Annotated in this window: 106 protein-coding genes and 5 pseudogenes; 50 read left to right on the top strand and 61 right to left on the bottom strand. The window is 57.0% G+C overall.

Going from position 1 to position 109844, the window contains the following annotated elements:
- The 4 genes and pseudogenes from AB3Y40_RS20165 to AB3Y40_RS20155 all read right to left on the bottom strand — a co-directional run.
- On the bottom strand, window positions 1-388 hold a 388-nt coding region (locus tag AB3Y40_RS20165), incomplete at its 3' end, for a hypothetical protein (RefSeq protein WP_369440687.1).
- 1129 nt (window positions 389-1517) lie between these two features.
- A pseudogene (locus AB3Y40_RS20160) lies at window positions 1518-2222 on the bottom strand (IS3 family transposase); the annotation flags it as partial.
- Between the two features lie 48 nt (window positions 2223-2270).
- The gene (locus AB3Y40_RS20425; RefSeq protein WP_459554016.1) at window positions 2271-2393 is read right to left on the bottom strand and encodes a transposase; all 123 of its coding nucleotides are present in this window, start codon (window positions 2391-2393) and stop codon (window positions 2271-2273) included.
- 77 nt (window positions 2394-2470) lie between these two features.
- Window positions 2471-2671: a hypothetical protein gene (locus AB3Y40_RS20155; protein ID WP_369440686.1), complete on the bottom strand. Its 201-nt coding sequence runs from the start codon at window positions 2669-2671 to the stop codon at window positions 2471-2473.
- Between the two features lie 325 nt (window positions 2672-2996).
- Between AB3Y40_RS20155 and AB3Y40_RS20150 the strand changes: the two genes are divergently transcribed.
- Window positions 2997-3440, top strand: coding sequence for a transposase (locus tag AB3Y40_RS20150; RefSeq protein ID WP_369440685.1), 444 nt, complete (start codon window positions 2997-2999; stop codon window positions 3438-3440).
- Window positions 3441-3668: 228 nt separating this feature from the next.
- Window positions 3669-4022 carry a hypothetical protein gene (locus AB3Y40_RS20145; RefSeq protein WP_369440684.1) on the top strand — a complete coding sequence of 118 codons (354 nt, stop codon included), beginning with the start codon at window positions 3669-3671 and terminating at the stop codon, window positions 4020-4022.
- A gap of 119 nt (window positions 4023-4141) precedes the next feature.
- Here the strand turns inward: AB3Y40_RS20145 and AB3Y40_RS20140 are convergent, their stop codons facing one another.
- The 3 genes from AB3Y40_RS20140 to AB3Y40_RS20130 all read right to left on the bottom strand — a co-directional run bounded on the left by AB3Y40_RS20140 (window position 4142) and on the right by AB3Y40_RS20130 (window position 5180).
- Entirely contained in the window at window positions 4142-4369 is a 228-nt protein-coding gene (locus AB3Y40_RS20140; RefSeq protein WP_369440683.1) for a hypothetical protein, read from the bottom strand.
- Between the two features lie 168 nt (window positions 4370-4537).
- Complete coding sequence (locus AB3Y40_RS20135) at window positions 4538-4795, bottom strand: helix-turn-helix domain-containing protein (RefSeq protein WP_369440682.1); 258 nt, start codon at window positions 4793-4795, stop codon at window positions 4538-4540.
- 124 nt (window positions 4796-4919) lie between these two features.
- A complete protein-coding gene (locus AB3Y40_RS20130; RefSeq protein WP_369440681.1) occupies window positions 4920-5180 on the bottom strand; it encodes a hypothetical protein in 261 nt (86 codons plus the stop codon).
- Window positions 5181-5383: 203 nt separating this feature from the next.
- On the opposite strand from AB3Y40_RS20130, the gene AB3Y40_RS20125 reads away from it, so the two are divergent.
- The 25 genes from AB3Y40_RS20125 (at window position 5384) to AB3Y40_RS20005 (ending at window position 26990) form a co-directional block, all read left to right on the top strand.
- Window positions 5384-5737 carry a hypothetical protein gene (locus AB3Y40_RS20125; protein WP_012187321.1) on the top strand — a complete coding sequence of 118 codons (354 nt, stop codon included), beginning with the start codon at window positions 5384-5386 and terminating at the stop codon, window positions 5735-5737.
- Between the two features lie 43 nt (window positions 5738-5780).
- Window positions 5781-6395: a lytic transglycosylase domain-containing protein gene (locus AB3Y40_RS20120; protein ID WP_369440680.1), complete on the top strand. Its 615-nt coding sequence runs from the start codon at window positions 5781-5783 to the stop codon at window positions 6393-6395.
- Entirely contained in the window at window positions 6392-6688 is a 297-nt protein-coding gene (locus tag AB3Y40_RS20115) for a TrbC/VirB2 family protein (protein WP_369440679.1), read from the top strand. Before AB3Y40_RS20120 ends, AB3Y40_RS20115 begins: the two co-directional genes overlap by 4 nt.
- A gap of 2 nt (window positions 6689-6690) precedes the next feature.
- Window positions 6691-6969 (top strand): VirB3 family type IV secretion system protein, encoded by a 279-nt coding sequence (locus tag AB3Y40_RS20110; RefSeq protein ID WP_369440678.1) that lies wholly within the window; start codon window positions 6691-6693, stop codon window positions 6967-6969.
- The gene (locus AB3Y40_RS20105; RefSeq protein WP_369440677.1) at window positions 6959-9334 is read left to right on the top strand and encodes a VirB4 family type IV secretion/conjugal transfer ATPase; all 2376 of its coding nucleotides are present in this window, start codon (window positions 6959-6961) and stop codon (window positions 9332-9334) included. Before AB3Y40_RS20110 ends, AB3Y40_RS20105 begins: the two co-directional genes overlap by 11 nt.
- Window positions 9331-9498 (top strand): hypothetical protein, encoded by a 168-nt coding sequence (locus AB3Y40_RS20100; RefSeq protein WP_369440676.1) that lies wholly within the window; start codon window positions 9331-9333, stop codon window positions 9496-9498. Before AB3Y40_RS20105 ends, AB3Y40_RS20100 begins: the two co-directional genes overlap by 4 nt.
- Before the next feature lie 55 nt (window positions 9499-9553).
- Window positions 9554-10642, top strand: a complete 1089-nt coding sequence (locus AB3Y40_RS20095) for a lytic transglycosylase domain-containing protein (RefSeq protein ID WP_369440675.1) — start codon at window positions 9554-9556, stop codon at window positions 10640-10642.
- Window positions 10642-11451, top strand: a complete 810-nt coding sequence (locus tag AB3Y40_RS20090; protein WP_369440674.1) for a type IV secretion system protein — start codon at window positions 10642-10644, stop codon at window positions 11449-11451. Before AB3Y40_RS20095 ends, AB3Y40_RS20090 begins: the two co-directional genes overlap by 1 nt.
- Before the next feature lie 14 nt (window positions 11452-11465).
- Window positions 11466-12122, top strand: a complete 657-nt coding sequence (locus AB3Y40_RS20085) for a VirB8 family type IV secretion system protein (RefSeq protein ID WP_369440673.1) — start codon at window positions 11466-11468, stop codon at window positions 12120-12122.
- Between the two features lies 1 nt (window position 12123).
- Window positions 12124-12819, top strand: a complete 696-nt coding sequence (locus tag AB3Y40_RS20080) for a TrbG/VirB9 family P-type conjugative transfer protein (RefSeq protein WP_369440672.1) — start codon at window positions 12124-12126, stop codon at window positions 12817-12819.
- Window positions 12816-14195: a TraB/TrbI/VirB10 family type IV secretion system protein gene (locus tag AB3Y40_RS20075; RefSeq protein WP_369440671.1), complete on the top strand. Its 1380-nt coding sequence runs from the start codon at window positions 12816-12818 to the stop codon at window positions 14193-14195. The genes AB3Y40_RS20080 and AB3Y40_RS20075 overlap by 4 nt, the downstream gene beginning before the upstream one ends.
- A 4-nt stretch (window positions 14196-14199) precedes the next feature.
- Complete coding sequence (locus tag AB3Y40_RS20070) at window positions 14200-15186, top strand: ATPase, T2SS/T4P/T4SS family (protein WP_369440670.1); 987 nt, start codon at window positions 14200-14202, stop codon at window positions 15184-15186.
- Complete coding sequence (locus AB3Y40_RS20065; RefSeq protein ID WP_369440669.1) at window positions 15183-15371, top strand: hypothetical protein; 189 nt, start codon at window positions 15183-15185, stop codon at window positions 15369-15371. The genes AB3Y40_RS20070 and AB3Y40_RS20065 overlap by 4 nt, the downstream gene beginning before the upstream one ends.
- Window positions 15368-15772 (top strand): hypothetical protein, encoded by a 405-nt coding sequence (locus AB3Y40_RS20060; protein ID WP_369440668.1) that lies wholly within the window; start codon window positions 15368-15370, stop codon window positions 15770-15772. The genes AB3Y40_RS20065 and AB3Y40_RS20060 overlap by 4 nt, the downstream gene beginning before the upstream one ends.
- 6 nt (window positions 15773-15778) lie before the next feature.
- Window positions 15779-16858, top strand: coding sequence for a TrbL/VirB6 family protein (locus AB3Y40_RS20055; RefSeq protein ID WP_369440667.1), 1080 nt, complete (start codon window positions 15779-15781; stop codon window positions 16856-16858).
- Window positions 16859-17015: 157 nt separating this feature from the next.
- Window positions 17016-17861, top strand: coding sequence for a hypothetical protein (locus AB3Y40_RS20050; RefSeq protein WP_369440666.1), 846 nt, complete (start codon window positions 17016-17018; stop codon window positions 17859-17861).
- Between the two features lie 772 nt (window positions 17862-18633).
- Complete coding sequence (locus AB3Y40_RS20045) at window positions 18634-19539, top strand: 2-dehydro-3-deoxygalactonokinase (protein ID WP_369440665.1); 906 nt, start codon at window positions 18634-18636, stop codon at window positions 19537-19539.
- A complete protein-coding gene (locus tag AB3Y40_RS20040; protein WP_369440664.1) occupies window positions 19532-19777 on the top strand; it encodes a hypothetical protein in 246 nt (81 codons plus the stop codon). The genes AB3Y40_RS20045 and AB3Y40_RS20040 overlap by 8 nt, the downstream gene beginning before the upstream one ends.
- Window positions 19774-20946, top strand: coding sequence for a galactonate dehydratase (dgoD, locus tag AB3Y40_RS20035; RefSeq protein ID WP_369440663.1), 1173 nt, complete (start codon window positions 19774-19776; stop codon window positions 20944-20946). The genes AB3Y40_RS20040 and dgoD overlap by 4 nt, the downstream gene beginning before the upstream one ends.
- A gap of 5 nt (window positions 20947-20951) precedes the next feature.
- The gene (locus AB3Y40_RS20030; RefSeq protein ID WP_369440662.1) at window positions 20952-21725 is read left to right on the top strand and encodes an SDR family oxidoreductase; all 774 of its coding nucleotides are present in this window, start codon (window positions 20952-20954) and stop codon (window positions 21723-21725) included.
- A gap of 22 nt (window positions 21726-21747) precedes the next feature.
- Window positions 21748-22722: a substrate-binding domain-containing protein gene (locus AB3Y40_RS20025; protein WP_369440661.1), complete on the top strand. Its 975-nt coding sequence runs from the start codon at window positions 21748-21750 to the stop codon at window positions 22720-22722.
- Between the two features lie 61 nt (window positions 22723-22783).
- The gene (locus AB3Y40_RS20020) at window positions 22784-24286 is read left to right on the top strand and encodes a sugar ABC transporter ATP-binding protein (protein ID WP_369440660.1); all 1503 of its coding nucleotides are present in this window, start codon (window positions 22784-22786) and stop codon (window positions 24284-24286) included.
- Between the two features lie 14 nt (window positions 24287-24300).
- Entirely contained in the window at window positions 24301-25299 is a 999-nt protein-coding gene (locus tag AB3Y40_RS20015) for an ABC transporter permease (RefSeq protein WP_369440659.1), read from the top strand.
- Window positions 25300-25360: 61 nt separating this feature from the next.
- Window positions 25361-26071: a FadR/GntR family transcriptional regulator gene (locus AB3Y40_RS20010; RefSeq protein ID WP_369440658.1), complete on the top strand. Its 711-nt coding sequence runs from the start codon at window positions 25361-25363 to the stop codon at window positions 26069-26071.
- Window positions 26072-26129: 58 nt separating this feature from the next.
- Window positions 26130-26990, top strand: coding sequence for an aldose 1-epimerase (locus AB3Y40_RS20005; RefSeq protein ID WP_369440657.1), 861 nt, complete (start codon window positions 26130-26132; stop codon window positions 26988-26990).
- Between the two features lie 483 nt (window positions 26991-27473).
- Here the strand turns inward: AB3Y40_RS20005 and AB3Y40_RS20000 are convergent, their stop codons facing one another.
- Window positions 27474-27920 (bottom strand): MarR family winged helix-turn-helix transcriptional regulator, encoded by a 447-nt coding sequence (locus tag AB3Y40_RS20000; RefSeq protein WP_369440656.1) that lies wholly within the window; start codon window positions 27918-27920, stop codon window positions 27474-27476.
- An 88-nt stretch (window positions 27921-28008) separates the two neighbouring features.
- On the opposite strand from AB3Y40_RS20000, the gene AB3Y40_RS19995 reads away from it, so the two are divergent.
- From AB3Y40_RS19995 to AB3Y40_RS19985, 3 genes are all read left to right on the top strand, one after another.
- On the top strand, window positions 28009-28446 hold the full coding sequence (locus tag AB3Y40_RS19995; protein WP_369440655.1) for an ABA4-like family protein: 438 nt from the start codon (window positions 28009-28011) through the stop codon (window positions 28444-28446).
- A gap of 798 nt (window positions 28447-29244) precedes the next feature.
- Entirely contained in the window at window positions 29245-31329 is a 2085-nt protein-coding gene (locus tag AB3Y40_RS19990; RefSeq protein ID WP_369440654.1) for a sensor histidine kinase, read from the top strand.
- A complete protein-coding gene (locus tag AB3Y40_RS19985; RefSeq protein ID WP_369440653.1) occupies window positions 31322-31975 on the top strand; it encodes a response regulator in 654 nt (217 codons plus the stop codon). The genes AB3Y40_RS19990 and AB3Y40_RS19985 overlap by 8 nt, the downstream gene beginning before the upstream one ends.
- 194 nt (window positions 31976-32169) lie before the next feature.
- On the opposite strand, the gene AB3Y40_RS19980 is transcribed toward AB3Y40_RS19985, so the two are convergent.
- Window positions 32170-32859: a VPLPA-CTERM sorting domain-containing protein gene (locus tag AB3Y40_RS19980; RefSeq protein WP_369440652.1), complete on the bottom strand. Its 690-nt coding sequence runs from the start codon at window positions 32857-32859 to the stop codon at window positions 32170-32172.
- Window positions 32860-33943: 1084 nt separating this feature from the next.
- Window positions 33944-34873, bottom strand: coding sequence for a LysR family transcriptional regulator (locus AB3Y40_RS19975; protein ID WP_369440651.1), 930 nt, complete (start codon window positions 34871-34873; stop codon window positions 33944-33946).
- 147 nt (window positions 34874-35020) lie between these two features.
- Here AB3Y40_RS19975 and AB3Y40_RS19970 point away from each other — a divergent pair, with 147 nt between their 5' ends.
- The 6 genes from AB3Y40_RS19970 (at window position 35021) to AB3Y40_RS19945 (ending at window position 41592) form a co-directional block, all read left to right on the top strand.
- On the top strand, window positions 35021-36616 hold the full coding sequence (locus AB3Y40_RS19970) for an ABC transporter substrate-binding protein (RefSeq protein ID WP_369440690.1): 1596 nt from the start codon (window positions 35021-35023) through the stop codon (window positions 36614-36616).
- Window positions 36617-36706: 90 nt separating this feature from the next.
- Window positions 36707-37711: an ABC transporter permease subunit gene (locus AB3Y40_RS19965; RefSeq protein ID WP_369440650.1), complete on the top strand. Its 1005-nt coding sequence runs from the start codon at window positions 36707-36709 to the stop codon at window positions 37709-37711.
- 11 nt (window positions 37712-37722) lie between these two features.
- Complete coding sequence (locus tag AB3Y40_RS19960; protein ID WP_369440649.1) at window positions 37723-38640, top strand: ABC transporter permease subunit; 918 nt, start codon at window positions 37723-37725, stop codon at window positions 38638-38640.
- 12 nt (window positions 38641-38652) lie between these two features.
- The gene (locus AB3Y40_RS19955; protein ID WP_369440648.1) at window positions 38653-39636 is read left to right on the top strand and encodes an ABC transporter ATP-binding protein; all 984 of its coding nucleotides are present in this window, start codon (window positions 38653-38655) and stop codon (window positions 39634-39636) included.
- Window positions 39633-40580, top strand: coding sequence for an ABC transporter ATP-binding protein (locus tag AB3Y40_RS19950; protein ID WP_369440647.1), 948 nt, complete (start codon window positions 39633-39635; stop codon window positions 40578-40580). Before AB3Y40_RS19955 ends, AB3Y40_RS19950 begins: the two co-directional genes overlap by 4 nt.
- A 109-nt stretch (window positions 40581-40689) precedes the next feature.
- Window positions 40690-41592, top strand: a complete 903-nt coding sequence (locus AB3Y40_RS19945; RefSeq protein ID WP_369440646.1) for a glutaminase — start codon at window positions 40690-40692, stop codon at window positions 41590-41592.
- A gap of 647 nt (window positions 41593-42239) precedes the next feature.
- Here the strand turns inward: AB3Y40_RS19945 and AB3Y40_RS19940 are convergent.
- The 8 genes from AB3Y40_RS19940 to AB3Y40_RS19905 form a co-directional block, all read right to left on the bottom strand.
- Window positions 42240-43106, bottom strand: a complete 867-nt coding sequence (locus AB3Y40_RS19940) for a transglutaminase family protein (protein WP_369440645.1) — start codon at window positions 43104-43106, stop codon at window positions 42240-42242.
- Window positions 43107-43378: 272 nt separating this feature from the next.
- Window positions 43379-43900, bottom strand: a complete 522-nt coding sequence (locus AB3Y40_RS19935; RefSeq protein WP_369440644.1) for a hypothetical protein — start codon at window positions 43898-43900, stop codon at window positions 43379-43381.
- A 57-nt stretch (window positions 43901-43957) separates the two neighbouring features.
- Entirely contained in the window at window positions 43958-44095 is a 138-nt protein-coding gene (locus tag AB3Y40_RS19930; RefSeq protein WP_299048673.1) for a hypothetical protein, read from the bottom strand.
- Between the two features lie 173 nt (window positions 44096-44268).
- Window positions 44269-45390, bottom strand: coding sequence for an alanine/ornithine racemase family PLP-dependent enzyme (locus tag AB3Y40_RS19925; RefSeq protein ID WP_369440643.1), 1122 nt, complete (start codon window positions 45388-45390; stop codon window positions 44269-44271).
- Window positions 45387-46586 carry a DUF1611 domain-containing protein gene (locus AB3Y40_RS19920; protein WP_369440642.1) on the bottom strand — a complete coding sequence of 400 codons (1200 nt, stop codon included), beginning with the start codon at window positions 46584-46586 and terminating at the stop codon, window positions 45387-45389. The genes AB3Y40_RS19925 and AB3Y40_RS19920 overlap by 4 nt, the downstream gene beginning before the upstream one ends.
- A gap of 89 nt (window positions 46587-46675) precedes the next feature.
- On the bottom strand, window positions 46676-47509 hold the full coding sequence (locus tag AB3Y40_RS19915) for a hypothetical protein (RefSeq protein WP_369440641.1): 834 nt from the start codon (window positions 47507-47509) through the stop codon (window positions 46676-46678).
- Entirely contained in the window at window positions 47499-47852 is a 354-nt protein-coding gene (locus tag AB3Y40_RS19910) for a hypothetical protein (RefSeq protein ID WP_369440640.1), read from the bottom strand. Before AB3Y40_RS19910 ends, AB3Y40_RS19915 begins: the two co-directional genes overlap by 11 nt.
- Complete coding sequence (locus tag AB3Y40_RS19905) at window positions 47849-48163, bottom strand: hypothetical protein (protein WP_369440639.1); 315 nt, start codon at window positions 48161-48163, stop codon at window positions 47849-47851. Before AB3Y40_RS19905 ends, AB3Y40_RS19910 begins: the two co-directional genes overlap by 4 nt.
- A gap of 242 nt (window positions 48164-48405) precedes the next feature.
- Here AB3Y40_RS19905 and AB3Y40_RS19900 point away from each other — a divergent pair, with 242 nt between their 5' ends.
- Both AB3Y40_RS19900 and AB3Y40_RS19895 read left to right on the top strand, forming a co-directional pair.
- Window positions 48406-48816 carry a hypothetical protein gene (locus AB3Y40_RS19900; protein ID WP_369440638.1) on the top strand — a complete coding sequence of 137 codons (411 nt, stop codon included), beginning with the start codon at window positions 48406-48408 and terminating at the stop codon, window positions 48814-48816.
- A 170-nt stretch (window positions 48817-48986) separates the two neighbouring features.
- Complete coding sequence (locus AB3Y40_RS19895) at window positions 48987-49187, top strand: hypothetical protein (RefSeq protein ID WP_224825431.1); 201 nt, start codon at window positions 48987-48989, stop codon at window positions 49185-49187.
- A 60-nt stretch (window positions 49188-49247) separates the two neighbouring features.
- Here the strand turns inward: AB3Y40_RS19895 and AB3Y40_RS19890 are convergent, their stop codons facing one another.
- Window positions 49248-49979 (bottom strand): Crp/Fnr family transcriptional regulator, encoded by a 732-nt coding sequence (locus AB3Y40_RS19890; protein WP_369440637.1) that lies wholly within the window; start codon window positions 49977-49979, stop codon window positions 49248-49250.
- A 150-nt stretch (window positions 49980-50129) separates the two neighbouring features.
- On the opposite strand from AB3Y40_RS19890, the gene AB3Y40_RS19885 reads away from it, so the two are divergent.
- Window positions 50130-50381: a hypothetical protein gene (locus tag AB3Y40_RS19885; RefSeq protein WP_369440636.1), complete on the top strand. Its 252-nt coding sequence runs from the start codon at window positions 50130-50132 to the stop codon at window positions 50379-50381.
- 23 nt (window positions 50382-50404) lie between these two features.
- Here the strand turns inward: AB3Y40_RS19885 and AB3Y40_RS19880 are convergent, their stop codons facing one another.
- Complete coding sequence (locus AB3Y40_RS19880) at window positions 50405-50629, bottom strand: hypothetical protein (protein WP_369440635.1); 225 nt, start codon at window positions 50627-50629, stop codon at window positions 50405-50407.
- A 166-nt stretch (window positions 50630-50795) separates the two neighbouring features.
- Here AB3Y40_RS19880 and AB3Y40_RS19875 point away from each other — a divergent pair, with 166 nt between their 5' ends.
- On the top strand, window positions 50796-51002 hold the full coding sequence (locus AB3Y40_RS19875) for a cold-shock protein (RefSeq protein WP_369440634.1): 207 nt from the start codon (window positions 50796-50798) through the stop codon (window positions 51000-51002).
- A 151-nt stretch (window positions 51003-51153) separates the two neighbouring features.
- Entirely contained in the window at window positions 51154-51834 is a 681-nt protein-coding gene (locus AB3Y40_RS19870) for a hypothetical protein (RefSeq protein ID WP_369440633.1), read from the top strand.
- Window positions 51835-52029: 195 nt separating this feature from the next.
- On the opposite strand, the gene AB3Y40_RS19865 is transcribed toward AB3Y40_RS19870, so the two are convergent.
- A complete protein-coding gene (locus tag AB3Y40_RS19865; protein WP_369440632.1) occupies window positions 52030-52662 on the bottom strand; it encodes a tyrosine-type recombinase/integrase in 633 nt (210 codons plus the stop codon).
- Window positions 52663-53966: 1304 nt separating this feature from the next.
- On the opposite strand from AB3Y40_RS19865, the pseudogene AB3Y40_RS19860 reads away from it, so the two are divergent.
- Window positions 53967-55127 (top strand): annotated as a pseudogene (locus AB3Y40_RS19860) (IS3 family transposase).
- Window positions 55128-56095: 968 nt separating this feature from the next.
- Here the strand turns inward: AB3Y40_RS19860 and AB3Y40_RS19855 are convergent.
- From AB3Y40_RS19855 to AB3Y40_RS19840, 4 genes are all read right to left on the bottom strand, one after another.
- Entirely contained in the window at window positions 56096-56770 is a 675-nt protein-coding gene (locus AB3Y40_RS19855; RefSeq protein WP_369440631.1) for a helix-turn-helix domain-containing protein, read from the bottom strand.
- Window positions 56763-57545: a cobalamin B12-binding domain-containing protein gene (locus AB3Y40_RS19850; RefSeq protein ID WP_369440630.1), complete on the bottom strand. Its 783-nt coding sequence runs from the start codon at window positions 57543-57545 to the stop codon at window positions 56763-56765. Before AB3Y40_RS19850 ends, AB3Y40_RS19855 begins: the two co-directional genes overlap by 8 nt.
- A gap of 362 nt (window positions 57546-57907) precedes the next feature.
- On the bottom strand, window positions 57908-58087 hold the full coding sequence (locus AB3Y40_RS19845; RefSeq protein ID WP_369440629.1) for a hypothetical protein: 180 nt from the start codon (window positions 58085-58087) through the stop codon (window positions 57908-57910).
- A gap of 159 nt (window positions 58088-58246) precedes the next feature.
- On the bottom strand, window positions 58247-58432 hold the full coding sequence (locus AB3Y40_RS19840; RefSeq protein ID WP_369440628.1) for a hypothetical protein: 186 nt from the start codon (window positions 58430-58432) through the stop codon (window positions 58247-58249).
- A gap of 1267 nt (window positions 58433-59699) precedes the next feature.
- On the opposite strand from AB3Y40_RS19840, the gene AB3Y40_RS19835 reads away from it, so the two are divergent.
- A complete protein-coding gene (locus tag AB3Y40_RS19835; protein ID WP_369440627.1) occupies window positions 59700-60590 on the top strand; it encodes a diguanylate cyclase in 891 nt (296 codons plus the stop codon).
- A gap of 1276 nt (window positions 60591-61866) precedes the next feature.
- On the opposite strand, the gene AB3Y40_RS19830 is transcribed toward AB3Y40_RS19835, so the two are convergent.
- From AB3Y40_RS19830 to AB3Y40_RS19795, 8 genes and pseudogenes are all read right to left on the bottom strand, one after another.
- Window positions 61867-62136 carry a hypothetical protein gene (locus tag AB3Y40_RS19830; RefSeq protein WP_369440626.1) on the bottom strand — a complete coding sequence of 90 codons (270 nt, stop codon included), beginning with the start codon at window positions 62134-62136 and terminating at the stop codon, window positions 61867-61869.
- A 180-nt stretch (window positions 62137-62316) separates the two neighbouring features.
- A complete protein-coding gene (locus tag AB3Y40_RS19825) occupies window positions 62317-62511 on the bottom strand; it encodes a hypothetical protein (protein ID WP_369440625.1) in 195 nt (64 codons plus the stop codon).
- Between the two features lie 134 nt (window positions 62512-62645).
- Window positions 62646-62789: pseudogene (locus AB3Y40_RS19820) on the bottom strand (transposase domain-containing protein); the annotation flags it as partial.
- A 31-nt stretch (window positions 62790-62820) separates the two neighbouring features.
- Window positions 62821-63217, bottom strand: a pseudogene (locus AB3Y40_RS19815) (integrase core domain-containing protein); the annotation flags it as partial.
- A gap of 186 nt (window positions 63218-63403) precedes the next feature.
- Window positions 63404-64441 (bottom strand): glycosyltransferase family 4 protein, encoded by a 1038-nt coding sequence (locus tag AB3Y40_RS19810; RefSeq protein WP_369440624.1) that lies wholly within the window; start codon window positions 64439-64441, stop codon window positions 63404-63406.
- Entirely contained in the window at window positions 64438-65418 is a 981-nt protein-coding gene (locus tag AB3Y40_RS19805; protein ID WP_369440623.1) for a glycosyltransferase family 2 protein, read from the bottom strand. The genes AB3Y40_RS19810 and AB3Y40_RS19805 overlap by 4 nt, the downstream gene beginning before the upstream one ends.
- A gap of 17 nt (window positions 65419-65435) precedes the next feature.
- Window positions 65436-66359: a glycosyltransferase family 2 protein gene (locus tag AB3Y40_RS19800; protein ID WP_369440622.1), complete on the bottom strand. Its 924-nt coding sequence runs from the start codon at window positions 66357-66359 to the stop codon at window positions 65436-65438.
- A 3-nt stretch (window positions 66360-66362) separates the two neighbouring features.
- Window positions 66363-67598, bottom strand: coding sequence for an oligosaccharide flippase family protein (locus tag AB3Y40_RS19795; protein ID WP_459554015.1), 1236 nt, complete (start codon window positions 67596-67598; stop codon window positions 66363-66365).
- 194 nt (window positions 67599-67792) lie between these two features.
- Here AB3Y40_RS19795 and AB3Y40_RS19790 point away from each other — a divergent pair, with 194 nt between their 5' ends.
- Entirely contained in the window at window positions 67793-69001 is a 1209-nt protein-coding gene (locus tag AB3Y40_RS19790; protein WP_369440621.1) for a polysaccharide biosynthesis/export family protein, read from the top strand.
- Here AB3Y40_RS19790 and AB3Y40_RS19785 read toward each other — a convergent pair.
- From AB3Y40_RS19785 to AB3Y40_RS19770, 4 genes are all read right to left on the bottom strand, one after another.
- Complete coding sequence (locus AB3Y40_RS19785) at window positions 68998-71088, bottom strand: PAS domain-containing hybrid sensor histidine kinase/response regulator (RefSeq protein WP_369440620.1); 2091 nt, start codon at window positions 71086-71088, stop codon at window positions 68998-69000. The two genes, AB3Y40_RS19790 and AB3Y40_RS19785, sit on opposite strands and share 4 nt — an antisense overlap.
- A 450-nt stretch (window positions 71089-71538) precedes the next feature.
- Window positions 71539-72054, bottom strand: coding sequence for a putative pterin-binding protein (locus tag AB3Y40_RS19780; RefSeq protein ID WP_369440619.1), 516 nt, complete (start codon window positions 72052-72054; stop codon window positions 71539-71541).
- 99 nt (window positions 72055-72153) lie between these two features.
- Complete coding sequence (locus AB3Y40_RS19775; protein WP_369440618.1) at window positions 72154-73041, bottom strand: UTP--glucose-1-phosphate uridylyltransferase; 888 nt, start codon at window positions 73039-73041, stop codon at window positions 72154-72156.
- 45 nt (window positions 73042-73086) lie between these two features.
- Window positions 73087-74472, bottom strand: a complete 1386-nt coding sequence (locus AB3Y40_RS19770; RefSeq protein ID WP_369440617.1) for a WecB/TagA/CpsF family glycosyltransferase — start codon at window positions 74470-74472, stop codon at window positions 73087-73089.
- 249 nt (window positions 74473-74721) lie between these two features.
- On the opposite strand from AB3Y40_RS19770, the gene AB3Y40_RS19765 reads away from it, so the two are divergent.
- The 3 genes from AB3Y40_RS19765 to AB3Y40_RS19755 all read left to right on the top strand — a co-directional run bounded on the left by AB3Y40_RS19765 (window position 74722) and on the right by AB3Y40_RS19755 (window position 78185).
- Complete coding sequence (locus AB3Y40_RS19765; RefSeq protein ID WP_369440616.1) at window positions 74722-75336, top strand: LuxR C-terminal-related transcriptional regulator; 615 nt, start codon at window positions 74722-74724, stop codon at window positions 75334-75336.
- Between the two features lie 111 nt (window positions 75337-75447).
- A complete protein-coding gene (locus AB3Y40_RS19760) occupies window positions 75448-76893 on the top strand; it encodes a GumC family protein (protein WP_369440615.1) in 1446 nt (481 codons plus the stop codon).
- Entirely contained in the window at window positions 76893-78185 is a 1293-nt protein-coding gene (locus tag AB3Y40_RS19755; protein ID WP_369440614.1) for an O-antigen ligase domain-containing protein, read from the top strand. Before AB3Y40_RS19760 ends, AB3Y40_RS19755 begins: the two co-directional genes overlap by 1 nt.
- A 102-nt stretch (window positions 78186-78287) precedes the next feature.
- Here the strand turns inward: AB3Y40_RS19755 and AB3Y40_RS19750 are convergent, their stop codons facing one another.
- The 20 genes and pseudogenes from AB3Y40_RS19750 to AB3Y40_RS19655 form a co-directional block, all read right to left on the bottom strand.
- A complete protein-coding gene (locus tag AB3Y40_RS19750; RefSeq protein ID WP_369440688.1) occupies window positions 78288-80282 on the bottom strand; it encodes a type IV secretory system conjugative DNA transfer family protein in 1995 nt (664 codons plus the stop codon).
- Between the two features lie 8 nt (window positions 80283-80290).
- Window positions 80291-82621, bottom strand: a complete 2331-nt coding sequence (locus AB3Y40_RS19745) for a relaxase/mobilization nuclease domain-containing protein (RefSeq protein ID WP_369440613.1) — start codon at window positions 82619-82621, stop codon at window positions 80291-80293.
- The gene (locus tag AB3Y40_RS19740; protein WP_369440612.1) at window positions 82608-83189 is read right to left on the bottom strand and encodes a helix-turn-helix domain-containing protein; all 582 of its coding nucleotides are present in this window, start codon (window positions 83187-83189) and stop codon (window positions 82608-82610) included. The genes AB3Y40_RS19745 and AB3Y40_RS19740 overlap by 14 nt, the downstream gene beginning before the upstream one ends.
- Before the next feature lie 561 nt (window positions 83190-83750).
- Window positions 83751-83957, bottom strand: coding sequence for a hypothetical protein (locus tag AB3Y40_RS19735; protein WP_093412161.1), 207 nt, complete (start codon window positions 83955-83957; stop codon window positions 83751-83753).
- Between the two features lie 539 nt (window positions 83958-84496).
- Window positions 84497-85426 carry a DUF2493 domain-containing protein gene (locus tag AB3Y40_RS19730; RefSeq protein WP_369440611.1) on the bottom strand — a complete coding sequence of 310 codons (930 nt, stop codon included), beginning with the start codon at window positions 85424-85426 and terminating at the stop codon, window positions 84497-84499.
- 812 nt (window positions 85427-86238) lie between these two features.
- Window positions 86239-87762 carry an acetaldehyde dehydrogenase ExaC gene (gene exaC / locus AB3Y40_RS19725; protein WP_369440610.1) on the bottom strand — a complete coding sequence of 508 codons (1524 nt, stop codon included), beginning with the start codon at window positions 87760-87762 and terminating at the stop codon, window positions 86239-86241.
- Between the two features lie 127 nt (window positions 87763-87889).
- Entirely contained in the window at window positions 87890-88873 is a 984-nt protein-coding gene (locus AB3Y40_RS19720; protein ID WP_369440609.1) for a helix-turn-helix domain-containing protein, read from the bottom strand.
- Window positions 88874-89352: 479 nt separating this feature from the next.
- Window positions 89353-90081, bottom strand: a complete 729-nt coding sequence (locus tag AB3Y40_RS19715; protein WP_369440608.1) for a DUF736 family protein — start codon at window positions 90079-90081, stop codon at window positions 89353-89355.
- A gap of 125 nt (window positions 90082-90206) precedes the next feature.
- The gene (locus tag AB3Y40_RS19710) at window positions 90207-90512 is read right to left on the bottom strand and encodes a hypothetical protein (RefSeq protein WP_369440607.1); all 306 of its coding nucleotides are present in this window, start codon (window positions 90510-90512) and stop codon (window positions 90207-90209) included.
- Between the two features lie 100 nt (window positions 90513-90612).
- Complete coding sequence (locus AB3Y40_RS19705; protein ID WP_369440606.1) at window positions 90613-91074, bottom strand: DUF6915 family protein; 462 nt, start codon at window positions 91072-91074, stop codon at window positions 90613-90615.
- Between the two features lies 1 nt (window position 91075).
- Window positions 91076-91462: a DUF6878 family protein gene (locus AB3Y40_RS19700; RefSeq protein ID WP_369440605.1), complete on the bottom strand. Its 387-nt coding sequence runs from the start codon at window positions 91460-91462 to the stop codon at window positions 91076-91078.
- Between the two features lie 122 nt (window positions 91463-91584).
- Window positions 91585-95847 carry a strawberry notch-like NTP hydrolase domain-containing protein gene (locus AB3Y40_RS19695; RefSeq protein WP_369440604.1) on the bottom strand — a complete coding sequence of 1421 codons (4263 nt, stop codon included), beginning with the start codon at window positions 95845-95847 and terminating at the stop codon, window positions 91585-91587.
- A gap of 107 nt (window positions 95848-95954) precedes the next feature.
- Window positions 95955-96260 (bottom strand): type II toxin-antitoxin system RelE/ParE family toxin, encoded by a 306-nt coding sequence (locus tag AB3Y40_RS19690; RefSeq protein WP_369440603.1) that lies wholly within the window; start codon window positions 96258-96260, stop codon window positions 95955-95957.
- Window positions 96232-96531 (bottom strand): type II toxin-antitoxin system RelB/DinJ family antitoxin, encoded by a 300-nt coding sequence (locus tag AB3Y40_RS19685; protein WP_074838673.1) that lies wholly within the window; start codon window positions 96529-96531, stop codon window positions 96232-96234. Before AB3Y40_RS19685 ends, AB3Y40_RS19690 begins: the two co-directional genes overlap by 29 nt.
- 107 nt (window positions 96532-96638) lie before the next feature.
- Entirely contained in the window at window positions 96639-97292 is a 654-nt protein-coding gene (locus AB3Y40_RS19680; protein WP_369440602.1) for a DUF6927 domain-containing protein, read from the bottom strand.
- A pseudogene (locus AB3Y40_RS19675) lies at window positions 97292-97884 on the bottom strand (regulator). The gene AB3Y40_RS19680 and the pseudogene AB3Y40_RS19675 overlap by 1 nt, the downstream one beginning before the upstream one ends.
- 74 nt (window positions 97885-97958) lie before the next feature.
- A complete protein-coding gene (locus AB3Y40_RS19670; RefSeq protein WP_369440601.1) occupies window positions 97959-99941 on the bottom strand; it encodes a ParB/RepB/Spo0J family partition protein in 1983 nt (660 codons plus the stop codon).
- A 156-nt stretch (window positions 99942-100097) separates the two neighbouring features.
- Window positions 100098-100487, bottom strand: coding sequence for a DUF3768 domain-containing protein (locus AB3Y40_RS19665; RefSeq protein ID WP_369440600.1), 390 nt, complete (start codon window positions 100485-100487; stop codon window positions 100098-100100).
- Between the two features lie 69 nt (window positions 100488-100556).
- Window positions 100557-101495, bottom strand: coding sequence for an ArdC family protein (locus AB3Y40_RS19660; protein WP_369440599.1), 939 nt, complete (start codon window positions 101493-101495; stop codon window positions 100557-100559).
- A gap of 40 nt (window positions 101496-101535) precedes the next feature.
- The gene (locus AB3Y40_RS19655) at window positions 101536-102021 is read right to left on the bottom strand and encodes a hypothetical protein (protein WP_369440598.1); all 486 of its coding nucleotides are present in this window, start codon (window positions 102019-102021) and stop codon (window positions 101536-101538) included.
- Between the two features lie 444 nt (window positions 102022-102465).
- Between AB3Y40_RS19655 and AB3Y40_RS19650 the strand changes: the two genes are divergently transcribed.
- Together AB3Y40_RS19650 and AB3Y40_RS19645 are read left to right on the top strand one after the other, a co-directional pair.
- Entirely contained in the window at window positions 102466-102816 is a 351-nt protein-coding gene (locus tag AB3Y40_RS19650) for an MbcA/ParS/Xre antitoxin family protein (RefSeq protein ID WP_005617048.1), read from the top strand.
- A gap of 101 nt (window positions 102817-102917) precedes the next feature.
- Window positions 102918-103430 carry an RES family NAD+ phosphorylase gene (locus tag AB3Y40_RS19645; protein ID WP_369440597.1) on the top strand — a complete coding sequence of 171 codons (513 nt, stop codon included), beginning with the start codon at window positions 102918-102920 and terminating at the stop codon, window positions 103428-103430.
- Between the two features lie 174 nt (window positions 103431-103604).
- On the opposite strand, the gene repC is transcribed toward AB3Y40_RS19645, so the two are convergent.
- The 4 genes from repC to AB3Y40_RS19625 all read right to left on the bottom strand — a co-directional run bounded on the left by repC (window position 103605) and on the right by AB3Y40_RS19625 (window position 108318).
- Window positions 103605-104660, bottom strand: a complete 1056-nt coding sequence (gene repC, locus AB3Y40_RS19640; RefSeq protein WP_369440596.1) for a plasmid replication protein RepC — start codon at window positions 104658-104660, stop codon at window positions 103605-103607.
- Between the two features lie 238 nt (window positions 104661-104898).
- Window positions 104899-105867 (bottom strand): plasmid partitioning protein RepB, encoded by a 969-nt coding sequence (repB, locus tag AB3Y40_RS19635; RefSeq protein WP_342075012.1) that lies wholly within the window; start codon window positions 105865-105867, stop codon window positions 104899-104901.
- Window positions 105867-107066 carry a plasmid partitioning protein RepA gene (repA, locus tag AB3Y40_RS19630; protein WP_369440595.1) on the bottom strand — a complete coding sequence of 400 codons (1200 nt, stop codon included), beginning with the start codon at window positions 107064-107066 and terminating at the stop codon, window positions 105867-105869. The genes repB and repA overlap by 1 nt, the downstream gene beginning before the upstream one ends.
- A 343-nt stretch (window positions 107067-107409) precedes the next feature.
- Window positions 107410-108318, bottom strand: coding sequence for a recombinase family protein (locus AB3Y40_RS19625; protein WP_369440594.1), 909 nt, complete (start codon window positions 108316-108318; stop codon window positions 107410-107412).
- A 226-nt stretch (window positions 108319-108544) separates the two neighbouring features.
- Here AB3Y40_RS19625 and AB3Y40_RS19620 point away from each other — a divergent pair, with 226 nt between their 5' ends.
- Window positions 108545-109612, top strand: coding sequence for a hypothetical protein (locus AB3Y40_RS19620; RefSeq protein WP_369440593.1), 1068 nt, complete (start codon window positions 108545-108547; stop codon window positions 109610-109612).
- Window positions 109613-109844 lie beyond the last annotated feature (232 nt).

Genomic DNA, 109844 nt, shown 5'->3' with positions numbered 1-109844 from the left:
TGGCATCGGTTTCCAACATAAAGAACTTGCCCTCACCCCAGCCAGCATCCTGCGATCCGGCTTGAACCTTGTGCGAGCTCTCGAAAACTTCTGTCGAGCCATCCTTGAAAGTCACCTCGTAGCGATAAGCGATATCGTTGGTCGAATCCGAGGTCGTCAGAACAACCGCAAGCGTGTTGTCTGGATTGACGGTGACATTACCTTCGACCGGCGGGTCGATGATCTGGATGCTTGCAATATCATCATGATCGTCTGGCGTGACCTTCAGCACACGTCCTGCGGTCGCATCGGGGCCAACGATCTTGGTCAGATCACTTATGTCCTGCTGTTCAGCAACTCCAGCGTTTTTGTCCAAGGAACAGTCAATACCAAAATCTTGAAATTTCATCGAGTTCTCCAAACCTGCTTTGACATCCAGAGCGACGCTCGAAAGATGATGAGCTAGTCACGTTTTGCGTTATTCTCGAAAATGCTTAATCAAGTGTGGACCGGGTGATTTTGGGAAGTCGCTTCGGCAAACTCAGGATCAGCCTCGCTGACGGTGCGCCATTCTTCTTCACAGGTCTCTTGACAGCCCTGGCAATAGGTAGCTGCCCCAAGGAGGAGAGGCTCCGACCGATTCCGACATTCGACAAAGCGAAATCGAGGATGTCGAGGAAGAACCAACGTTCAAGGCAAATGTCCCGTTTGAAGCATCAAAAAGGAAGTTCACCGTCGACAGCGCGTTCTCTACGGCTTAGGGCCCCACTGATGATCTGCAGATCGGTATAGGAGAACTTTCATGTGCATTCGATAGGAGCCAACGCAAATCATCAAGGCGTGCAAAATACGCAGCAAAAGCGCTGAGTAGCGTGATTTACTCGGCGCCCTATTCCACGCGCAGGAGCAGCTTATTTGTTGGCAATAATCCGAAGAAACTTTCCGTTCGCCAGGACAACAGATTTTGCCGATAACGAAGTTGAGTCGTTCTTTTCGCCGAAATGCGTCTTGAGGGTCGAACTGACAAACTATGGACTGATGAAGCCCCCCCAGAAATGGCTAGTTGTGGAAAGTACTACGATCGGACACTCTATCGACCTTCGTCAGATTTGAACGGCAATCATGTGCCCTACCGCAATCAATTCTGTTGATCATTGCTTGGACTGCTGTAGTTGCGAAGTTCATCGAAGGATTGACGCAGCACTTATTGGTCGAGCGGTTTGTTTACGAATCGGTAACCATTTTTATTGACAAGATACGAACTCGACTTGCTGTAACTAGATCACACTTGCTGGGGAAGATTATGAATAACCACGGATGGATCGTCAGTGTTCTTGAAGATGTTGCGTGTTATGCTGAAAGGAACAATTTGGACAAGCTCCAAGAAACATTGAGGGAAGCACAAGCTGTTGCGGTTGTTGAAGTCGGCTGCGAGGCAATTAGATATCCAAATTCTGAACACCCACGGATACAAGTTGTCAAATAGCTCATGAGGTGAGCGGCTAGTCTAGCCGGTGGCGTGAGACCCGTTTCCTTCTCTACTTTGAGGTAGAGTCCGTACTAGCGAACTGAGGTGCACCTAGTTTGCCAGTCACCTGCCTTTTCCAGTTTGCGCCGTCTTTTTTATAGTCAACGGGTGACAGCATGCCGTTGTTCGTGTGCTTACGTTTTGGGTTATGAAACAATTCGATGTACTCAAAGACGTCTCGCCGCGCTTCCTCGCGTGTCCGGTATTTCCGCCGCCGAACCTTTTCCCGCTTCAGCAGTTGAAAGAAGCTCTCGGCCACCGCGTTGTCATGGCAATTGCCTCTGCGGTTAATCGAGTGTTCCAGATTGTGTTCGCGAAGGAACGCGGCCCATTCGCGGCTGGTGAACTGGGTACCTTGGTCGGAGTGGATCAGCAGGCAAGTCTCGGGTTCTCTGCGCAAGATCGCCGTCTGCAAAGACTGCACAGCAAGTTCTTATGTCTGGCGAGATTGAATTGCCCAGCCAACAACACGCCGCGAGAATAGATCGATGACGACACAGAAGTAGGCAAATCCCTCGTGTGTCGGTAGATACGTAATGTCTGTCGCTCATACGCAATCCGAGGTGTCGACGGCGAACTGATGATCCAGCGTGTTGTCCTCCACGACAGAGGGCTTTCCACCTTAAACGCCGGGCTTCTTCTTGGAGCCAATCTACGCCTGAATGCCCGCAGTCCGAGCCAGACGAGCAACGCGGTTCTCGGAAACGACCTCGCCCTCGTGATCAGTCTGCTTTTGTGGCTTCGCGAATTGCGCCATCCACGTTTACAGCGACTTCGCGCTGATCCCGAGGCGCCTAGCAACATCCTTGACCATATATCCACGCTCCGTGACCCGCGCCACTGCGTCGTTCTTGAGCTCATCTGAGTAGCGAACTTGCCCTGACATTTGCATCTTCCTTTGCTTCCAAAATTACCAAGCAAAGCGTCTACAAATTTAGGGGCACCTCAGGGCTAGCTCACCAGTCACTTCGAGAGAGCACGTTCTCGGGTCGGGCGACAAATGACACTCTGTTCAACTTTTTGCTTCCTTTTGCGTATCTCAATGAGTTCATTCTCAGCAATTCTTCCAAGTTCCTTTGCAAGCAACTCTCGCGCATCTCGAACAATGACGGCACATACTTCTTCTTTGTTCTCGCGAAAGAAGCTCTCCAGATCGTGGAGCATACTTATCGTCCATAGAAATTGATTCAACTTCGTTTCTCCACGAGAACACAAAATGTGGTGCGCCTGACCGCTGTGTCGCTGGTCTAATATCCGCCTCTATGCTGAATAAATCGTAAAATTTTGGTGCCTAACTCGCGGAGCTAGGATTTTGCCCAGCGGTTTCCCAAGAAACGAGCAGTTGGCACAGAAGCTTCCTTGGAAATACGCCTCGAAATGATGGTCACTCACCAACGCTGAAGTGTCTGGGATCAGCGCCTTTGGGTCCAATTAGGTCAATTTGCTGAGAGAGGGTTTGTTTCACATCGTAACCACTGAGGAGTGGACGATGAGAAAGACAACGAAAGGCCATAGCGAGAAGATCGTCAAAGACATCAAGCGCGCCACGAGTAAACAATATTCATCTGAAGAACAGATCCTGATCGTACTGGACGGCCTGCTTGGTGAAGACAGCATTACTGAGCTGTGTCGTCGAGAAGGCATCTCTAACGGCATTTACTACAAATGGTCCAAGGACTTCATGGAAGCTGGCAAGCGGCGTCTGGCAGGCGATACATCCCGCGCAGCGAACGCTGACGAAGTGAAAAATTTGCGTGGTGAAGTCCGCGATCTGAAGGAAGTAGTTGCAGAACAGACGCTGAAACTCCGTTTGCTCAGAAAAGTCTATTCGACGGTGGGGGCAACCCGAATGAGATATGTTACATCTGAGAAGCTGAAGATGGTCCATTTGGTCGAAGGATCGCATCTGTCGGCCCGCCGAAGACTGGCCTAGTTGGATATCCCACGCACCACATTCTGTCGCTGTTAAGATAGGTAACTGCAGCATGGCGAAGCTGGCCTGAAATATCAATCTTCAAAGCCACAGCACGTTTGGAACCGTGTTTCTGACGAGGTAAAGCGTAAGGTTGTCAATTTCGCCCTGAAGCAAACAGAGCTTTCGCCGCCCGCGCTAGCCGTCACATTCACCGGTCAAGAACGTTACTTTGTCTCGGAAACCACCGTGTACCGCGTGCTTAGGGCGCATGATCTGATCACAAGCCTCACCTACATCGTGCTCAAGGCGGTCAATGAGTCCAATTTCGTACGGTCCATCTGCGTTATTGATGTTCGGTATGCGCGACGGCACGAATCCAGTCGTGATGGTGATTGCAACCGTAGCGCCACCGTGGTCCTCGGCACTTATGGCATCCAAGGCGACTTCGCTTGGCAGAGGTCTTCCGTAACCGCCCTTCAAGCCGACGATGTCGGTCTTGAACGATGGGGCCAGAATTACCCTGGTATCTATCACCGATCCGTGTTCGTCGATTGGCGGGACTACGAAGGCAACCACGGCTTCGAACAGGTGAACTACTGACCCGAAACCAAACGGCTCGGACTGTAAGTCCGATTTCGCAGGTATGCGCGATGCAACCTCGCACACCTAATCTTCAAAAGGCAGCTTGGCATTTCAAAAAGCGCCGCGGGATGCCCACCTCACACCCCTTCGTCTCTTCCGACCCGCGTCAATCCGTTGAAGTCGATTTCCTGCTTCTGTTCTTCAGTCAGATCCGGCCAGATTTCCGATACCGGCTTGGGCCCATGGACGTCCCACATCACCACATTCGCGCCTGTAGTCCAGCGATAAACCCAACCAACAATGCTGTGCCCATCGGTCCCGATCAGATTTGCGATCGCGACGCCTTCACCTTTTTCATCGTTCACTGTTTACGGACTTCCTGCATTGTGGCTCTGATTTTGCGGCATGGTGTCATAAGGCGCTCACTCGCGCCGCAGGCCGCACGTGGTGGATGTTGGCTAACTGCTCTTCATTGAGATAGCTGATCTCACGAGGGGACATCCAAAGCGGTACGCCCCAAAATTATATTGCTTTCAAATCTTGTGGTCGGGCTCCGTGGCGGCTTCAACGATCGCCAGAACCTCGAACGGGTCAATACCGATGGCGCGCGCCAAAACGACCAGTTCGACAACGTCGACCCGACGCTGACCACTCTCAAGGCGAGCAATAAAGGACTGGTGGCATCTGAGCCTGTTTGCCAGATCTTTCTGACCAAGGCCCGCTCCAACACGGGCGTCGACCAACGCACGGACGAGCGCCAACTGGCCTTTGCTTCTGATTGTTTTCGCCACGCGTCACATACCTTTTGTGACGTCGCTAGCGGATGAAATCTGTTATCTAAAAAGTAGATTTTTGAGGGTGTTATCGGCGTGTGGTTTCTGTTGAGTGCAAGTCTGATGCACACCCAATCCCCCATCAATCCCCCACCAATTCGAGAAACCGACCGTAGTCCTGGCTGACGTCGCGGGCTTCTTCGAAGGCACGCGCACGCTCCTGCTCAAGGCAGCGGAAGTACTCCTGAATGTCCGTGATGTAGACCTCGAAGTCCTGCCGTATGATTTTGGCGTAGTCTCGGGCGGCCTGCGAATCGCTTGGAACGAATGGTCGGACCGGGGCGAAACAGGATCCGGCCTGGCTTGCGACCGGAGCGAGCATCAGCACGGCTACAGCCTGCATCTTCACCCATCGGCTCAACCGCAGGTTTCTGAAACCTCTATTTTCCTTGATAGACGCCAATGGCCGTGCCTAGAGTTTGAGTAACCGAGATACAGCCGTATCTGCTGTATTATATCTTGCGGTTGAAAATATACTATCGTAACTCTGGGCTTCAAGTGGGAATGCCCGGGTGTTGCGCGTTTGAAGAAAGCGTGAGCCGGGCCATGAACTGGGACATCGAAGCACCAAATGTGGTTACGGAAGCACGTTTCCGCGAACTCGTGGAAAGTGGCTATAGCGCTGAAATCCTGTGCCAGGAGTCGGCACACAAGAAGGGCCCGAGTTATTACGGGGTCTGGATCATGCGTGTCGTCTCTGACGAAGGCGTGGAAAAACTGCTGGTCACGGCCCGTACCCGAACGACCTACAACGACATCAAGATCCGCGAGTTCAAGACCATTACGGGCGTCGTGTCCTTCCTCATCGGGATCGGCTTCTCCCATGCCGATGTCCCGCTCGAAGAAGGCCAGCGGACGACCCACAAGCTGGCTGCGACCGACAAGGGCAGCAGCAAGTAGCCTTATCCTTTTCTGGTATCTCGCTGGTCCAGCCACTGCACAGATGGTGCTGGTCATGGAGAGCGATGGCTCTCTGACCCCATCCCGCTCCCAAGACAGCTTTACGCGTAATTACAATGACGGCATCGGTCAGGGGTCCGCTGCTGATGAGCTGGCGATCCTCGGTGAGACTGACCTTGGGTCAGACGAAATCCAAGTTTCCGTCCTTGCGCGGCCTGCTCCCCTACCCAGTGCCAGTGTTCTTACTGCCATCGAAGCCACCGCCCTTCGCTATGCCGGGCATCCCGGGCTGCGCCGCGCGGACCTTTCAGTCAGAGATTGGTTGTTGCTCTATCGCTCCAATATCGAGGTCGAAAGCGCCTACCGACAGGAAGCGGTCTCGAGCGCTGGCGCAATTGGCCTTGGGCAGTTGATGCCCGCGACGGCCCGCGACCTCGGTGTCGATCCGCGTGATCCGCTGCAGAACCTCGACGGTTCCGCTCGTTACCTCGCGATGATGCTGGAGACGTTCGGCGATCCGCGTCTTGCCCTCGCAGCCTACAACGCCGGCCCGGATGCAGTGCGCCAATACGGCGGCATTCCCACTTACCGAGAAACCCAGAACCACGTGGCCCGCGTCATGGCCGTCGTGGCCCGATTGGAAGGATCAAATTCATGAGACAAATTTCAAATCTCTTTGTCGCAAGCTTGGCGCTCTTCCTACTGATTGCCGAACCGGCCCTCGCGCAAAGCATCGACCTCTCGCCGATCCAGAGCCTGCTACAAGGCATTGTCGATGCGCTAACAGGCCCGCTCGGCGTTGTCATCGCCACACTCGCCGTTCTCGGAGTCTTCCTCAGCTGGTTCTTCAACATTATCGATCTGCGCCAGGCGCTCTGGGTGCTTGTGGGCATCGCTGGCGTCGCCGCTGCCCCCACAATCGTTGCCGCGGTGTTTGCAGGGGGACCATAATCGTGGCTGAGCGCTCGCCCCTCTTTCTTGGCCTCGTGCGCCCGCCCAAGCTTCTGGGCCTGCCCATCATGTACGCGATGGTCTGGCTCTTCGGCTCGGTGCTGCTCTTCGTCTGGGTGCAGCACATCGCGGTACTGGGCGTGGCCGCCCTGCTCTATCCCGTGCTTTGGAAGGCCGCGGACTGGGATCCGCGCTTCATCGATGTGATGATGACGACGCTGCAGGAGACGCCACCCACGCGAAACCGTAGCATCCATTGCGGGGACAGCTATGCCCCGTGATGAAGCCCGTGATGCTGCGCTCGACCCCCGCACAATGACGCCGGACTGGTACGCGCGCGAGACCCGGCTTGCGCATATGCTGCCCTATGTGAGCCTCGTCGACGACCAGACCGTGCGGACACGGGTGAACGAACTCTTCCGCTGCATCCGGCTCGACGGGGTCAACAGCTACACGACGGATGATGCCTATCTCGACAAGGTGACCGCTCTATTTGCCCGGATCATCGCGCAGCTTGGGCCGGAGTTCAGCTACTACGTCCACAAGGTCTCCAAGGCGATCGTGCCGGATCTCGAGCCCGTGCGCGAGGACAGTTTTGCAGGAGACGTTGACCGGCTTTGGCGCGCGAAACTGGTGAGCAGCGGCCTGCGCGACAAAACCTTGACGCTCACCGTCATTCATCGCCCGCCTCCGAAAAGCGTCCTGCCGTTTCTCAATCGCAGCGCACCGGATCGTCTCAAGGAGGTGACCGAGAAACGTCTGCGTCGCCTTGGCGAGGCCGTAAGTGTGTTCCTGTCAGGCCTGACCGAGCTGAATCCGCGCGTGCTAACAGCCGAAAGTGGCGAGTTGATCGGGTTGCTGGGAGCCCTCAACACTGGCCGGGAGCTGCCGCTTTATCCGGCCAATACCTACGGCTTTTTGTCCTTTAACGTCGCCAATACCCGCGTGACGTTTCAAGGCGATCACTTCGAGCTCTCCGAAGGCGTCGTGGGGCATCGCTACGGCAAGAGCTTCACCATCGGGGAATATTCCGAGGCCACCTCCTGCACCATGTTCGACATGCTGAACCTGCCGGTCGACATGATCGTCACCCATTCGTTCACACCGATCAATTCGAACCTCATGGCGGGTCGGATCAAGCGGCAAAAGCGCCAGATGCAGGCCTCCCAGGACGCGGCCCTGTCGCTCATGGAAGCGCTCGACATCGCCGCCGATGATCTCGAGTCCAAGCGCCAGAGCTTCGGCGAACACCACATGGTCGTGACGATCTTCTGTGACACGCTCGACGAGCTGCAAACGCTGAGCGCCGAGATCGTCAACGCGGCCGCCGCCGAAGGCGTGAAGATGATCGGCGAGCGCGTCGCGGCCAAGGCCCATTACCTCAGCCATCATCCTGGCAATCAGCCCAAGCGCGTCCGTGCCAGCGCCATCACCAATCGCAACTTCGCGGATTTCGCAGCGTTTCATCGGACCCAGCTCGGCAAGCCTGCCTCAAAAACACCCTGGGGTCGGGTCATCACGTATCTGCCCACGCCCGAGCAGAGCGCATACCGGTTTTCCTATCACGAGCAAGGCAGCCCCGAGAAAGAACCGACCAGCGGGCATACCCTGATCATGGGGCGGCCCGGGTCGGGCAAATCGGTGCTTTCCGCATTTCTCATGACGCAAGCCCGTCGAGCAGGGGCGCGGATCTTCGTCTTTGATTACCGTCTCGGTATGGAGATGGCGGTCCGCGCCAATGGCGGGCGCTATGCGTCCCTGAAAGCGGGGCAGCCCACAGGCCTCAACCCGCTCTGGACCGAAACAGATGCGCGCGGCACGGCATGGCTCTCGGACTGGCTTGCCACCCTGCTCTACCGCGCCGACAAGCCGCTCACGCCGGCGCAGACCAACCGCATCCAGGAAGTCGTGCGCCAGAACGCACAGGCCACAAACCCGGCCTTGCGGAACTGGCGGGATTTTGCATCGCTGTTCGTCTCGACCGATGATGGCGGCGATCTGCACCAGCGCCTGCTCGAATGGACGGAAGAAGGCCGCTACGGCTGGATATTTGGCCAGACGTTGGAAGACACGTTCTCGCTGGAAGGCGATGTGGTTGGCTTCGATCTCACCGGGATTCTCGACAGCGAGGCGGAAAAGGAACGCATGGCCGTGCTCTCCTATCTCTTCCGCAGGGTCGAGCGCGAGATCGAAGACCGCCGTCCCACGATCATTGTTATCGACGAGGCCTGGAAAGCGCTCGATAACGCGTATTTCGCCGAGCGGCTCTCGAACTGGCTCGTGACCGCGCGCAAGCAGAACACCGTCGCGGTGATGATGACACAATATGCAAGCCAGCTCGAGCGCACCCGAACCGGCAAGACCATAGTCGAGGCCGTGCCGACGCAGATCCTGCTCCCGAACATCCGCGCCCATGCGTCCGACTACGCGATGCTGAACCTCTACGAGAAGGAACTCGATGTGCTTCTCAACACCGGCAGCTACAGCCGCCTTGCGCTCATCCGCGATGACCAAGGATCGATCGTCGTCGATGCCGATCTCAGCGCTCTCGGGCCAAATCTCACCATCCTCGGCGGCATGGAAAAGGGACAAGCGCTGGTCGGTGCTGACTACCGTGACCGCCCCGATTTCTGGAGGATTTCATGACACGCATTTTGTTGTTTCTCGCCGCGCTCGGCGCCTTGGCTTCTTGCGCCCAATATCAGGAACCGCAGGTCAATTGCTTTACCTTCTTCGCCGCGACGGCCCCTGTTGCACCAGATTGCACCTTCACTCCCCTTGGCACACCGGAGGGTGACGTTGAGGTCTAAACTGCCCCATATCCTAACTCTGTGCCTGCTGCCCGGTCTCGCCCTATCCCAAGGTGTGCCGAGCAATGACAGCGGGCTGACCGCGCGAGATATCATTGAGACCGGCGATCGCGAGGCCGACCTGGCGGTCCAGGCCGACAAGCTTGCCGCGCGTGAACTCATCGCCGAGATTGAACGCGAGCAATTGGCCACCTTGCAGCGCATCCTAGATGCCCAGACAAGTTTTGGCGGTCAGGGCCTGCCGGCCATAGTCTCGGGGCTGGAAAGTGGCAGCGGTGACCCGGACCGTTCCGTCGAGGCCGTCTATGGCAATGCCGAATTCGATCCCAACCCCGGCGGCGCACAGATGTTCGGGGATGCCTCCGAGAACATCGAGCAGCTCATCATCCGCGTCGCCCAGGAGACCAGCGGCTTTGCGGGCGTAGAGCGTGCGGGTCTCTCGCCGGTTCAATGGCGGGCTTTGCTGCAGGCGCTCATCTGGCAGGAAAGCCGGTTTACGATTGGGGCACGGTCTCCCGTTGGCGCTTTTGGTCTCACCCAGATCATGCCCGGCACCGCCATCGACCTTGGCATCAACCCGGAATACTATGACAGCCCCTACCTTCAGGTACATGGCGGCGCGCGTTACCTCGCGACCCAACTCAATACCTTCGATGGCAACATCATCAACGCGCTTGCCGCCTATAATGCCGGACCCGGCCGCGTGTTCGAATATGGTGGCGTGCCGCCCTTTGCCGAGACCCAGCACTACGTTCAGGTCATCCCCGAACGCTACAATCTTTATCTGAGCCGCATCGGCGTGATCGAAGCGCTCGGCACGATCGATCCGGCGCTTCTCGCCAATGCGAACCTCTCGATCACCGGGCACGGCGCGGCTTTCTATGGCAACAACGCGCCCGCCGCGATCAAGCAGGCGGCACTGCGCATCGCGGACATCGTTGAGCGGATTTCCGAGACCGAAGACGTTCAAGAGAGCATCGCGCTCAACACCTATGCTCGCGCCGAACTCGTGCGCCTCGTCGGAGCCCGCATCCGGCTGCAGGCCGCCCGCACCCGCATCCTTTCCGCCGAAGAATTGGCACAGGCCAGCGCGCGTATGGCCGAGGGCGCGTTCATGGAATTCACGATCAGGGAGATTGAATGATGAGACCTCTACTCATGAGAACGGCCTTGGCCACGACGCTTGGGATTGGCCTGCATCTTGGCACCATGTCCCCTGCCCTGGCACAAGGCGTGCCCGTCGTCGATACCCAGAACATCGCACAAAACATCCAGCAGCTCCGGCAGATGATCGAGGACGAGATCCTGCAAAACGAGCAGCTGACGCAGCTCCGCGAACAGCTTGCGACACTCACGGAACAACTTGGCGAATTGCAACGGACCTACGAAGCCCTCACCCGCCTCGCCGAGCTTCCGGAAATCATCCGCACCGAGATGGAGGACGAGTTGAACGGCCTGCTCGACCAGGAATTCGGAGACATCCTCGCCACGATCGAAGCCATCAAGACGGGTGACTTTTCTGGCCTCTCCGGTTCCGGCGCGGGCGAGATCGAAACCCAGATGGACCGGGTGCTGGCCGATCTCGGCTTTGACGATGATGCACTTTCGGAAATGGCTACGAGCGGCAATCCCGGTGCCAATCGTGTGGCCACACAAGCCACGACCGGCGCGCTCGTCTCGGCAGCAGCGCAGAACAGCTATGAGGATGCCGGCCAGTCACTGGAACGCGTCGACCGGCTCGTGGGGCTCATCGATGACATGGATGAGCTGAAGGAAAGCGTCGATCTCAACACGCGCGTGACGGCGGAATTGGCCATTGCCCTCGTCGCCATGTGGCAGCTCGAAGCCGTGCAAACCGTGGGCGACGGCACGGGCGGCGTGATCGACGCCGCCACCATCGCTGAGGAGCAGCGCTTCATGGATTTCACCTTGCCGGACCTACGGGCAGACTGATCGTGGGGGCATGAATGGTGGCGAGTGAACAAGAAATCATCGAGGAAGAACTGGTCTACGGCGCCTTGCGCCGCGAACGCCTCTGGCAACGCCTTGGCCTGATGGGCCTTGTCTTCGGTGTCATCGGCTGTCTGAGCGCCGCGGCTGTCTCGATCCTCGATGTCGACCCGCCCCCCGTCGTTGTCCCCTATGATCCCGCCACCGGCTTTGCACTCCCCGAAGCCTCGGTCGGCGCCTCCTCGGTGACCGCCAACCAGGCGATCATCGAGGCGGAAGTCTTCCGCTACGTGACCGACCGCGAGGTCTACAACCAGCTCGACAACGATCTGCGCATCCGCCGCGTTCTGCGCCGTTCGGATGGTGCCGCCGAGAGCGGGTTGCGCCAGATCTGGAACAGCGCCAACGAGAACTACCCGCCCACGGTCTATGGCCCGAATGCCCGGCTCGACGTGGAAATCCTCAGCATCAATCGGATCGGCACAAACCGCGCCACGGTCCGGCTGCGCAAGCGTCTGACATCCATCAATGGCGTCCAGACGGGGCTGTTTACCGCCACGCTCCTCTTCGAGTTTCGCCCCGAGACCCGCCGCTCCATCGATGAGGTCTGGACCAATCCTTTTGGCTTCACGGTCCTCGAATATTCCATCCGCTCCGACAGATTGGAGAACTAGTTTGATCAGTAAGTTCTTTGTTGCTGGCCTATTTTCCCTGCTGCCAGTCCTTGCCTTCGCGGAAGCCATTCCGCGCGGTGGCCCCAATGACAGCCGCGTGCGCTTGGCTACCTATCAGGAAGGTCAGGTCTATCGACTGAATGTCTCGCTCACCCATGTGACCACGGTCGAGTTCGGGGAAGGCGAGAGCATCCGCTCGATCATCGCAGGCGACACGGAGGGCTTCGAGATCGACGGCGTGCCGGGCGGCCAGGCCTTCGCGATCAAGCCCGTCGCGCGCGGTGTCCATACCAACGTGACCGTCTATACCAACCGCCGCAGCTACTACTTCAACGTCCAGGAGACCCGCAGCCCGACCTTCTACGTGGTCCAGTTCCGCTACCCCGAAGACAATGCACGGCCCACACGTGCCATCGCGGCCCAGGCCCCGAACCACAATTACGGTGCCAGCGCGCGCACCGAGTTCACCCCGACCCGCGTCTGGGATGACGGGACCTTCACGTATTTCGAATTCCCGCGGAACGCGCCGGTACCCGCGATCTTTCGTTACGCGAATGGCCGCGAGCGGACGGTCAACACGCAAGCCACCGAAGACGGCGTGATCCGGGTCTCCGGGGTGAACCGGCAATGGGTACTGCGGATCGGGGACGAGGTGGTCTGTATCGAGGCCACACCGCCTGCGGGGGTGGGATCATGAGCGACACCGGAAACGCAGACCTCGAGAAACGTCTCGCAACCCTCGAGCAAGGCAAAGGAGCAGGTTCGCCCCCTGCCCCGCGACGCTCGCCGCTGCTCGCACTGGTCGTCGTCCTCGCGATCGGTGCCGGCGGTGCCTTGCTCTATCTCCTGTCCCAACCCGAGGAAGAGGAAGCCTTGCCCACGGCCACGCCAGACGTGTTCCAGAACGAAGGCGACGGGTTCGGCGCGATCGAGACCCTCCCCCCACCCGAGCCCGAAGTCGTTCTGGTCGCACCGGAACCGGTGGAACCGAACGCCGAGCTCTTGGCACAACTCGCCGCCCTTCAGTCCCAGATCGAGGAGTTACGCAACGCGCCCGAACCCGTCGTCGAAGAAGATACCGCAGCCGCCGAAGCCATTGACGCACTGACAGCGCAGATAGCCGCCTTGCAGGCCGCGTCGGAAGCCGCTCAGCAGCAGTTCCGAGACGAGCTCACGGCGCGCGATCGCGAGCTGGAGCAACTCCGCATGGACCTCGAACTCGCGCAGCTCGAGGCCAATCGCCCCCTTCCGGCACCCATCGGACCCACCGAGGACGAGCTGCGCGCGCGGGAAGAAGAGCGGCTGCGCCGCGAGGAGGAAGCAAGACGGCTGGCGGAACTCGAACGCCGCGCGGCCGAAGAACGCGCGTTTCAGGAACGCCGCATCGCCTCGCCCACCATCGCCTTTGGCGGCACCTCCGGCGCAAATGAGACGGCGTTAGCCGAGCGGACTTTTGGCGAAGTGACGGATTTCGTTCTAAACGGCGCGCTGCCCACTTCGGTGACGCAAGCAGAGGTCATCGCCAATCCGTCCAACACCATCATCCAGGGCACGATGATTCAGGCCGTCATGGAAACCGCCCTCGACAGTTCCCTGCCCGGCCAAACCCGGGCCGTTGTTTCCGAAGGTGTCTTCAGTTTCGATGGCTCCCGCCTCCTGATCCCGCGCGGGTCCCGTCTCATTGGGCGCTATCGCTCCGGCGTCGATATCGCGCAGCGCCGGGTCACCATCGCCTGGGACCGGATCATCCTGCCCGACAATCAAACCATCCAGATCAGCTCCTTCGGAGGTGATGAACTTGGCCGCTCCGGCGTGACCGGCTTTGTCGACACCCGGTTTGATGAGCGCTTTGGTTCGGCAGCGCTGATTTCCCTGATCTCCGCAGCCCCAAGCGCCGCCGCCGCAAATGTTCAGGAAGAGACCACCGCAGATGTGCTCGAAGACGTGGGCGATGATCTTGCCGACGCCACGGACAGCGTGATTGGCGACTATCTCTCCATCGGCCCCGTTATCTATGTCGACCAGGGCGCGCGCGTCACGGTGATGGTCGACCGCGATCTGGAGATATTCTGAGCCCATGTCGCTGAGCTATCTCCAGACCTCGCTTGATCGGATCGACGCCGCCGCCCGCGACGATGTCATCGAGATCTGCATCAACCCTGACGGCAGCTGCTGGGGAGAATTCCAGGGCGATCACTTCATGCGAAAGCTGGACCGGAAGCTGAACGCAACGGAAGTGAAAGACCTCGGCAACCAGATCGCCTCTTCCGCCAATACCACCATGAGCAAGGACCGCCCGATCGTCTCGGTCTCGATCACCTACAAGGGCCGACCGATCCGAGCGCAGGTGATCACACCACCCGCGGTGCTAACGGCCATGTCGATCAGCCTTCGGTTCTTTTCGAGCCTGCCGCTCGAAGGAATCGCGCTGGATTTCCTATATGGCAAGGAACGAAAACTCGAAGAACTCCGCCTCGAGAAAACCCGGGAGCTGCGCGAGATCGTGGCCGCTGGCATCATCGACGATGCGCTGGCCTTCTGCGTCGAAAACAAGCTGAACATGATCGTCTCGGGCGGCACCTCCACCGGCAAGACTGTCGCTGCGCGGAAGATCCTCTCTCATGTGCCGGCCGAGGAACGCATCGTCACCATCGAGGAAGCCGCCGAGCTTCTGCCGACCCAGCCAAATGCCGTGACCCTCATCGCCAACCGGGATGCGGAATTCCAGACCGCTGATGTGCTGCTCACTGCCACGCTGCGCATGCGCCCCGACCGGATCATCCTCAGCGAGGTGCGCGGCAAGGAGGCCATGACCTTCCTCGAGGCGATCAACACCGGCCATGGCGGGTCCATGACCACGCTTCACGCCGAAACTCCGCAGCTCGCCGTGCAGCGCCTGGCCATCGCGGCGCTCAAGACCGAGATCCCGATGACCTATGCCGACATGATCCAGTACATCGAGAACTCCATCGACGTGATCATCCAGGCCGGTCGCAACGACGGCCGACGCGGCATCACAGAATTCTACCTCCCCGGCGCAACCGAGATCGGAGCTTCCCAATGAAGACCTTTGAATATGACATCCTGTTTTTCCACGTGAAGAAGCAAAAGGACTACGACGCGATGCGAAGCGCCTTGAATGAGCGCGGCGCTGAGGGGTGGGAAGTCATCACAGCTGAAGCAGGTGACTACGGCTACACCACGTTCTTGAAGCGAGAATCTTTGGCGACAAAGGCGGCTTCAGAATGATGCGGGTCGTTGCGACGGCAAGCCTGCTGGTCGTCGTCGGCGCAACAGATGGCATCGCTGAACGGAACCTGATCCCAACGCTCGACAATCAGCCAGATGTTTGTCCCGACCAACCTCCAGAGCCACAGTGGATGCAAGGCATAGATGTGCGCGAGTCCCACAAACGGCTCCTGATTCAACAAATTTATCGTGCGCAGAGCATGCAACGCATTGTTGAAGCCCAAAGCTGTGAATGTCCCACGCGGTATCCGCCCTGGGAGGCGGCTGAAGGCGTCTTCGTCGAGAATTTCGCCGCATCTGAATACTGGGACATCGTGGAAGCGACGTCAGAATACCGACGGCAGGCAAATGATCTTCGGCGCGAAGCCATGCCAATCTGCGAAGCTGCTGGAAATTGGTAGGGTTTCATGAGTGTCGTCACCTACTTCGTAGAAACGGCCGAAGGCTATCTCAATACCGCTGCCGAGACACAATTCGGTGCGGTCGCCGCAACAGTCGGAACGATGCTGGTACTCGGCACCACGCTCGTTGTCATTCTGGTTTTCATCAACACGATCTACCAGTATCGCGCCATGGACGGGCGCACGGCCTTTTGGCTCGCCGTGAAGATCGGACTGATAGGCGCATTTGCAACCAATTGGGTACAGTTCAACATCCTTGCTGCGGCGATCCTGAGCGGGATCGACAGCATTGCCGGATCGCTCGTTGCCTCTGTCGGCGGCGGGTCACCGGGCCCATCCGGAACCTTCGCAGAGGAGTTCGATGACCTGATCGCGGCGCTCGGGGACTATTTGAATGCTGCGGGGTCTGAACTGAACTGGATGGCCGGTGCCCTGTTGGACACCCTGGGGGTTTTGCTGCTCTCGATCCTCGGTGGGTTGGCGGCGTTTATCGTCGTTGCGTCCAGGCTCATGATCGCTCTGCTGATCGGGATTGCACCGATCATGATCTTCCTGACCCTTTTTGAAGTGACCAAGGATTATTTCGCGCGCTGGCTTTCGGCGCTGATTTCCTTTGCGATGTACCCTATCGTCGTGGCCGGCGTGTTCGCCACCATCACGGGGGTCTCGCGTGCGCTTCTTGCTGAGTTGGGCGACCCGGAAGGCGCCTCGAATATCGGCGCGCTCATTCCCTTCTTCATGATGGTGCTCATGGCAAAGGGCTTCATCATAGCCACGCCCTTCCTGGTTCGGGCGATTTCCGGAAACATCATGATGCCAGCGCTCTCAGCTGGATTCGGTGGCAGCTATGCCTTTGCTCGAGGGCTTGCAGGAAGCCAGCAAGTCTACAACCGGTACGCCATCGGAGGTGCGACTGGCGCGGAGTATGCAGCCCTGCGCGCGCGCCAATTCTTTGGTGTGCAAGCGTTACCAAGCCGACCCAACACTGCGGGAGGGCCAACCGCTGCTCCTCCCGGCGACGGAACCGGGACTGGCGCTCGGATGCTTGCGCAGCTTTCAAGGTTGGGTCGCCTAGGAAGACGGTGACGGCCCAAAGCCGCCTTCCACATCGGGAGCCACAAGCCACAGTGCGGCGCGTCGAAGGAGACATTCGCTGCGAACGCAGGATCGAGGACTTTTCAAGCGGGCATTTCGAGGGCTAGGAAACACGAAACGTGTAAACTTACTTTGGGGGAATGAAACGATGCGACGTTCAAAGAACAATCCTCCTGTGGCCCAAGGACAAAAATTCCCGTTTCAGATTTCCATAGTGGCGTGGGGTGATCTGCTTGGATACGGAAGCAAGATTGCCGAGGCGCAATTCAATCCACTGGGTGCTCGAGCGAAGAACAGCATCAAGAGGATGCGAGATTTCCACCGTATTGTAGCCGAGCACAGCAACAGAAACTTTCGTACGCTGGTCATCAACGACGGGGTTGCGGTGTTCCGCGATCTATCCTTGCGCAGCAGTTCGGTGTCGCATGACTTCCTCATGCGTAGTTGGAAGCTCTTTAAGGATATCAATCAGCATGAAACAAGCTCTGCCCAACCGGGTGTCAGGATGGTTTTGGCTTGCGGTTTCAGGATTCGTGGCAGGAAGGCGGTTGTTGAACCTGACCATGGGAAAGTAAAATCGATACTCAAGCGCTATCAGGAGGGCCTACTAACGGTTGATCAAGCCATTAGGGAAGCGTCTACCGCACGGCCATCATTCGACGTGGTCCCGCAGCTTCAAGCAAACTTTGCTTTTACCAAAGCTTACATTGCAGAAAGCTCGGGTGCCGCTGGAGGCTTCGCCGGACCAAACTTCTTTTTGGACACATCCTTGCTCAAACAACCGGATACCGAATGGCCAGTTGGCGGCAAGTTGTTTGACTGGGAACACAAGACTCTAGATCTCAAGAGCAAATTTAAGAGGGTTGAGGGCCTTCCGCCGGAAAAGTTCACGAATGAAGCAGGCTCTAGACTAAAGACGGGATTGGAAGTGGCACAGACGCTGGCTGGTGATAAGGATGTTCTGGATGCGCTTCGCAGTGCACGTAAAGACTGACGGCCCAAAGCCGCCGCCCAGCTATAGGTTGCCATGCTGCATTCGCAGCCCGCTTAGCAGTCATTCGCCGCGGTTGCGAAATCGATGGGTCGTCCGATGACCGCATGGCGGGACAAAGCGGACTTGTGCACCCGAAGCTATTTCTGACGCAGCATTTGCTCGCGTTCGCAGCACAAAATCTTCCGCGGCGTAGCGATTTTCATCGAAGCAGCCATTCGAATGTGTAGAAAACGGTTGCAACCACACCGTCCTCTCTCTGCGTTTTGTATGAGCTCGAAAAACGCGGACAACCGGATCTGTGCGGCTGCAGTTTTTGCTAACGCAGAAAACGCTGGCATTTAGGACGTCACTCATTTGTCAGTGCAGTACACTTTGCCGAAGCTGCCGTTTTTGAGGTTCCTTGGGTGTCACTTCTATCTTGTCTATCCGTACAGTTTCTTGGTCATTACTGCCGAGCGCGATTAGCTGTTAACAGCGACGCGGCGGACATGTTGTTCAATAATCTGGCGGTCGAGGCCCCTTAAGCCGAGGCATCGGCCTAGAAGCTACAGGCAATGCATCTTTGTCCCGACACGGCTTCGGTGTTGCCAACGACTCCTCAATTTCGAATCCCCATCCCAGCGATTTCGATACGTACAAAGCTTCGTTCGGCGTGATTGTGCGGGCCGTCAAAGCACTTACATGTCGCTTTATAAGTAATACTTAATAATTGACTCATCGTACTTTACGTGCTTTGTTACCCTTGAGCGAGGACATGGGGAGGGAGGATCACATGCAGCTTGCCGATGCGATCATTCTCGGGGATTGGGGTACGACCAATCTGCGCCTGTGGCTTGTCGGGCCCGACGGGACCATTCTGGACACCGTCACGTCACAGGATGGCGCAAAGGGTCTGGCCGGGTCTGCCAACGCTGACATTTTTGACAAGCTGACGCGCCCGTGGCGCAAAACGAATGCGCCAAGCCAAGCGATTTTGTGTGGGATGGTTGGACGCAAAGGGGGGTGGATCGAAGCCCCTTACCTGTCCACCGACAATTGGGGCGCATTGCCGCGCAATCTGGTCCAGGCAGAACATGGTGACATGGCCGTCTTTGTTGTTCCCGGCCTCAAAACGATCCGGTCGGACGACGTAATGCGAGGTGAGGAAACGCAGATTCTGGGGCTTGTGGCCGACACACCAGATTTTACCGGCACAATCTGTATGCCCGGCACCCACAGCAAGTGGTGCGATCTGTCAAATGGGAAGATCACCGACTTTCGCACCGAACTGACAGGCGAACTCTTTTCCCTTTTGTCAGAAGGTTCCACCCTGCGGGATGCAATTGAATTCGGACATTGTGACGATGCCTTCAATGACGGAGTGCGCGAAGCATTGAAAGAACAAGACGCAATGCAGCGATTGTTCAGTGTGCGCGCCAATTGGCTGCTGAACAATACGCGGCCCGAAGTCGGTTATTCCCGGCTGTCCGGGCTACTGGTCGGCGCCGAGATCGCCCGCGCCTGTCGCAAAACGGATCTTGAAACTGTCGCGCTTGTTGGCGCGAATACCTTGGTGGATTTATACGCACGAGCGCTGGGTCAGGCCGGAGTCGCGGCGACAATCCACTCTGGGAATATGCTTGTGATCCAAGGATTGCAAAGGATCGCGCAAGACGCGCGGGATCTGATCCATGGCTGAGTTGCTTGCAACCTTCCGGGGGCTTCACCCCCATGACGCCCTGCCGACGCCGCGGGTGACGTGTCCGACATCGGGACCTGCCGGCATCTACGTGACATCCGCACTTTCCGGCCTGCCTCAAGAAGCACACCAAAGCGAAGACCCGTCTGGAAAGACGTTTTTGGTCAAGGATGCCTTTCAAGGGCTGCCAAATGTGCCTGTGAAACTCACGCTGCCAGATACGGAACGGACACTATGAAAATCACCAAGATAACGCCCCATATCTGTAACGCAGGTATGCGAAACTGGATATTCGTCAAAGTCGAGACGGATGAACCCGGCATCGTGGGATGGGGCGAAGCAACGCTCGAGTGGAAGACCCGAGCCGTCAATGGCGCGATCGAAGATCTTGCACCACTGATGATCGGGACCGACCCGCGCGACATCGAACAAGCCATGCAGCGGATGCTGCGTCATGGGTTCTGGCGTTTGGGTGTTGTGGGTATGAGTGCTGTCAGCGGCATTGAGATTGCGCTGTGGGACATCTTGGGGAAGACCCTGAACACGCCGGTTTGGCGTCTTCTGGGGGGCAAGACACGCGATCATTTGCGCAGCTACACGCACCTTGGATTGGGCAATCAACAGGCCGTCTACAATACTGACACTGTGTCGTCCCTACGCGACCGCGCGCAAGAGGTGATCGAGCTTGGTTATGACGCGGTCAAGGTCGTCTGTGTGCCTTACACACATTACCTTAGCAGCCAATCGGCCGTCCGAGAGCTGGACGAGATGTTTTCGGCCTTGCGGCAGGCGATTGGCAGTCAGGTTGATATCATGGTGGATTTCCACGGCCGGCCTGCGTCGGTCGCAGCGGCGCGCCCTTACATCGACGTCTTGTCGCAATACGGCATCATGTTCGTCGAAGAGCCTGTACCGCCCGAAGATATGGCAGGCCATGCGATCCTGACCGCCGAAGGTAAAATCCCGATCGCAAGCGGCGAACGTCTGATTGGTCGGCGTGAATTCGAACCGGCCATCAGCGCGCGCGCATTCGATATCGCGCAGCCTGACATCGTGCACGCTGGCGGCATCTGGGAAACTCGCAAGATCGCGGCGCGCGCAGAGACGGCAGGGATCGGTCTGGCACCGCATAACCCGCTTGGCCCAATCGCGGGTGTCGCGGCGCTGCATTTCGGGATCGCGACCCCGAACGTGGTTATCCAGGAAGAAATGACCGGCGCGGTGCCTTGGTATGATGACGTGGTCTCTTGGCCGATCACGCGCAAACCCGGACGCTGGGGCATTCCCCACGCGCCCGGCTTGGGTATCGAGGTCGATGAAAAGGCGATAGCGGCCCATCCTTTCAAACAAGAACCCTTTGCGACGGCAGATGCAGTCGGCGCAGACGGCGCGATACTGGATTGGTAGGCAAGATGGGACGACTAACCGGAAAAACAGCCATCGTGACAGGTGCAGGGCGCGGCATTGGCGCCTGTATCGCAGAACGCTTCGCCCAAGAGGGCGCCTCTGTCGCAATCCTGGAGATCGACGCGGCGTCAGGTCACGCACAGGCAGCGAAAATCACAAAAGCCAGTGGAACGTGTGCGTCGTTCGACTGCGACGTCACCGATCCTGAAAGTGTTGGACATGCGGTAGCGGATGCAAAAGCAACCTTTGGACCTGCAAATGTTCTTGTGAACAATGCGGGCGCAAATGTGTTTCACAAACCGCATGAAATGCCAGAGGGCGCATGGGAAAAATGCTTGCGGCTTGACCTCGATTCTGCCTGGCACTGCGCCCGCGCGGTTCTGCCGCAAATGCGCCAGCAGCAACAAGGCAGCATCATCAACATCGCATCCACCCATTCCTTCCAGATCATCCCGCACACCTTTCCCTACCCGGTGGCCAAACACGGGCTGATCGGCCTGACACGTGCTTTGGCCGTTGAATATGCCCGCGTGAACATCCGCGTGAATGCCATCGCACCGGGCTACATCGAAACACAACTCGCACGCGACTACTGGGCTGGTTTCCCGGACCCCGCGGCGGAGCGCCAGAAAGCTCTGGACCTGCATCCGCCCGGTCGGATTGGTCAACCGGTCGAGGTTGCGAACACCGCTCTGTTTCTGGCCTCTGACGAGGCCCCATTCATCAACGCGGAGACCATCACAGTCGATGGTGGCCGCTCAAAAATTTACCACGAATAATGTCAATCAGAGGAGGAACGACATGAAAAACATGATCAAAACGGCAACGGCGCTCGCTCTTGCAATGGGGACTGCGGGAACGGCATCCGCAGAAGACATCCGTATCGGATATATCAACAAGATGGGCGACCACCCGTGGTTCGTGGCCGAGGTTGAAGGTGCAAAGGCTGCGGCAGAAGCGGCAGGTGCCAGTTTTACTGTGCAGGACGTCCAGTTCAACGCAGACCTGGCCATCACAGCCCTCGACACCATGATCGGTGACGGCGTTGACGGCATCGCGATCGTCGTGCCGGATCGCGGCATTGGCCCGGTTGTCGCCGCCCGCGCCGCAGAAGCGGGGATCAAATTGGTCGCCGTTGATGACGACATTTACCATCAGGACGGCACCAAAGTGCCGTTTGTGGGCCTTGATTCCTACAACATCGGATTGGCTGTCGGCGCGGAACTGGCGCAACAATACGAGGCTTCGGGCTGGAGTGCGGACAGCGTCATGCTTGCGTCGATCGAGGACCGCAAGGCCGACACCTGTATGCAGCGCAACCAAGGGGCCGAGGACGGCTTTCTCGCGGCTGTTTCGGATATCACGGCAGATCAGGTTGTACGGGTCGCCTATGACAACACGATGGTGAACGCCATCGACGTCATGACAACGACACTGACCGCCAATCCGCAGGTGCAAAACTGGATCTTCTATTCCTGCAATGATGACGGGGTTCTGGGTGCCGCACGGGCACTGGAAAACTCTGGCTACAGTGCCGATCAGGGGATCGGCATCGGTATCGATGGCAGCCGCGCCTGTGATGCTTTCGGGAACGGTCGCGAGTCCACGTTCCGCGGCACCATGTGGTTCAACGCTGCAAACCACGGCAAGGATGCCGTGAACCTGCTGATTGACGCCATCAAGAACGGGACCGAAATGCCGGAAAACACTTTCTCCCAGCCCGAACTGGTGAACCTCGAGAACTTCGCGGATTACCAAGGCACCTTGTGCAACTAATCGGGCATGATCGGCAGCCGGCCTTGTGCTGGTTGCCGGACTGCCAAGGGAGGGGTGCATCATGAAAAACACGATTGAAATGACAGGAATCTCCAAACGCTTTGGTGTTGTCCAAGCATTGGAGGATGTGAATTTGACCTTTCGTCCAGCCGAAGTGCTTGCACTGGTAGGGGAAAACGGCGCAGGAAAATCAACCCTGATGCGGATTCTCGAAGGGGTCTTCCCTCCGGACACCGGCGCGGTTGTGGTGGACGGCCAAAATACCAAATTCTCGGAGTCCCGCGAAGCGCACGGCGTCGGCATTCGCGTCATCCATCAAGAACCCGAAATTGTCCCCGACATGACCGTCGCCGAGAACATCTTTATCGGGGAAATGCCGCGTAAGGCTGGCTATTTTCTGGATCGCTCTGCCTTGCATCACAAGACCCGCGCGTTGCTGTCCGACTTCGGCATGGAAAACGAACTCCGCCCCGATCAGAAATGCGATCGGCTGGGCCCTGCACAACGTCAGATGATAGAAATCATTCGTGCGGTTCGTGCAGGCGGACGCTTAATCGCCTTTGACGAGCCCACGTCATCTCTGACAGATGACGAAGCGCGGCGCCTGTTCCGGATCGTCCGTCGCCTGCGTGATGAAGGCACAGCGGTGATCTATATTTCGCACCGTTTGAACGAGGTGATTGACCTGGCGGATCAGGTTTCCGTTCTGCGCGACGGGCGCATCGTGTCCACCACATCCATTGATGAAGAAACAGCCGACACTATTGCCCAAAAGATGGTTGGTCGCGAATTAAACACCCTGTTCCATCGCACATCCAAAGTGCGCACGGACCTGATCTTGCGGGTTGAAAACCTCAGCTCTGACGCTGTGCAAGACATCAATCTCGACATTTACGCGGGCGAAGTTGTCGGCTTGGGCGGATTGATGGGCGCCGGGCGTTCGGAACTTGCCAAAGCGATTTTCGGCTTTGATCGCATAACCGAAGGCCGGGTCGAAATGGGGGGCAAGACCCTACCTGCCGGAAATACCACCGCCGCCATTCAGGCCGGGATCGGGTTCGCCCCAGAAGACCGCAAGCACGAAGCGTTGCTTCTGATGCGGTCCATCCTGGAAAACGCATCGATGGTGATCCCCGACCTTGTCTCCAGCTATGGTTTGTTCAATCGGGCAAAGGCCTCGGCCATTGTTGGCGAGGCTGCCAGCACCATGCAAATCAAGGCCCCAAGTCTGGATACGCTGGTGTCGAATTTGTCAGGAGGCAACCAGCAAAAGGTCGTGCTTGCCCGGTGGCTTGCCCGCTCGCCTAAGCTGCTGATCCTGGACGAACCGACGCGCGGCATTGATGTCGGGGCGAAGTCGGAAATCTACAAACTGATCGACGATCTGGCCGCGCGCGGCATCGCCATCTTGCTGATCTCTTCTGAAATGCCGGAACTGATCGGGCTTGCAGACCGCACATTGGTCATGGCCGAGGGCCGCATTCAGGCGGAACTTAAAGGTGACAAGATCACCGAAGACGAAATCCTAAAATACGCGATGCACAACGCAGCGTCAGCAGCCTAAGCGAGGGACCAAACATGTCAAATGAGACTTTGAATACAAGCAGCGCCAAGGCCAGCCAGACGTTCTATGAAGCAACCGTCGGGCGCATCGGTATCCATAACGTCAGCCTTATCCTTGCGCTTTTGGTCCTGGTTGCGGTCTTTGGATCATTGCGGGGAGATGTGTTTTTCTCAACGCGCAACCTTTTGAACATGGGTATGGGCATTGCCATTCTGGGGGTGCTTGCGATTTCGCAAACGGCTGTGATCGTTTCTGGCGGACTTGATATCTCGGTGGGCTCTATTGTGGGGTTGTCGACGGTCGCGGTCGCCTCTGCCATTCAGGCGACTGACATGGCAGGTTTTGGCATCGCGGCGGGTCTGATGGTTGGCGCTTTGGCCGGGTTGGTAAATGGTGTGATTATCACTTACGGCAGGGTGAACGCCGTCATTGTGACACTTGGCACCATGGCCATTTTTCGCGGCATTGCGTTCATTATCTCGAACGGGCAGTCGATCTCGATCTTCAACGACAGCTTTCGCCTGATCGGGATCGGGCGCTTTCTGGGCATTCCCTTTCCGATCTGGATCTTGATTGGCACGGCAGTTGTGTTCCAAATCTTCCTTGCCAAATCGATTGTCGGGCGGAATTTCTATGCCATCGGCGGCAACCCGATCGTCGCCAAGTTCGCTGGCATCAAGCTAAACCGCTACCGCGTGGGGACTTATGTGATGAGCGGCGCTGTGGCCGGGATCGGTGGCATTCTGCTGGCCGCACGCACAGGGTCCGGGCAACCGGTTTCGGGTTCGCAAGGCCTTGAACTTGAAGCGATCACCGCCGCGTTTCTTGGGGGGTGCGCGATGCAAGGCGGAAAAGGCACTGTGGTCGGTGCGTTGCTTGGCGTTGCCATCATCGGGATCCTCAACAACGGCATGATCCTGACGTCGGTCCCGACGTTCTATCAACTGCTTGCCAAAGGCTCTTTGCTGATCCTTGCGGTCATCTTTGCAGAGTACCAACAGAACCGGAACTGATATACACTTTGCGCGATGGCCTGCCATTGAAGGCCATCGCGCAGACGGAAAGGTGTATCTGTTGAAAGATCAAGACAAGCAGCCCAAGCACGCGCGCCTGACACGCGAAATTGCGGGAAAGATCCTGACCGGCGAATACGCTGTAGGACACAGGTTGCCTGTCGAGGCCGATCTGATCGAACGCTATCAGGTATCGCGGACGGCGCTGCGCGAAGGATTAAGAACGCTGGCTGCAAAAGGCTTTGTGGTTTCGCGCAAACGGCTTGGCACAATGGTGAATGACCGCAGCTTGTGGAACCTGCTCGACTCGGACGTTTTATCCTGGATGGACAATACCGATATCCAGGCGGACTTTCTGCAGCAAGTCGGCGAGGCCCGGTTGATCTTTGAACCAGAGGCCGCGCGCCTGGCTGCGCAACGGGCAACGGCCGCACAGGTCGCTGAAATTGAACGGGCGTTCCTTGCCATGAAGTCGGCCGTCGCCAAGGACGATCGGATCGACGCCGACCTCGCGTTTCATGTGGGAATTCTTGCCGCCTCTCAAAACCATGTGCTGCAAAACTTCGGGGCAATCATCGGCACCGCCTTGCGCGCGTCTTTTGAAATCTCGGACCAGGCAACGGCCAGTTACGACAATACTTTGGATTTGCACGGTGCTGTCTTGCAAGCCATCAGGCTTCAGGATGACGCGAAAGCCCGCGAACAGATGTTTGAACTTCTGAAAAAATCTGTGACCGATCTTGGCCTTCAAGATGTCTCGCAACACGCCTAATTGCGGCATCGGGGCCTTAAGGGACGTGCCGATCAGTGCGCCTTCAAGCTGACACAGCATGGTGGAACTCACAGACCTTACTGCCGGTGATGCCAGCCTCGTTTTAGCACCCTCAATGGGAGGTGGGATCGCCCGGCTCGACGTTGGCGGAAAACCAGTTTTGCGGCCTTGGTCGGGTGACGAAACCGATCCGTTTTCACTGGCCTGCAACGTCCTGATCCCGTTTTCCAACCGTATTTCCGGTGGCGGGTTCACATGGCGCGATACCTTTTATCCTCTCGCATCAAATCTCGAAGGCGAACGGTTTCCTATTCATGGGAACGCTTTTCAGCGACCTTGGCAAATCACAAAAACTGGAACCTCAGCTTCAATGACTTTGCCCGACGGCAATTTCGGTCCATGGACTTACGAAGCACAGCAAGCCTTTGACCTGACGCCCAACAAACTTGACGTAAAGCTCACAGTAACAAATCGCGGAAAGGACCCGATGCCATTCGGGTGCGGCCTCCATCCGTGGTTTCCTCGGGATTGCGAAACCCAGCTTTCTTTTTCAGCACAAGCAGTCTGGTTAGAGGATAAGTTTCATCTGCCATCCAAACTGCTGCAATTGCCGGATAACTCCGAATGGAGCTTTGAGCACCCACGCAACCTTCCCAAGACATGGATCAATAACTGCTACTCTGGTTGGCGGGGTGCTGCACGGATCTGCCAGTCAGACTGCGGAGTGTCTTGCGCCATTTATTCCGATCAAATCATGAAATATGCAGTTGTTTTTTCGCCCGACGAGACGGCCAATTTCTTTTGCTTTGAGCCAGTGTCGCATGCCATCAACAGTTTCCACAAGGAAGGGCAGTTAGGATTAGTAGAGTTAGTGAATGGGGAGAGTTTGACGTCAAACATTGTCTTTTCGTGGAACTGAGCGGACGGCAGCACCACCTTGCTAAACGTTGTGACACGGCTCAATTAGCCCTTTTCGTTGCCCGAAAACCTTTCCCGTGGTCGCCTGATTTGCGTCGCGTCCTGAAAATTCAAGTCACGTTCTATGCTGCGCCTGGCATGAATGGCCTGTTTCTTCTCTGCACGATGGCGCTAAATCCCTCGCTCATGCCGAGTTTCTCACTTTGCGAGCGCATGCATCAGGGTTTTAAGGTTTCCGCTTTGGGCTCAGAGCCGACCTCAGATGCAACGCAGCATTTGCCACCTCGTGGCATCGAACCTTGTCACTAGCGGCCCATTCCTGCCATTCGCCGACCGGTCGAGATGCTGCGATTGCAGCCCGCATTCCGGCCATTCGCTGCAGTAGCGAAATCGGAGCTAGCTCGAACTCACACATCGCGGTCGAAGCTGCCTTTCGTCTTAAAGATATGAATTTCTGCTACAGGTTTATCGCGACGCGGTCATTTTACGCCAACGTGTCGCCTGTTCCCGCTATCAACCGCCGCAATATCGATGCGAAGCGATCCATTTCTTCATCATCACAACGGTCGTCGAAAAGATATCCTGCTCGCTTCGAGAACGTGGAAAGCGCTTCGGACAATTTTGCGCGCCCTGCATCCGTTGCCACAACGAAGACCAGTCGTGCATCGCGCTCATCGACCTCTCGGTCAACAAGGCCAACTTTTTCCATAGGCGCTGCCATTCGCGTGATTGTGGACGCACTGACATGCATCCGTCGCGCCAAATCGACTCGGGGCAGCCTGTTGGCCGCTGAGCGCTCAAGATGAAGCAGTAGGAAAAACTCGTTTACGGATATTCCGTGAACAGCCGAGAATTCGCCAGTTAGCCCGGCCCGGAAGTCGTCGGCGACCTGAAGCAGGCGTAGTGCGTTGGTTGTGTATAAATCAGTCATGTGACATATCTATTGCGACTCGCTTGCAGATGCAAGCATATTGCAACTTGTAGTACACGACCTGGTCACATTAAGGGAAACACTTGCCATGGACTTCGAAACTCTATTCTCAATCGCCGGTCTTATTGCAATGTTCGGCTGGCTATGCCTGCTGTTCTCACCGCTCATACCAAAATGGGCGGACTGGATCGCAGGATTGGTCCTGCCAATCATCCTGTCCTTGGGCTACGTGACCCTGCTCATCACACCGTCGTCTGACAGTGCCGGCGGCTTCGGAACGCTGGCTGATGTCATGGTGCTGTTCTCAAATGAGCAAGCCGCACTCGCCGGTTGGATTCACTTTCTCGCATTTGATCTCTTTATCGGCGCATGGGTCTGTCGCACCGCTCGCGCAGAAGGCGTAAGCTTCTGGCTTGTTGCTCCGTGCTTGCCAGTGATCTTTCTTTTTGGACCTGCGGGGCTCCTTGCTTTTCAAGTTGTCCGCGCGGTTCGCAATCGAACCATCAAGGCATCCATATCCGCCTAAGCTGCCATTCGGCCATTGCGCAGCATTTGAGAGCTAGGACTCACATCCTGTCACCGGCGCTGATGCAGCATTCTGGTGCCAAGCCAAGATCGCGCTAGAGTACGGCCCATTGCGGCCATCTATCGGATAGGCCTACGCTGCAATGAAGCTTCACCAAACCGGACTTTCGCGGCGAGCGCAAAATCGGGCAGTGGTCGAACTCACAGCCTCGGACAAAGTGTGAATTCACTGCGGCGGCGCCCATGGCCGATGGAATTTGAACTGGATCACAAACAATCGTTACCGGCGGCGACACGACGTATCAATTCTAAGTGATCCTCACTGGTGGGAGGCAGAGTGCCTTCAAGACCGACCTCGCTTATTGCGAGATGCAAGGCTTGACGTGAAAGGCTGGGATCATGATTGCGATCCGTCGTCTCTTTGCGCTTGACGGAAGATCGGCCCTGTCTGGTGCTCGTTCCAAAAATATATTCTTGAGCGCCAGCTGGCCAATTTTTGCGTGCAAGTGTTTTGCGGAGTCCGAGTGCTTCCGACTCGAGATTTTTACGTTGCAGAAACTCTCAGAAAGTTTGCACCAAAGGCGACACCGCGAAACCCCGACAGACAGACCTTAAACAGTTTGACAATCCCTTGTTCAGGGGATGTGCGAACGACCTGCGCGTGAGCATATTTCAGGCTAATGAACGAATTACATATACTGATAGATAGAGCTGACTTTAGGGACTCGACTGCGTGACTCCAAATTCATCACCCGCTTTAGTCTTGGCATCCGCAACAATCGTATGCGCCTTAGCGGCAATGGCGGCATTGCTCGTTGCTATCAATCAGCCTTGGATGGGCATCAAACTCGCCCCGATACCAGAGCAAAGCTTGGTCTGGGTCGAAAAAGTTGATGCGAACGGCCCTGCTGCGGAAGTCAGTACAGCCACTTCCCTTATCGCAATCAACGGTATCGAACTTGTGCCGTCTGACTTGATTGAAGAGCCTGATCAGTTTCAAACCTACGAAGACTACAAAGCCTTCATGGTCAAACAGCAAAAACTGTTTGAAGCGTTAAATTCCGGCACCGTCAATTTGGTATTGGAAGGGGAGGCTGGGACCCAAGCCTTAGTGCCAAGAACAACCCGACCCGTTTCGAGCTTACCCACTGTATTCTGGATTCAGATCGTGACTGGCTTTGCGAGCGCGTTCATAGGCAGTTGGGTTTGGAGTTTGAAACGCGACGAATTCAGTGCCCGCCTTTTGTTCGTTGCCGGTTTTGGAATCTTGGTAATGGTGTTTCCGGCAGCGATATACAGCACCCGAGAACTCGCGATGAATGGCAGTTTGTTTCGTTGGTTGTCGGCGGTTGATCATCTGGGCGCACAGACATTTGGCGTTTGCACGCTGATGGTATTTTTTGTCTATCCTTACCGTATCGCGCCGCTCTACGCGGTTTGGGCGATCCCCTTAGTTATCGGTTCTTGGTGGGTTGCCGACACAGCGCAGATCATTTTTGAAGGTCCGCCGACGGGTTTCCACCTGCCTGGCCTCTTGATGCTGGCGGCCTTCTTTGCCGTGGCCACCATTCAATACAGGCGTGCCAAGGACGACCCGGTCGCCAAGGCCGCTTTGGCCTGCTTCGCGCTTTCTGTCGCGATTGGCGCCGGTATGTTCGTAGGTGTGGTCATTGCCCCCCAGGTTATGGGCATCACGCCAGAGATTTCGCAAGGCTATGCCTTCGTCCTGTTTCTATTGCTATTCATCGGTGTTGCAATCGGAGTCGCGCGCTATCGATTGTTTGAACTTGGAAGTTGGGCTTTCTCGATCCTGTTTTACTTCAGTGGCGTGCTTCTGCTTTTGCTGATCGACGCCGCTCTCGTCGTGTTTGTGTCCTTCGAGCGCGCACCTGCATTTTCTGTCTCGCTACTTTTGATCGCGCTCGCCTACTTGCCGACACGCGACTACTTCGCCCGTAAACTTGATTGGAGATGGGAAGTCGATCGCGAGATCCTGTTTCGCGAAGTTGTCGATATTGCGCTTACATCTGAAGCCAAAGTACAGGAAACGGCGTGGCTCGGTTTGCTCAAGAACACATTTCGTCCGCTGAATTTGCAGGTAGACAAGACAATAGAAGAACATGCGCCGAAAATCACTGAAGAAGGCAAGACGCTGGTGTTCCCTGCGCTGCAGACTTTGCCTGCGATCAGAGCGGACTTTGCGCATTCCGGTCGCAGGCTTTTCTCGCCCAAAGATCAAAAGCTGGCGCGCGAGCTTTTTGCTTTCTTGTCTCACGCTTTGGAACGCCACCACGCATACCAAAAGGGCGCAACAGAGGAACGTGCGCGGATATCAAGAGACTTGCACGATAATATTGGCGCGCAACTTCTGCGCGCCCTGCACAATGAGTCCACGCGAAACAAGGATGAAATTCTTCGCGAAACGCTCGGTGATCTTCGTGATGTTATCAACAATATCTCGGCCTATGGCCATTCTGCCGAGGATGCTCTCGCGGACCTGAGGGCCGAAACAGCAGAGCGGCTGAACAACGTCGGAATCAAGCTCAACTGGAATTTGGATAGGAGTCTGAAGTTGCCACTGGAACCTCTGCAAACCTACTCTCTTCGTTCTCTTATCCGTGAAGCCGTGAGCAATGTGATCACACATTCGCGGGCAAGCCAGTTTAGCATATCCTTTTCGCTTCAAGGTGATCAGGTTGTGACGGAGATTGAAGATGACGGCATTGGATTCGAACAGGATGCGGTCAAATCGGGAAATGGGCTGACAAATATGAAGTCGCGAATATCAAGCCTTTCGGGCCAGTTTGATATTCTTCGAATGGAGCGGGGAACGCGTGTCCTGGCACGATTCCCCATACGTCTGGAAGGTGCGGCTCATGGATAGGATCCTGGTCGTCGAAGACATTTCAGAAACGCGCCGCTGGCTCGAAGAGGTCTCGTTGAAAGCCTTCCCGGGCAGCAAGATTGAAGGTGTACCAAATGTCGCATCAGGGTTACGACAAATCGAATTGCAGAGCTACGATCTTGCCCTGATAGACCTTGGCTTACCAGACGGCACCGGACTTGATGTGCTCAAGGTCTTGCGTCGAAAACAGCCCGAAGCACAATGCGTCATCACGACCGTACTGGGTGAAGACAGCCACGTCGTCGCGGCCCTTTCGGCCGGCGCCCATGGATATATTCTGAAGGAACAGCCCGCGGATCAGATCATCAATCAACTAAAACAGCTTGCTGCAGGGATCCCGGCCCTTTCGCCTTCGATAGCCCGGCGCATTATGGAACACTTCCAAAGGACGGGCCCTTCTGTTCAGGAGGATGAGAACCTCACACCGAAGGAGAAAGACGTGTTGGCATTGATTGGCAGAGGCTTGAGAAATTCAGAGGCTGCACAGGACCTGGGGATTAGCGAAAACACCATCGCATCGCACATCAAGTCGATATATCGCAAGCTGGGAATTTCCTCCCGCGCTGAAGCTGCTTGGCACGCCACCCGACTGGGATTTGCGACAAGAAATCAAGAAGACCATTAGATTACGCAGCCCATGCAGCAAACGGTCGTCCGCTCCGACGAATAGGCCGGGTGCAATCAACGGCGACAAAGTCCTACTTTCCGAAAAACAGAGCGCCGGATCCTTACGGACCCAAGCGCCCACATTAGATCATTCACAGGGCTTGCCCGGACCAGAATAAGACCAGCATTGGGCAAGAGATTTACAGTTTTGAGTTATGCTTTCTTCCGAGAACGGATGAGGCTAAGGCCACCCAGTGCGCCTATCATAAGAAAGCCCGCAGCTGGTAGCGGCACTGCCGAAACGTTTGCGCTTGTAAGCGTCACTGCTATGTCACCGTTTCGCGCCCGACGATCATTGCGCGGAATCCACCGATAGCTAAACAGGTCAAATCCGGCGTTTGATTGGTAGTGCACGGTCTCGCTAAGAGTTGCGTCAAGGGTTGAGCCGCCAAGCGGTCCGTCAAGGGTCAGGCGAAAAAACGCGTTCCAACCATATTTGAAATTGACCGGCGGATTGCTTGGAGCGGGGTCAAAAAGTTGGGTCACATCGTGAAACGTAAAGGTGTCACCAACTGCGGCTACGCTTACGTCAGCATCGGAAGATTTGTAATCGAAGTTGAATTCCTGTGCAGGAGCATAGGACGACAAGGGATCTTGTTGGGGTAGAAAAGTCGAAAAATCGAAACTGACCAGACGATCTGCGCCTGACAGTGAGGAATCAAAGGTGACAGTTCCGTTGACAGTTCCGCCTGGCGTTTGTGGCGGACTCTCGGAGCCGCCGCATCCAACACAGTAGTATGTACTGGCTGGGAATGTAATATTTAGATCGTAAGTGATCGGTGCGGCAAACGCACCGGATGCCACGGTCAGCAATCCCGCAATTGCAGCAATAACTCTTTTCACTGGTCCACTCCTTTTGACCGTTATGAGGCTCCGAGCATCAGGAATGAAATCCAACACAGCAACGATCGCGCTTGTGTTTCCAAAAAGCCCGCGCCCCCATCCTTCTACTGAGCCAGATGGTGCGCCCGACGTTTCGCCACACCTACCATTGAACAACATGCTCAGGAATGGGATAGGGGGTTGGCATCAACGGTTCCATCCCCTGTTCAGGTGAATTTTTCCCTGTCAGGCCTAACCGTTTTGCCGGGCACGGCTTTGGATGCGTTGATCCTTTCGCGGTGTCCATAGCTCATGCAGTGGCTTTCTGTTCCATATTTGGCTTTGGGTCGTTTTGGCAAGTGAGCGGCCCGCCATGGGGTTTCAGGTTTTGCAGTGCCTGTTCAGAGAAGCGCTTCAAACCATCCCGAAAATGCTGTTGCGGCGAATGTCAGAAATGCGTGCTACGGGCGCGGTAGACATCAGCTACGACCACTTGCAGGACTGACGGTCCTGACCCATGCCAAACAAGGCTTTCTTCGGCTTCCTACCTGCGCTGCAATATGCAGCATTTTGCGCTTTCGGCTTGCCGCGGCCATCAGGACAACCGCGGCATCCTATAACAAGGTCCGTAAAGCGGCGCTGAGGACGGCCCAAACCTGACATTGGTCGATAGCTCGTATCGCTGCAGTGCGGCCCGTCGAACCGGCCATTCGCTGCATTGCAAAAGTACTGAACCGCTCGAACTCACAGATTGCGGGACGAAGCTAACATTGGGCTTCACGTTTTTGCTGTCGCAGCAATAATGTGCACCAGCGGTAGATTTCGCGCTGTGGTGAGATCGCGGTGCACAAGTAGCCGTTGCCTGCTGACTCCAAAGGGTTGGTCCGAACAACAATTTTTCCACGCGGCTTTTGTTTAATAACGCACAGACAGCATCCCTGCTTTAGCACTCCCAATCTATATGTACTTCGTCATGGGCGTAAGGTTTTCGAATTGGTGACCAGCGAATACCATTCGCACTATTCAATTCATGCAGCCTTGTGAAAAAAGCCGTTTCACTGGTGCGAGCCGCTGATTTGTCCGCTCTTATCTGGCATGAGTACAATCAGGGGCGGAAAACGAAGTCGAGCCCTTCTTGATCGGAAAATGCATGCACCTCTTCGCGAAGAGCGTTCCGAAAATCGGAAATCTCAGGTGAGAACCATTGATCTGATGGTGTCGCTACTCCGTATTTGAGCGAAATACGGGGCTTGAGTGGGAGCGTCTTCACTCCGGCGGAACGAAACAGCGGAGCCGAAAACGGTTCAGCGATCGTCGCGATCTTGCCAGCGGCGACCATCGCATATCGGGTCGCTGACGTGTGACACCAAATTTTTATGTTTGCATTCTCTTCCAGTTTCGCACGCTGCGTCGTGTCCCCATCAGCGTTTTGATCCATAATTGCATTTGGCAAAAGGCCAGCAATATCCAAGCCATACAAGTCCTGAGAGGAAATTTCTGTTTTTGAAGTCAAGGGATGGTTTTCGTTCAGAGCAAAGACGTAGGCTGCGTCTGCAATCATTTCGACTGCGGTCCCGTTCAGTTCCGGCATGAGGAAAGTGAAGGCAATATCCACACGCCGCTTCGCCAAGAGATCGAGCGCCGAGCTATAGCTGGTCGTTTCGATCTCTATACCCATTTCCGGGCGCTTGTCGTGGAACCGCGTGATCGCCCCGGGTAAAATTGCAGTGGCCAAGGTCGGAAGACATGCAATCCGAAGTCTCTGGTTCAGGCCTTCTCTGATTGATCTGACGGCTTCTTTCAACGAATCCATGCCTGAAAATTGCCGTTCAACCTGAGCATGAAACGCACGCCCCTGTTCGGTAAGTTCGATCCCGGCAGCCGAGCGAAAAAACAGATCAAATCCGGTGTTTTTTTCAAGCTCTGACAAGAGACGGCTTGCGCCAGATTGCGTGACCCCCAAGGATTTTGCGGCCGCTGAAATGGTGCCCAGTCTTACGATCAGCAAGAACAATTCGAGTTGTCTAAAGGTCATGTTTCAACCCCGCCCTCATGGGGCATGTGTTTTTCGCATTACATCCGATCAGAGCTCTCAGGTTAACAAAGTTCCCAGGCGATGGCCAATCCCTCCTTGCGGAGCGGGCCCACGCTCAAAGCTAAACGACAAACAATCGGGGACATCATGAAAAAAATTTGGACAGTAACCGGTCTGATTGCGGCGGCACTTACATTCGGCACCTCCGCATCTGCGGCAAGCAATCTGATCTATTGCTCGGAAGGCAGCCCAGAGGGTTTCGCGCCGGCGTTGTATACAAGCGGCACGACTTTTGACGCATCTTCTGTCCCTTTGTATAACAGATTGGTTGAATTCAAGTCGGGAACGACGGAATTGGCCCCGGGTCTTGCAGAGAGTTGGGACATCTCTGAGGATGGGTTGAGTGTCACCTTTCATCTTCGGCCGGGTGTAAAATTTCATAGCAATCGCGGTTTTACGCCAACGCGCGACATGAATGCCGATGATGTGATTTTTACCTTCCAGCACCAGATGGACGATGTGCATCCGTTCCACGCGGTCGGGGGATCAACCTTTGAATATTTCTCCAGCATGGATATGGGCGGGTTGATCGAAAGCATGGAGAAGATCGACGACCTCACTGTGCGCTTTAATCTGACCCGTCGCGAAATTCCGTTTCTTGCAAACCTAGGGATGGATTTCGCATCGATCTTGTCCGCTGAATATGCCGACCATCTTTTGGCTCAGGACAACATCGATGCGATCAACACCGCGCCGATCGGCACCGGTCCGTTTGTGTTTTTGAACTATCAACAGGACGCTGTTGTTCGGTTTCGCGCCAACGATGATTTTTGGGGCGAGCGTCCTGCGGTCGACAATCTGATATTTGCTATCACGCCCGATGCATCGGTGCGCTATCAGAAACTTCTTGCGGGTGAATGCCAAGTGATGGCTTACCCCAACATTTCGGATGTTGAAGGCATGCGTGCGTCCGATGAGATCAATTTGCTAGAGCAAGAAGGTTTCAACGTTGGCTACCTTGCCTTTAACACAAATGAGCCACCCTTTGATGATCCGCGTGTCCGGCAAGCGTTGACAATGGCTGTAAACAAGGAGGCCATCATCGATGCGGTTTTCCAGGGTGCCGGAGAAGTCGCCAAGAATCCGCTTCCTCCGACGATCTGGGGGTATAATGACGACATCCAACCCTGGCCATATGATCCCGAAGCCGCACGCAGCCTCCTGGAAGAGGTCGGCGTTTTTGATCTGGGCACCGCGATTTGGGCGATGCCTGTCCAGCGGGCTTACAATCCAAATGCGCGCCGCATGGCAGAGCTCATTCAAGCGGATTGGTCTGCTGTTGGTGTCGAGGCGGAAATCGTGTCCTACGAATGGGGTGAATACCTGAAACGCTCTGGTGAAACCGATCGTGCGGGGGCCGTTCTGCTGGGCTGGACTGGGGACAATGGTGATCCGGACAACTTTCTGACCGGTCTGCTGACCTGTGATGGCGTGGGCGGTTACAATCGCTCATTCTGGTGTAACGACGCATTCGACGAGGTGGTCCAGCAAGCCCGGACATCTGACGATAATGCGCAGCGGGTCGAATTGTATCACCGTGCCCAAGAAATCTTCCACGAAGACGCGCCCTGGATCACAACCGGCCACTCGATTGTTTACCTTCCGGTGCGCAACGAAGTGCAGGGTTATGTCATCAGCCCGCTTGGAAAACACGACTTTTCCCACGTCGAAATCGTAAACTAATTCGATCTCTCCCTGTGCCACCGCCAGCTAAGTATGTGCGCGGTGACACGACCTTGACGGTCGTCAACCCAACATTCCGAAGGGGGTTAGATGCTTAAGTTCTTCCTCAACAAACTCATGCTCGTTGTTCCGACATTTCTGGGGGTTTCAATTGCGGCATTCGCTTTTGTCCGGCTCCTGCCGGGCGATCCGATCCTGCTGATTGCCGGTGAACGGGGTGTCAGCGAAGAACGATACGCAGAGCTTGCCGCTCAATACGGTTTTGATCGGCCATTGTTTATTCAGTATTTTGAGTTTCTGGCCAATATCTTCCAAGGGGATCTTGGGACATCCTATATCTCCAAAGGCCCTGTCATGGCCGAGTTTTTGGCGCGGTTTCCGGCAACGGTAGAATTGGCCTTTTTTGCGATCATTTTTGCGGTGGTGATCGGTTTGCCGGCGGGCATTTTCTCGGCAATCAAACGCGGAACTGCGGTTGATCACACCGTGATGGGGATCAGCCTGATCGGCTACTCCATGCCAATCTTCTGGTGGGGATTGTTGCTGATCATCGTTTTTTCAAGCTGGCTAGGCCTGACGCCAATATCTGGTCGTATCGATCTGATCTATTATATCGAACCGGTCACCGGGTTTCTTTTGATAGATACGCTTCTGGCGGGTGATTTCGGAGCGTTCAAATCCGCTTTGGCGCATCTTGTGTTGCCTTCGGTGGTGCTGGGCACCATTCCGATGGCTGTTATCGCCCGCCAGACCCGTTCGGCGATGCTTGAGGTCATGGGTGAGGATTATATCCGAACCGCCAAGGCAAAAGGGTTGTCGCGGGGGCGTATCATTTTCGTTCACGCCTTGCGCAACGCGTTGATCACCGTCGTGACCGTAATCGGCTTGCAAGTTGGCGTTTTGCTCGCCGGGGCAATTCTGACAGAAACGATCTTTGCCTGGCCTGGAATAGGGAAATGGATGATCGATTCAATCACTCGCCGTGACTATCCCTCTGTCCAGGCTGGTCTGTTGCTCATTGCGACGATCGTCATGGTTATCAACCTACTTGTGGATTTGCTCTACGGAATCGTGAATCCGCGGATCAGCCACTAGGATTAAGAAAAATGAACACCACAGAAGACACTCTTGTCGCTCAGTCGGGCCCAACTCCGGGGACCCTGCGTCACGCTTTGGCCGAGTTCTGGCACTACCTCGGTGAAAATCGCGGCGCGATTTGGGGGCTCAGATATGTTGTGTTTCTTTTCGCGCTGGCCATTTTGGCCGATTTTGTTTCGCCGTTCGATCCCGCTGTCCAGAACAGGGATGCGCTTTTGATGCCTCCGGTCTGGCAGGAGGGCGGGCAATGGCCGTATATATTGGGAACCGATGCCGTTGGGCGTGATATCCTGTCCCGGCTGATCCATGGCACGCGCTACACCTTGTTTATTGGGGTTTTTGTTGTTGTCCTGGCGATTACCTTTGGCGTCTCGCTTGGATTGGTTGCCGGGTATTTCCGGGGCAAAATCGAAACGCTCATCATGCGTGTGATGGATATCATTCTGGCCTTTCCCAGCTTGCTCTTGGCGCTTGGGCTGGTGGCCATTCTGGGGCCGTCTTTGATCAATGCGATGATTGCGATTGCGATCGTCTATATGCCGCATTTCGTGCGTTTGACCCGCGCAAGTGTCATTGACCAGGCAGATAGTGAATATGTCACCGCCAGCCGCCTGGCGGGGGCTTCTGATGTCCGGTTGATGTTCAATGCCATTCTGCCCAATTGCATGGCGCCGTTGATTGTGCAGGCAACGCTGAGCTTTTCGGCGGCCATTCTGGATGCAGCGGCTCTCGGGTTTCTGGGGATGGGGGCACAGCCCCCTACACCGGAATGGGGGGCCATGCTGGCCGAAGCGCGTGAATTCATCCTGTCGGCGTGGTGGGTTGTGACCTTTCCGGGCATTGCGATCCTGACCGCTGTGTTGGCGATCAACCTGTTCGGTGATGGGCTACGCGATGCTTTGGACCCCAAACTGAAACGCACCTGAGGACTGATATTCATGCAAAATCTACTGGAAGTCAGGAACCTGACCGTTCGTTTCGCCACAGCCTCTGGTGAGTTCACAGCCGTCGAAGGCATCGACGTCACGATTGACGAAGGTGAAATCCTTGCAATTGTTGGTGAATCCGGGTCGGGAAAATCTGTCTCGATGATGGCAGTCATGGACTTGCTGCCATGGACAGCAACGGTCACCGCCGACAAGATGGATTTCCGCGGGCATGACTTGTTGACCATGAGCCTAAAGGAACGTCGCAAACTTTATGGCGGCGAGATGTCGATGATCTTTCAGGATCCAATGTCGACACTGAATCCCTGCTTTACGGTGGGCGCACAGATCGGCGAGGCCCTATGCCAACATATCGGGGGGACACGCAAAGAGCGACGGGACCGCACGCTCGAATTGTTGGAGCAAGTTGGCATTCCTGACCCGAAAGCCCGGATTGATGCCTATCCCCATCAGCTTTCTGGCGGGATGAGCCAGCGTATCATCATCGCGATGGCCCTGGCCTGTAGTCCCAAGCTGTTGATCGCGGATGAACCGACGACGGCACTGGACGTAACCATCCAGGCGCAGATCCTCGAACTTTTGCAGGAGATCCAACAGGAACGCGACATGGGGTTGATCCTGATCACCCATGATATGGGGGTGGTCGCCGAGGTCGCAGATCGCGTGGCTGTGCAATATGCGGGATGGCGGGTTGAAATGCAGGGGGTCAAAGACCTATTTGATGCCCCGCGTCACCCCTACACGAAGGCGCTGCTGTCTGCCCTGCCTGAGCGGTCAACAGAGTTGGGGCGATTGCCAACAATTCCAGGGATCGTTCCCGGCCAGCATGACAGGCCAACGGGATGCCTGTTTTCACCGCGCTGCGCTGACGCACGGGACAAATGCACAACCCTCAAGCCCGAGCCCGCCAATGACGATCCCAGCGCCACGCGTTGCCTTTTCCCACTATCCTCCAATGCATCGGTGTCATCATGAATAACATAGTCCTCGAAGCAAAATCTGTTTCTCGTCATTATGGCCCGGTCAAAGCGCTCAACGGCGTGAGCTTTCAGCTGGGTCGTGGCCAAACGCTTGCTGTTGTGGGGGAATCCGGCTGTGGAAAATCTACGCTTGCCCGGGTTTTGACATTGGTTGAGCGGGCCACGTCGGGATTTGTTGCGCTGGACGGCGAGCAGATCGACATCGGCTCAAAGGGCGCAACCAAAGACCACCGCAGCAAGGTTCAAATGGTGTTTCAGAACCCCTATGGTTCGCTGAACCCACGCAAAACAATTGCCAGCACACTTGATGAGCCGTTGATGCTCAATACGTCGATGCCAAAGCAACAGCGCCGCGCCCGGATTCTGGATATGCTTGCCAAGGTGGGGCTCAGGCCCGAACATGCGGATCGCTTTCCCCACATGTTTTCAGGCGGGCAACGTCAACGCATTGCAGTTGCTCGGGCCTTGATGCTCGAACCAAAGGTCATCGTGCTGGACGAACCGGTTTCGGCGCTTGATCTGTCCGTCCAGGCACAAGTGTTGAACATGCTATCGGACATCCAGGAAGAGTTTGACCTTGCTTATGTTTTCATCAGCCATGACTTGTCAGTTGTCGAACATATCGCGGATCAAATCATGGTCATGTATTTCGGCCAGCCCGTTGAGATCGGCCCGTCCGACGCTATCTTTTCCAATCCACAACATCCCTACACGCAGGCGCTGTTTTCAGCCACTCCTAAGGCCGACCCACGCGCCACCGGGACGCGCATCCCCCTACTGGGAGAGCCGCCATCCCCCTTGGACGCGCCGTCGGGATGTGCCTTTGCGGAACGCTGCATGCGTGCAGAAAGCAAATGCCGTGCCAGCCGGCCGGAGCTGACAGTTTCCGACGCGGGCCAGGTGGCCTGCTTCCATCCGGGCCCTTCTGGGAGCACCTAAAGAAGAGCTGGTTTTAGGACCTTCTTTGACGCTTAAGGAGATAGGCGCACCGCTCTAGTCGATGTATTTCCTTTGCCATTAATGCTATGGTCCTGCAGGGAAGGCGCCTGTGAAAACTATTCTGGAGTCCATATCAGCAGAAATCTTTCGTCAGAATGATTGGGGGCAGACCGCGCAATATATACCCGAGCTTCGTGCAATTGATCCTCAACAATTTGCAATAAGTGTTTGTCTGGCTGATGGAGACCTCTACAGCGCAGGCGCAGCCACCAAAACGTTTTCCATTCAGAGCATTTCAAAGGTCTTTGCCCTTGTCGCGACGCTTGGGCGGGTCGGTGATCAGCTTTGGAACCGCGTTGGCCGAGAGCCGTCAGGAACCTCATTTGACTCAGTTGTATTGCTTGAGCGGGAAAAGGGGCGTCCCCGCAATCCCTTTATCAATGCCGGCGCAATTGTAACAACCGACGTGCTGCTTGCCGGAAGGGAGCCCAAATTGGCGCTCGCGGAAATACTTGGGCTGATCAGGCAAATGTCAGCGACCGATGGCATCTATATAAATGATCTGGTCGCGGCATCCGAGCAAAAAACGGGATCGCGAAATCAGGCGCTCGCGTATTACCTGAAGTCCCATGGAAATCTCTTCAATGAACCGGAGTTCACCCTCGGGACGTATTTTCACCAATGCGCAATTGAAATGACGACGGAACAACTCGCTTTGGCGGGTCGACCGTTGGCTAGGTTGAATGGCGCACCAAACGTAATTTCGCGCCAACATGCGAAAAGGATCAATGCCTTGATGATGACATGCGGGCACTATGATGGATCCGGAGATTTTGCATTTCGTGTCGGTCTGCCCGGGAAAAGCGGGGTTGGTGGAGGCATCCTCATCATCGCGCCGGATGTTGCATCCATTGCCATTTGGTCTCCGGGCCTCAACCATTATGGCAACTCTCATGCAGGCACGCGCGCGGCACATATGCTCTCAAGAGCAACCAATTGGTCGGTTTTCTGAGTGAGCTTATTGAAGCTGATCCGATGAATTGGTCGCCGTGAATTAGAGGTTAGACATCGTAGGGCTAGTTTTCTCGTAGGCATCTAGGGCCACGGATGTGGGCGCCGGCTGGACTGCCGCAATCACTCCTTGAAGCGGCATTGGCACTGTTGGAGCAAGAATCCATTTTGCGGACCTCACAATTGCCGTCTCACACGTCGCCTGACCAATGGTGGTTTCACTTATGCCGCGTTTTTACGCTGCAAACGCGTGCGGCACCAAACTGTATGGGGCATGTTCGGGCGCTTCGCTGCCGTCGGGGCTCGCGCAGCATATGCGCGTAGCTGACGAATACCCAGAAAAGTACGGCCCATAAGAGACATTCGCCACCCAATCCCCATGCTGCAGTCGCAGCCCGCTTAGCGGTCATTCGCTGCAAGCGTGAACTCCCAGCTTCGTCGAACTCACACATTGCGGGACAAACCCGCCTTTTGCAGGTGCGGCTTTTGCTGACGCAGAAACCGCTCGCATCTGCGACATACGTTTCGCCGCGTTGCAGCCATATTCGCCGAAGCGGTCTTTTGCCATGCCAAAAAGGAGCACCCGGGCAAACCGTCCAAACGCCGCATGATAGTCGGCGAATGGACGTCCCGTTCTTACCGGCGCAATCACTGACCCTCAACACGCACAACCACCTCCATCGAGAGCAGATTGGTACCTTCTCCCTGGAAGCTGCCGGTTACCGGAGCGACTTGTGATATGTTCCGCGCAACGGCCACCGGGATCAGGTTGGTCGACCCTACTGACCTGTTCGTTGGGTCGAACGGGATCCAACCGGCCCCGGGAACGAAGACTTCGACCCATGCATGCGTAGAACCCGAGCCAGCAGATCCGTGTTGATCATCACTGGGGTCGTAGAGGTAGCCGGACACCAGACGAGCCCCGAATCCCAGCGTTCGGATAGCCTCGGCAAAGAGGACCGCAAAGTCGCGACACGAGCCACAGCCCCGGTCGAGGGTTTCGAGTGGTCCTTGCGTGCCTTCGCTCTCGCGGATCTCATATGTGATCTGCGCTGTGATGCCATTGCTGACGTCCTTCAGGAGCGACAGGGTATCCGTTGGCCTGCGCATCACGAATTGTTCGACCCAGCTTGACAAGCGCCCTGCGTCGTCTTGGTATTGTGGCGCAGAAAGGGCCCCGAGATCTGTCCAGTCTTCGGCGGAGTAAAGGAACGGGTAGGACGTCGCAGCGGCCGCGATCGGGAAGACTGGCCACTCAGGCGCGGTGAGGATGGCGGTCGTGTGGGACCGGATCGAAAGCGTATCCGTTGCGGCATCAAAATTGGCGATAACGATGGCGTTTCCGGCGACATCGTGGGACCAGTCGAGTCGGGCCGTCGGCGTGATTTCAAGATCGAAAGCCGTCAATGTAATGTCCCGCGTTTCACGAGGGCGCAACATCAGCCTGTGCGGTCCAAGGACCACGGCGGTGCGATAGCGATAGGTGGTCGTGTGTGCGATCGTGATTGTCGGCATGCGGCGGACCTAAGCGGACCGACCGCCTGAGCGAGACCGACCTTTGCTGACGCCTTCGGGCACTGCCGCGCGCCATGCTGTCCCGCCTTTGCACCTTGCACAGATGCGCTGGCCGAACCCTTCGCTCCAAAAGGAAACCTTACAACACAAGCAGAACCGCAACTTCGGCACATCGCCGAGCGCGCGGCCGGGGTAGTCCATCAGGGTGCCGTCGACTTTTGCTTGCATCATTTCCTCGCGTTCAATTGATCCCTGAAATTGTGTTTCGGACATCATACGGAGAAGGATGAAGTGCGCGGTCGGCACGGCATCCCTTCGGTCTCGGCGTCATGAATGTCCGAAGCGTCCCGCGAAGCCCCCTGCGCTGTTGCGTTTTCGGTCTCAGCGTCCGCGTCATCCATGTCAGTCTGTGCCATCCGCGATCCCGAGTAGAGATGGCGCAAATGCGCCTCCGACACCCCGTCGGACTTCATGACCATTTGCACCATCGGATCGGCAAGCATTTCTTCGAGAAAGACCTGCGAGAGGTCCTTGCCGGACAGTTTGTCTTTCGCGCGGGCATGGTCGAGATCGGCCAGCGACACGGACAGGCTCCGCGTCAATCCCGGATGGGACAGGCGTGGATGCAGGTGGACCATGACGGAGGCCTTCCAGGCCTCCGGATCCTTGTGATCGGGCGGTGAAGCGAGTTCTGTCTCGATATCGTACTCTCCGGCAGGAAGCGTTTCGTCGAAGCCCGGGAGTTTGAATGGCCGGTCAAAAACCGCGACGGTCGTGTCTGTTTGGTCGTCCATTGCGTTTGATCCTTTCAATTTAGCAGTTTTCCACGACGTGGAGCAAAACCAGCCGCTTCAGGTTTTCTTCGGATCCGGAGCCCCAGGTTTCGCAGCAGTGTCCGGCGTCCTGATTTGCGGTTCCTTTTTCGATGGCTCCGCAGGTTTGGCTTTCAGTATGGCAGCAGCCTTGGTCGTCAGGTCTTTGAAAGACATGCGCTTCATCCTTTTCGGGTTTTCCGCTGGAATTTCCGGACCCCGATCAGGCTCGAATTCTCGAATGCGGCTTATCTATATATGTGTATTGGCCGGCCCCATTACTATGGCGCGGTTTCGGACAAGTCTGCGAGATATGACTTTCGTCGTTCCCGCAGGCGATCATCTGGGCGTCATACCAGCGTCAGGTAGGGTTGGGTCTCGCAGTCTTTGGAACGACCGTTCATCTTTTGCTTGCCATGAACAACCTTGGCGACATCCGGGGCGTTCATCGCCCGCATAAGGGCGCTGTAATTCGTCCCCATTTTCATCTCGGACCCGACGGACACGGCGGAATTGGCTGTGTCGACAACGGTATGGTCGCTGGTTGCGCCGATGAACGTAATTCCTGAGGGAAACGTAAGCCCGCTTGTGTCGGTGTCCTGCTGCCCAACAGCAAGGATCGTTCGGGCTCGGGGGGCATCATTCCGAACCAATTTGAGTATTCCAAGCTCAGGAGCAATTGACGCAGGTGGTATCGCGCTTGATTTGTCCCTTGTTTCGATCACCTCGGCAAATAAGGCAAAGGCGTCCGTATGAAGGCCAGAGATCGGATGCCCTGTTACGGGGTCGGTGCCCAACAGGATCGCCTCGCCCAAGCGAAGGTTGTTGACTCGCCCGAATGAATCGTCACCAAGCGCCCATGGCAAATTCGCCGAGCCACCTCCTGAAACAAGCTCGACAAATGGTCCGCAAGCGCCTTCGACCTGGGTTGCCAGTCGCGAGAGCATGTCCATGTCACCGGCCGTCGGTACCACGTTTCCCATGCAGGCAAAATTTGCAGCGATGCCTTTGAGCGCAACACCGGGTGTCGCGCTGACCCGAGTAGCGAAGTCGTTGAGGTTCTCGGGCAAAATGCCTTCGCGCATATCTCCCATTTCGACCATCAGGATGACACCGTGCGACGTTCCTTGTTGCTTCGCTGCTGCGCCAAGCTTCAGGATTGTGTCCATCTCTGTGTTGTAGCTCGCGTCACAACACCGGACGACGTCTTGCATCTCGCTCACCAGTGGAGCGCGGATCATAGAGATCGGGCATTTGATCCCTTCCATCCGCATCCGAACGACGTTCTCGATGCGTGCGTCGGCCAGACCGACAACGCCGCCGTCCAGCATCGCCTCGGCTACGTCAGGATGCCCGCACACTGCCTTGGTCACACCGGTGACCGAGAGCCCACGGGCACCAAGACGACGGACGAGACATCGCGCGTTTGCCTGGATCTTGCCCAGATCAATTTCCACTCGCGGCGAGGTCATTCCGCAGCCACGAGAGGCACGGGCTTTAACTGTGGAAAGGCGGTCAGGATCATGTCGCTCAGGTGCACTTCCGGCCGGGTCAGCGCGTCCGTCACCGGAATGCCGAGATCGCGTGAAAGGCTGTTGATTGCATGACCGACCTCGCCGTCCGTCATCGCCTCGTGATTGAGCGTGATACCAATCACCCGTGTGTCAGCAAAAGCTTCGATGAGGACAATCTCGCTTTTCGGCTCGGGCATCGGCATGGTGGGAAAGTCGCATCGATGGGCACGCTTCGGCGCATGTTGAAGAACGACCGCATGCGGCTGGCTGCCGCGCAGAATGAAAGCCGACGTGCAAAAGGCCGGATGGCTGAGCGCGCCTTGTCCTTCGATCAGGATGACATCCGGGTCTTCACCCTCAGACGCCGCGACAATCACACGTTCAAGTTCCCCGCAGCAAAACTGCGGTGGCACGGCGTCCATGGCGATCCCGTATTTTGCGCCCTGCATAAGTCCCGTCTGGCCGGTGCCAACGAGGACGGTCTTGATACCACGCGCGTTCAGTTCCCTGGCCAGAATGGTCGCCGTCGTCCGCTTGCCAATTGCACAATCCGTTCCGAGTACGGCAATGCGGATTGCCTTCCCCTCGGACACGCTTCCGTCAAACAGACGCATGTCCTTGCTTGGTCGGGGTTTGCGAATATCTCGGATCGTAACGTTGGCCGCATCAGCGGCGTTTGAAATCTCGGGATCGTCGCCAAGGTATTCGTGGAGACCGCTGACGATGTTCATGCCGAGCGCGATGGCATCCAGCACGATCTCTCGATCAGTAGGCGACATCTTCCCTGTAGAGGGGGCCATCCCGTAGATCAGCGTGTCTGGGATACTTGCTTCACGCGTAACCGCAGCCTCGAGATCTTCAACGATGGGGATGCCGTTACTCACATTGTCCAGCACTTGCCCGCTGTCGCGCCCTTCAAGTCTGCTGTCCATGACCGAAAGAATGCGGTAGGCTTGGCTGTGACGGACAAGCCCGTTTGCGGTTTTCCCGTCGATCTGCCCGAAGTTCCCCTCGCAATAGACAATCGCTGTGGGCACCCCTTTCGTTACTACTTTGCTGGTGTGAGATCGACGGGACGCGGACAGGTCAGGCGGGGCTTGCGGCCCCATCGTTGACAGCCGTGTCATCGAGTTTTCTACATTGTCCGATTCCATGATTATTCCTTTGCCAGGCGGGTTGAACGGGGTCCGATCACATGAAGCGTTCGGGTGGGTGAGCCGCGTTTCGGTCTTAATTGCGAGCGCTAGTCGTTCAGGACGCAACGCCCCCGCGAGCGCTGAAAATTCCTATGGCACTCCCAACCGTTTCCCGATCGGTTGAGATGCGCATTTTCGGGGAGGTCGATCTCATTGCACCCGTCGTTGGCCTCTGCAAAGCCACGATTACACTTCCAGCCTGGGCCGTAGCTCGCATCGTCGAAATAGGCGTTCTCCGGGACGACGACAGCCTCACAGGTGTCATCGCGTTCGAAATAGCCTCGCTCACATGTCCATGGCTGCCCGTATCCGGAACCATTCAGAAAGGCGTTCTCAGGAACCGCGATTGCGACACAAGTGTCGCCTTCGACCTGGTAGCCACGGTTGCAAAGCCAAGCGGCGCCATAGGAGTCGGCTGACAGATACGCATTGTCCGGCACAACTACTTCGAGGCAAATGTCGTCGACCTTCATGTAGCCACGAAGGCAGTTCCATCTTTGGCCCGACGGGTCGAGAAATCCGCCATCGGGCACGACGACCTCTAGACAAGTCGCGCCATCGACCTCCTGAAACCCGTGCAGACATGCCCAGCCTGCGCCATAGGTTCGGTTGGTGGCATAGGCGTTCTCCGGAACGATGACGGCAAGGCAGGCATCGTCGTCACGCCGGTACCCACGAACGCATTCCCATCCCTCGCCATAGCTTTTGGGCTGCGCGTTCGCGGGCATCGGGGCCGATTGTGATTGGGCGAAAGATGGCGATCCGATCGCGATGAATGCGACAAAGGCGAGCGCAAGGAATTCCGTGAAAGACACCGTGGCAAGCACGCCTACGGCGCCCTTGGACGAAACGGGCGAGAATTTGAGGTCACTACGATGCATCAAGGTCGAGACCTTCGATGCATGCCTGTGCCAGATCGCGGTTCGGGCCATCTGTTCCGGGCATAGTCGCCCAGCCGGCTTCCATAACAGCGTCGCGCCGCTGGAATGACGATGCCTCGCGGATCGTAGCCAGCTTTGCAATGCGTTCATTGTCGGTGCGGGACATATCGAGGCAGACGGGCACAAGCGCCGCGATCACCTCCTCCTGCGCCATATTGTTGGCCATCTCCTCCGCGCCGCCTCCGGTCATCCAGCCGCCCCAGGAAAATCCAACGATGCCAGCAAACGCTGCGCCAAGGAGCGCGCCGTAGATGCCGGGTTTCAGCCATTCGGGTGTGGTCATGTCATGTCCTCCTGCGGGGAAAGCGCCGCTTCGCTGTGTTTGTTCGTTTCGGAGAGTGCCCGATCACGTGTGATCGAATGTTCGAGCTCCTCTTGTGTGGTCATGTGCATCGTCGTTTGACCCGCATTGCTCCCTCGCCCCAGGACCATCAAGTATGTCGCGGTATGCCGGTAAGCCTCGAAGCTGAGGCCTTGTAGAAGCTCTTCCTCGACAAGGATTTCGTACGTTCCTGCCGGAAACTCACGCTGGCTCTCGCCAATCATGAAGTCGTTGGAAAACGTCACCATTGATCTGGTCGAACGCGTGAGCATCCCGGGTCTCCATTGATTAGAATGCTGGACTTTCCGCCGTCGCCAATGTGGCAAGCGTCGAAAGGAACGCCTTGTCACAGCAAGGCAGCTGCGGGAACACTATCTGAACTGTTGTGGTGCGATGCTGATCGAGGTTAGCCCCCGTCGGGGTCTTTGCTGTCAGAGTGAGAGGAAAAGCCGTTCCGCGGCTCCAGAAACCTGCGTGCGAGTTATCGAATGATCCTCACGCCGAAAGGAAACCCATGTCCGCCTCAGATGTTCTCCACCCCGATGGCAGCGACTACGATGCCTTCCTTTACGCGCAAGTGGGTGAAGACAGAACCGGTGCAGCCGTTACGGTCTTGTCTGCGCTTGCGCGCCTTAACCTCGAGCCATGGACTGAGGCGCGTGAGCTTGCTCGTCTGGGCCGGGAGGGTGCGCAAGTTCGGCTGACAACGCATTTTGAAGCGATTGCCGACATTCCGGCGCTGGCGCTTGCTAGCGAGGGCAGAGCAGCAAAGCTGGTTTCATTGTTGCCGTTGCGTGCGCCGCCTCGCGTTCCGAAATCGCTCGAAGCAGGCACCTTTCCAAAACTATCGGTTTCTTGGACACTGTTGGCCTTCGTTGGGGTCGTGGTTCTGGCATGGTTCTACTATCTGGCTCAGACGGGCTAACCTGCGTCAGTGCGAAGACACGGAGAAACCGGATAGGTGACCCTGTCCACCGAAAGTCATGGTGGCTTTTTACGAGTAGCTCAGAGGCGCGGGAAACATGTAGTGCATTCTCAATAACTCTATGCTCTTTGCGCCTCTTTTTCTCGGACCGTCCAGGAAAGGACATTTCCATGAATGAAGAAAACCAAACCGCGGAAAACCAGACTGTGAAACATATGGCGTCCGTCAAGGCCGCCTATGACAAGGCCCCCGAAGGCTCCAAGAAAGCCACAGCTTTGAAGCACTACCAAGCCGCCGAAAAGGCCCATGAAGCCGAAAACGACGAAGAGGCCCACAAGGAACTCAAGGAAGCAAGCCGCGCGTTGATGTGATGTCGGCCTCCATGTGACAAGACGACAGGGCCGCCCCCAGCCTGACTGAGGGCGGTCGTTTCACGGCAACAAAGGCCGCGACTGATCGAGGTAGGCCGGATCGAAATCCGCCAATGCAACCAGCCCCTCGTAGTCATCGAACGTGACAAGACCGCCCTGAAACGTGACGAGCCCGCTTTCGCGGAGTTTACGAAGGACGCGGTTGACGTGGATGGCGCTCAACCCCAACGCATCCCCCAGATGATACTGTGTGAGCGGACAGGGATAGCCCAGCCTGCTTCCCATACCGACGAGGGACAGTCTGACGCCCAGCTCTAGCAGGAAATGCGCCATGCGCGCATCCGCGTCGCGCCGACCCAGCCCAACCAGATGTTCGACCACCATCGCCTCATCCCGCGACACGGCCCAGAGAATGGCTGTGGCCAGCCGGGGTGTCTCTGCAAAGGCTCGCAGAAGATCGCTCACCAGAACTTCCGCAGCTTCGATCTCGACGATTGGCTCAATCCCATGATCAGATGTGTGCAAAAGGACGCTGCGCAGCCCCAGAAAATCCCCCGGTATCTGGAAATCAACAATCTGCCGCGACCCGTCAGGCTGGATCTTGTAGGAAACGACCCAGCCCGCCGCCAGGATGTAGGCAGCCTGCTCGGATTGGCCTTGGTGAACCAGGTCGCGGCCTGCCGAGAAATATTTCCTACGCTCATGCAAACGCTCTAGAACGGTCAGCTCAGTCTCCGACAGTGCAACGAACGCAGAAAGCTTTTGGGTGAGTGGACTGGCTTTGATGTTCATTTTCGGTCCCTCCCGAACCGGGCGCATGCTTCAGGATTAGTTCGGCGTTGAGACTGCTTTCGATCAGTGCAGAGTACCAAACTCTTTGTGAGTTTAGGGCGATCAAGACCCAACCTCGTCGGAATAGAACAAACGAAAGTGGAATGCCCGATGTCAGACCTACAAGATCCCGCAGGCATGGCAGCCTTGTCGATTTGTGAGGCCCTCCTACTCGCCTTGCAAGATCGCAATCTGCTGCCGGAAGGCGAGATTGCGGGGATTCTCCGAGATGCAGCAGCCACCCACGAAAATGCACTTGGACCGGAAACAGAGCGAAAATTGCACGCGGCAACGGCCAAGCTGATCAATGAGATCATCGTTGGCGGCAACCTTTCGCAACGCCGACCCTATTACTCTGGATAAGAAGAGCCTAAATGCTCAGACTCTCAACCTGATTTTGGGTCGGTCGGCTCGGTCTTTGCTTCAGGAGGTCGTTTGGTTGCAGTCTGCGGTTTCGTATCTTTTTCTTGCAAGGCCCTTTTGTCGGCGGCCTCTTTCTTCGCCAAGTCGTTGAACGAGATTCTGGCTTTCCTTTTCTGGCTGCCAGGGTATCCGGCAGCTTGTGATCCATAGTGGATCAATGCTCTCTTGGCAAAGGGAACATTGGCCAAAGCACTGAGTGCACCTTGTAATCCTCCCCGGCAGCCACCACGTTTTATGGGGTACTGACCTCCATTCGACCCTCTGTTTTCCTTCACTGGCTCGCAGCACTCGACACTGTCGTGAGAAGCCGGGCTGCCGCATGTTGTGGGCAGCGATAAAGTAAGGAAAATTCACATGGCCAATGGCACAGTGAAATGGTTCAACACCACCAAAGGCTTCGGCTTCGTTGCACCTGACGACGGTGGCAAGGATGTATTTCTACACATCTCCGCGCTTGAGAAGTCGGGGATGACCTCCCTGAAAGACGATCAGAAGGTGACCTTCGATGTCGAGGCCGGCCGCGACGGCCGCGAAAGCGCAACCAACATCGCGCTCGCCTGATCTTTGCAAGTGGGCGCTCCTTTGGAGCGCCCCATCGCCCGACGGCCATTTGTTTATTAGTCTTCTCCCACCGACTAACGCAGCAGTTCCATTGCCGGATAGGTAACCGCCGAACCGGCGTTGTGACTTGCCATCCTCAGGAGACCAACCGATGTCAGACTATACAGCGCCAAACAGATCAGATGCGGGACGTGGCGTCTTCAAGGCTATGTCGAAGAAATCGAAGGCCAAGTACACCGATAAAGAAGCCCCTATGGCGATCCGCATGGGCGAATATGGCCGATATCAGATCAAGTCCGCTTGTGTCGCGGGCGTATACATGGCTCGGGCATTCCCAAAGCCGCCGACGAAAGCCCGTGGTTTGATTGCCGAGGCAACCGGTAAGACCGAAGAAGCCGCGATCGCAGCTTTGCATTGCGTCATCGATGCGCGTGAAACCCGCAGGAGCGAGGACCGAAGGACAGATCCAAGCACCGGGACACAGGTACCAACATCCGACGAATACGTGGAGGCCCTCAACACTGTAAATCTGACAAAACCGCAAGGCGCGATGTTGATGGCGTTATCGCTGGCGGAAGCGGACGGGCTGACAGAGGAGAGGGTCGCGAATGCGGGCAGTTACAAATCCACTGCCTCAGCCAAAAAAGCGCTAGCAAGCGCGGGTCGAATGATTGCTGGCTATTTGTCTACAGAGACAGGTTCCAAGGTGCCTTCAACGAGTTTGGATGGAGTTGCGCTGATTGGATTTAGCAGTGATTCCGGACACGAAGAGAAGCCGGGGAACTGGATTCTGCACCCCGAACTTTGCGCCGCCATCCGGATCGCTACTTGAGCAAAAAGGGTTGGCCGTCTGAGTGATTACAAACTTGGAGCTGGCAGCAAATTCACCCGACTTTATCTGGTCCGGGATGGTTATGGCGAGCGGACGTCAAATAGATTTTGGCGGCGCTGGTCATCTTACGTCAAACCTGATGCTTGCAGCGGGTCGGCCCGCAAAGGCGAGCGGCATCAGCCGCTCACCCAATGCCTAAAGGTCAATATTTTCGGCGATGCTCAGCGCATCTTCGAGTTCAACTCCCAAGTAGCGCACCGTGCTGTCGACCTTTGTGTGTCCTAGCAAGAGCTGAACTGCGCGCAGGTTACCTGTTTTTCGATAGATCTCAGCAGCTTTGGTTCGGCGAAGCGAATGCGTTCCGTATCCGCTTGGTTCCAGACCAATTGACGACACCCAATCGTGCACCAACCGGCCATATTGACGGGTTGAGATATGCGGGCGATCGTGAAAGCGGCTGGGAAACATGAACGAGCAAACCAACATTTCGGGTGATTTGACCCAAGCCAGGACAGTTTCCCTTGTGTTTTCCGTCAGTTCAAACTGAACAGGTCGTTTGGTTTTGCTCTGGATGACCGAAACACGTTCTCGGACGCGGTCCACTTTGACCAGATCGACCACAGAAAGCCTGACCAGATCACACCCGCGTAGCTTGCTGTCGATGGCCACGTTAAATAGCGCCAGATCGCGAAGGTTGTTCGCCAGTTCCAGTCGCGCTCGGATCGCCCAAACCTGTTTTGGTAGCAGCGGTCGTTTCTGGCCGACGATCCGCCCCTTGTTCCAGGCTTTACGTTTCGGGGTGACAGCAGGAAGTTGGACTCGAGGCATGATTTGCCCTCCTTGCCGCCCTCCAAACCCAAGCATCAGCACCGCGCTGACGTCGGAATGCTACTCGCAAATCTGATTGCAACTGATCTGCCGCCCGTGGGTTTGTGCTCCAAACTTAGTAGTAGCCCGGATAAATGGCCGGTTTCACCGCCGCATTCGCGCGCCAAAATCCAAGTGCCCGCAGCAATTTCCGTGCTGCGTGCGCGCGCAGCGAGGAATCATTACTTCCGCTGTGGGCTCTCTGCCGACCTTGGAGGAAGCGCAGCATCTCAACACTTGCGGAGTAAGGCGTCGTTTAGGACGGCCCCAACTTGCCATTCAGCTCGCTAGTTCTCGCTGCAGTGCAGCTTCTCCAAAGCGGACATTGCTTGTCCCTGATCGGCTGTTCCATCACTCATCATGACCGGAGAATGTTAGTAACATTATATTAAGGTTAAGGGACCAGAAAGACGTAGGGGGGGTGTCTTGCTGGAAACAAAGACATGCAAACTAGCGCACACAGGCGCCACCTCGCTATGCAGGTGGTCGCGAAGTACATGAATGATTGGCCGAAAGAGGCATCGGATGTGTCGTTGATCGGCGAGCTAGAGAAAAAGGCCTACCAACTTGCCCGAGAAGGGGATTTCGGCTCAGCGAAGAGGCTGTTTGTTGCCGTAGCTGACCTTCAGATTTCCACCTAGATTTGCTTTTCTGTTCTTTGAAGTGCCTTGTTAGCTGTAATAGCTAGGCTGATCCAAATCGCTCTTTCAATGTAGGAGTTGCGAAGGATCAAATTGTGGAGCAAGACACAACGAGTCCAACGTTTCTATCAATAGCTACTGTTCTGGCGTCAGAAGGATCACTCCATCGAATACTTCGTATCGAGTTTCGGGATCGTTGAGTAACTCTTCTGGTTGGTGAGTTCGTCGGCTGTTGAAGCTAGCTATACCTTGGAGCACTAGCCCGCAAACTGCTGCCGACCCATAGTATACCGCCACCAATTGACCCGCATTCAGACCATATATCAAGTACATCGCAAGCGTCGTTGCTGTCGCGACTAGACCGTAAAAGATAGCTATCATCAGGGTTCTCCCGAGTGGATCTCAATAGTCTGCAGGTCACTAGTTAATGAAAAATGAATCCCACCGGCTGTTAACAGCAAATGGTAGAAACCGGACGCATAGCACACTTAGACAAGCACCTATAAATTCGGACCGAAGTCTAGTTAGCGTCGCACTGCTTGTTCGCTACGCGATCTGACCTGCCCCCCGCAACCTCCTGGACTTTAATGTAGAGTTTGCTCAACCTTTTGAAGGAGCAAACGAATGCGAAAGAGCCGTTTCACAATAGCGCAGATAATTGGAATGATCAAAGAACAGGAAGCCGGGATGCCAACGGCTGAGGTGTGCCGCAAGCACGGCCTCAGCCAGGGCACATTCTACAAATTCAAGTCCAAGTATGGCGGCATGGAGGTGTCTGATGCAGTCAAGCTGAAGGCACTCGAGGATGAGAATGCCAAGCTGAAGCGTCTGCTGGCGGACCAGACGCTGGATGACGTGGTTCTGAAAGACTTGCTGGGAAAGAACTGACGACATCAAACGACCGACGGGAAGCAGCGCTCAGGGCGATGCGAGATCATGCCATCTCGCAATGGCGGGCGTGCAGGCTGGTTGGTGTCGATCCAAAAACCGTCAGGTGCGACCGTCCGCCTGACAATCCGAAGATCCGCAAAGAGATGAAGAAGATCGCAAATAAGCGGCGCAGGTTTGGCTATCGCCGGATCGGGATCATGCTTGAGCGCGAAGGATATGTGATGAACCACAAGAAATTGTATCGCCTGAACACAGAAGAGAAACTGGGCGTCAGGCGACGATGGGGGAGGAAGCGGGCACGTGGGTCACGAACACCGATGCCAGAAGCGCTGCGGCCCGGAGAACGATGGTCGCTAGACTTCTTGTCTGAAACGTTCGGCGCATCTCGCCGGTTCCGCATTCTGGCCGTGAATGATGATTGCTGCCGGGAAAACCTGTGCCTGATGGCTGACACCAGCCGTCTCGGGCGCACGGGTGGCACGGGAACTGGATGCACTTATCCGGTTCTATGGCGAACCGGCTAGCATTGTCAGTGACAACAGGACGGAGTTCAACAGTCGCGCGATCCTGAAATGGGCCAACGAAAACGGCGTTGAGTGGCATTACATTGATCCTGGCAAACCCCAGCAGAACGCCTTCTTCGAGAGCTTCAACGGTAGCTTGCGCGACGAACTCCTGAACGAGGAGATGTTCGACAGCCTAGACGATGCAAGACGCAAACTCGCCCTATGGCGATACGATTACAACAACGTCAGGCCGCTCTCGTCGCTCGACAACAAAACACCCGCAGAAGCGCGCCGAGCGCTTGAACAATTTGAGGGCTCCGCGCCCGCCGCGCTTGCCCAAACTGACAACAAAGAATATGAAAACCAGACCCGCAGACTCTCGTTTTGAATGAGGGAGCCTCGGGGGGGCAGGTCACAGTAGACGAACCGAATTCTTCCATTGTAGCAACGGGAGAGCTAAAGTGGTTTAGCCCGAAAAAGAGTTTGGCTTCGTCGTCGATGAAGAGGGCCAAGAGTTGGCACAACCGACGCTTTGTCTCCCTCAGAAACTAAGGCGAGCGTTACTGGCAGTCTCTTTTTCTCGCCAGCTCAAGGTCTGATACGGCCACGAAAAGAAAGTTCGCCTCGGCAGCTTGTCCCCGCCTTGCCAGTGCGTAGCCCTTGTCTTCAATTCTACCAATCAGTTGGTCCTCAGTTAGATTTTGACAGTCGCCCAAGTATTTTTGTGCAACAGTTTGAGCTCTCTCCAGAGCATTCTTTGAGCTTAACATGACACTACCCCAAGTTGTGTGATCCTTGAACGTTTGTCGCTTAAGGTTAATGAGAGCCTAACAATCGCGACCGTTTCTCGATTACTTTGTCGCCCGAGATCCAAGTACCTGAAGCGCCTAAGGAAACCGTGTGCATTACCCAACGTAAAGTTGGTCAATTACGTTAAATCGTCATTCTTCTAATGGATTGTTGCGGCGAACGAGCCAAGATGGTCCTTGATAGGGTCATCCGCGAGTCGATTGGGAATGAGGTCCAGGTCGTCAGCGGTTCGCTGGCAACACTCACTTGCTCTGCCGAAGTGCGAATTGGTGGAGAAAAGGACGCCGATCAACACGTTATCAGAAGATTTTTTTCCGACGCAAGTTTTGCCAAACAAGTTCAACCACCGTACTGATTAAGAGTTGGGAAGGACAACGTTAATATATTCAATTTGGTACGATTGGCGTGCCGATCCTCTCGAAATTCACCTTCAATCCACTCGCCGAGTGAGCGAGTGGATTGAAGGCACAGCATTGGGTCTACAGCTGAGATCGAATGTCGAATTCGCATCTGAGAGAACATTCCCTGAGACTGTCTCGAGCGCCATCAATGTAGTGAGGCTCTTTTCCTCCGCCTGAGCTCTAAGCGAGTGATCCCCAATAACTCAGCGGCGGCGAATTCATCGCCACGGCAGGAGCGGAGCGCTTCAGCAATGCAGATTCTCGCCACCTCATCGGCAGCTGCTGCCATAATGTCTGCGAGAGGTGCCGCCCCGACCAATGCGCTCGCAGATGCGCTAAATTGTTCTGCCGATGGCGCAGGTTCACGCGCAATCTGTTTGAGGAGCTTTTCGTTCTCGGCTTGCCATCGTGCATTCAACTCCGTCATTGGTCGGAGGTCTCTACAAACGATTTGATGGACGGGTCCAAATGTTGCTTGAACTCGAAAACTCTTGGCGAGGAGAGGGATCTCGGAATCACTTTCCACCATGAAGTTAAGATGTCGCCACCGGTCACTTGCAACTGACGGTGTTGCGTCGAGTCCTAGCAGTGACGGTATCTTGACGGCGCTGTCCTTGGCCACGATGTCCACAAGCCCCCGTCCGCACCATTTCGTTCGGAGATCAAAGTCGAACTTCTTCTTTTCTGGCACCACAACGTCCAGAACTTCGATACGCTCCGACAACAGGATGCTGACATCGCCACTAGACGCCAAAAGCGCGGCGGCGTCGTAACCGCTCCAAGGGTTTTTTCCCGACCCATCAATCGGCGCATCACCCATCAAACCGGCCTTCTCTACGTTCCGACTCCGTCCAACCTCGTTCGAAGAAGTCCATTGCATCATCTGCCGAAGCTGAAACGGCATCGGCACCCAAGAAGCTATAGAGGTTTGGGGATCCATGAATAGCGCTGCCGCCGACTAAAATCTTGATGTTGGGGTTTATGGCAGACCGCCTGATCTGTGTGACTAAGTCTGCCAAACCATCCAACTGATTGTCCGTACCAATCGAGACACCGATAACATCTATGTCGTGAGACCCAATTTTCTCAATCAAATCGTCTGAACTGAAGTCGTGCCAAAGATGTGCGTCCCACCCAAAACGTCTGATGTTGTCGACGAGCATTTGAGGCCCAAAAGTGTGCTGTTCGGTCTTTGGTATCCATATGATGGCCGTGCCAATGAAGAGTGATGATTGGGCCGCTCGTGCTTGGGATGAGGTCAGTTCGTCCAGCGTCCTGCGCAATGTCCAGTAGGTTTCCGCAATCTCCCCGATTGTAAGCGTGTCATCGCTCCATGCTTTATCGAGATGTGCAATGGCTCCCAATGCCAAGGCTGGCCAATTGTCCGAGATGTTACCGAGTTCGCAAGCTTTTGAGATGTCTCGAGAACGCAGGGCTGACAAAAACGCACAAGTCATATCGTCCAGCGAGGCCGCTGCCCCGGAATAGGGATCGGAAGCACCGAGGAAAGACGCAACATCTTGAACACCTCGCACCGTCCAGTCGAATGTTTCATCACATTCTTCCCGTCTTCGAACACCAGTAAAACTCGTCAAGGTCCATTCCGCGCCAATCGATCACTCCGTGAACAATTGTGTTCCGCCCCAGTTTGGCTAGCCCGTTCAGTCAGCTTACAGGGCAGAGTGCATAGTATCTCGTAGAGATAAGAACGAAACAAGCAGTCTACAAATCCTAGATTGCATGTCGATTTAGTGAGGCTGTGCCATCCCTTCATTCTTTAATAACCAATTTTCCTCATGGTCGATGCATCGCAACCCTCGCGATACACCCTCACACAGCCCACTCGCTCACTGGCGAGTGGGCATTTCTTTTCCAATCATGACCTTGTGGTATGGCTCCCGAAAACCGCTCGGCACGGCATTTTCGCAAGTTGTGAGTTATCGCCCGCTCTACGTACTTATCTGACCGGTTTGAAAGACTTGTCTTGATCAACCAAGTTTGGGCGGTCGCTCCAAAGGGTGTCCTCGTTCAGCGTCGCTGCAACCTGATAAAGTGCCTGCTCAAGTCCATCAAAGCCTGAGCGCTTCGCCATCATGATCGCATCAACCAATCGTAGGTGCAGAAGTTCTTTTTCCATGACATTTTCCCCAATTTACGTCAACGGAAGGCGTAATTAGGGAAGGTTAACGAGGAGTTAAACTCAAGGATCTGTTAGTAGATGCGGCAGAATTCTGCCTATTTGGTGGACACACAAAACTTCATGCCCGCCAAATGGGCAGCATTCCACTTTGTGCGCCTACTTCACGACGTGAAGGTTGGCCCGTTTTGACCGTTGATAGATGGTAGTTTCGCAGCCCGTTTCGATGGCAGCGACAGCTTGCGCCTCTCGCAATGTCTCCTCAAGCTTTTCCAGTTTGTTCTTCTCGGCGTAACAAGCAACATCTTCAAGAATGCTAACAATCCATCCGTGGTTTTGCATCATCTTCCCCAGCAAAGGTTATCTAGTTCCAGCAAGTTGATTTGTATTTTGACCGGTCTCATAGTTAAGGAATCGTAAACATACCGAGCGGACCTTACGTACTGTGTTCAGCCTTCGATTGCAGGCTGCAAGAGTGGTCGTTCAAGCACTCATCAGCGGATTTGATCGAGAGGGTTCCGCCTATAGGCATGGCAAGTCCGTCGAGGGTTGGGAGTATGCCGATTGAAAGGGATTCTACAACTGGCCATTTTTGGGGGGGGGCCCGCTGGCCCGAAGCACTCTGGCACCTGAGCGGTTGAACTCCTAGAGGTAGAACGAACCCGCCCAGTATGATATCGTCAAAATACTTTCTCCCACCGAGAGCAGTGGGGTCGCTGACCGTTTGCCGACTACTTTGCGGTCCCACACTCGGATGAAATCGCCAGCGAAGGCAATTCAAATAGCTTACACTTGCGATTTTTTGCTTGGTCAGACTGTGTGACAACTTCGAGGTATCGCTTGTCCGTTGGGCTTTGTGAAAGATTCAGTGGCGAAGGATGCCCTTGGACTGTCCAGTAACCGCGAATAATTGAACTGTTTATTAGTAGTTTTATGTTGAACCCTTTTGGGAGCACGTTCGAAGAATTCGGCGATTTGAAAACCCGAACCTAGCTAGTTGGGGATCATGTCTGACAGTCGGAATGCATCAAGTATGACGAATCACCTATTCAACTCGTTCTCGTACAAGATGATGACTTGGCAGCTTAAGCGAAAGCGACAAAGATACTGCTCGATATCGTTCAGGATGACGGATACTCAAAGGGACGAAACTGAAGCTTCTAGCGCCTATGGACTTACCTGTATGGGGCTTTCGGTAAGTCTGATCCGCTCCCTTGTTCGCAAGACGGATTCAGTATTGGCGGTTGCGCCCACACACATCACAATCTTGCTGATGGATTGTACAGAGGAAGCAGCGAACAAGGTTCTATTTAGAGTGATAGGAGTGGCAGTGGGGGGGAAACCAAGAGTCATCAACACATCACAGGCGTCGCATTCTTGTTTTGCTGAAGTGCTGGATAGAAACGGCAAAACTAAGTACCGGCACGTCCTCCGATAGTTTCGTGAACGGCCTATCTCCGATTAGCCGGTGTGAAATCGAGAGTAGAGTCGTTTGCCATTCAGGCTCTGTCTCCACATGCCCCACTGTAACCGGGCCATCATCGAACTTCTTCACAAAGGATTCATTTGGTTTCGACATGCTTTGCCCAGAGACGCAGCTTAAAGGCATGGCATGAAGATAGCGAAACTTCTGGCTGAGAAGTCGACTAATAGTGTTGAAAAGGTGTCGCCAACTTCGACTTTGAGTGAGGTGGCAACCAAGTTGATGGAACTACGCATTGGAGCACTTGTTGTCTGCGATGCGGCAGGGAAACTGGTGGGGATTGTATCCGAACGTGATTTGCTACCTGTTGTCGCCAACATAAAAGCGCTTCCAGCCAACACAGTTGTTGCTAAGGTGATGTCTCCGAATGTCATCACTTGCGGCCCGGATGATGAGATTGCCGCCATACTTCGCCTGATGAATGCAAATTCCATCCGCCATATCCCTGTAATTGTTGAGCAAAGTTTGATCGATATGGTGAGTATCCGGGAGCTGACCACAGCTTATGAGATCCTGCAAAAGGAAGCAGATACGGATCCTTTGACCGAATTGCCCAATCGCCGACCGTTCTTGGGAAGATTGGAGGCCGAGTTCGCTCGCGCAAAAAGATTCAAGCATCATTTTGCTGTTGCCATGATAGACATCGACCACTTCAAAGCGGTGAATGATACCTATGGCCACGATGCAGGCGATCAGGTGTTGCGCGCGGTATCAGGCAAACTCATCAATCAGTTCCGCACCATCGACATGGTAGGGCGACTAGGCGGTGAGGAGTTTGCCGTCATTTTTCCTGAAACCAAAGTCAAAAGCGCAGAGATTGCGTGTATTCGTTTACTCCAAGAACTTGAGTCAACGATCATTTTTGCAAGTGGACATCAGATTGGAATTACAGCAAGTGTTGGACTGGCAGGGTTGTCATCAGCTTCGACTGCGGGCGCAGAGGTTCTGAAGCGGGCGGACGAGTTGCTTTATGACGCAAAGAGAGCTGGTCGAAATAGGGTAGTTTCTAAGGCGGTCTAGCAAGGCTACTTGGTAAAGCTCTCCAACTGCTTTTTGCCTTTTGTTAACCAATTTGTTCCAAATTCCTTGTCGCCATCATCGCACGCACACCCTCACACAGTCAACTTGCTTCGCAGTTGGTGGGCAGCCCCGCGAGTCAGTTTCACTCTATCGACCCAAGAAACTCATCACGAATTTTCCTAGGCTTGTGAGGTTCACCTTCGACCCTTCTTCATCCACCTCCACGAGGCGGAGTTCAGAAAATATCCCAAAGTCTTCGCTTGACATTTCGCCAGCAGACGCAGCTCGCTGCAGATTTCCGTCTTCAGAATAATCCAGCGATGCTGAAATCACCCTCGAAATTCGTTCCAATTTGGCCTCCTCCCAAAGATTTTGGATCTGCTACGGGAGGATTGACCCGAAGGAACGGGGAAGACGAAATGCAACGGCTCACAAGTTGCGTTTTGTTCAACGTTTCGATGCCCCATTTGGAAGTAGCGGTAGGTCTACGCGTCTTTCAGCCTGGTCTCCTTAGCAGATTCGCTGCTAAGGAAATGTTGGTCGTTTAGCGTGGTCGCAACCTCATAAAGCGCGGCCTCAAGTCCTACGAAGCCAAAACGCTTAGCAGCTCTTTTTCCATTCTGTGCACTCCCCAAATTATGTCTTTAGACGCTTACGTCAGGCTAGGTTAACATTGGATAGCCAAAGTTTAACTTGGCAAAATTTGCCGACGCCAAAGTGCAATCTACAGCTGAGCCTCGCCTGAATGGACAAGTCGATTTCGGAAGGATCTACTTCACCAAAGACAGTTTTGGCTTAGCGGAAAAGGTTCGATGTATGGGATATCCAACTTCTTGAATCGCGACTGTTCTCGCCTCCCTGATCGTATCGTTCAGCCTGTCGAGTTTGTTATCTTCGGCGTACCTGACAATATCTTCAAGTATACCAACAATCCATCGGTGTTCGTGCATTATCTTCCCCAGCAAATGGTTTTCTAGTTCCAGAAAGCAGTAGTTACATGTTGACAGAAGAATTGGTTAACAGACCGTAAACAAGTCGAACGTTACGCCCGAATAGTGGAGCAGAAAAGCGGACCCGTTCGCATTTGAATTCATAAACAAGGTCGCAGCCGCATCAAAGCGCATTCGGATCGAGCGATTCACCCAACGCTGGGCCAAGAGTATCGCATTCACCCCAAATGGTCTGCAACTCGCTTTAGTTGGGGGTGGCGCTGACGGTGCGTCTATGGTTTGAGTTCTTTCGCTCCGAACATGCTTTTGTAGCGGGCTGTGGATGTTTAAGTCGACGTTGTAGTAGCTAATCGTTTGTTGGTGACCCGGTTCCGCGATTTATGCCATTCTGTAATCAGCGCCAGCAGGAAGCTGAGGTGGTGATCCGACAGTGTGGGACGTTCCATCCCGTTCGGGATAAAGTAGTACCATTCCATACCGTATTGCTCGCCGTATACCCATTTGCCAAGATGTTCACCGTCGCGAGTCAAAACATCTCCACTCTCTACGTTCTCTTGTTCAAATCCTAGGAAGTTTATCGAATATTCTAGTGGCATATCTCCTCCCTGCACTGCCCTACCTGAGCGCTCTTGAGGACTTGGCCGTATCAAACAAGCAAACACCTTGATTGCGTCCTCTAGCCAATGGGAACAAGGATGCATACCGGCTTGGTAGTTGCTCAACCCGCTTTTTATGGGGAGGGTATTGTCGGATCAGATTCAAGAAACCGACGCTGATCATTCGGCTTGGTGGCCATGATCATCCACTTGTCCCTCAATCAAAACCAGCCCCCTTCGAAAGCCATGCTGATGAAGGGCCGAACCGGCCTGCTCCATGGCTTCCTGAAGAGTAATTTCGGTGTCCGGACAGAGCATATCTAGCTGTCTGATGGCTTGAGCTTCAACTTCGCTCAGAATGTCATTCTCAATCATATTCTATGCCTCGCAGCGCAGCGCCAGTACCGATGGCGACTTCGGTTTTCGACAGCGCGGAATTACGTCGATGGAATTGGACAAGAGAGTGCCCGTCCGGTGAAGGCGCTTTGGTGCGACGTCTACTGTCGCTGTTATGCTGCTCGAGCAGCACAATGCCAAGGTGTGAGCTCGTCGAGGCGCGTGATCTTGTGGTCAGTGATTTGGGCGAGGACCCATGTTAGCCACGCCTGCGGATCAACCTTGTTGAGCTTGGCGGTCTCGATGAGTGTGTAGGCAATTGTGACCTGCCCCCCGAGGCTCCCTCATTCAAAACGAGAGTCTGCGGGTCTGGTTTTCATATTCTTTGTTGTCAGTTTGGGCAAGCGCGGCGGGCGCGGAGCCCTCAAATTGTTCAAGCGCTCGGCGCGCTTCTGCGGGTGTTTTGTTGTCGAGCGACGAGTGCGGGCTTGACGTTGTTGTAATCGTATCGCCATAGGGCGAGTTTGCGTCTTGCATCGTCTAGGCTGTCGAACATCTCCTCGTTCAAGAGTTCGTCGCGCAAGCTACCGTTGAAGCTTTCGATGAAGGCGTTCTGCTGGGGCTTGCCAGGATCGATGCAATGCCACTCAACGCCGTTTTCGTTGGCCCATTTCAGGATCGCGCGACTGGTGAACTCCGTCCTGTTGTCACTGACAATGCTAGCCGGTTTGCCATAGAACCGGATACCACTCGGCGCTCCGACTGGGTGGCACCAATCTGATGGAACCCAATGATCGACCGCATGGCGAAGGAATGGCAGGGGTCAAGGATCAATGTGGAGATGTTTGGTGAATAGCCTCACTAAACCTTGATTGACGGCCCAAAGCCGGTTCGCGGCAATCATGGGGGGCATGCCGAGGGACTGAGAGCGTCATGTCCGACCCGCCATGAGACCTTTGTCACCAGATTCGCTGGTCCAAAAATGCGAGTTGGCACAAAGCAGTTGGCGCCATTTTAGAAAGAATGTTTCTTCGAGGATAATGGATTTCGCGTTCAATTCGTTGAGTGGGCTACCTGCCCGCGACCGAACTTGCAGGATCTTGCACGCTATACAATTCTTTGAATACTGCTCAAGAAACTCAGCGCCGAGCGGTTCATGGTCCTGCAATCCGTCAACATTCGAGCAGATCAACAATTTACCGGCACTGATCGCTTCGATGGCGACCAAGCCGTAAGCTTCCCAGCGCGAAGGCATTACAACGGCGTCAATATTGGCGAACGCTTCGGTGGGTGAGGCCGCAAAGCCTTTGAAGACGATCCTTTGATCGCCTGCAGCGAGCTGACGGAGATTTTCTTCCTCTTCGCCTTCCCCAAAAATGTGAAGTTCGATGTCACGCGCCTCGCATGTCTTGAATGCCGCAATCAACGCATCAAAACCTTTTTGACGATCAAGCCGACCAATGGCACCAAATATCCGGACAGGACCGTCCGTGGCCGGGATTGAGCGGAACGGAGCAAGGTCGACGCAGGACTGGATTGTCGAAACCTTACTTCTGGCGCACAGGTTCTTTGCTGAAAACCAATCTGCCTGCGCGTAGCTCACGCTCACAATTTGGTCGAACAAGGAAAAGCCGGTGCGGAGCAGTGTCAGGAACCGGCGCTGATGGGTCACGTTATGGGCCACAAATCCTTCAGTGTAGCTATGTTCGACATGGATCATTGGCTTCCCGGCATTCGACGCCCGAAGTAAAATGAGCGCCGGCAGGTTTCGCCAGGAAAACGTCAGATGTGATACGATGACATCTGCCTCGTAGCGCGTAGCGTTAAGTTTGCCTCGCGATGCAACCTGACGTTCGTGCTGGATCTCGGTCTGCCTGCCATTGCCGGACAAAATGAAATCGACAACCCGCGTGATGCCCCCGGCAGTCGTGTCATCAACAAGGTGGACGACTTTCATCGGACGCGTCATGACTTCGCTCCCTTGGCCACCAGGAAGGGACGCAGAGCATTTGGCCCAACAAGTCTTAGTGCCCCCGCCGCCACCGCAGTCTGGATTGTTTTTATCGGTTCTTCGAAAACCGGGCGAAACGACTGGTGCAGGGATTGCAGCGTAAGATTCCAAGCCCGTACACCGTCAAAATCACTCACTGCCCGGCGCGCAAGATAGCGATACTGATATGACCGTGCTGCTGTCTCATGTTCGTCAAAGAAGGTCGGGTTAATCGGCCGCAGCTTTGAGACCATGTTCTCCCACGATGCAAGTTGACGGTCCGTATCAGCCGAGAGTCCAGAGGCATTGATGCGATAGTTTGTGAGGTGGCCGTCAACCCCTTCGAAGCACCAGTCCGTGGTCAACGCTATGCGTAGCCAACACTCGATGTCTTCTGACTGACGAAATGTCTCATCGAAATACCAATCACGTTCGGTTTCGAATGATGGCCGGTAGGCGATGGCATCAAACACTGCGCGGCGCATCACCGGTGCCGAACCGTTGCCGATCGGATTGCGCTTGAAAATGTGTTCGGGCCGGATATCCCGCAACCGCGGCGATTGATGTCGCCCAAGTTGGATACTTCCTTCATCCATTATCGCCGAACCGGCATAGCTGATCCCAATATCAGGGTTTGCGTGCAAATGCCGGACATGGGTTTCGAGCTTCTCAGGTTCCCAGGTGTCGTCAGCATCGCAAAATGCGATCAGCCCACCTCGGGCGGCCGCGATGCCGGAATTGCGGGCGCCGGCCAAACCGCGGTTGCGTTGGGAAATCAGCTTGACGCGATCATCGCTCTGGAAGCTGTGAGCAATGCGTGCTGTCTCATCCGTCGAACCGTCATCTACGACAAGAACTTCAAAGTCTGAGAAAGATTGCGCAAGCAACGCGCCGAGCGTTTCCGGCAGGGTGCTGGCAACATCGTAAGCAGGCACAATTATGGAAACATATGGCATAGTATTGATCCTTTGACTCAGCGTGAAAACAGAGTTCGGCAAACAGGTGTAGGAAGAACAAACGCACATAATGCGCCGATCAACGTCAAAGCTCCGCGCTTGGGTGAGGCGAAAAAGCCGCTTGGGCATATGGCAAGTCCAGACAACGCAAAACGCAACGCCAGTGTGCGGCCCTGGCCGAGGCGCAAGGCGCGACGGGCAAGGTAACGCTGATAGACGGCGTTTGATGCAGCATCTGGTTCGAAACCAAACGATGCTGCGGTCTCAAGAACAGCCTTGCGACCAACTTCCATCGCCTTCAGGTCTGATGAAAGGCCATAAGGGCTGGCGCGATAAAACGTCTGAGTAGTCGGAAGCCCAACGACGTTTGCGCCTTGCCCCACGAGCCGAACCAGCCATTCCAAGTCCTCGTTGTGAACCAGCGTTTCATCAAATCCGCCTGATCTTTCAAAAATCGCACGACGGATGGACAGGTTCGACATCGTGCAAACTGGGTTTTCGCTCAGCAACATCGGAATGTGCAACGGCTTGGACGGAACGGTCGACGTGGCGGTCACTGCTGAAGGTCGATCACGAAAAAAGGCTACTTTGCCAAATGCGGCATCGACAAAAAGATCCGAAAATTCTGCATTCAGTTCGGCCAGCTTGCTTGGTGACCAAAGGTCGTCAGCGTCGCAGAATGCAATGATCTCACCCTTTGCCAGCGTCAGAGCGCCATGATTGCGCGCCGCACTTGGGCCTTTGCTTGTATTGTGGGTCAAAATGATACGCGGGTCCGCATCTCGGGCGGCGGCGATAATTCGGGTCGTTGCATCGGTTGACCCATCATCAACGCAAACCGCTTCCCAGTTTGTGACGGTTTGGGCCTGGAGGCTGCACAACGTTTCCAAGATCGTCTCAGCTGCATTGAAACATGGGATAATGATTGAAAAGCTTGTCATGGTTTAAGCCTTTGTACTGCGCATGAGGAATGCGGGTCTGATTGCGGGGATGGATGCTCCGATAAAGATTATTGTGGCCGTGACCGCGTAACCGGTCGCAACGAACGTCAGGCCCATCGGCGCGAGGAGATAGGTGTTCAAGATGATGCCACCCGCCAGTCCGATCGTGACCCAAAGCTCGATATCGGGTCGATTGTTGGCACGAAGCCAACCGGCGGCGGCGGTCCAGATCGTTGTTGGAATTGCAACAAGGCAGAGGATCGAGACGATGTGAGCAATCCCGGCCCAGTCCGGGCCCAATAGCAAAGGGACATAGATTGGGGCCAGAAGGGCCTGAAGCACAACGATCGGGCTGATGGCTGCGACGCCTGCCACAAGGCTGTTGCGCAGCGCAGCAATCTGGTCCGCTGTCTGAGTCAGATGGGGGAACAAAACGGTAGAAAAGGCGACAGTGAATGAGTTCGACAAGCTCAGCCCAGCATTGAAAGCCATGAAGTACAGCCCCAATGCTTCGGCCCCCATGGTGACACCAACGATCATCTTGTCCGCTTGAAGACGCAGCGCCTTGACCAGCTCGACACCGAGAACAGCCCAGCCAAACTGAACAAACGGACGCAGCGGTGCCAAACCGGCATTGCGGTCACGGCTCCATGGCTGAAGTCGGCGGACCGCGATCAGCCAGATCGGCGCCGACAGCACCCGCGGCAGGATCATTGCGATGGCGGAAGGCCAGACAAACACCAAGACGATCGAGATCAGGTTCGCCCCCACGACCTGGGCGCCCGCAATCGAAGCCGTCTGCTTGAGCTTACCGGAGCGCATGGCCAGAGCGACATTCACAAGGCCTGCCGGCATAAAGAGGTATTCAGCACCTAAGAGCAGGATCAATACCGCCAAGGTCATGCTGCCACCTGCCCAGAGGTATCCGGCTGCTATCAAGGCCTGAACGATGAAGAGCCCAACACACCATGCCCAAAAAATACGATGCGAGGTTGCGCATGTTGCTGCCAGATCACGGTCTTTGGCTGCGATAATCCGCTGCCCGACACCGTTCTCAGTCAGCGCCTTAAGAATGTCACCGGCCGCAATGGCGGTGGCTGCAATACCGATTTCTTTGAGGTCAAGCGTACGCGCGACTGCAACAACGACCAGTAGCCTCGATGCCTTAGCTGCAACCTCGGACGCGCCATAGGCCATCAGGTTCGCAATCAACGCTTTAGAGTTCGATGTGGTTTGCACGAGGCCAGTTCCAATCTTGTTGCGAGGATTGGTCTAACAACCTATGACGCCCCGCGTCTCGGACGCCTTGGGTCAGGTGTCTTGCGCAAATGGGCAACAACCTATCCGTTGGGATAGGCATCAGCACCTTTGACCCATGGACCGACGTCGGTGGTTCCCCTAGTGTCTCATTTGACAAGGAATGCGAGGCAAAAGTGGCATTCAAGACAAACGCGAAGACAGCGCTACTACCGCTTGTGGTTGTGGCGGCCTGCAACAGCTATGACCCGCCAGACAATATTGAGGGCGTCTCGGTCGGTGATGCCTATCAGGCACAATATCGCGAACCGACAGTCACGCGCGCGGACGCCAAGAATCTGCGTTCTGTTGCTCTGAATGCGTCTAAATGCTTACCTCTTGGCGGCGCGACAGGCAAAGGCAGTGCGATCGCTGCATCCGCGTTGCAAGGTGAGCGTTTGACCCGAAACGATCTTGTCGATGTCCGTGTTGGCGACGACGAAACCTTTAACGGCAGCTATGTGATTTCGCGCGACGGCACACTCAAGCTGCCGTTCCTTAGTCCGGTCCGCGCGCAGGGTCGCAGCACAAACCAGATCGAAGCGGACATTGAGCAGCAATTGCTGTCCAACGACTTCTACGCAGAACCGCCAAGGATTTCGGTCCGTGCAGCCGATTTTGCATCCGTGACCGTGGGTGTATCTGGCGCAGTTTTCGAACCGCGGGCCGTCGAAATCGGAGGCGTGCCCGGCGACAGTGTCGACGGACGCCGACAGGATGCATTGGGCGCATCAACTGAGGCACGCAACTTGTCTGCAGCACTCAGGGCCGCTGGTGGTGTCCGGCCAGATGCCGACATTTCTGCTGTCGAAGTCCGGCGCAACGGTCTGGTTTATCGTCTGGACATGCAGGGCGTTTTTGAGGGTCAGAATGCCGTCGACATAATGCTGCTCACGGGTGATGAGGTCTCGGTCCCAAGCCGTCAATGTTTTCAGGAAGACCTGATGCGGCCCAGTCCGATCAGCCCGCCGGGGGTTAGTTTGTTCTTGTCGAACCTTACACAACCGGCAACCGACAACGCCTCGTCCGCGATTGGCCAAACAGTTCGCGAGGTGCCTTATGGCACCCGCTACATGCAGGCTGTGATAGACTCCAACTGTGTCGGTGGTCCGCGCAGCACAAGTGCTGACCGTTCTTCTGTCCTGTTTTCACGCAACCCTGTCACCGGAATGTCGGCGGTTATTGAGCGCGACATTGAAGATCTGCTCCGCCGTGCAGACCGCGATGACTATGACCCCTATTTGCTGCCAGGCGATGCGCTTGCCTGTTATGACAGTACAGTCACGAATATTACTGAAATTGGGCGTGTTTTGGGTGTGATCGGTGCGGTAACGTTTTTGCGTTAAGACATCGCTGATTTCGAGGTCCGCCACAGGTTAGGCAACTCGTCAATAAGGTTCAAGACATTGCTGTCTTCACCGGCCTTGGCCGCGGCTTCGATATTTTTGAGATGCTCTCGCAGCGCAACAGCCCCGAAGACGGCGGCACTGCCAGCCACTTTGTGAGCGCGGCTTGCTATATCGGAACGGTCAGGCCTTTCGGCGGTTTCCAACCAGTCGATCAAGTCATCTACCTCACCCGCAAGCCGGGTCAAGAGCTTGCCATAAGCCTCTTCCCCGAGCGCGTCTTTGGTTTCGAAGGCGTGTTTGGCATCGACGATGATCACGCCATCGATTGGCGTCTGCCGATGTCCCGACTGCAAAACCTGCCGCAGCGCGGCCTTGGTCAGCGGTTTTGTCAGTATTCCGTCCATGCCGTCAGCGATGAAATCTTCCTGCTCTTCGGCCATCGCATTTGCGGTCAGTGCGACAATTCTGGATTTCGCAGACTGACCATTTCCCTCGCGGATCGAGCGGGTCGCTGTGCGCCCATCCATGATCGGCATACTGATATCCATCAGGATCAAATCATACTTGGTTACATGGGCCAGATGGACACCCTGCTGCCCATCGTGCGCTTCAGTGACTTTGTGACCATCCAGCTCGAGCATCTCCCGCGCGACAACACGGTTGATTTCGTTGTCTTCGACCAACAGCACATTCAGTTGACCCATCACTTCAGTGGTAACGTTGTCCTGACTGGGCTCTTTGCCAGGGTCGGCCAGCGTGACAGGCAAATCGACAAAAAAGTTGCTGCCCTCCCCCTCGCGGCTCTCTAGCCAAATCTTGCCGTTCAAAGCGCTTACAAATCGCTTGGCAATGCTTAGGCCAAGCCCCGTGCCGCCCACATCACGATCGTAGGCAGTGTTGCCGGTCACGAAATCATCAAAAATTCGATCTGCCAACTCGGGTGAGATGCCTGGTCCTGTGTCCGAGATTTCAAAGGTGATGGAATGGCCGTCGTCTGCCCGATGACTATGCGCGGTCAAGGAAACCTTACCACGCTTGGTGAACTTGACCGCGTTGCCGATCAGATTCATCAGGACATGCTGCAAACGGTCATGATCAGACTTGATCCAATTCAACGGATCGCCTTCCCAGCCCCAGTCCAGCGTGGTTTCGTTGGCCGCCGCCATGCTGGATTGACTGTCTATGATATCCTGCAGCAACGCCGAAACATTGACCGGCTCTGAACGCGTATTCAGTTTGCCGGCGTCATATCGTGTAATGTCCAGAACGTCGGAAATATGGCTCATCAGTAGCCGTCCAGACGTTTCCATATTGCGCATGTAGCGGTTTTGCGCCGAGTTCAGCTTAGTATCGCGCAAAAGATCCATATTCCCAAGTAGCCCATTGAGAGGCGTGCGGATTTCATGGCTCATGGTCGCAAGAAAATCTGTCTTTAGCTTCTCCCCCGCCAACGCCTTGTCGCGCGCGGCAACCAGTTCTTCCTGTGCCGCGACGCGTTTGGAGATGTCGCGCAGGAACGCAATGAACATCTCGCCCTCGTCTGTTACAGCGGACTGAATCGCGAGCTCGACGGGAAAGTGTTCTCCGTTTGCGCGTTTGGCTTCAAGTGTGACGCGACCTTTGCCAACAACCCGCTTTTGGCCACCCTGCCGCATCCGCTCCATGCCTGCATCATGGGCGTCCCGCAGATGGTCAGGCACAATGACATCACCGATTTCTTTGCCGAGGACATCCTCATGGTTGTGGCCGAATATCGCTTCGGCGGCAGGGCTGAATTCAATGATTTTGCCCTCTTCATTGCTGACAATGACGCCATCCAGGGACGTGCCGATGACCGTGTTCATACGGTCCGCTGTCAGCTTTTGTTCGCGTTCTCGTACGACCGCGCGATTATTCATGCGATTGAGGTAATACACCAAAAAGGCCAACGCCCCAATAAGACTGGCCAAAACCGTGGCAAGTTGAGTCATGGTTCTGGCGACGGCCAGGCGTTGATTGTCGGCCGTGATCGCGAACTGCTCCAATCCGGAATTGGCCAGTCGCCGGACCACCGGCCGTATCTCCGCCGACATGGCCTCGAGCATTGGCAATTGGTTCAGGAAATCCGCGTCATCTGTGTCGATAATCTCGACACTCTCATCCAGAAAGTCCCTGATTTGATCAAGCTGTCGGGTAAAGGTTTCATTGGTCCGCAAGTTCTCGAAGACGGTCGCACGCCCAACAGTATCAATGCGGCTATAGAATACATCGAATTTGCGTCGAATGTCATTCAGATCAGGCACTGGCGCAGATGCACGTGTTGAAAACACAAGGAATTCAACTTCGGTCTGCGACAACGCCCACTGAACATTGTCAGAACTTGCCGAACCCAAGAGCCGTATTTCACGCGAGACATTATAGGTCAGAAGCACGATTGCTGCCAAAGCCACAAAACCAGCCAGTACCGCGACCGCACGACTGGTTTTGGCTCGCTCGTGAGTGGTGACTGACAAATTAGAAACCTCAGGGCCAGTATTGGGGGCTGCCCCAGTGGGTTACTTTACGACTTCAATTCTGTCGAGTTGCCAGATGCTGCGAGAAAAGATGACCTCAGAGCGATAGTCCGCGCTGCTGTCATATGGGTAGATGATCCAAAGCGGACCCTTATCGCGGACGGACATCTCTTCGCCATCCATAAAGTAGGCGATGATTGGCCCGCCTTCGACAGCGTCGCTGACCGGTATCTCGACCGTGTAGTCATTGATCGCTGCGGCAAGAAACGTGCCTGCCTCAGCACCGACGAGATCTGCGAAAACATGCAGCGAAACACCTTCAAACGTGTGCACGCCGTCGGTCCAGATCGTTTCAGTTTCAAACGCAGTGCTGTCCATTTCCGTGAGTGCGGCTAGATCAAACTGAAGCGTCTCATCAACATTTGTCACGCTGATTTCGCCGCCAGCCGTCAAAAGCACTTCGCCTTCAGGCGCCTGGATGTCCTGTGCGATGGCCGAAGTCGCCAGCCCAATTGCAAAAATCAGGTTCAACCCCACAGACTTGAAAGACGTAAACATTGAAAGCTCCTTAGTTGTTGCAGGCTGAGTGACAGAACGTGCGGCGAATTGCATTTGGGCATCAGGATAGGGACCTATCCTTTCGGATAGGTTTGCAGATTATGCCGAAAAATAGTGTCTGTCAGAACGGCTTCCCACAAAAGCGGCGAAGTCACCAACCAGGTCCGCACGGGCCAAGGCGAATGCAGCTGTCGCTTGGACAAATCCCTGCACCGAGCCACAATCAAACCGCTCACCTACAAAACGATACCCTGTCACCCCTGCCGCATCGACATCGGCATTGATCGCGTCGGTCAACTGCAACTCGCCACCTGCGCCCGGATCCAAAGTGTCCAACCGGTCAAAGATTGACGGACTCAGAATATACCGGCCAACCACCGCTTTGGTCGACGGCGCAGCGTTTGGTGCCGGCTTCTCGACTATGCCCTTGGCATGAGACAAGCGCCCAAATTCATTTGCGACATCTAGAACCCCGTAAGACTGCGTTGCCTTGCGCGGGACATCCATCGTCGCCACCATATGACCGCCGACCTTCGCATGGGCCTTCACCATCTGCGTGAGGGCACCTGTTTCACTGGCGATGACATCATCCGGCAGCAACACGGCAAAGGGTTCGTTTCCGATCAGACCTTTGGCATGCCGAACCGCGTGGCCAAGCCCCAAGGGTTGCGCTTGGCGAAGGATCGTGAGCGCACCTTCAGGCATTCGGGTACATTCCAAAGCGGCCAAGGCGTCGGACTTTCCCTTTGCCACAAGCTGGTGCTCCAGCGCGGCTGCCGTATCGAAGTAGTCCTCCAATGCTCCTTTGCCTGCTGCAGAAACAAAGATGAATTCTTCAATGCCGGCCTCTCGTGCCTCGTCGACTGCATATTGGATCAGCGGACGATCAACCAGAGTGAGCATTTCTTTGGGAACTGACTTCGTGGCTGGCAGAAAACGGGTCCCCATACCTGCGACGGGAAAGACGGCTTTGCGAACATGTGTCATTGAAAAGATCCTTGCTTGTGTGATTGATGTGGAGGAAGAGCGAATTCAGTGCGCACCACGGCCCGAGATGACAGCTCGAAACGTCAGAGCAATTACGATGAGGTCAAGCATCACGGTCCGGGAACCGGCATAGGCGAGGTCCATGTCGATCATCCGGTCAAAGCTGGTGTTTGCGCGACCCGAGACCTGCCAGACCCCCGTGATCCCCGGCTTGACGGCCAGCCGACCATAAGCTCGCGCCGGATAGGCCTGCACCTCGGATGGCAAGGCGGGGCGCGGCCCGACAATTGACATTTCACCCTTGAGAACGTTCAGCACTTGCGGCAATTCGTCGATCGACGTGCGGCGGATGAAGCGACCGACACGTGTGATCCGTGGGTCGTCTTTTGATTTGAAGCAGACACCTTCGCGATCAGATGTTTCGAGCAAACCACCGCGCAGTTCTTCGGCGTTTTGAACCATCGAACGGAACTTGATCATCGTGAACGGGATACCGTCTTTACCGATCCGCGTCTGCTTGAAGAGCACCGGCCCCTTGCTTTCGGACTTCACGGCAATTGCGGTGGCAGCAAGGACAGGCGCCAACAGAACGAGTGCAGATGTTGCAATAGTCACATCCAGGATGCGGCGCGCGATCGACGCGCCTGATGCCTGACGGGCCGTCGCTGCGGCTGCGCGTACGAGGAAGGTGAAGTTGCCTGACAGATACCGCTTGGCCATGCGGCGAGGCTCCATCGCCAGGCGCCAAACCCATTCGGACTTGGCACGACGCACCCACTTGGGTGCCCGCGCTACGTTACCAGCGAAAAAGTCGAACGCAGCGCCCACACCCATTGTTAGATCGGCATTCAGATATGCCGCATTCTGGTGCACCCATTTTTCCTGCATCGGCACACCAAGGGCGACCAAGACGATATCAGCGCCGCTGGCATTGATATCGGCAATGACCTCTGCAGTATCGGCGGCGCCTGCGAAACCATCGCGGGTGCCTGCAATCCGCAAGCCGGGCGTCTTTGCAATCAGGTTCAAGGCTGCCTTTTCGGCCGTGCCTAGCGTTCCACCATACAAGAAGACCGATTTGCCTTGGTCTGCGGCCTCTCTCAGTAGCAGTGGGATCAAATCCGTGCCGTTGAGGTTTGCAGTCAGCTTTTTGCCGGACATCTTGGCAGCCATTTCGACACCAATGCCGTCAGGCAGCAGAACGTCAGCTCGACGAACCGCCGCTTTGTACTGGCGGTCCTGGTGCAGAATGTTGCAGCAGTGCGCGTTCATGAAAAAGGCCATGCGGCGGCCAGGTGTGAGGAGCGCGCGGATGGCATCGACTTGCGAACAATCTGCGAGCGAAAGGCCGAGAGCCGGAAGAAACGTTGTCTTAAGGATTGTCGCGTCTGATGCGGTGTCGAAGTCGAAGTCGAAGGTTGCGTGTTTCATTTTGCGATCCTGTGTTCGTGTTCAGTTGCTATTCTGATCAACGAAAACAGGGGGTTGGCTCAACGGAGCGGGCGGGCAGGTTAGTGGGTCAAATGGCGCGAGAACTGCCCAACAGATCACGCCGCATGGTTCCGCAGGATGGCGGCCCTATCCGAAAGTGGGACAATGCCACCCGGATTTCCCGTGTCTTTGGCCTTTGATTGACCTTAGTCACACAATAAGGTGCAAGAAAGTCGCATTGGACACGCTATGAGAGTATTAATCGCTGACGATCACGACCTGCTACGTGACACCCTTGTCATGTTCCTTGAGGGCGAGGGGCGAATGGAGACCGCTGCGGTTGGAAATTTCGCTGATGCATGCGTACGCATTGAAGAAGATGAGCGCTATGATCTCATCCTTCTCGATTACAACATGCCTGGGATGAACGGGCTTGATGGGTTGAAGACCGCCATTGCAATGGGGGAAGGGCAACGCGTCGCCCTGATTTCCGGAGAGGCGACGAAGCAGATCGCGGAAAGCGCGCTTGAGGCTGGAGCAGCGGGATTTGTGCCTAAATCCCTGCCAGCAAAATCCTTGGTGAATGCAGTCAAGTTTATGGCCATGGGAGAGCAATACGCGCCGCTCGATTTCATGACCGCCGTCGAAGAAGAGCCAACGAATGCTTTGGCTGAGAAGCTGACTGAGAGAGAACGCCAGGTTCTCAAGGGATTGACCGAAGGCAAGTCCAACAAGGAAATTGCACGCGACCTGGATATTCAGGAACCGACGGTCAAACTCCACGTCAAAACGCTCTACCGCAAAGTGGGTGCTGCAAACCGTACGCAGGCTGCAATGATCGCGCGAGAAGCCGGACTTTATTAAGGTTCTATCCTTTTGGTTAGGTCTATAGCCAAACGATACCGGTACCACTCCGACCGCGCAGATGAATTCGCTAAGATTTCAAGGCTAGAACATCGGCAAAGGAGACCGCCGATGACTTTGCAACCTACAATGCCATTTGTCGCTGAAGATGCACCTTCACCCCAAAAAGGTGGACGTATCCGCCGCGCACTGGTTGGTGGACGGCTTAGCGATTTTGGGCGACTCCCGCGGTATCTTGCTTTTGCCATCCTGGGCGGCACGCTGATCTGGGCACCGATCACCGGTTACCTCAAGACGGCCCCATTGTCGTACAAATCGACAACCTCGCTGATCCTGCCAGGATCAGGTGCCTCGGCCTCCCTCAACCTCAACGGCATTGGTCAGGCCTCTTCCTACGCAAATTCCGCCTTTGCCAACAATGCCGTTAGCCCGACCGAGACTTATAAACGCTTGTTGGGCGCAGATCGTATTCTCAGTGAGGCCGCCGACGACCTTGGAGTTTCGCGCGCAGAAATGGGCCGCCCTCGCGTCGAACTGGTGGATCAGACAAGCCTGATCCATATCGAAATGACAGGTCGCAGCCCCGAAGAGGCCCAACAACGCGGCGAAGCCATCCTAGCTGCCTTTTTTGCAGAGCTTGACGCGTTGCGCGCGGATGAGGTCAGCACACGTGAAGACAGCGGTCTACAGGCCATTTCCGACTACCGTGCTTCGGTGGGCGGAACTCGGACAGAAATCGCCAACCTGCAAGCTCAGTCAGGCCTGATTTCAGTAGAGCAATACGACGTACTCATGGACCGCAACCTTGCGCTGGAAGCGCGTATTCTGGCCAAGTCGGCCGAACTCAGCGAAACATCCGCATCCGTAAACGCGCTTGCCAACCAACTTGAACTGACGCCCGCGATGGCCGCCGCGACACTCAAACTTTTTGCGGACGGCGCCTACCTCGCCCTGTTGGACGAGATTGCTGACCATGAGGCGGATCTTGCACAGGCTAACTCACAATATGGCGCGCGCCATCCGAAGGTCGAAGAAGCCCGCAAGGCACGCGATGCCGCCGCTTTGGCGGCCAATCAGATGGCCATGGCGGTCACCGGACTTGATGACGATTCGCTTGCTGCCCTCGACCTGGCCCCACAGGGTGCTCGTGCAAACCTGCAGGCCCAACTTGTCCAGATGGAGGCAACACGTCAGGGTGCGGCGCGCGAATTGGCAACACTCAAGGCACAATTCGAAGAAGGCAGCGCCGATCTCGCCCGTTTGGCTGCCGCCGCAGCACAGCTTCAGGATCTCGAACGCGACTTCACCGTCGCCGAGGCTGTCTTTGCCTCTGCGATTGCCAAAGCCCAATCCAGCAAATCAGATGTTTATGCATCTTACCCGCTGGTACAAGTGCTTGAGAATCCGTCGCTTGCTGAAAAACCATCGTCGCCCAATCGCAAACTGGCGATCGCGGCCGGTGGTGCTGCGACTTTCATGCTGTTGATCGGTCTGATGTTGGGTTGGGTGCGACTCGCCGTCATCAGCCGCCTGATGTCCAAGCCTCGCGACGAATGATGACCGACCTCAACCCCGCCGAGGGACTGGTCTATCGGACCCTTGTCCTGACCTGGCCTTTCTACGCGGTTGGCTCTCTCTATGTTGTGGGTCCCGTTCTGGCGTGGGTCCTTGGCGGTCTGGCAGTACTGGTTCTTTATCTCGGCCCGGCCGTCCGCGATGACCTTCGGGCAACAGGCACGATCCCCCCGGTTGTTTGGGCGTGGATCCTCGGCATGTTCGTTATGCTGGTGGCCCTTTGGCTGGGGCACCTTGATTGGGGACTTGGACTCAAGAAGACGATTAAATCCTCAATCGGATGGGCCAAGGGTTGGGCGCTTCTCGCTCTTTTCCCGCTGGCCGGCTCACTTCTTCCCATCAGACGAGAGGTGCTTGTCCGCGCACAATGTGTCGTCGGACTTTGGACCCTGATCATCGCGCCCATGCTCCTCGTTGCGCCCTATGTCGGCCTGCCCGAAAGGATATTCACATCTCCGCTAAAAGCGATCGGTGGCCCCGGCCCCGAATATTTCTCTGTCTTTCTCTTTACTTGGGATCCGGCCAGCTGGACGCCACGGTGGCAGTTCTATGCGCCGTGGTCGCCGTTCGCTGCGCTTCTTGGCGTCGTCATGGTGTTGTTCGCGCTCGAGGAAAAATCCATCAAATGGCGCAGCTTCGGTGTCGCGGCCGGCATGTTGATGATCTTTGCGTCGAAGTCGCGCATGGGTTTGGTTGGCCTCGTCACCTGCACCGTTGGCCCACGTATGATGCCGTTGATCCTGCGCGGTTGGGCCTGGCAGGTCGTCGCGGTTTTGACGGCTTCAATGGCCATCTTTGGCACATCTGTTGTGACGTCAGTTTCACAAGCGATCTCGGCTTTCAAAAGCGCGCGCGCTGACAGCACACGGGTCCGCGCAACTCTACAGCGGATCGCATCCGAACGTTGGGAGAATGAAGCATTCTGGTTTGGTCATGGAACAGTTCAACCCGGCAGCCACGCCGTGGAATATATGCCGATTGGAAGCCATCATACGTGGTTCGGACTGCTGTTCGTGAAAGGGATCGTCGGTCTGATTGCGTTGCTGGTTCCATTTGTTTGGCAAACATGTCTCAGCCTCATTGACTCTGCACGTGGTCCCAGAGGGCATTTGCCGTTGGGGATTGTGATGACTTTCACACTGCTCTCGTTTGGCGAAAACATCGAGATCGAAGCCTACCTGCTTTGGCCAGCGTTGATCGTCCTTGGCATCCATGCCCGCGAACTCGTGTCTGACACAAAACCGGAAGGAACATCTCTGATTAAATCTGACTGATCAAGGGCGAACGGCAGCTCATGGAGCCGAATTGCCTGCCTTGGGCACATGCAGCGAAGGTCCGCTCTCCGCCCACTCGACCGACATACCACCCTCGCCACCCTATCGAGCAACAAGCTTTTGACCACCATCCTCCCGCAGCATCGCTTCCATGTCGTCCAAGCCACCGACGGCGGAGCGCATTTGCGCCTCGCCCACGGCGCTCGCTGTCTCGGCATCCATGACTTGGCCCCCAAAATCCATCTCCATCTGGCGTTGTTCCTCGGCGATCACAGCTTGAACGACGGGCGCGGTTTTCTTTGGAACGACATGCGCTGACGGCTGACCAGCAGCGGCCTGGTGTGCAGCGTCCACTTCGGTGTTGGGTCCGCTTTGCCCGTCCGGTGGCGGTGTCATCGGCATGGCGCGCATACTCAACGGCAGATTGCCTTGCGGCCCCCCTCCCCCCAGCTCCGGGAACGGCAGCTCGCCTGACTGCGCCGCGTGGATCGCCCTGAACAGCCGATCATCGAAGTACTGGATCCGTTTTGCCCGGACAGGCATTTGGGCATCGATGACCATGACGATCTCGTCGAGCGGCAGGCGGCGCGCTTCATCTTCAGGAAGCAAGGAGCTTTCCTCGGTCCGTGTTGATTGGCTGCGCCCCTCGAAGGGATTCTTGCCGATGGATTGGGAGCGCGTGACGACGGTTTTCGTGGTCTTGCCGACCGCCTTGCTCAGCTCCTCGACGGTCTTTTCATCTGAGGGTGTCAGGTAGAGTTTCACGCCCGCATTGCCCTGCAGCGCACGGCGGGTGTTCTCGCCGTAGATTTCATCGAGGGCGGGTATGGTTTGTGTCACTACGGCAAGGTGACCGCGATAGGTCCGCAGGGTCTCGATGCTCTCGACCACGATGGGCATCTTGCCCAAGCGATTGAACTCATCGAGCATGATCATCACCGGCCAGGGCTCATCCGGCCCGGGATCCTTCTCCTGCATGGCCGAGAGAAGATCGGAGAAGAAGAGCCGGATCAGGGGTGCCAGAGGCTTCACCATGAGAGGCTGGACCACAAGATAGACCGAAAAGGGTTTCTTGCGGATCGTGCGGAAGTCAAAGTCCGAGACCGCCGTCGCCTCATCGATGGCCGGGTTCTGCCATTGATCGAGCCCCGAGGTCATCAAGAGCGAGACGTAGGAGGTCAGCGTATCGTTGTTGGTCGAGGCAAGCCGCGTGAAAATCAGCTTTGCTGCCCTGTTGTCGACCTCGTGACCCCGCGCGAAATACTCCTTCTGCTTGTTCCCGCCCGAGGCGGCGATGCGGTAGATCTCGCCCAAGGTCGGGCGCTTGCGCTGGAACGCCAAGAGCCCTGCCGCCACGAAGAGATCGATCCCGCCTTTGAGGAGGCCCTGCACCCGGTCGTTGTCACTCTGCAGGAACAGCGTCGCCAAGAGCTGCAGTTCCATCTGCTGGCGGGCAGGGTCTCTCAGCTCGAAGATACGCAGGAGCGGGTTGTAGCGATGCGTGCGCTTGCCCTCCCAATCGGTAGGGGCAAAGCGATAGACCTTGTCGCCTTGGGCCGCGCGGTGCCGGGCCGTGGCCTCGAAACACTCGCCCTTCACATCGAGCGTCACGGCGGAGCCTTGCCAGGTCAGCAGGTTCGGAATGACAAAGCCCGTGGTCTTGCCACGGCCCGTGGGCGCCACGATCAGCGCATGGGGGAAGACCTTGGAGCAAATGTAATTGGCGCGGGAGCCCGGCGGCCCCAGCTTGCCGAGGATGAACCCGGTCCCTGGCGCCCCGAAGAAGCCATTGGCCTTCATCTCGCGCGCAGACTGCCAATGGGTCTGGCCAAAGCGTGTGAGGGCCGAGCCTGAAAGGGCGAGGCTCAGCATCAGGCCGGCGGCGGCGAAGCTGCCGACGATCAGGTGAATAAGTTGCGCGTCCTCCGGGCGGCGATCGAGGATCGTGATGTAGTTCTGCGCGATATAAGCAAAGTCGATCTCGGCCCCAAACCCAAGATCCTGGTAGGTCAGCACCGCCGAGGCGATGGTATAGCCCATGGCCCCGGTCACCAGCGTCACAAGCAGGACGCCCGTGGCGATCCGCGCTTTTCCCATGGAGGCGCTCAATGGACCTGTCCCCGCTCGGTCTCGCCATCCACATCGCCAGTGCGGTGTTTTTCATACTCGGCGTCGGCAAGATCATCGACCACCTGGCGCAAGGCCTCCGTGTTGGCCGTCGCGGCATCGGATTGCAGGTAGACCTTGGCGACATAGAGCCGGTCGAGACGGTCCTCGAGAACCTTGTCCAGCGCATCGGCATCGCCGGATGTGAGCCGCTCAAGTTGGCGAACGTCCAGCGCCCGCGCGATCTCCTCGCGGAACGCGTCCCGCTCCGCCTCGGTCTCGAAGGGCGCGGACAACTCCCCCGCCCGCTCATGGTCCAGGACACGTGCAATCTCGTCTGCGAGACGGTCGGTACGTTCATCAGACCGCATCGCCGTTTCATCGCGGGCTGCGAGAGCTTCGTCGCGTGTGCCAACCCCAATCCCGTCTCGTAACTCGGTTTCGCGGCGGACCTGATTGATGGCCTCCGTGTCGCGGATCTCGGCGACGGCCGCGTAGGTCGCGCCAAGCCCGCGGGCGAGGTGCGACGGCATGTCCGGATATCGCGTGCGCAAGTCATCCGCGACAGCATCTGCAACAGGCGTGCGGACATCGCGTGCCTCCATGATCCGGTCGACCTCGCGGGCGATCTCACTGGCGCGGGCCGCATCGGTGATGGTCTCCCTGTAGGGCTCGGACCGGTCGATCACATCGTCCGGACGGGCGAGCAGCTCCGGGTGTACCTCAAGATACGCGCGCTGCTCCGCCTCGATCCGGCGCTCTGCCTTTGAGACCACCTCCCACTCCCGATCTTCGATTTGCTGCGCTTTCAGACCTTCTGCGCGCATCTCCTGACGGATTGTCCCTTCCATCGCCCGCACCGCATCCTCGTGATAGTGGAACCGCTCGCTCACCGCTCCCGTGACACCATCCCGGCGCAGCACGTTCTCCCGTTCCAAAAGCGTGCCAAGCGCGACATGCACGTCATTCAGGATGTCGCGCGCCTGTTCCAGATCGGCGCGGCGTTCGAGGTTCAGATCGCGCGCCTCGGCCACCTTGGCGAGATCATCGGCGATCCATTGATGCTCGAGTGCTGCATTGGAGGCGCCCGTCTCGATCCGGGCGACCACTTCCGCTGTACTGATCCCGGTGCCGCGCAGGGCCGCGTCAATCCGCGACCGCAAGTGCGGCTCGACAAGGCGTTCGAGCTGGCTCTCTTGTATGTTTGCCTCTGAGTAAACCCCGCCCTCCGAGGGGGCCTCAGACAGCGTGCTCGACCGCAATCCGAGCGGCTGCATGTGCTGGACCTGCGTCTGGATCTTGATGAGGCGTTTTTCCAGCTCGGGACGTTCCGTGTCAGGCTTCTCGGTGATCATGCCTTGCACCCGCGCGAGCTTCTCCGCATAGAGGCTTCTCAGATCCTCGAAACTTTGATCCTCGGCCATATACACATCTCCTGTTCGGTCCACCTGCCCGCCATGCGCCAGCACCTCGCCCGCGCGGAAGAGCGCTGCGGCGATATCCTCGCGGGACTCCCGCGAGGCCTCCGTGGCAAGCGAATGGTAGACGGTTCTGGTATTGGCGATCTCCGCCAACGTCTGCGTCAGATCGGCCCCCACACGCTCCCGCTCAACAGGCGCGCGACCCTCTTCTTTCGCCGCATAGATCTCGCTGGCGCGGGCGGAGTAATGCACAACCCCGCGTTCGACGCGGCGCGTGGCTTCCAGGCGCACGCCGTACTTTTCCGCCTCCTCGACCATGGCGAGGCGGAAGTCGTCATAGTTGAAGCGATGGTTGCGCCCGAGGAAGAAGAACTCGCCCTCCTGCGAGCGGCGGTTCAGCACCAGATGCGCATGGGGGTGATCGCGGTCCTCATGCACCGCGATGATGTAGTCGAAATGCCCCGCATCAGTCTGGAAGAACCGCTCGGCCACATCCGTCGCAATGTCGCGCACATCCTCGCCGCGCGTGCCGATTGGGAAGGACATGAGCATGTGGGTGGTCTGACCAAGCTTGGGCTTGAAGCCCGCATCCCACCGCTTGGCAAAGCGCTCGGTGAGGTCCTTGATGTCACCCACCTCGAGCTTCGTCTTGCCATCCAGGAACCCGCTCGAGTCCACGATATGCGTGGACTTGGTGGTGAGGTAATCGAGCTGGTTCATCAGCTGCGATTTGTTGTGCGTCCCCCCGCCCCGGATCGCCTTGAAGACCGCTGGCCGATGCCCCGCTGCCGCACGTACAAGCTGGGTCTGCTTGGCGACATGCAGCCCCTGCATCGAGCCCCTGATCCGGCTCCAGCCGTCCCGGAAGACCTCGCCGGTGACGGCGTCGACGGCGTCATTCAGCGGCATGAGCGAACTCCTTCAATGCGCTCGTGGCTTCGAGCTTCATTGCGTCCCGACGGCGACGCAGAAGCAGGTCGATCTCGTCGGCAGAATCCAGAATGAACCGCGCCAGTCCGCGCATCTGGGCAAGACGCATTTCGGTGAACTCTGGACCAGCCCCCTGCCCCATCCGATTGGCCTGCGTCATCTGCTTGGCGATCTGGACGACACCATTGCCAACCTCATGTAGGGTGGCCCGATAGCGGGCCATCTCAGCCGCCATCTGAGCGTCCGGAACGAATACCCCGCCTGCCGCCTGGATAAGCCGCCGCAACCCCTCGGCCCGGCTCTCGATCCCCGCCTTCGCCAATATCTCGTCGAGCTCCTCAAGCTCCGCAGCCGTGACCTTCACACTGACTGCTGAAACCGGGATGGCGGCATCTGTCTGGCGCTCGGCATCGGCTTTCAGGATGTAGCGCACAGCGCGTGATGTGACGCCAAAACGCTCAGCGAGGTCAGACGTCGACACACCCTGCGCCGCCTCGCGGACGATCTGCATCTTCTCCGTCTCTGTCAGGCGTTTTGTTCGGGACATGCGGAAGAAAGACCCCCTATTTCCTGCCAACTTCCACCAAGGCTGCCCCTATATTACGATAATATACCAAGACGTCAATTATATACGTCCGTAGCTTTCAGTCTCAGGCAGCCTTGGTGTCCGCTTCAAGCCGCGGCACGCTGGGACGCGGCTCTGCCGCCCTCACCACCGGGCGACCCACCTGTAAAATGGATCCCCTTCCCCAGCACCGCCCGAGGATCTGGCCGAACACCCATGTGTTCGGACGGAACCGCGGGCGGGCGCAAACCCCACCGACAGGGCGGACAGGCAGGGTCAAGGAGGGTCAGATTTGGGTCCCCAAATCTCTGCCACAAAAACCGGGAGGCCCTGGCCGATAGGTTTTTGTGGATGGCCCCCTTGAGGCTGACTGGCCGGTCTGTCGCAGCATGATCATACCGAGGAATGTGCGTCCGTGGACCGCGCAGCGACCGGCACCCGGGAGATCGCTGTTGGGATCACCCGCGCCGGAACCGGCATCCCTGGAACAGGGATCGGGCCGCCCCAAGATCGTCCTGGGGCGGCCCATCCTCGTCAGAGGATTTAGTCCTGGGGATCTTTCGCGCTCGGCGGGAACATCACCAGCTCCGAGACCGCGACCGGGAAGTCGAGCTTGAGGTTGAAGAACTCCGATCCGTCCCCGTTGCGGGTGTTGCGGAACATCGCACCCACGCGCTGAAAGCGGGTGCGCTCTTGGCCATCGGTGTCGGTGAACTTGACGGGGACGGTAGCGACGTAGTGGTTGGTCATTTGGGTTACTCCTTGTTGCGATGGGGATCACCCGGCACGGGGGCAAGAGGCCCGGTCGCAAGCGCAAATGCGGAGGGTCCGCGGCCCCGCCGTGGAAGCCGTATTTGTGCTTGCCGAAGCGTGAGCTGAGGGCACGAACGGGCCGACCCCGTGCGATCCACATCTATGAGCAAAAAGGAGTGATCCGCATGACCCTTGCCATCACGCCGACGCCACCATCCGCGTTCGCGTCCCGCCGATCCTGGCCGGGGTGCTGACGGAGCCCGCCCGCGTGGATGCGATGTTCCGAAACACCACCCGAGGGACGCGCAAGTCTTCGGCCTCAAATGCGACGTCGCGACCCCTCGCGTTTTGTCCCGCTAACGATGTGCGTGAGGTGCGCACCATCCCCAGCCCGCACCGATGCGGATGGGCCGCACTCTGACGGACCGGGTAGAGGGATGACGGTGCTGGACGGCGCAGCCTGTCGATCTTGCGACACCGATCGCACGCGTCATGAGACATGACGAAGGGGCCGCGCCAAGCGCGACCCCCTCTCTTCACTCCTGCGACGCCTTCTTCACCGGGCCCGCAACCCGCATGACCGTCAGGCCTTTCGCTTCGGCCTTCTGCCCGAGGTTCAGCGCGACCCCGTTGCCGCCGAAGAGTACAACTCCCGTCGCCGCGAACTTGTCGTCCAGTATTTCGTCGTTGCACTTGAACGGTGCCGCCCGCCCATGGGCAGACCAGCGCGGATCAAAGCGCGCCTGTGCTATCCCACGTGCCCGGGCCCACCGAGCCGCAATCATCTCCGCCCCGTGCTTGCCACCTTTGTGGCAGAGGAAGATCTCCTGATTGCGGTTCTGTTTGATCCGTTCGCGAACCTTGTCGAGCGTGTTGAAGATCACATCGACATCGGTCCAGTCGGTGGCGCCCGAGACGATCAGGGGCACCCCCTCGACTTTCGACTTCTCGGCGGTCTCGCGGTCGTGCTGCTCCAGGAGCTGCCGTGCCTCAAAGACCGCCCCGGTCTCTTGCGCCCGGACGCTTGCGCGCGACCCGGCTGCCGGGATGAAGGCGTGACCCGTCTCGATCTCGTAGCATTCCGCCGCTGCCTCGCTCATCACCTCAATGGCGCCGACAATCTCGCGCAGCTGCAGAAAGCGCGCCTGCGCCTCTTCGAGCGCGGTCTCGGCGATCTCTGATCCGTCGTGAGATTTTGCCAGCGCGCCGATCTTGTCGGCGGTGCGGTCGACCTCCTTGCCAAGCGCCACCTTCCGGCGCTGCAGGATCGTGGCGAGCCCGTGCGCCAGCGGTTCGATTTCCGCTTCAAGCCCGGTCCCGCGCAGCGGCCCGAGCAAAGCCTCGAAGCTCTCGCGGATGATGCGGTCGGTCAGGATGTGATCCTCGGGGATCGGCAGCTGTGCGTCCTTCTCGGTCAGTCCGAAAAGCTCAATGGTCTCGTAGGTGTTTGCGGTGTCGTAAGCCATGTCTGGTCTCCAGTGTTCGGTTCCAAGGCCACCACGTGAGTGTGGGGGCATGGCCGAATGCCTGGTTTCCGAATCTGCACGGGTCAGGGACGGCGCAGCCGCCGGCTTGCCGGGCGCAAAAGTTTTCCGCGCGCAGCATCTGACACTTGCGCGCCCTCACGCACGAGACCGCCCCGCGCCACAGACCCCGCCCTCGCCGAAAAGTTTTGCGATCCTTGACGCGGGCTGATTTGGGGGCCATCCGGAGGATATGCTTCCGCACTCATGTGTGTGTGTTTAGACGGTAGGTTTGCCCGACCCGAGCAGGCAAACGGCCCGACCGGACGCGGGAGACGGATGAAGTGGCGGGATCGTTTTGGCCTCAGGCCAAAACAGACCAGAGCGCAATCCGGCGGAGCGGCCGGGGAGGAACGTGCTCGCGAGGCGGGCAAACCGGAATGCCGGGTGCAACGCCGCGGTGAGGCCGCATGGCCGAATGCGCGACGGACCGAAGGGCCGTTCTCCCCTGCGACACGCGAAGCCGAGCAGGGGAGGCCGCAAGGCAAGTTAGAACTGCTTCCTAAAGAAGACCCGGGAAATTCTGAATTTCAGTTGCAGAGGTCAAATGCGGAACTTCGTTGAGGGACGAACGAACTGGTAAGATGCGGGACAAAATTGAGCTTTCGCTGCGATTGCACAATAACCTACGACCTTGACTGACCACTGGCTAGGAAGGGTGGATAGCAGCCGCTCGCTGAGTTGCCGCCCAAGGTCAGCTTTGCCCTGAAAATGGATAGAGAGGCGGGGGTCCACTTGACCCCCGCTCGATACATTTAGAAGAAGCCCAGCTTGTTGGGATTATAGCTCATCAGAATGTTTTTGGTCTGCTGATAGTGGTCCAGCATCATCTTATGAGTCTCGCGTCCGATGCCCGACTGCTTATAGCCGCCAAATGCAGCGTGGGCCGGGTAGGCGTGATAGTTGTTTACCCATACGCGACCCGCCTCAATGGCCCGGCCAAACCGATAGCAGGTGTTCGCATCACGTGACCAGACACCTGCTCCCAGACCGTACATCGTGTCGTTGGCAATCGCCAGCGCTTCGGCTTCATCCTTAAAGGTTGTAACCGACACAACCGGCCCAAAGATCTCCTCCTGGAAGACGCGCATTTTGTTGTGGCCCTTGAGGATAGTTGGCTGAATGTAGTTTCCACCTGCCAATTCTCCGTTGAACCGGGCGGCGTCGCCGCCGACCAGAACCTGAGCACCCTCTTCGCGACCGATGGTCAGGTAAGAAAGGATCTTTTCCTGCTGTTCGGTGCTGGCTTGCGCGCCAACCATGGTATCAGGATTACGCGGATCTCCGTGTTTGATCGCTTTTACACGCTCAATGCAACGGGCGATAAACTCGTCATAGATATCTTCCTGCACCAAAGCTCGCGACGGACAGGTGCAGACTTCGCCCTGATTGAAGGCAAAGAGAACAAAGCCTTCGACGGCTTTGTCGAGAAACTCGTCATCTTTGGCCATAACATCCGAGAAGAAGATGTTCGGGCTTTTGCCACCAAGTTCCAGCGTCACCGGGATCAGATTTTCGGTCGCAGCTTCCATAATTTTGCGCCCTGTCGCGGTAGAGCCGGTGAAAGCGATCTTAGCGATCCGTGGAGATCGGGCCAGGGGTGCACCCACCTCAGCTCCGTAGCCGTTGACGATGTTCAGGACACCTGCTGGCAGATATTCAGCCATGATTTCAGCCAAGATCATGATGGCCGCAGGCGTCTGTTCAGCTGGCTTCAGCACGATACAGTTGCCCGCTGCCAGGGCCGGTGCAAGTTTCCATGCCGCCATCAGGATTGAGAAGTTCCAGGGAATAATCTGGCCGACGACACCCAGTGGTTCGTGAAAGTGATATGCGACTGTATCAGCGTCGATTTCACTCATATTGCCCTCCTGGCCACGTAACACACCTGCAAAATACCGGAAGTGGTCGGCGGACAGAGGAATGTCTGCGGCCATGGTTTCGCGAATTGGCTTACCGTTGTCCCAGGTTTCAGCCTGCGCAAGGCGCTCAAGGTTTGCATCAATTGCGTCCGCAATTTTCAACAGAAGATTTGAACGCTCTGCAGCCGAAGTTTTGCCCCAGCTGTCTTTTGCGGCATGCGCTGCATCAAGGGCCAATTCAATGTCCGCCTCATCGGAACGTGCGCATTCCGTGATCGCCTCACCAGTGATTGGGGTCACGTTTGTAAAATACTGCCCTTTCACCGGCGGAGTGAACTCGCCGCCAATGAAGTTTTCATAGCGAGGCTTGAAAGGTGAGACATAAGTGCCAGTCTCAGTGTGGGTCATATCGTTCATTTGGTTCCTCCTTGACAATCCGGACCTCCTCCGGGATTGCCAAGGACCATGGCGCGTCGGCAGTTCGTTGTCTGCGGACTGAAGAAATACACCCTGGAAAGCTGTCTCAGGTGTGAGACAGATGGGATCAGGTTTGATCCAAGCCAAGCCTCTTCATGCGGCGATAAAGCGTTGCACGGCCTATTCCCAGTTGCCGGGCCGCTTGGGAAACATTGCCCCCAGCTCGCGTCAAAGCCCGGACAACGGCTGCGCGCTCGGCCTTTTTGAAACCAGTTGGTCCATCTTCCCGGCCCAATACATCACTGGCTGGTCGAGGCACGAGGGCTCCGATTGAATCAAACCCAAACACCCGTCTAGCCTCGCGAGTGGCGCCTATTATCAGGTCATCGCCATCTATTGCCAGAAGGGTCGCGGCCTCAGCATCATCACTCTCGGCAACAACAATGCGTGCCTTTTCAAAAGCTGCCCGAAAGTTGGCTTCTTCTATTGCGCGCGCGGTTTGAGCGACCTGAGCACCAATGAGGCGATTGAAGGCTTCGGTTTGATCTGCTCGAGCCGACGATACATCCAACGCTGCAACGATTTGCCCTTCTGCACCATAAATAGGCGCGTCGATGCAGCTCATTGCAGTGTTTCGTGCATAGAAATGTTCGTCCCGATGGATGATGACCTTCCTCTGCTCGGCAAGGCAAGTCCCGATGCCATTGGTCCCTTCACGTTCTTCACTCCAATCAGCCCCAACACAAAGTCCCCAAGCCTCGAAAATCGCAGCATCTGCCTCTGAAACCCTCTGATCCAGAACAACACCATCATCATCGGTCAGCAGAACGGCACATCCTGATTGACCAACCAGCGAATACAAATTGTCCAACCTGGGAGAAGCCACTGTCATGAATTTCTCGAACGCTCCGGTACGTTCGCGCAGATGCGTGACATCGATACGCTCAGGGCTCCGTTTTTCGCCCGGATCAAGCCCATGCTTCTCTGCAGAACGACGCCAACTCGCAGCCAGTCGGGACCGAGCTGCTGCAGAAGACGAATTTGCGACTTCCAGAACTTTTTCGATGTGGGCAACTGTTCTGGGCATGAATGTTTGACCTCTATGATACATGCGAAAGACTAAGTCATGAACCGTTCCGGAGCAAATCCAGCCACTCAAAAGTGTCTCAAGAGTGAAACAGTAGCAGAGAAGAAAATGTTGGGAATGGGGGAAAGATTATCCTCTCATTGAACAACCTCCAAAAAAGGCTGGCCTTTGGGCTCGGCACAATGGGTAACAAATCCATGCCGCCACATTCTAAAATGTTTCCACCGGAAAATCCAAGATGAGGGAGGCGCTTTAAAGTAGACATTCAAAGTCAGCATTCTGAGCTTCCGCTTTGGGTCATTTGGGACTCCCCAAATTGCTGTGCCCGCAAGATAGCCATCTTGGCATATCGGTCGATTTGGGCTCTCCGGTCGCATTCGCTGCGGGTGATACGAACGTCTGCAATCCGCGCAGCTGTCATTCAACCACGCCAACGCAGAAAAAGGGGAACCGTGATCCCACGGCTCCCCTTTGGGTTAAGATCGTCTCCTCTCGCGCACTGGTCACGCGACCAGCGACAGCCCCGCGCCCGCGTCCTGCAGCTGCTCACCGCTGTCGATGAACGGGATGATCGAGAAGGTCTGCCCGCCGCGCTGTTCTTCGTTCTGCACGGCGTTGACGCGCAGATCGCCATCGGGCGTGTTGATCAGCAGCGACAGATAGTCGTTGCCCGTGCGGCTGCTTTTCGTCATCCAAGCTGAGCCGACGCGGATCGGCGTGCCCCGCGGCGAGCTGACCTCGATGCGGTAGTCGGGGTGGGTCTCCTCGGTCTTGTAGCTGTTCTCGATCAGCATGAACTCCAGATCGAACATCATGTTGGCGATGTAGCCGGTGAAGGCGTTATCGGCGTCCATGGCGGTCAGCTCGCCCGAGATCGAGCCGGATTTCATCAGCCCGTTCGAGACCAGCGGGATGATCTCGAACGCGCCGCTCTGGGCCGCACGCGCCTCTTTCGTCTGCACCGCGTTGACCCGGAAAGGGCCCAGGCCGACATCGATCTGCATCGAGATGTAGGGGTTGCCGCTGGTATTGCCGGTCTCGTTCCAGGCCGTGCCGATGCGCACCTTGCGACCGGATTTGTTGACTGCCGTCACGTCAAAATCCGGGCTGCGTTCGGACATCTTGGCCCGTGCCTCCAACTGGATGGCGATGTCAAAGCGCGTCGAGTGGATCATGCCGGTGTACTCGGCGGCTGCGGTCTCGACATTGCGGGTGAGGGTTCCTGCGAACATGGGATGGTTCCTTCTTGGATAAGTCGGTGCCTGACGTCCTTGCCAGCGCATCCGGGTTTGCTTTCTCGACCCCTCATGGGATCACAAATCAGAAAGCTCGCTTTCCTTTCAGCCCCGCCCACGGGTCAGAGCTGCCGTCGGAGTGGTTGTGCTGCCTCTCCGCCGGGCGCAACGCCCCTTCGCTGCTCGTCAGGTTTCGAGTGGCCCCGCCGGTTGGGAACGCTGCAATTCTCCGGTCGCGCGATGAAGAACTCCGCTTCATCCCCGTTCAACCGTTGCCCGCTCCGGTCGGTCAGGCCAATGCAGCTGCCGTTCGGCAAATAGGTGATCAGGTATTCGCCGAGACTGTCCCTGTGGACAACGTAGCCGGTATTGGCCCAGTGCACGGTCTGACCGGCATCGACGGCCGCCTTGATGTCTTCGAGTGTCATGCGATCCTCCTCAAGAAGAATGATGGGGAAACGACGCAAGAAGCCCGATCCTCCAACCGGGCTTCCGTGCGGCATTCGTTTGGCAAACGACCGAGACCTGTCAGGCGCTTTGCGTGGCTTGCGTCGCGCGCGCCGCCATCCAATCTTTCAGGCCAAGAACCGTTCTGCCGGCTGCGACCTCGGAGGCCCAGGCAACCCTTGGGTCGCCGCAGGGCTCGGAGCCGACATGCCGGTCGATATAGCCATTTGCCATCCAAGGCTCAGGTTGTATGTGTCGCAGCCAGTCCGCCATAGTCGGGATGCGGCCCTGGCAGTCTTCACGGATATGCTGCTCGCCGATCCAGCGCACGGGAATGTCCCGACCTGCGCTATTGGTCAGGGACAGGCCGAAGACACGTTCGGCCTCAAACAGGCCTTGGGCATGGTGGCGCATGGCTCGGTGCGTGAAGAGCGCGAGGTGCTCTTTCGAGGCATCGAACCAGTCATGTATGGACTGATAGTCAGACGGCACCCCGCCGAATTTCCGGGCAGAGCTTTCGGCATGATGAAGCGGATGGGCCATCTCACAGCCCCTCGTCAAAGCTGTGCGAGCATTCGACATAGCGGTCCGCGTGATCGAGGGTGATGCTGTCTAGTGCTATGTCCCAGGTCAGCGTGCCGTAGCCGCCCTCGTTGTTTTCGAACCCCGGGTGATGGTGATAAGCGAGCGACCAGGCGAAGTCGCCAACCTCTGTGGCAAGCGGCTCCGGCAGTTGGACCTCTGCAGGCTGCACCGTCACATCCTCGACATTGCCGGAGTCGCCATAGCCTTGGTATTCGGCAGTGACCTCGCTGATGCCAAGCGCACGTAGTTGCGCGAACAGCTCTACTCTGGATGCCTTCAAGGTGGTTTCGCGCTCTGCACGCCACTGAGCCGCCATTGCGGCATAGTCGATCTGGGGATTGGTCATGGGTCTGTCCTCTTATCTGAATTTGGGGCGGGCGGGCCTGGCATTGGTCAGCGCGCGCCCGGAAAGCGCAGATCGGCCAAATCCCGATCCGCGCCGCCCGACCGGAAGCCCGCTTTGACTTTTCAGGCGGCTTGTTCTGCCGCTCTAGCGGCTCGCTGCCCCACGATCCGGGCCAGAATGCTTCCCGTGTCGATCCCGTCCCCATGCGGCAGGAACACCCGCAGCTGGAAGGCAATGATCTCAGTGAAACACCCCATGGCCTTGAGCCCATCGATCATGCCTTTATCCGCACCGCCCAACTCGAGGCGCATCTCGCCTGCGACCCGGCGACGGGTCAGGGTGAGACCCCGGCCCAGATCGACAGGCGCGGTGGTGCCGAGAGCGGCGGTCAACATCTCCTGCGGTGTTTGCGGGTTGGACACGAGGAAGCGGGCGCGCAGCGCGGCCGCGCCTTGCTCGCTCAGAGTCCGCCCGATCATGGCGGTCGCCCCGTCCGGCGTGACCCTGTAGATGCGTTCATTCGTGGTCGGAATATCCTTCCAGATCGGCAACAGCAGCCCTGTCAACAGGTAGAGCTTGGTCGTGGTGGTCTTGGGCAAGGAGGCAGCCTCGGCATCCCAAAGCCGCGCAAACTCAGGCTTGCCGATCTCTTCCCAGGCAGAGGACGCGAACCGCGTTTCTTCCAGATAGCTCGACCCGTTGGGCCGCACTGTCTTGCGCATGAGCGTGACGATGTCCTCGTCATACATCTGCATGGGGCGCGCCGAGATGAGCGCCGCGCGCCCCGAGGCGCGATTGACCATCGGCAGCTTGTCAGGATTACGCGACATGGCCTCGTCGGCGCCCAAGACATGGACGGGGTCCGTCACCTCGAGCCCGATGATCCGCGTCACAGCGCCGGATTTCGGGCAGGTCCAGAGATCCTCGGTGGAGACCTGTTCGATCTTTTCGCCACGCAGGGTTTCGACGCCGAGATCGAGCGTGCCCGCCGCGCGCGCCCGCTCAGACTGATCGGCAATCCGGCGCATGAACTCGGCAAAAAGTGCGTTCTGCATGTGGATGGGAAGGGCAAGCACCCGATTGAGAAACCGCTGGATCGGCGGCAGCTCCTCGAGCAGCACCCCGTCCTTGTCGATCAGCCGCAAGGCCGTCCAGTCGGTGAAGCTCTCGTAGCTCAACGCCTCAGCGCGCCCGGCGGCAAGATCGGCGAAATACCCGCGCAGTGCCGCTCGCGCGATCGGGCTTTCGAGATTGTCCTCCTCGCGGAACATGCCTTGCGAGCCGGTCTCGCGCTGTCCCTTGGTCAAGGCCCCCAGCTGGTCGAGGCGCTTGGCTATAGTCGAGGTGAAGCGTTTTTCGCCATGCACATCCGAGGTGCAGACCCGGAAGAAGGGCGCGCTGACCTGGGCCGAGCGATGCGTGCGGCCGAGCCCCTGGATGGCCGCATCGGCGCGCCAGCCGGGCTCCAGCAGGTAGTGCCGCCGCCGCTTCTGGTTCTTCGCCGTTTGCGCCGTGTGATAGGAGCGGCCCGTGCCGCCCGCGTCAGAAAAGATCAGGATATCCTTCTCGCCATCCATGAAGGCTTGGGTCTCGGAGGAATTGCTGCTGGCGCTACGCTTCTCGATGAAGAGATGACCATCCTCGGCCTTGAGGGGCCGGATGGACCGCCCTGTGACTTCTGCCACGGCCTCGTCGCCAAAGGCCCAGAGGATCTGGTCGAGCGCCGAGGGGATCGGGGCCAGCGTCATCAACTCCATCATGGCCGCGTCACGAAGGGCAAGCGCCTCGCGCGAGACGACCAGCGCGCCGGTCTCATCACGCAGAGCTTCCGCCACCATATTGCCGTCGATCTCGACCAGCTTTTGCGCGTGGATCGGGAAGGCCTGCTCGAGATAGCCGAGCACGTAGTCGCGCGGCGTCAGCGCACCCTCGACGAGCTCGTCTTCCGGGTCCATCGTCTCAAGCCGGCGTTTCAGCAGGCTCTCGCCTGTCGAGACCACCTGGATGACGCAGGCGTTGCCCGCCGTGAGGTCATCTTCGATGGCGCGGATGATGGTCGGGGCCTTCATGCCCATCAGGAGATGGTTGAAGAAGCGCTGCTTGGTGCTCTCGAAGCGAGATTTGGCCGAGGCGCGTGCGGCCGAGGCATTGGTCTCGCCCGAGGCATCGTTGACGCCGGTCGCAGTCAACGCGGCTTCGAGATTGTGGTGGATCGTCCGAAACGCGCCGGCATAGGCGTCGTAGATCTCGATCTGGGCCGGGGTCAACGCGTGTTCGAGGACATCGTACTCCACGCCATCAAAGCTGAGGGCACGGGCCGTGTAGAGCCCGAGCGTCTTGAGATCCCGCGCCACCACCTCCATGGCGGCGACACCGCCCGCCTCCATCGCCGAGACGAAACTCTCGCGACTCGGGAAGGGGTATTCGGGGCCTTGCCCCCAGAGCCCCAGCCGCGCGGCATAGGCGAGGTTGTGGACACTCGTGGCCCCCGTGGCCGAGATGTAGAAGACGCGAGCCCGGGGTGCTGCCAGTTGCAGCCGTAGGCCAGCAAGGCCCTGCTGGGAGGGTTTGACCCCCCTGCCCTGCTCGGACCCTGCGGCGTTCTGCATGGCATGGGCCTCATCAAAAGCGAGGACGCCTTCAAAGTCTTCACCCATCCAGTCGAGGATCTGGCTCAGTCGCGTGGTGCCGCATTTGCCCGCGGACCGCAGCGTAGCGTAGGTGACAAAGAGGATGCCGTCGCCCATCGGGATGGGCTGGTCCGGTTTCCATTTGGAGAGCGGCTGGATGTCGGCGGGCGAGCCGCCGAGATCGGTCCAGTCGCGGATCGCGTCCTCGATGAGCGTGGCGGATTTGGAGACCCAGATCGCCTTCCTGCGCCCGGCCAGCCAGTTTACTAGGATGAGCCCTGCACATTCGCGGCCCTTGCCACAACCGGTGCCGTCGCCGAGGAAATAGCCGAGGCGATAGGCGCGTGCGACTGGGTCATCGTCGGCGCGCGTCAGCCTCGTTTGGTCCTCATCGATGGTGAACCGACCAGGCAGGTCGCGCCCATGGGCATCATGCGCCATGATGATGGTCTCGAGCTGCGCCTCTGAGAGATGTCCCTCCTCGATCAATCGTGCTGGCAGGCGCAATTCCGAACTGGCGGCACCCGAAGGCACGGGTGGCGCGACAGAGGCCATGGCTATGCTCTCGACCAACGGCGTGGGATGTTCCTGCGCGCCTGCAATCTCGGTTCGTTGCGGGCGGTAGCGCGCATAGATGTCCGAGACGGGGGTGTTATCGCGCGCGATATCCAGGCTCGTGAAAGTGAGCGGGATAGCCGCATTGTCCCGAGGTTTGGAGATGGCGGCAGGCACAGCGGCGGTCTTGCGTGGGGCAAATGATGGAACGGTCGGCCGAGCAGGACTAACCACTGCCGCCCGTTGGACTGCGCGCATCTCGGTCCGGGTTGCGGCCACTGCATCGACATATGCCAAGGCCTCATCCAGATCCTGCACAGGGACGCGGATCATTTCGCCGTCCTCCTGCACCTTGTCGAAGACCATCAGCTGGGTTTCCACCGAGGTGCCGAGCTTGCGATAAACCTGTCCCGGCATCGTCAGTGCCAGGCGCGGCGTCAGGAGACTGCAGGCGCGGCACCAATGCGCGGCATCGCGGTCGTGCGTGAACCCCGGCGGCATGATCGCCACCAGGCGCCCACCTGGTGCCAGGCGCTTTGCAGCCGCAATGAGATGTTTGGCAGCGATGTGCTTGTCGCGGGATCGGTCGACCGAGGAGGCAAAAGGCGGGTTCATCACCACGACGTCGGGTAGAACCGGCGTCTGCAGCAGATCGTCGATATGCTCGCCGTCATGGCCCGTCACCTCGCCACCGAAAACCGCGCGCAGGAGGTGCTGGCGAAAGGGGTCGATTTCATTGAGCAAAAGCGTGGCACCGGCCCGGGCGGCGAAACCGGCCAGGGCACCAGTGCCGGCGGATGGCTCCAGCACGGTCTCGCCCTTGCGGATCGCCGCGGCCCGTAAGACCAGCGCCGCGAATGGCAGCGGCGTGGAAAACTGCTGCAGCCGGATCTGTTGCTCCGACCGGCGGGTTTCCGTCAGCAGCCGTGAGGCAAGCAGCTTTGCAGCAGCGATGTCACCTGCCGCGTCGGCCCCACGCAGCAGCACCTGAACAGCCGCGGCCTGCATCAGGTCATATGCCATGCGCCAGTCCCAGGCACCGCCGGCATCGCTGCCATGAAACGTCTCGCGCATGATGCGCGCGAGCGCTGAGCCACGCAGGGGTTGGTGGTCGATCTCCGCGCCGATTTGCGCGATGGCATTTGCGAGATCAGTGTCAGAGATTGGGAAAGCCGGGTTTGCCGGTTTGGGCTTGGACATGGGGATTTTCCTTTGGATCAGGGTCTGAGTTCCAAAGGAAAAAAAGCCCGCTCTACACTTTGAAGGCGTAGAACCGGCAATTTCTTAGCGGGGGGCCTGCACTCCGATCATGGCCACTGCTGCGCAGCATGAAGAACGCGCAAAATGGTCACCATCTCAGGGCTTTCAGCATAAACCACGATGTAGTTTGGCCGAACAACCATCTCCCTAGTCCCGTCCACACGGCCCGCGCGGTACATCTGAGGGCGTTCTGGAAGGAGGGACGTCTTGTGTTCAATCTCGTCTTTGAGAACTTGGGCGGCATCCGGGTTGTCGTCAGAGATGTAGTCAATGATTGCCAACAAGTCGGCGATGGCCGTGGCTTTCCATTCAAGATCGGGCCCATCAAGATTTGGCAAGGCGCTTCCCGTCAATCAATGCTTGGGCATCTTGCATCGCCTTGGCATGGGGCGTTGTGGGGCTTGGATCGTCCAGCGCTTCCTGTACCTTCGCCCGGAACCAGGCGTCATAGGCATCCGGATCAGCGGTCAATCCGGCAGGCAAGCCGCCTTCTGCGGCCACGCGGGTCAGAAGAATACGCACCGCATCGGAGAGCGTCAGACCGACGCCCGCAAGTGCGTCCGAAGCCTGTGCTTTCAGCTGATCGTCAACACGGACATGAAGCATGGATGTTTGGGCAGGCATGGATGGTCCTCCAGTTGATGGGAATGATGTATCTCATTTGAGATACGATTTCAAGATGGCGACGACTTTGCAGATCCAATCATCGCCATCCTGGCGGGTCGTTCTCACTATCCATTCCCGCTGAAAAACTCAGCCAGTACCGGACTCACCGAGCCCTTGGCAGAACTGAGGCGTTCGGACCCTGCGAGAGTGGCTTTCGACAGACGTACGAGCCCACCGGTTTCCTCGATGCGGTAGCAGCGGCGTTTTTGCCGCCCCCGCCTGTAGTGGGTGGCCGTGACGATCTGGCATGTACTGCCATCACTCAAGCTGACGGGAGCGGCAAGCTTGATCCTGTCGCCCTCCTCGTAGTCCGGGATTGCCGCCCAGTCCCGGCAGCGCTGGCGCCAGGCATGGGCGTAGCTGTCGGGGTCTTTCAGATCGGAGAGGAGCTCGATCAACCCAAGGGGAGCGCGCGACTCGTTCGGGCCAGCGCTTTCCTCCATGTCCTTGTAGCCCCAGCAGCCATCGTCGTACCGGGTGAGGAAGACGGCTCCGAAGGTGATCGAGCCGTCCGCATCGGTGACATAGGTCGCATCCTCGACAGGGGTGCCGTCGAGACTGGTGACCTTTGCCGCCGCATACCAAGTGGAGCCGACCTTGCAGGCTTTCACCAGTTCGGTTTTGCGCCTGTCGCCCTCAAAAGTGCAAAGCCGGGCAATCTCCGCTTTCTCATCCGCGTAGGTCTGGACGCGGCCGTCGGTGTAGAAGAGCCAACCCATCACGCCGCCCTCCGGTCATCGATTTCCATCAGCGCATCGAGCGGCACGCGGTAGGGCTGCATCGCGTCGAAATCCTCGCAATTGCCGCAGTTCTGCACGATCGCGAAGGTGTCGCAGGCATCCTTGAGAATGACCCGGAAGGTGCCGCCGAGGCCCGAGGGCACCTCGTAGGTCCCGCCGATGAGATAGTCCGAGGCCCGGCGCACGAAGACGCGGATACTGTGGCCATCGGTGGCGAGCCGGATGGCCCCCCGCCCCCGGTCGATCAGCACCTGCACGTCATCCAGGATGTCGGTGTAGAACTGGCCGGTCAGATCGCGAAACGCATGCGGCGCTGCGCCATCCAGTCGCTGTCTCGAAACGGGTTCATGCCGTCGGCGAAGGCGAAGGAGGGATCGGCCTGCTCGGTGGTGACGATGCGGGTGGTCGTGCCGTCGATGCCGTTCGAGCGCAGATGCACACCATTGCCGACGATGAGGATCAGGGCGGGCCTGTCCACGGGCCCGTTCCAGTTGGGCAGGAAGGTCTTGCAGGCGCGCGCATGAGCGATCTGCGCCGCAACGGCGGAGGCAGAGAACTTGAGAATAGCCATGGGGATGTCTTTCCGTTCGGTTTGGAAGGATCGACCCGCGCAGGCATTGCGCCTCGCGCGGGTCGCTTGATGCGTCAGGCCGCTTGCGCGACTTCGCTGTCAGGGACGGGGGTTTCCGCAGTGGGCGCCGTGTCATCACAGGCGAAACCGGCGGTTTGCATCATCGGCGGGCACCAGGCGGCCACGGCGGCGCGCTGCGCGTCCGTAAGCGTGGCGAAGGGCTCGGCAAAGAGCTTGTCGCAGAAGGCGACGATCTCCTTCTTGCTCGAAGAGGCCAGCGTCACCGCCTCCTGGGCGAGACCCAGATCTTCGCCGAGGATCTTCAGGAGCCAAGCCTTCTTGAAGCGATTGAACAGCGCCGCATTCGGCGTCCAATACGCGCGAATGTCGGGCATGATCTCGATCTCGAACGCATGCATCAGGCTGTCACGCTGCCGGTCCCGGGCAAAACAGGACTGCGTGGTGCTGGCCGTCGCATAAGCCACAAGCTTGGCCTTCTCACCCGCTTCGAGCGCGCGAAACGCCGCGAACTGATCCGCGGGCGGGCGGGTGTCATCGAGCCACGAGAGGTCAAGCGCATCATGCGCCACCGCCGCCTGCTCAAGCGAGGTGCCATCGATCTCGTCCATCTTGGCGTGGCTGCGGTATTCCTTGCGAGCCTCTACCTTGATCGCCTGCGTGACGCTCATGCCGCGACCCAGAACGTCGCTCACCAGCTTGAAGAGCGCCAGATCGAGCGTGGCCTCCGGATGCAGCGCCATCGCGGCGCCAAGGGCCATTGCCCGCTCGGTCTTGAGGTCCTCGGCCAGCGAGCCCGGGTAGCTGATTTCGCCGGCGTCCGGGGCCTCCTCCCCCGTTGGGTTGCTTGAAGAGCCACACGCGCCCTCGTCTTTCACGGTGTCCTCGGGGCGCATAAGGCCCACATGAAGCGTAACTTGGCCACTCGACCATGAGGCGATAACCCCGGCCCGCGCCAGATCCTCGGCGCTGTAGGCCTCCTGCAGGTCGCGGGCTTCCTCTTCCAAGGCATCCACGCGGTCGTAGAGCGCATTGTAGGCTTCGTCTTCGAGCCCCTCATCCTCCATCTCGAGCTGGAGTTGCTCGAGCTCGGCGGTGATCTCATCGATGCGCTTTTGGGCGGCCTCATCCGGATCGATCGGGCCGGGATAGACGCGGCCGTAGTCAGCCATAGTCGCGTAATCATAGCGGACCATCGCATCAGCCCAGGAAAATCCCAGTTTCACGCGTGCCTCCTCGGCAGCGGCCCCGAGCTTCTCGAGCAGGATGGTCTCGACCAGCGCGGCGTCCTCGAGCACGGAATGCTCTTCCAGGAGATCGGCCGCGATGGCCCCACCCCGCGCTTCGTAGTCCTCGCGCACAAAGGCCCCGATATCATCGCTGACCTGCACACCGCGGGATTTGAGCGCCTGACGGACAGTGTAGGCCTGCAGGTAGCTGTCTTCTTTGGTCAGCGCCTCATAAACCTCGCGCTGCACCTCCTGGCTCGGGTGCTCGGCAAAGGCCTTCATCGTATCGAGCGTGATCGTCTTCGCCCGCGCCGCAGCGCGGATGTCGGGGTGGATCAGACCATAGCGCAACCGACCTTTCACGGCCGCCACTGTGGTGCCGAAGGTCTTTGCGATCGTCTCAGGCGTCTGGCCGTCGACCTCCATCATCCGGGCGAAGGCCTCGAACTCGTCGATGGCATTCATAGGGGCCTGGGTGATGTTCTCGGCGAGCGATAGCGCCGTCGTCACGTCGCACTCCTCCGGCACAAGGCGGCAGTCGACCTTAGTTTTCGCGGTGAACCCCTTGGTGGCCTTGTCGGCGATCAGCTCCTTCAGCGCGGCATGGCGCCGGCCACCGGCCAGCACTGCGTACTTGCCGTCGATCTTCTGGACGAGGAGCGGTTGGAGCAGACCCAGAACGGCGATGCTGGCTTTGAGATGCGCGATGTTCTCGGGGTCGTAGGTTTCCGGGGAGTTGCTGCGCACATTGGCGGGGTGCGGGACCAGATCGCCGATGGCGACGGAAACGGGTTTGAAACTTGCGGTCATGGGATATCCTTCTTGGTGGGTTAGATGCGGTACGCGCACGTGCGCGTGACCAATCCCCGGCTTCGGGGATCACCACGACAAAAGGCCCGCTTTGCCTTTTTGGGGGCAGCGGGCCTTCATGGTCTGAGATGTCATGGGGAGGCGTCCCCTGCCCTTCTACCAGTCGCGCGCTAGCATGATGGTCAGCACGCGCATGGTGGTGGCAGGATTGTCCGGGGTCTCAGCCCCGTAGCGGAAATCCGAGTCTGCTTCATAGAGATCGATCTTCCAGAACACGGTCTCGCCCCGGATCTCGACCGCCCCGAAATCATGCCAGCCTTCGGGATCGTTCTCGGGCTCGAAGGTCTCGAACATGCCCGTGGCCTTCGCCGCCTCGGCCATGAAGCCACCTCCTGCCTCCATAATCGAGCGGGTCACATGCATGCGGCCCTGAATGGGCTGTTCGGGCGCGATCCCGAGGCAAGCCAGCTTGCGGAAGGCGTCATTCTGGGCGGCGATCAAGGCGGCGTCCGGGCGATCTGTCTGGGGCTGTGCGGTGGTGGTCATGGGTTTGTCCTTTGAGAGTTTTGAAACACCCTCCTCAAAGCCTGCTTTCCCTTGACTGGCACAAACCGCTCAAGCGGCCTGGGCGCCCTCCCCTGCCCTACCCGCCTCCGACCGTGCGATCAGGTAGTCGCAGGCGCGCTGCGCGTCGGCCGCGTGCTTGAAGATCGCATTCTTGTCAGAGCGCAGAACGCGTAGCCAATTGTAGAGATACGCCGCGTTCATCTCGAGTGTATGGGCCGTAAAGCCGAGCGTCTGACCCAAAAACACCGACGTCAACTCCGCCACGATCTCCTCGCGCGCATAGGACGTGTTGCCAAACTTCGAGAACCCGAAATCACGGTTCAGTCGATGGGGGGCTTTCGTGGCATGGGCCAGCTCATGCGCCCAGACCCCGTAGAAATTGCGCGGGTCCTGGAACCGCGTGATGGACGGCATGTAGACCTTGTCCACGGGCGGCAGGTAGTACGCTTCCGTTCCTGTGAAGACGGTTGTGATGTCGATGGCGTCAAAAAACGCCTGCATGTGCGGGATGGGCTCGGACGGCGGATGCTCGGGCACGGGCTCCGGGTCGGGGAAGAAACTGTCGGGCAAGCCCTCGATCTGGCAGGCATTGAACACGCGGTAGGATTTCTGGAAGCGGAAGATGCAGGCCTCCTCGGACTGATCATCGCCATCGCTGCGGTCTTCCTCGCCGCCCGCGTCTTTCCGGCTTTGGCCGTAATAGATGACGACAGAGGATTTCTCGCCCTTGCGGACCTTTGCGTCCAACGCATTGGCCTGCGGCAACGTCATCCAGAAGGGCGAGCTGTGGCCCGCCATCACGGTCCGCATCGTCAGCAGGAAGTTGTTCACCCCCTGGTAGGGTTCCCCGCCTACGCGCAGGGGACGAGAGCTGCCACCTGCGGTCCATGGCTTGTGCCACGGCAGGACACCGCGCTCGATGATGCGGATGATTTCGTTTGTGATGACCTCGGAGGCATCGAACTTGGGCATGCGGGATCGGGCCATGGCTGGCCTCCTTTCGAGTATTGGTGAGAGGAAATGGTGATCAGATTGACTGACGGGACCGCGGATCGTTGGCGATCTTGGCACCGAGCTTTTCGACCATGTCGATGTAGGTGGTCAGCGAGACGCACCTGTCGGCACCCGAATGCTCAGGGTTGACCGATCCGTTCCGCGTCACCCGCGGCAGGTTCGCGAAGGCGATGACATCGGTGACGGGTCGAATATCGATGAAGGGTATCCCTCGTGCGACCGCAAGAGCGGCCAAGGGAAAGCGCTCGATCGGCGCGAAACTCGACACAGTGGTCCAACCGAGATGGAGGAATGTCCCACCGTCTCCGCAGATCACATGCGCATTCGGCAATGACGCGGCCTGCTTGAGATAGCCGAGATCGCGGAGAACGGCCGTCCGCTCGAGCTGCCGTGCCAGCTCCTTCTCGCCGGTTCGGCGCAGCTCTCTGTGCCGCCACCAAGAGGCAGCGGTCGCGCGCAGCACGCGCAAGACACCTGGTTGCATGTGAATGCCCTTCATCAGGAACGGCAGACCGGAACCCGGCCCGGACCCGTCCGAGGCACACCAAGGTCCCTCAACTGTCAGTCACAAAACCCGAAGGACACTTTCCCTTTCCAACCGCCAACTGGACCGCGGAAACTGACAAGGGTCCGACACCACCGCGGTTCCCAAGGACTTCATGCAGTCAGTGCCGATTGGGGTCCAAGATCGGCAAGGTATATCGGCAACCCCAGCCCGACCGCAGCAATCTTTAGCATATTATCAATAACTTATCTGATGTTCTCGATCGGCAAAAAACGCGCCTACTGTGACTTTTCAGGCCCAAAATCCGGATTTCCGGCGTTCAGAGCAATGCAGCGTTACGGATTAACATGGGAAACGAAGGCTCAGCACCTCCTGACAGCTTGAATTTCAGCAATATTGCCGCTATATACCGTCAGTATCACTGTAGGAGCATAGATCATGCACATCACGAACTTTGCTGAAGCTGGGCAATTCGAACCGCGCAAGATCGCCGCGGTGCTACGCACGTCAGCAGAAGAGATCGCATTGACCGTCGGCTTGGGCAAAGACGCGTTGCAGAGGCGAACCCGCATCGGTTCGGACAAGACGCAGCGCCGCCTGCGCGAATTGGTAGAGGTGCTGAACAAAGTCGAACCGCGCTTCGGCTCGGAACTAATGGCCTATGCATGGTACCGGTCAGAGCCCCTGCCCGGCTTTGATGGCCGGACAGCCATGCAACTGGTGCAGGAAGGCAAAGCGCAGCAAGTTCTGGAATACATTGATGCGGTTGATGCGGGCGTCTTTGCCTAAAGCCCGCCCCGCCAAGACATGAGACACCAATACCCTGTCACACTTCGTGTTCTCGGGACATCGGTGTCACAGACCATATTTTTGAATGGCGGGACGCTGAGATGCCGCTGAAAGATGGACGCTACTCAGGGCCGCTCTACCGCGCCCTGAACCCGGTCTATGCCCGCGCGCCTTTGTCCGGACGAGGCGCTGAACTCTATGGAGGGCGCTTTAATGCCAAGGACACCCCTGCCCTCTACACTTCGCTGGATCCCGCGACCGCTCTCCGAGAAGCCAACCAAGTCGGCAGCCTGCAGCCCACGATCTTGGTGTCCTACAACGCCGACCTTGGGCCGATTTTCGATACCCGCAATCCGGGCGGACTTGACCGGTATGGCGCGACAGCGGCGATGCTTGGCGACCCTGCATGGCGCATGAAGATGCTCGAAGGGCAATCGGTTCCGACACAGGATTTAGCACGGGCCCTCATAGCGGATCGGTTTGTGGGGCTTCTGATCAAGAGTTTTGCGAAGGGTGCATCGTCATCGGACTTCAACATCGTCCTGTGGGCCTGGACTGACAATAAAGGTTCTTTGGAAGTGGTGGATGACGAAGAGCGGCTGTTGCACATGTGAGTTGTGAGACTTGGTGCCGGATCTGTCCACCGCGGTGGACATCGGCGGGTCGGAGGAAAACGGATTGACTGTGGAGTATCGCCCTAGTGGAATTTGGCTCTGTAGCTTTGATGCATGTGGCGAGAACGCGCGTCATTGGACTAGTTGCTGGCCAGACGTCCACCGCGGTGGACACTAGGCGTTTTGCATAGCAGTTTTGGACAGACGCTTGATCAAAGCCACTGGATCAAACTGGTCTTGACGTTGGCCCAAGGTGATACTGTGGAAATACGCTCCAAAGTCCCTGATGCGTTGTCCAAGTTGTAGCATGATGAAGATCGCGCATGACGCTTTCTGAGCTCCTACTGCATTCTTGGCCTTCTCGAATGTATCTGGGTGAATCCCAATCATGGGTGCAAGTGTTCGAGCATGGTTTTCAATGTCCAACCAGTTTCTAAGTCTCTCTGTCGAGAACGATGTAGCTTGATCGCAAACTGAGGTTAGCAAGTCTGGTTTCAGAGCTTCATTGCCTAGGTTGCTATCTAAATCTTTTTTTTCTTCTTCAGACTTAGATTGGTGCCGGACAGTTTGTCCGTCATTGGCGGGCAATTCTACAGTTTCTGGTGGGTCATCTGGGGCATGCAAACTCTGGCATTCTCTGTCTGTGTCTGCAAGCAGCGCGTGGTATTCAGGGAGGCTCAGCTTCCTGCGAAGAGCTTTCCGTGCGTGGTTGATGAATGTATTGCTGGGATCATGCTCTTCCAAATGGGCGAGCTTTGTAAGTATCTGTTTGCGGGCAAATATCCGATCCCGTCGGTTATTTTCCATCTCATGTGCGATGGCGACAAGCTCGTTCGCGCGCTGGAGGAAGGGGGCTAGAGACAATCCATAGCTGATGCAATGACCGCCGGATGAGCGAACGCGGTAGCGCTTTCGGTTCGAGCTGTCATTGCGCTTGATGAAACCGAGTTCAACGAAACGGTTGATGTGTCTTCGGAGGGTCCGCTCGTCGATACCGCCGACGCGCTGGCAAATCGAGTTGTTGGACGCGAAAACCGTTTCGCCGTGGCCTGGTTTCAAGAAACTGAGCATTGCTTGAAGTGTTTGGATATGGCCAGGACGTAGACCGAACACGCTACGTGCATCTCTCAGTGCCCTGAAGATGGTCCAAATGTCGGTTTCAGCCGCAGAAATTGGACCGCGTGATGCATCAGCGCCAGCGGTTCCGATCGATAGTTTTGTAAATGCCATGGTTTGTTCACGACGACCGTTTGGCCCACAAATTCCCTGTCTCTTCCCAAAATTTCACTCAGGAAAAGGCAATAAAAATCCGTCCACCGAATCGGTGACTCTTGACCGGTTTGCTGGAGGTTGCTACATCATGAGTGCTAATCGAATGATGAGGGCTCTCCAGGGGAAACTTTGGGGGGCTCTTTTCTTTCTGGTCTTCGCTTTTCTCCTCTGTTCGCGTTACTCTGTGTGGCTTGGGTTAGGACCCAGAGCCGCTCTCATTCCGCCACTGTTCGAAGAGTTGCAAAAGCGTTGCCTCCGCGCGCTCTTCGAGCCATCGGCCGAATTCTGGGTTGTCCTTCTTGGCGATCTTGATGGCGATCGTTTTCTGATCGACTGTCAGCGTTCCCACAGAGCTACCGTCCCCATCTTTGACGACGGACGTTAGGCTGCGGTTGTCTTGCTTCTTGTTGCTACGCGCCTTGTTCGAGCAAGCCGAGTAGACTGCTTGAAACTTCTCCGCGCTTGGAGTGTCGTCGGGCAGGGCGGCAATCGCCTCTTTGGCCGTGTTCACCAGATCTATATTTTTCGAGAACGCGGCCAGGTCACCCCATTGCCGTCGTCCGATGCCATGTGCCGGCCCGATCAGCTGTACAAGCCCTTCTGGCAGTTGTTCTATGACGACGCGATGGTTGGATACGCCCTGCCGTGTCAAGCCTAGAGCATCCTGAATTACGTTTGGCTTGTAACCTGATTCCTGCATCTCTTTGATAAAAAGAGATTTCTCGATGAATGACGGGTCTAGTCGGAGGTTGTTCTCTTGGCCCTGTGCGATCAGAGATGCGTCGTCATCCAAGGTTCGAACGATCGCCTTGACCGTTCCGCCGACCATGCGGATTGCTGCAAGTCTGCGTCGGCCGTAGATGATACGGTATCTGTCCGGTTGGGCCGATGGACGGACCATAATTGGCACTTGTTGCCCATGCTTGCGAATGCTTTCGGCCAACTCATCAATACTGGAATCCTCCAGCACCAACCGATCGCGCAGACCATCCATGTCAATCTGATCGGGCTCGATGTCCCGAATGGAATTCGCGGTGATCTCGCGCAAAGAGTCGCGCAAGCCGCCAACAGATCCCGGCAGTTTTGCCGCTTTCGGCGGGGTAGGGGAGGGGGCCGCGCTCTCCTTCTCGTCCTTTGGAGGCTGATTGAAGATATTTCGGGCCATCAGCGACGCCCCCAAGCCATTTGGATTGTTTGTTCCAACTCATCGCCAACGCCGTTCACGCTGGTCAGAGCGCGATCAATCGTTTTCCTGATGAACTGGCTCGGATCAACTTCGTAGACGGTTTGCTGGGTCATTCCGGCGTCCGAGATTGCTGTAGACTTCAGCATTGGCTCAGTCATGACCTGTCCGGCCAAGATCGATCTCAGGTAGCCCGCCATCTGGGTCTGAGGCCCGTCCGACGGCTCGTATCTCGTGATCAAGAACTTTACGAAGTCCCATGTAACGCGCCGGCCAATGGCTTCTTCGACAGCCTTTACCGTTTCCGAAGCAAGTTTCAGGAACTGGCTCATTGAAGCAATGTCGAGCATGCCTGGTACGACCGTTACCAGGAGTCCCGTCGAGGCTGCCAACGCCGTTAGGGTCAGAAAGCCAAGTTGAGGCGGGCAGTCGATCAGCACGATGTCGTAACTCGCCTCAACTTCCTCAAGCGCTAAGGCGAGGCGCTCCGCAAATATGGGCTGCACCCGACGGGCGAGGGCGTTTGCCGTCTCAGTTTCATATTCCGAGAGCATTAGGCCCGCCGGAACCATATCGAGCTTATGGAAGTAGGTCGTTTGGATGACGTCGGAGAGTGGAACTTGCTCCTCATATCTCAGAGCATCATAGATTGTGCCGCCTTCAGCGAACTCGAGCTCAGGCCGAAAACCGAAAAAAGTGGTCAAACTTGCCTGAGGATCGAGATCCAAGACCAACACTCGGTAACCTCGCAAAGCATACCGTTGTGCAAGATGGATCGTTGCTGTTGTTTTTGACGATCCGCCTTTGAAATTGACGACAGATACCACCTGGAGACGATCGCCTTCACGTCGACCGGGGCGGTAGCTTTCTGCGTTCTTTCCGGTGCGCCCCAGAATATCGCGCAGCTTATCGATCTCTTGGGCCGTGTAGAACCGGTGTCCGCGGTTGTCCGTATGAACTTCCGGGAAGCTGCCGTCCTTGTGCCGGTTGCGCAGGTTAGATGTGCTAACGCGCAGGAGGCTGGCAACTTCGGTAGAACTGAAACGGCGCAGAGACTTTCGTTCTTCGGGCTCGAAAGCGATCTTCATCTGGCGATCCAAAGATTCAGCCAGATTGTCGGCAAATGCTCCGATGTCGGAAGAGCCTATGCCTTGCGCGTATCCAACGTTACGATCATCCATGTCCTGCCGCCCACTCTCGGCCTCTGTTGAGGCTCTTGGTCATTCTGACGGTGTACAGCGCGTCTGACGCGTTTTGCCGTCAGAACGGGAATGCCACGATCAAGTGAGTCCGGCAAGAAGAATCTAGATGTAGTGTGAAAGTTATCCACAGCACCAATACGTACAGTCACATTAAGATAACCGCAAGTTGTTGATTTTATAGCAATAAGTCCACAAGACCGTGCTTCAAGCCACTCATGAGGATTGTTTGGACGGTATTGGCTAAACCCATGCAACCAATGGCACAATTGACCTTCTGACGGTGTTTGGAGCTGATAGATTCAGCTGTTTGAGCCTCTGCTAGTTACAGTTGGGAGTGAGCCGATTCTGATGAAATTAGGCCAAGCCGCTCCGCTCGTTCGAGCAACATTTTGACCGAAGACGGCTGCCAGCTGGCACGACCTCGAGGGGTCCGTTCGCGCATCGATTCCAGCCGGTCGCAGATCGCCTGCAGCGTGATTTCGGGGTCCGCGCCCTTGATCGCTGCGACGATGGCCGGCAGGCGGTCATCGGTTTCGCGGCGTCCGGCGCGGCCAAGCACCTCGGCAGGAAGGAACCCGTCGCGCACATATGCCTTCACAGCGCGGAGCAGTCGGCTTTGTGTCCAATGGCGATCTGGGGGCAGGGGGCCATTGATGATCCGCAGCAGGTCTTCCCAGGCCATATCCGGTCGCAAGCGGCGCACATGGGGCACCCAATCCTGCGCGGTCTCGTTGAGGCGCTCCACGTAGCCGTCCTGTCGCGCCAGCCGCACCTTGCGCAGCGCAGCGGGATCCTTGGCGCGTAGCCCAGGATTGCCACCAACGCGCCCTTTGGCGCGGGCAGAGGCAAGCCCGGCCTTTGTGCGCTCACGTATCAGCGCGCGCTCGAACTCGGCCGCGGCGCCCAGAACCTGCAATGTGAACTTGCCCTGCGGGGAAGCGGTGTCGATGGGGTCATGCAGGGAGCGGAAGAAAGCTCCCTTGGCCTCCAGACGTTCGATCACCTCCAGCAAGTGCGACAGAGATCGCGCAAGCCGGTCGATCCGCACAACGACCAGCGTATCGCCGCTCTGGACGCGTTCGAGCACGCGTGCCAGCACCGGTCGCGCGCGATTGCCGCCCGAGGCGTGCTCTTCAAAGATCTCGACGCAACCCGCAGTCTGCAGGGCCTCAGACTGGGGCAGGGGGGTCTGATCCTCAGTGGAAACACGGGCGTAGCCTATCAGGGGCATGAAATCGGGCCGTTTGCAATTAAAGGCATCGCTACTAAACGACCGTTTACAAACGAATGCAAGTAGGTGCTTTCTCGTCGCGCTCGTCCAAAAACCCTTGGTTTCCTTGCGCTGAACGCGATCTGAGAGGTTTCACCGGCAGTCGCGCGCGCATACTATATAAAGAGCGAAGGCAACCGCCACAAAATCACTTGGGTAATGTGCAAAAGGACAGTATTTTGCACATATGAAGACCCAAGCATCCGCTTTGACTGACAATATCTATGACCCCCTCATCACCATCGAGGAGGATGAAGAGGCTCACGAAGAGAATCTCTGGTTTCTGCCGGGACCATTCGAAGAAGAACCAGATGATTTGCCTCCCGGGCCGCGTGCAGAACCGCCGGACACTGCCGTCATCGAAGACTGGGCAAAGGCAGAAGGCGTTCACGCTGCGCGACTGGCAAGAGTGGCTGGACGCCTGGGTGCTCTGGATGACAGGCTGCTGCGTGGCCCGGAAGGCTGGCGGCATCGCCTCGCTCTTATCGAGGCAGCGGACCTTAGCTGGTTCGCAGGGGATCGGGTGAGTTCTGATCGTCTGGCGCTTTGGATATCGATGCGGCTGTCAGGTGCACAAGATGACCCAAATGCCCTGGCAAGAGTTGGATGGGCTGTTCGGCGCCTGACAGGCGGTCCCGGACCGAAGGCTGACTTGGCCGCCTTCCTGGATCGCCGCGATCCCGAGAACATTGAAGGCAGCGCTGAGCGTTTCGAAGATCGCGCGGGTGGATGGTTGGACGTAATGGCTGCAGCAGCCGAGCTCCACCCAATCACGCGGGCTTGCATGGGTTTTCATCTCTGGAACCTGGCCGGCCTCGGACAGCACGGCGGCCAGATGGAAGCCGCCGTCACTGCGTCCCGGATCGCGGCCAGCGATGGAAGCGGCGCCATCTTCGCACCGCTCGCCATGGGCGGGGCAGGGGGGCTGCGTGTTTCGGGCTTGCCGCCCGAACGTTTGGCCCGCTGGCTGGATGGGATGAACAGCGCAATCCTAACGGCGATGCGAACACTTGACGATATTGAAGCTTGGACCGGGCGGGCAGAGAACGTCATGGCGCATTTGTCTGGCCGCACGCCGGTTGCCTTGCGAAGAATTTTCTCTCAGTGGCCCTTGGTCTCCGCCCCAATGGCTGAGGCGACGACTGGAGCCAGTCGCGCCGCCGTTCAGCGCAATCTGGCGTGGATGGAGGCAAGCGGTATGATCCGCGAAGTGACCGGGCAGGGGCGCTATAGGGTGTGGAAGATCGACATCTAAATGTTCAAAGAAAGCCTGTATTAACCCGATTTTGCGAAATAGCGTTCATTCGTTTCGAGTGTCTTGAAAAAGAGCAGCAATCTCCAGGTGCTGAGTCATTCGAAGGGGACTGTTGCATTAATTGATAGGCGCTGATCGATGGTATGGGTTTTTGCGCTGGATCAAGCGGCTGCGAAAAGTTCGCTGATGAACAGGATCTCGCCCAGAACACCTGGTTGCTTGTGATGGATAT

Origin of the sequence: Yoonia sp. R2331, from assembly GCF_041103235.1 — a bacterium.
Taxonomy (GTDB): domain Bacteria; phylum Pseudomonadota; class Alphaproteobacteria; order Rhodobacterales; family Rhodobacteraceae; genus CANMYO01.
The sequence above is the reverse complement of the archived record's forward strand: the minus strand, read 5'-3'. Positions and strand labels throughout refer to the sequence as shown.

Coding starts and splice junctions, on each gene's coding strand:
- AB3Y40_RS19845 (WP_369440629.1), bottom strand. CDS start 58,087: ATGGAAAAAGAACTTCTGCACCTACGATTGGTTGATGCGATCATGATG.
- AB3Y40_RS20120 (WP_369440680.1), top strand. CDS start 5,781: ATGGTGCTGGTCATGGAGAGCGATGGCTCTCTGACCCCATCCCGCTCC.
- AB3Y40_RS20105 (WP_369440677.1), top strand. CDS start 6,959: ATGCCCCGTGATGAAGCCCGTGATGCTGCGCTCGACCCCCGCACAATG.
- AB3Y40_RS19930 (WP_299048673.1), bottom strand. CDS start 44,095: ATGTCTTTCAAAGACCTGACGACCAAGGCTGCTGCCATACTGAAAGCC.
- AB3Y40_RS19890 (WP_369440637.1), bottom strand. CDS start 49,979: ATGAACATCAAAGCCAGTCCACTCACCCAAAAGCTTTCTGCGTTCGTT.
- AB3Y40_RS20070 (WP_369440670.1), top strand. CDS start 14,200: ATGTCGCTGAGCTATCTCCAGACCTCGCTTGATCGGATCGACGCCGCC.
- AB3Y40_RS19840 (WP_369440628.1), bottom strand. CDS start 58,432: ATGATGCAAAACCACGGATGGATTGTTAGCATTCTTGAAGATGTTGCT.
- AB3Y40_RS19965 (WP_369440650.1), top strand. CDS start 36,707: ATGCTTAAGTTCTTCCTCAACAAACTCATGCTCGTTGTTCCGACATTT.
- AB3Y40_RS19805 (WP_369440623.1), bottom strand. CDS start 65,418: ATGCCATATGTTTCCATAATTGTGCCTGCTTACGATGTTGCCAGCACC.
- repB (WP_342075012.1), bottom strand. CDS start 105,867: ATGGCCCGAAATATCTTCAATCAGCCTCCAAAGGACGAGAAGGAGAGC.
- AB3Y40_RS19825 (WP_369440625.1), bottom strand. CDS start 62,511: ATGATTGAGAATGACATTCTGAGCGAAGTTGAAGCTCAAGCCATCAGA.
- AB3Y40_RS20090 (WP_369440674.1), top strand. CDS start 10,642: ATGAGACCTCTACTCATGAGAACGGCCTTGGCCACGACGCTTGGGATT.
- AB3Y40_RS19900 (WP_369440638.1), top strand. CDS start 48,406: ATGTCCGCCTCAGATGTTCTCCACCCCGATGGCAGCGACTACGATGCC.
- AB3Y40_RS19735 (WP_093412161.1), bottom strand. CDS start 83,957: ATGACCAACCACTACGTCGCTACCGTCCCCGTCAAGTTCACCGACACC.
- AB3Y40_RS19870 (WP_369440633.1), top strand. CDS start 51,154: ATGTCAGACTATACAGCGCCAAACAGATCAGATGCGGGACGTGGCGTC.
- AB3Y40_RS20055 (WP_369440667.1), top strand. CDS start 15,779: ATGAGTGTCGTCACCTACTTCGTAGAAACGGCCGAAGGCTATCTCAAT.
- AB3Y40_RS20040 (WP_369440664.1), top strand. CDS start 19,532: ATGGCTGAGTTGCTTGCAACCTTCCGGGGGCTTCACCCCCATGACGCC.
- AB3Y40_RS19970 (WP_369440690.1), top strand. CDS start 35,021: ATGAAAAAAATTTGGACAGTAACCGGTCTGATTGCGGCGGCACTTACA.
- AB3Y40_RS19960 (WP_369440649.1), top strand. CDS start 37,723: ATGAACACCACAGAAGACACTCTTGTCGCTCAGTCGGGCCCAACTCCG.
- AB3Y40_RS19620 (WP_369440593.1), top strand. CDS start 108,545: ATGAAGACCCAAGCATCCGCTTTGACTGACAATATCTATGACCCCCTC.
- AB3Y40_RS19720 (WP_369440609.1), bottom strand. CDS start 88,873: ATGTATCATAGAGGTCAAACATTCATGCCCAGAACAGTTGCCCACATC.
- AB3Y40_RS19810 (WP_369440624.1), bottom strand. CDS start 64,441: ATGACGCGTCCGATGAAAGTCGTCCACCTTGTTGATGACACGACTGCC.
- AB3Y40_RS19755 (WP_369440614.1), top strand. CDS start 76,893: ATGACCGACCTCAACCCCGCCGAGGGACTGGTCTATCGGACCCTTGTC.
- AB3Y40_RS19940 (WP_369440645.1), bottom strand. CDS start 43,106: ATGCCGACAATCACGATCGCACACACGACCACCTATCGCTATCGCACC.
- AB3Y40_RS19655 (WP_369440598.1), bottom strand. CDS start 102,021: ATGAAGGGCATTCACATGCAACCAGGTGTCTTGCGCGTGCTGCGCGCG.
- AB3Y40_RS19650 (WP_005617048.1), top strand. CDS start 102,466: ATGCACATCACGAACTTTGCTGAAGCTGGGCAATTCGAACCGCGCAAG.
- AB3Y40_RS20100 (WP_369440676.1), top strand. CDS start 9,331: ATGACACGCATTTTGTTGTTTCTCGCCGCGCTCGGCGCCTTGGCTTCT.
- AB3Y40_RS19680 (WP_369440602.1), bottom strand. CDS start 97,292: ATGGGTTGGCTCTTCTACACCGACGGCCGCGTCCAGACCTACGCGGAT.
- AB3Y40_RS19700 (WP_369440605.1), bottom strand. CDS start 91,462: ATGACCAATCCCCAGATCGACTATGCCGCAATGGCGGCTCAGTGGCGT.
- AB3Y40_RS20060 (WP_369440668.1), top strand. CDS start 15,368: ATGATGCGGGTCGTTGCGACGGCAAGCCTGCTGGTCGTCGTCGGCGCA.
- AB3Y40_RS19985 (WP_369440653.1), top strand. CDS start 31,322: ATGGATAGGATCCTGGTCGTCGAAGACATTTCAGAAACGCGCCGCTGG.
- dgoD (WP_369440663.1), top strand. CDS start 19,774: ATGAAAATCACCAAGATAACGCCCCATATCTGTAACGCAGGTATGCGA.
- AB3Y40_RS20075 (WP_369440671.1), top strand. CDS start 12,816: ATGAGCGACACCGGAAACGCAGACCTCGAGAAACGTCTCGCAACCCTC.
- AB3Y40_RS19885 (WP_369440636.1), top strand. CDS start 50,130: ATGTCAGACCTACAAGATCCCGCAGGCATGGCAGCCTTGTCGATTTGT.
- AB3Y40_RS19925 (WP_369440643.1), bottom strand. CDS start 45,390: ATGACCTCGCCGCGAGTGGAAATTGATCTGGGCAAGATCCAGGCAAAC.
- AB3Y40_RS19710 (WP_369440607.1), bottom strand. CDS start 90,512: ATGACACTCGAAGACATCAAGGCGGCCGTCGATGCCGGTCAGACCGTG.
- AB3Y40_RS19800 (WP_369440622.1), bottom strand. CDS start 66,359: ATGACAAGCTTTTCAATCATTATCCCATGTTTCAATGCAGCTGAGACG.
- AB3Y40_RS19995 (WP_369440655.1), top strand. CDS start 28,009: ATGGACTTCGAAACTCTATTCTCAATCGCCGGTCTTATTGCAATGTTC.
- AB3Y40_RS19705 (WP_369440606.1), bottom strand. CDS start 91,074: ATGGCCCATCCGCTTCATCATGCCGAAAGCTCTGCCCGGAAATTCGGC.
- AB3Y40_RS20155 (WP_369440686.1), bottom strand. CDS start 2,671: ATGCTCCACGATCTGGAGAGCTTCTTTCGCGAGAACAAAGAAGAAGTA.
- AB3Y40_RS19835 (WP_369440627.1), top strand. CDS start 59,700: ATGAAGATAGCGAAACTTCTGGCTGAGAAGTCGACTAATAGTGTTGAA.
- AB3Y40_RS20125 (WP_012187321.1), top strand. CDS start 5,384: ATGAACTGGGACATCGAAGCACCAAATGTGGTTACGGAAGCACGTTTC.
- AB3Y40_RS19645 (WP_369440597.1), top strand. CDS start 102,918: ATGCCGCTGAAAGATGGACGCTACTCAGGGCCGCTCTACCGCGCCCTG.
- AB3Y40_RS20045 (WP_369440665.1), top strand. CDS start 18,634: ATGCAGCTTGCCGATGCGATCATTCTCGGGGATTGGGGTACGACCAAT.
- AB3Y40_RS19765 (WP_369440616.1), top strand. CDS start 74,722: ATGAGAGTATTAATCGCTGACGATCACGACCTGCTACGTGACACCCTT.
- AB3Y40_RS20030 (WP_369440662.1), top strand. CDS start 20,952: ATGGGACGACTAACCGGAAAAACAGCCATCGTGACAGGTGCAGGGCGC.
- AB3Y40_RS20020 (WP_369440660.1), top strand. CDS start 22,784: ATGAAAAACACGATTGAAATGACAGGAATCTCCAAACGCTTTGGTGTT.
- AB3Y40_RS19740 (WP_369440612.1), bottom strand. CDS start 83,189: ATGTCCCGAACAAAACGCCTGACAGAGACGGAGAAGATGCAGATCGTC.
- AB3Y40_RS19775 (WP_369440618.1), bottom strand. CDS start 73,041: ATGACACATGTTCGCAAAGCCGTCTTTCCCGTCGCAGGTATGGGGACC.
- AB3Y40_RS19975 (WP_369440651.1), bottom strand. CDS start 34,873: ATGACCTTTAGACAACTCGAATTGTTCTTGCTGATCGTAAGACTGGGC.
- AB3Y40_RS19780 (WP_369440619.1), bottom strand. CDS start 72,054: ATGTTTACGTCTTTCAAGTCTGTGGGGTTGAACCTGATTTTTGCAATT.
- AB3Y40_RS19685 (WP_074838673.1), bottom strand. CDS start 96,531: ATGCCTGCCCAAACATCCATGCTTCATGTCCGTGTTGACGATCAGCTG.
- AB3Y40_RS19855 (WP_369440631.1), bottom strand. CDS start 56,770: ATGGGTGATGCGCCGATTGATGGGTCGGGAAAAAACCCTTGGAGCGGT.
- AB3Y40_RS20065 (WP_369440669.1), top strand. CDS start 15,183: ATGAAGACCTTTGAATATGACATCCTGTTTTTCCACGTGAAGAAGCAA.
- AB3Y40_RS19920 (WP_369440642.1), bottom strand. CDS start 46,586: ATGGAATCGGACAATGTAGAAAACTCGATGACACGGCTGTCAACGATG.
- AB3Y40_RS19895 (WP_224825431.1), top strand. CDS start 48,987: ATGAATGAAGAAAACCAAACCGCGGAAAACCAGACTGTGAAACATATG.
- AB3Y40_RS20115 (WP_369440679.1), top strand. CDS start 6,392: ATGAGACAAATTTCAAATCTCTTTGTCGCAAGCTTGGCGCTCTTCCTA.
- AB3Y40_RS20005 (WP_369440657.1), top strand. CDS start 26,130: ATGGTGGAACTCACAGACCTTACTGCCGGTGATGCCAGCCTCGTTTTA.
- AB3Y40_RS19660 (WP_369440599.1), bottom strand. CDS start 101,495: ATGGCCCGATCCCGCATGCCCAAGTTCGATGCCTCCGAGGTCATCACA.
- AB3Y40_RS20050 (WP_369440666.1), top strand. CDS start 17,016: ATGCGACGTTCAAAGAACAATCCTCCTGTGGCCCAAGGACAAAAATTC.
- AB3Y40_RS20085 (WP_369440673.1), top strand. CDS start 11,466: ATGGTGGCGAGTGAACAAGAAATCATCGAGGAAGAACTGGTCTACGGC.
- AB3Y40_RS19865 (WP_369440632.1), bottom strand. CDS start 52,662: ATGCCTCGAGTCCAACTTCCTGCTGTCACCCCGAAACGTAAAGCCTGG.
- AB3Y40_RS19830 (WP_369440626.1), bottom strand. CDS start 62,136: ATGCCACTAGAATATTCGATAAACTTCCTAGGATTTGAACAAGAGAAC.
- repA (WP_369440595.1), bottom strand. CDS start 107,066: ATGGATGATCGTAACGTTGGATACGCGCAAGGCATAGGCTCTTCCGAC.
- AB3Y40_RS19715 (WP_369440608.1), bottom strand. CDS start 90,081: ATGTTCGCAGGAACCCTCACCCGCAATGTCGAGACCGCAGCCGCCGAG.
- AB3Y40_RS19875 (WP_369440634.1), top strand. CDS start 50,796: ATGGCCAATGGCACAGTGAAATGGTTCAACACCACCAAAGGCTTCGGC.
- AB3Y40_RS19750 (WP_369440688.1), bottom strand. CDS start 80,282: ATGGGAAAAGCGCGGATCGCCACGGGCGTCCTGCTTGTGACGCTGGTG.
- AB3Y40_RS19625 (WP_369440594.1), bottom strand. CDS start 108,318: ATGCCCCTGATAGGCTACGCCCGTGTTTCCACTGAGGATCAGACCCCC.
- AB3Y40_RS19770 (WP_369440617.1), bottom strand. CDS start 74,472: ATGAAACACGCAACCTTCGACTTCGACTTCGACACCGCATCAGACGCG.
- AB3Y40_RS19910 (WP_369440640.1), bottom strand. CDS start 47,852: ATGACCACACCCGAATGGCTGAAACCCGGCATCTACGGCGCGCTCCTT.
- AB3Y40_RS19955 (WP_369440648.1), top strand. CDS start 38,653: ATGCAAAATCTACTGGAAGTCAGGAACCTGACCGTTCGTTTCGCCACA.
- AB3Y40_RS19935 (WP_369440644.1), bottom strand. CDS start 43,900: ATGGACGACCAAACAGACACGACCGTCGCGGTTTTTGACCGGCCATTC.
- AB3Y40_RS20015 (WP_369440659.1), top strand. CDS start 24,301: ATGTCAAATGAGACTTTGAATACAAGCAGCGCCAAGGCCAGCCAGACG.
- AB3Y40_RS19670 (WP_369440601.1), bottom strand. CDS start 99,941: ATGACCGCAAGTTTCAAACCCGTTTCCGTCGCCATCGGCGATCTGGTC.
- AB3Y40_RS20130 (WP_369440681.1), bottom strand. CDS start 5,180: ATGCAGGCTGTAGCCGTGCTGATGCTCGCTCCGGTCGCAAGCCAGGCC.
- AB3Y40_RS20150 (WP_369440685.1), top strand. CDS start 2,997: ATGAGAAAGACAACGAAAGGCCATAGCGAGAAGATCGTCAAAGACATC.
- AB3Y40_RS19915 (WP_369440641.1), bottom strand. CDS start 47,509: ATGCATCGTAGTGACCTCAAATTCTCGCCCGTTTCGTCCAAGGGCGCC.
- AB3Y40_RS19665 (WP_369440600.1), bottom strand. CDS start 100,487: ATGACCACCACCGCACAGCCCCAGACAGATCGCCCGGACGCCGCCTTG.
- repC (WP_369440596.1), bottom strand. CDS start 104,660: ATGGCATTTACAAAACTATCGATCGGAACCGCTGGCGCTGATGCATCA.
- AB3Y40_RS19745 (WP_369440613.1), bottom strand. CDS start 82,621: ATGCCGCTGAATGACGCCGTCGACGCCGTCACCGGCGAGGTCTTCCGG.
- AB3Y40_RS19785 (WP_369440620.1), bottom strand. CDS start 71,088: ATGCTCGAGGCCATGTCGGCGGAGATACGGCCGGTGGTCCGGCGACTG.
- AB3Y40_RS19760 (WP_369440615.1), top strand. CDS start 75,448: ATGACTTTGCAACCTACAATGCCATTTGTCGCTGAAGATGCACCTTCA.
- AB3Y40_RS20425 (WP_459554016.1), bottom strand. CDS start 2,393: ATGTCAGGGCAAGTTCGCTACTCAGATGAGCTCAAGAACGACGCAGTG.
- exaC (WP_369440610.1), bottom strand. CDS start 87,762: ATGAACGATATGACCCACACTGAGACTGGCACTTATGTCTCACCTTTC.
- AB3Y40_RS19990 (WP_369440654.1), top strand. CDS start 29,245: ATGGCGGCATTGCTCGTTGCTATCAATCAGCCTTGGATGGGCATCAAA.
- AB3Y40_RS19905 (WP_369440639.1), bottom strand. CDS start 48,163: ATGCTCACGCGTTCGACCAGATCAATGGTGACGTTTTCCAACGACTTC.
- AB3Y40_RS20025 (WP_369440661.1), top strand. CDS start 21,748: ATGAAAAACATGATCAAAACGGCAACGGCGCTCGCTCTTGCAATGGGG.
- AB3Y40_RS20000 (WP_369440656.1), bottom strand. CDS start 27,920: ATGACTGATTTATACACAACCAACGCACTACGCCTGCTTCAGGTCGCC.
- AB3Y40_RS19950 (WP_369440647.1), top strand. CDS start 39,633: ATGAATAACATAGTCCTCGAAGCAAAATCTGTTTCTCGTCATTATGGC.
- AB3Y40_RS19730 (WP_369440611.1), bottom strand. CDS start 85,426: ATGGCTTACGACACCGCAAACACCTACGAGACCATTGAGCTTTTCGGA.
- AB3Y40_RS19695 (WP_369440604.1), bottom strand. CDS start 95,847: ATGTCCAAGCCCAAACCGGCAAACCCGGCTTTCCCAATCTCTGACACT.